A 113,433-nucleotide genomic window follows, 5' to 3' on the forward strand; every position below is an offset into this window, starting at 1 on the left:
TTGACCCCCCCCCTTGGGTTTCCGTCTTCTTTCGCGGCCCTTCCGCGTCTGGTCCCGCGTTCCCCCCCCCCCTGGGTGGGGAACGGCACGGCCACCTGGGGGGCGCGGGGAACTGCGCGAGCAACCACACACGACCCGAACTCTCAGGCGCAGCAGTCCGGGTCAAGCCCCACCGGCAGACGGTCGCCCCCGAACACCGCACAGGTGGCCTCGTGCCCCCCGAGCGCGGCGACGGCCAGAAGCAAGGACCCTGCGGTCCACGTGGTCAGCTCCCGTGGCCAGACCGCCGCGTCCTCGAACACGTACCCGGTCCAGTACAACCCGCTCTCCGCGTCCCGCAGATGCTGGATCGACTGGAGGATCTCGAGCGCCCGGTCGGACTCGCCCGTCGCCCACAGGGCCAGGGCGAGTTCGGCCGACTCCCCGCCCGTGACCCACGGGTTGGGGACGACACAGCGCACACCGAGACCGGGGACGACGAAGCGGTCCCAGCCCGCCTCGATGCGGGCCGTGGCCTCCGCGCCGGTCAACGCCCCGCCCAGGACCGGGTAGTACCAGTCCATCGAGTAGCGGTCCTTGTCGAGGAAGCGCTCCGGGTGCCTGCGGATCGCGTGCCGCAGCGCGCCCACCGCCAACTCCCAGTCCGGCTGCGGCTCTTCGCGCTGCTCGGCGATGGCGAGGGCGCACCGCAGGGCGTGGTGGATCGAGGACGACCCGGTCAGCAGCCCGTCGGGCACCGCCGTGCCGTCGTCCTCGCGCTTCCACCCGATCTGCCCGCCCGGCTGCTGGAGCCCCAGCACGAACTCCGTCGCCGCGAACACCGTCGGCCACATCCGGTCGAGGAACGTGTCGTCACCGGTGGACAGATAGTGGTGCCACACCCCTACGGCCATGTAGGCGACGAAGTTCGTCTCGCGCGCCCGGTCGGTGACTTTCGTGAAGTCCCCGTCCTGGTAGGCCGCGTACCAGGAGCCGTCCGCGTTCTGGTGCCGTGCGAGCCACTCGTAGGCCCGTTCGGCGGCCTCGTGCTCGCCCGCCGCGTCCAGCGCCATCGCGGCCTCGGTGTGGTCCCACGGGTCGAGGTGGTGGCCCCGGAACCACGGGATCGCCCCGTCGCCGCGCTGCACGGCCAGGATGCCGGCGACGGTCGTGGCGGCCTCGTCCGCGGTGAGAACCCCGGGCAGGACGAGGTGTTCGGTGCGGGGAGTGGTCACCGCGCGTCCACGACGGGCAGGTGCGGCTTGGTCGCGTAGGCCACGAAGCTCTTGCCGATCAGCGGGTTCAGCGCCTGCTCGGCGACCCGGGTGGCCAGCGGCTTCTTCATGATGTCCCAGACCAGCAGCTTGTGGTACGCCTGCACCGGCAGCGCCTTGTCGTTGTCGACGCCGAACGCGCACTTCAGCCACCAGTACGGCGAGTGCAGGGCGTGCGCGTGGTGGGTGCCGTAGGGCTTCAGGCCGGCCTCGCGGATCTTCGCGAGCAGCTCGTCCGCCTTGTAGATGCGGATGTGACCGCCCTCGACCTCGTGATAGGCGTCGGACAGCGCCCAGCAGACCTTCTCGGGGCCGTAGCGCGGGACGGTGATGGCGATCCGGCCGCCGGGCTTCAACACCCGGACCATCTCGGCGAGTACGCCCTTGTCGTCGGGGATGTGCTCCATCACCTCGGAGATGATGACGACGTCGAAGGACTCGTCGGGGAAGGGCAGGGCCAGGGCGTCGCCCTCCATCGCCGTGGCGGTGGCACCCTCGGGGGCCTCCCCGGCCTCCTTCATCGCCGCGAACCACTTCGCGACCTCGCTGATCTCCTCGGCGTTCTGGTCCAGTGCCACGACCTGCGCGCCGCGCCGGTAGCACTCGAACGCGTGCCGGCCGGCCCCGCAGCCGAGGTCCAGGACGCGGTCGCCCGGCGCGAGCGGGAACCGGGAGAAGTCGACGGTCAGCACGTGGCCCTGCTTTCGGGATAGACACCGGTGTCTGTGGTCGGGGGTGCGAGCTCGGCGCCCCGGGGAGCGGCGGCTCGGCCGGGGAGCCGGGCCGCGGAGTCGGCGATCGCCTCGCGGTACCGGGACACCGTGCCCTCGGCGGCCTTCGCCCAGGTGAACCTCGTCAGGACCCGCTCACGGCCGGCCCGGCCGAGCCGGGCGCGCAGGTCCGGGTCGCCCAACAGGCGGCTCAGGGCCGCCGCCAGCGCGCCGGCGTCCCCCGGCGGTACCGCGAGGCAGGTCTCGCCGTCGCGCCCTGCGACCTCGGGGATCGCGCCGCCCGTCGTCGCGACCAGCGGGGTTCCGGTGGCCATGGCTTCGGCCGCGGGAAGTGAGAAGCCCTCGTAAAGGGAGGGCACGCAGGCGACCTCCGCCGAGCGGACCAGGTCGACCAGTTCCGCGTCCGAGATGCCCTTGACGAAGTCGACGGCGCCCTGAAGGCCGTAGCGCTCCATCGCCGCGGCGACCGGGCCCTCCTCGGGCTGTTTGCCGACGACCACGAGGTGCGCCCCGGGGTGTTCGGTGCGCACCTTGGCGAGCGCCTCGACGAGGAAGACCAGGCCCTTGAGGGGGACGTCCGCGCTGGAGGTGGTGACGATCCGGCCGGGGACGACCCGCACGGACGGATCCGGCGAGAACTGGTCGGTGTCGGCGCCGATGTGCACGACGTGGATGCGGTCGTCGCGGACGCCCAGGTGCTCGACGATCTCCTGGCGGGAGGTGCCGGAGACGGTGAGCACGGACGGCAGCCGGCGGGCCACCCTCTTCTGCATGCGTGTGAAGGCGTACCAGCGGCGCTTGGACCAGCGCTGCTGCCGGGTCTCGGCGGCGTCGATCTCCAACTGCCGGTCCACGGTGATGGGGTGGTGGATGGTGGTAACCAGGGGGGCGCCGATGTCGCCCAACAGGCCGTAGCCGAGGGTCTGGTTGTCGTGGACCACGTCGAACTCACCAGTGCGGGCCCGGAGATGGCGTCGGGCCCGCAGGGAGAAGGTGAGCGGCTCGGGGAAGCCGCCGGTCCACATCGTGGCGACTTCCAGGGCGTCTATCCAGTCCCGGTACTCGTCGCGTTTCGGGGTGCGGAAGGGGTCCGGGGAGCGGTAGAGGTCCAGGCTCGGCAGCTCGGTCAGGCTCAGTTCCTCGTACCCGGGGTCGAGGACCGGGTAGGGCTGGGAGCCGATGACCTCGACCCGGTGGCCGAGGCGGGCCAGCTCGCGTGAGAGGTGTCGTACGTAGACGCCCTGGCCCCCGCAGAACGGGTTCCCCTTATAGGTGAGGAGCGCGATACGGAGCGGTCGCTCGCCGTCGGCGGCCAGGTCCTCGAAAGACCCCGCCTGACTGGCCTCAGCGGTCACTCTGCGCCCCCTTCTGCCTGCACTGTCCCGCGAGATTACGACGAGACGGTAATCTAGAACAAGTTTCAGACTTGATCGTCCAGGAGGCTCTGAATCTACCGGCAGGTAGGGGCCCTGTGAGTGGTGGATCAGGTGATTCACGCCACGAACGCCGCGGCCGCCCCACGACCCGGCACCCTGCCATGCTGTGTGATCGCAAACCCTCACGGACCGTCACGGAAACGGGTTCCATGACCGCGGAGACCAAGGTGGACAAGGTGGCCAAGTCGGGCAGAGTGGAAGCCAGTACCGCACGGCCCGACGCCGCGCCGCTGACCGAGCGGCAGGAGGCGCGGCGCCGCCGGATCCTGCACGCGAGCGCGCAGTTGGCGAGTCGCGGCGGCTTCGACGCGGTGCAGATGCGGGAGGTCGCGGAGTCCTCGCAGGTGGCGCTCGGCACCCTCTACCGCTACTTCCCGTCCAAGATCCATCTGCTGGTCGCGACGATGCAGGACCAGCTGGAGCACATGCACGGCACGCTCCGCAAGAAGCCGCCACAGGGGGAGACGGCGGCCGAGCGGGTCGCGGAGACGCTGATGCGGGCCTTCCGCGCGCTCCAGCGCGAGCCGCACCTGGCCGACGCGATGGTCCGCGCGCTGACCTTCGCGGACCGCAGCGTGAGTCCGGAGGTCGACCAGGTATCGCACCAGACCACGCTGATCGTCCTGGACGCCATGGGCCTCGACGACCCGACCCCCGAGCAGCTCTCCGCGGTCCGGGTCATCGAGCACACCTGGCACTCGGCCCTGATCACCTGGCTCTCGGGTCGCGCCTCGATCGCCCAGGTGAAGATAGACATCGAGACGGTGTGCCGCCTGATCGACCTCACGGAACCGAAGGCCTGACCCGGCCGGCCCGGTCGATACCAGCACGTCCGCCGATGCCCCGAGCGTCCTGTCGGGCCCGGCCACTCAAGCCCGGCCCGCCTCCCGCTCGACCCCGTCGACGTACGCGACCGGCAGGGGGCAGCCGCGACACGCATCGGGCCTGCCCGTCGCTCACCGTCCCGCAACCGACGAGTCCGGTTCCGCCCTCTCCGCGCGGCCGACGTCCCCTACCGCACGGCCGAGAGGCCGCTCCAGCTCCGTCCGATCGCCGCCTCGCCCGCCCACCGGTCGAGGAGCTGCCGGGCCTCGTCCTCGGGGGCGGCGAGGGAGACCTGCTGGGCGCCGGCGTCCACGCCGCGTTTCTGTTCGTGGGTGCCCTCGCTGCAGCAGGCGCACAGGAGGCGGACGCTGCTCGCGGGTTCGGCGCCGAAGCCGTGCTCGGTGAACAGCTCGACGAGTGCCTCCAGGTCGGCCGCCTCGCCCGCCGCCACCGTGACCTCCAGGGTGGGCAGTTGAGACGCCTCGAAGAGCAGAAGTTCGTCGAAGACGGGGTAGGTGGAGCCGTCGACGACCCGCTCGCCCTTCGGTTCGCCGTCGTGGACGACGATCTCGCCGTAGCGCCGTCCGCCCGAGACGGGCACGCTGACGACCCGGCCGCGGGTCGGGCACAGCCGCTCGATCCAGACGACCTCGCGCTCGCCGCCGGAGTCGAGCCGTACGCAGGCGACGCCGAAGCGGCCGTCGATCTGCCCCTCGCCGTCCGGGAGTTCGATGCCGAAGCCGGTCCAGGCCTCCCGTGCCGTCGCCCAGTCACGCTGGATGGTGGCGGCGATGCCGAGGTTCCAGTACGCCGGGTCGCCCTCGCCGCGCGGGGCCCGGGCCGCGGCCTCACGGCCCAGCTCGTACGCCTTGGCCCAGTTCCGCAGGAACTTGTGGGCGAGCGCGGCGTCGTACCACCACACCGCGCTCGCGTTCAGGTCCGGGAAGTGCGCGAGCACCCGCTCGTACAGTTCGGCGGCGCGCAGCCAGTCCTCGGCCTCCCAGGCCGCGCGCGCCTGCTCGATCAGCTCCCTGGCCTCGGACTTCTCCACGCCCACTCCACTCCCACGACGACCGCAGGAGCGTACGCCGTCAGTCCTCGGGCGGGAACACGGGCTCCCCGCTGCCCAGCAGGGAGATCATGATGGCCTCGACCGGGCAGTTCTCGGCGGCGGCAAGGATCTTCTCGTTGGCGTCGGTCTTCGGGTCCGCGGGGTGGGACTGGCGGGCGGTGTCCAGGCGGAACCCGTCGGGGGCGGTGTGCACGCACTGCGCCGAGCCGATGCAGAGCGAGCGGTCGACCTCGACGTGCCAGCGGTCTCCCGTCCCCACGCCCGGGTTCGCCCGCGTGGGAGGTGCCTCCATCTCTCACGCCTCCCAGCCGGCCGGCAGGTGGATCATCTTGTGCTCCAGGTACTCGCCGTATCCCTCCGGGCCGAACTCCCTTCCCAGGCCTGAGTTCTTGTAGCCGCCGAAGGGGCCGAGCATGTCGAGGCTGAAGGTGTTGACGGAGTAGGTGCCGGTGCGGACCTGCTTCGCGATCTCGATGCCGCGCGCGGTGTCGGCCGTCCACACGCTGCCGGACAGGCCGTAGTCGGAGTCGTTGGCGATCTTCACGGCCTCGGACTCGTCGCCGTAGGGCAGAAGGCAGATGACCGGGCCGAAGATCTCCTCGCGGGCGATCCGCATCGAGTTGTCGACGTCCCCGAAGAGCGTCGGCTCGACGTACCAGCCGCGGTCCAGGCCGGCCGGGCGCCCGCCGCCGGTGAGGATCTTGGCGCCCTCCTCCTGGCCGATGCGGATGTAGTCGAGGTTGCGGCGCTGCTGGCGTTCGGCGACCAGCGGGCCGACCTGGGTGGCCGGGTCGAGCGGGTCGCCGACGACCAGTGAACTGGCCGCCGCGGCAAAGGCCTCGGCGAACTCGTCGTAGCGGGCGCGGGGCACCAGGATGCGGGTCTGGGCCACACAGGCCTGGCCGTTGTTCATCCAGGCGTTCGGGACGATCCCGGCGACGGCCGCCTCGACGTCCGCGTCCGGCAGCACGACCGCCGCCGACTTGCCGCCCAACTCCAGTGTCACGCCGGTGAGGTTGCGGGCGGCGACCTCCATCACACGCTTGCCCGCGCCCACCGAGCCGGTGAAGGAGACCTTGTCGACGCCCGGGTGTCCGACCAGGTACTCGCTGACCTCGCGGTCGGCCGGGAGGATGGACAGGACGCCCTCCGGAAGCCCGGCCTCCTTGGTGATCTCGGCGAGTATGTAGGCGTCCAGCGGCGTCTCGGGCGACGGCTTGAGCACGACCGTGCAGCCGGTGAGCAGCGCGGGCCCGAGTTTGGCGGCGGCGACGAACTGCGGGACGTTCCAAGGCACTACGGCGGCCACGACCCCGACCGGCTCGCGGCGCACGAGGATCCTCCCGAGGACCCCGTCGCGGGTCTCCTCGTACGTGAAGTTCCGGGCGACCGTGATCGCCGAGTCCCAGACCATCATCGCGCCGAGTGCCTGCGCGAGGACGCTCCAGGAGTACGGCGAGCCGTTCTCGGAGGAGATGACGCGGGCGATCTCCTCGTGCCGTACGGCGATGGCGTCCTTGATCCTCGACACGACCTCGATGCGCTCGTCGAGGGACATCCGCGGCCACGGTCCCTCGTCGAAGGCGGTGCGCGCGGCGGCGACCGCCGCGTCCACGTCCGCCCGGGAGGCGTGCGGCACCCGTCCGATGACCTCCTGGGTGTGCGGGGAGATCACCTCGATGACGTCCTTGCCCAGGGGGTCGGTCAACTCCCCGCCGATGAACAGCTGTCCGTGTTCCAAGAGCTCGGCCATGGCGACTGCCTCCCTGAGGCGGCTTACTGACGATCCATCAGATACGGAACTGATACCAGTTCCACTCGGAGGAGTCCACGGCCCGCGCACCACGGCTGTTGGTGACCTCGGGCTCCCATCGAAACCCGTTCTAGTTATACTCGGACCCGGCCCAGCGGTCGCCCCACCGCTCATCACACCTGACCTGCTTTTCCGGCCGGGGGTCCGGGGGTTGCCCCCGCAATGACGCAGCAGTGACGTGGACGCGGTGATTGGGGAGCCCATGGCGCAGGTGCACGACCACGGCGGCGGCGTCCGGTCCGTCCAGGTCCCCATCCCCGACAACCCCCTCGGCCACACCCTCGTCTACGTCGTCGACACCGACCGCGGTCCTGTACTGGTCGACACCGGCTGGGACGACCCGGCGTCCTGGGACACCCTCGCCGAAGGACTGACCGCGTGCGGGACCGACGTCAGCGAGATCCACGGTGTGGTCATCACCCACCACCACCCCGACCACCACGGCCTGTCGGGCGCGGTGCGGGAGGCCTCCGGCGCCTGGATCGCCATGCACGCCGCGGACTCCGCGATCGTACGGCGCACCCGGGAGACCCGCGCCGAGCGCTGGTACACGTACATGACGGCCAAGTTGGAGGCGGCGGGCGCTCCCGAGGAGCACGTGGCCCCCCTGCGCACCGCCCGGCGCCGTGAACTCCCCGGCTTCTCCCCCGCGTTGCCCGACCGCGAGATCGTCCCCGGTGAACTCCTCGACCTCCCCGGCCGCAGGCTCCGTGCGATCTGGACCCCGGGGCACACACCCGGCCACGTCTGCCTGCACCTGGAGGAGGAGCACCCGGCCCAACTCCCGGGCCACGGCCGCCTGTTCTCCGGCGACCACCTGCTCCCCGAGATCACCCCGCACATCGGCCTGTACGAGGACCCCGACGACACCACCGTCACCGACCCCCTCGGCGACTACCTCGACTCCCTCGAACGCGTCGGCCGCCTCGCCCCCGCCGAGGTGCTCCCCGCCCACCAGCACGTCTTCACCGACGCGGCCGCCCGGGTACGGGAGTTGCTCGCCCACCACGAGGAACGCCTCACCGACCTGCACTCCCTCCTCGCCGAGCCCCTCACGCCCTGGCAGCTCGCCGAGCGCATGGAGTGGAACCGGCCCTGGGAGCAGATCCCGTACGGGTCGAGGACCATCGCGGTCTCGGAGGCCGAGGCGCATCTGCGGCGGCTGGTGAAACTGGGCCGGGCGGAGGCGGTGACGGGGAGCGAGCCGGTGACGTACGTGGCTGTTTAGGCGGCGGGCACGGAGAGCCGGGGGTGTTCGACTCGTCCGCGGGTAGCGCCTGCGGCTGTTCCGCTTGTCGACGGGGAGCGCCTTCCCGGCGGACCGGACCGGCCGCACAAGCGCGCGGGTATCAGGGGCGCGGGGAACTGCGCGACCAGCCACAGCGGCGCCGCAGTCCGGCGGCCTCCTGGCCCGATACCACCGTCCGAGAGGCGAGGGCACCGTCACCGTGGCCGCACAGGCGGCTCTCAGTGCCTTCCCTACGGGCGAGTACAGTGGCCGGGTCGCCATCACACCCGTACGGGGGGAAGCCGGTGCAAATCCGGCGCTGACCCGCAACCGTGACCGCCTTCGACGGCGGTGAGCCGGACTGCCCCGTACGGTTCGTGACCGGCTCACGTGCACCGGCAACCGGCCGGTGCGCGGCACCGTCGAGGTATACGGAGCCGAGCCGCCCGGGGTTTCCCCGTGCTGTCCGGCTCCTTCCGTGAGAAGGGCATCCGCCGATCATGCACGTCCGCCGCAGCGCCGCGGTCCTGGCCGCCACCGTCGTGATCGGCACGGCCGCGCCCGCCGTCGCCGCCTCACCGTCCCCGTCGCCGTCCCTGCCCGCGGGGCTGTACGGCAGCAGCGACCCCACGTACGACGGGGTCTGGCGGCAGTCGTTCGCGCTCATCGCCCTGTACCGCGTGCACGCGGAGCCCGCCGCCGCGGCCGTCGACTGGCTGGCCGGGCAGCAGTGCGCGAGCGGGGCGTTCGCGGCGTTCCGCGCGAACCCGGCCAAGGCCTGCGACGCCAAGCTGATGGTCGACACCAACAGCACCGCCGCGGCCGCCCAGGCCCTGTCCGCGGTCGGCGGGCACGGCACCGCGGTCACCAAGGCGGTGACCTGGCTGAAGTCCGTCCAGAACAAGGACGGCGGCTGGGGTTACACACCCGGCGGGCCCAGCGACGCCAACTCGACGTCCGTGGTGATCGGCGCGCTGACCACCCAGGACACCCCCGTCTCCAAGATCCGCGCCGGCGCGAAGTCGCCCTATGACGCCCTGCTGAAGCTGTCCCTGCCGTGCGCCGACGGGGGCGCCTTCGCCTACCAGCCGGACAAGAAGGGCAAGCTCCACGCCAACGCGGACGCGACGGCCGCCGCTGTCGTAGCCGCGAACGCAACGGGCCCGTTGACGGCGAGGGCCGGCGACGGCAAGGCGATCACCTGCGCCGACGCCTCGGACCTCACTCCTGCGCAGGCCGCAGCCAACGGAGCCGCCTTCCTCGCCAAGGCTGTCGCGAAGGACGGCTATCTCACGTCCGTCCTCCCCGGCGCCGAGAACCAGCCCGACTACGGCAACACGGCGGACGCGGTCGTCGCACTCGCCGTGCAGGGCGGTTCCGAGGCCGCGCGCAAGCCCCTGGCGTGGCTGGAGCGGAACTCCGCGAAGTGGGCCGAGCAGAGCGGCCCGGCCGCATACGCCCAGCTGATCCTCGCCGCCGAGGCGGGTGGCGCCGACCCGGGCGACTTCGGCGGCACGGACCTGGTGAAGCGGCTGACCGCGACGGGACCGAAGCCGGCCACCGCGTCCAGCGAGGAGGACTCCAGCACTTCCGTGTGGTGGATGGTCGGCGCGGGTCTCGCCGCCGGGGCGGGCATCGGCTTCCTCCTGAGCAGCCGTAACAAGAGGAAGCAGCCGTGACCCGCCGAGCGGTCGTCCTCTCCCTCCTGACGGGCCTGTTCGTCGCCACCATGAGTCCCGCGCACGCCACCGGCTACCGCTACTGGTCCTTCTGGGACCGCACGGCCACGACCTGGGCGTACGCCACGCAGGGTCCCTCCACGGCGGTCCCCCCGGACGGTGCCGTCCAGGGGTTCCGGTTCGCGGTGAGCCAGGACTCGGCGAGTGCGACCACGCCCCGCGGGACGGCGTCGTTCACGACGATCTGCGCGGACACACCGGCGCGGGACGGCCGTAAACGGCTGGCTCTGGTCCTCGACTTCGGTACGCCGACGGACGCCCCGCCCGGAGAGGAGCCGCCGCCGCGCCGCACCGCGTGCGCGTCGGTCCCCAAGGACGCCACCACGGCGGAGGCCCTGGCCACGGTGGCGAAGCCCCTGCGGTACGACACCAACGCCCTGCTGTGCGCGATCGCGGGATATCCGGAGACCGGCTGCGGGGAGCAGGTGACGCGGAAGAAGGCGGACCCGGGGAAGAGCAGGTCGGACGGGGGCCCGTCGGTGGGTCTGCTGGCGGGGTCGGCGGCGGTCGTCGCGCTGGGAGCGGCAGCGGTGTGGCAGGCGCGGCGGCGTCGGCGTGCGTAGCACCGGGCATCCGTACGCCCCGGACGGCTCACGGTTCCTGGAGAGCGGCGGCCTCGCACGAACGAGGGCGGGCGCACCCGTCCACCCCGGCGCCTGGTGGCTCTGGTCCCTCAGCCTCGGGATCGCGGCCACCCGCACCACCAATCCCCTCCTGCTGACCCTCCTGATCGTCACCTCCGCCTACGTGGTGGCGACCTGCCGCCGCCCGACGCCCTGGTCCCGCTCCTACTCCGCCTTCGTCAAACTGGCCCTGGCCGTCATCCTCATCCGTCTCCTCTTCACGATCACCCTCGGCTCCCCGGTCCCCGGCACCCATGTGCTGGTCACGCTCCCCGAACTCCCGCTCCCCGACTGGGCCCAGGGCATCCGTCTCGGCGGCAGGGTCACCGCGGAAGCCCTCGTGTTCGCCCTCTACGACGGCCTGAAGCTGGCCACCCTCCTCATCTGCGTGGGCGCGGCGAACGCCCTCGCCAATCCCCACCGCCTGCTCAAGTCCCTCCCCGGCGCCCTCTACGAACTCGGCGTCGCGGTGGTCGTGGCGCTCACCTTCGCCCCTCACCTCATCGCCGACGTCCAGCGTCTGCGCGCCGCCCGCCGTCTCCGCGGCCGCCCCGACTCCGGTGTCCGAGGCCTCCTCCAGGTCGGACTCCCGGTCCTGGAGGGCGCGTTGGAACGCTCGGTCGCCCTCGCCGCGGCCATGGACGCCCGTGGCTACGGCCGTACGGCACAGGTCCCGCCCCGAGTACGCCGTACGACGAGCGTCCTCACCGTCGGCGGCCTGCTCGGCGTCTGCGCGGGAACGTACGGCCTCCTCACCGCCGAAGGCGGCACGTACGGCATCCCCGTCCTCCTCGCCGGTCTCACCGCCGCACTCGCGGGCCTGCGGCTGGGCGGTCGCCGCACTCCGCGCACCCGTTACCGTCCGGACCGCTGGAACTCCCGGTCCCTGCTGGTCGCCGGCTCCGGCGCGGCCGTGGCTGCGGCGATGTTCCTCGCGGGTGCCGGCGATCCGGCGGCCCTGCACCCCGGCGTGCTCCCCCTGGTCGCCCCGGTCCTCCCCGTCCGGCCCGCCGCGGCCGTCCTCCTCGGACTGCTGCCGGCCTTCCTCGCCCCCGCCCCCAAGGAGCCGTCGTCGTGATCCGCTTCGAGGACGTCTCCGTGACGTACGACGGTGCGGCCCAACCCACCGTGCGGGGCGTCGACTTCGAGGTGCCGGAGGGTGAACTGGTCCTGCTCGTGGGCCCGTCCGGGGTCGGCAAGTCCACGATCCTCGGCGCGGTGAGCGGCCTCGTCCCGCACTTCACCGGCGGCACCCTGCGCGGCCGGGTCACGGTGGCCGGCCGCGACACCCGCACCCACAAGCCCCGCGAACTGGCCGACGTGGTGGGCACGGTGGGCCAGGACCCGCTGTCCCACTTCGTGACGGACACCGTGGAGGACGAACTCGCCTACGGCATGGAGTCGTTGGGCCTGCCGCCGACGGTGATGCGCCGTCGGGTGGAGGAGACCCTGGACCTGCTGGGTCTTGCTCCGCTCCGCGATCGCCCCCTCGCCACGCTCTCCGGTGGCCAGCAACAGCGCGTGGCGATCGGCTCGGTCCTCACCCCGCACCCCGAGGTCCTGGTCCTCGACGAACCGACGTCGGCCCTGGATCCCGCGGCGGCCGAGGAGGTCCTGGCGGTCCTCCAACGCCTGGTCCACGACCTGGGCACCACGGTCCTGATGGCCGAACACCGCCTGGAGCGCGTCATCCAGTACGCCGACCAGGTCGCCCTCCTCCCGGCCCCCGGGAGGCCGCCTGTGCTGGGCACCCCGGCCGAGATGATGGCCGTGTCCCCGGTGTACCCGCCGGTGGTGGACCTGGGGCGGCTGGCGGGCTGGGCCCCGTTGCCGTTGACGGTCCGGGATGCGCGGCGCAGGGCGGGAGACCTGAGGGAGCGACTGGCCAGGAGTACATCCCCGACCGGCGTACCCGCGGTCGCCGACGGCGGGACCGCCCCACAGGGGCCACTTGCACCCGACGACGAAAGTTGTACGGGTGGTGCGGGTGGGAACAAAAACCCGGCCGAAGGCCGGTTCCGTCGGCTCCGCCACTCCAAGCCGACCGCCCCCACCACCTCCCACCTCGCCGAGGTCCGCACCCTCTCCGTCCGCCGAGCCCGCGTCCAGGCCCTGAACCACATCGACCTCACCATCCGCCCCGGCGAGACCATCGCCCTCATGGGCCGCAACGGCGCCGGAAAGTCCACCCTCCTCAACACCCTGGTAGGCCTCGTCGAGCCCTCCGCCGGATCGGTCAGGGTCGGCGGAGCGGACCCCCACCGCACCACCCCCCGCGACCTGGTGAAACGCGTCGGCCTCGTCCCTCAGGAGCCCCGGGACCTTCTCTACGCCGACACGGTCGCCGCCGAATGCCGGGCCGCCGACACCGACGCCGACGCGCCGACCGGCACCTGCCGGACGCTGGTCGACGCACTGCTCCCCGGCGTGAGCGGCGACACCCACCCCCGGGACCTGTCCGAAGGGCAGCGGCTCGCCCTCGCCCTCGCCGTGGTCCTGACCGCCCGCCCGCCTCTCCTGCTCCTCGACGAGCCGACCCGTGGTCTGGACTACGCGGCGAAGGCCCGCCTCGTTGCCCTGCTCCGGGACCTCGCCGCCACCGGCCACGCGATCGTGCTGGCCACCCACGACGTGGAACTGGCCGCCGAGCTCGCGCACCGGGTGATCCTTTTGGCCGAGGGAGAGGTGATCGCCGACGGTCCGGCGGCAGAGGTGATCACGTCCTCCCCCTCGTTCGCCCCGCAGGTCAGCAAGATCCTCGCCCCGCAGCGGTGGCTCACCGTCGCCCAGGTGAGGGAGGCCCTGGCATGACGCATGCCCCTGACGTGCCGCATGCCCCCGGCGTGACCCGGGCCGTCCGTCTCGGCCCCCGCTCCCTCGTCACCCTCGCCCTCGTCAGCGCCGTAGGGGTCGTGGCCTTCGGCTGGCCCTTCCTCGCCCCGCCCACCTCCCAGGTCGGCACCCACACCCAGGACGCCCCGTGGCTCTTCGCGGGCCTGCTCGTCCTCCTCGTCGCGGTGGTCGCCGCGGCGATCGCGGAGTCGGGTCTTGGGCCCAAGGCCGTGGCGATGCTCGGCGTGCTCGCGGCGACCGGCGCCGCGCTCCGGCCGATCGGTGCAGGCACCGCCGGGATCGAGCCGATGTTCTTCCTGATGGTGCTCAGCGGCCGGGTCCTCGGCCCCGGCTTCGGCTTCGCGCTCGGCAACGTCACGATGTTCGCGTCGGCCCTGCTCACGGGCGGGGTGGGCCCGTGGATGCCGTTCCAGATGCTGGCGATGGGCTGGTTCACGATGGGCGCGGGCCTGCTGCCGGGCTCCGATCGCGTGAGGGGCCGCGCCGAGGTCAGCCTCCTCGCGGTCTACGGCTTCCTCGCCGCCTTCGCCTACGGCACCGCCATGAACATGGCCGGCTGGCCGTTCATGGGCGCCCTCGCCTCGAACATCGCCTTCGACCCGGACGCCGGGGTCCCCGCGAACCTGGCCCGCTTCGTCACGTACTGCCTGGCCACGTCCCTCGGCTGGGACCTCGGCCGGGCCCTGGTCACCGTCGTCCTGACGCTCACCCTCGGCCCGGTCCTCCTCAGGGCGCTGCGCCGGGCCACCCGCCGAGCGGCCTTCGAGGCCCCGGTCACATTCGAGGCGCCCGAGCGGTGAAGCGCCCCACATGACCCAGCTCACCTACTAACGGGAACAGTAGGAACAATTCCGACATAACGTCTCACTCGCACCCCCTCTGACCTGCACATTGAGAGCCGGGTCACACGGATGACCTTTCCCGGCGATTCGACCACAACTAGTAAAAGGGGTCATTGCGGACGCCCTTCGAGCCTGTTTCTCTGGAGCACGTCGCACGGCGCCGACAAGCCCACGGGCCTCGGCGCCGACGCATGTCCCCCGGGACGGCGAGCGACCCCCCTGTCCCCGAAGAAAAGGTTCTCCGTGTCCGTCTCCCGTATCGCCCGCCGCATCGCTTCCCCGAAGAAGGCCATCACCACCGTCGCGATGGCCGCAGCCACCGCCGGTCTGGTACTGACCGCGGCGCCGGCCCAGGCGGCGACCACCAACTCGTCCGCCCAGGCCAAGGCCATCGCGCACAGGATGATCCCGAACGCCGCGCAGTACAACGCGTTCAGCAAGATCGTCGAGCACGAGAGCGGCTGGGACGTCGACGCCACGAACTCCTCCTCCGGCGCCTACGGCCTGGTCCAGGCCCTGCCCGGCTCCAAGATGGCCTCCGCCGGCTCCGACTGGAAGACCAACGCCAAGACCCAGATCAAGTGGGGCCTCGACTACATGAACTCCCGCTACGGCAGCCCGACCGCCGCCTGGGCCTTCTGGCAGGCCAACGGCTGGTACTGAGCCGCCGCGCGGATCACCGCCGTACGCCGTCGAAGAACCGCACCACCTGCGGGGCCGACACCACTGCCGAACCGAAGTGGTCCACGGCCCCCTGATCGACCACCCGCACCCTCGTTCCCTGACCGGCGAGGGTGCGGGCGCACGCCCGGGTGTTGCCGATGGGCACGTCGGTGTCGCCGTCTCCGGCGTACAGCCGCACCGGCACGTCCGGCTTCCAGGCACAGGTGTGGTCGGCGGCGCGCATCGCGTCCAGCACGGCGCCGGACGGGTGCCGCAGACGCTCGTAAAAAGCGGGCGTGAGCAGCTGCCTCACCGAGGGCGCGAGTCCCCTGATGACGTCCTCCTGCTGGTGGCTCCCGTCGAGAAGACTCTCCACCCGGCTCGCGTACGGCGCCCGGAAGGCGTCGGACGGGTCCTTGTAGAGGGGGTGCAGGCGGTTCTGTGCGACCAGCCAGTACGCGGTGTAGACGACCCCGCTGACGTCGTTGACACGACCGTCGAACAGCGCGGGCATCTCCTGGCCCTCCAGGTCGTACGGCCCGCTGACCGGTGCCAGCGCCTTCAGCCGGAAGTGCCGGTCGGCGCCCCGGTGCAGCGCCTTTCCGAGCGCCATCGCGACCTGGCCCCCCTGGGAGAAGCCTGTCGCGTACACATCCCCGGTGAGCGGGCGACCGAGCCGGCCGGCGGCGGTACGGGCGGCGCGCAGCATGTCGACGGAGGCCGTCACGGACGAGGCGGTGTCCATGTACGGATGCGGGCCCGGACCGCTGCCGAGGCCGAGGTAGTCGGGGGCGGCCACCGCACGGCCCGCGCTCGCGTTCAGATACGACGGCACCCGCCCGAAGTCCTCGCTCGCCGAGGGCGCGTAGTCGCGGTCGACCATCGTGCCGTGGGTGTCGGAGACCAGGTCGAGGCGGTGGGCGCCACCCTTGGGCAGCGTCAGCAGCCCGGTCGCGGTGGTGTCCGCGCCGTACGGGTCGACGGTCCGGTAGGTCAGCCGGTACGCCCGTACGCCGTACCGCACGGAGTCGGCGACGTCCTGTCCGCCCAGGAACGCCCGGACGGCCCCCGCGTCCCGGTCGGCGACCGGGGTGACGGAGACCAGGTCACCGCGCCGCGTCCGGTGCTGTTGCCCGTCGGCGGCGGTGGCCACCGGGGCCGCGGCGAGCCCGGCGAGCAGCAGGGCCGCCGCTCCGGCGAGTCCCCTCCACGTCCCCCGGCGCACCCTGTTCTCACTGGCTGTACGCGTCTCATCACTCATGTCCTCGACGCTACGGACGCGCGTCTCACCCCGGCATCCGAGAGTCCCCCGCATCCGTGGTGGACTTGAGTGCACCCTGCCCGTCCGGCCGCCCGGAGACTCGATGAGCGAACAGAGCAGCACCGACGCGAAGGCGACCGGCACGAAGGCGGCCGACGATCCCGAGGCGCGTGGACTGCGCCTGGTGTTCGTGCTGTTGGGACTGACGGTGGTCAGCGGGCTGATCGACGCGGTCAGTTATCTGGGTCTGGAACACGTCTTCACCGCGAACATGACCGGCAACGTGGTCGTGCTCGGCTTCGCCGCGGCGGGTGCGCCGGGATTCTCGGTGCCGCACACGCTCACCTCGCTGGCGTCCTTCGTGGTGGGCGCGATCGTGGGCGGCCGTATCGCCGTACGCCTCGGCGGCGGCTCCCGCCGGACCTGGGCCCGGCTCACGCTCGCCGCCGAGGCGGTACTCCTGGGCGTCTCGGCGGTGGCCGCGTTCGCCGCGCCCGGCGCCACGGCCACCGCATACACCCTGATCGCGGTCACGGCCTTCGCCATGGGCCTGCGCAACGCCACGGTCCGCAGGCTCGGTGTCCCTGACCTGACGACGACCGTGCTGACCATGACGTTGACCGGCCTCGCCGCGGACTCCCGTGCGGGCGGCGGTCCCGGCACCCGTTCTCCCCGCCGTACGGCGTCCGTGATCGCGATGGTCACCGGGGCCGCGCTGGGCGCGTGGCTGGTGCTCCACCACGGGCTGGGGATTCCGCTGGCGATCGCGGCGGGGCTGGTGGCCGTACTGGCCGTGGCAGCCTCGGGGCGCGAGTAGCCCCCGCCTTGTGCGAACTGCTTGCGAACTACTTGGCGAGGAAGGCCAGCAGTGCCGCGTTGACCTCTTCGGCGTGCGTCCACAGCAGGCCGTGCGGCGCGCCCTCGATCTCGACGTACTCGGCGGAGGGCAGCAGCGCGTGGAAGGGCCGTCCGGTCGCGTCGATCGGGAGGATGCGGTCACCGGTGCCGTGCACGATCAGCGCCGGTACGTCGACCTTCGCCACGTCGGCACGGAAGTCGGTGATCCAGGTCGGCACGCAGGCCACCGAGGCGTGTGCCGAGGAGCCCGCGGCCACGTTCCAGCTGTTGCGCAGGGCCTCCTCGCTGATCCGGCTGCCCAGCGTCTCGTCCAGGTTGTAGAAGTCCTGGTAGAAGGCGCTGAAGTAGGCGTACCGGTCCTTGGTGACCGCCGCCAGGATCCCGTCGAAGACCTCCTGGGGCACGCCCGTCGGGTTGTCGTCGGTCTTCAGCAGGAACGGTTCAAGCGAGGCCAGGAAGGCGGCCTTCGCGACCCGGCCCGAGCCGTAGGCGCCCAGGTAGCGGCCCACTTCGCCGGTGCCCATCGAGAAGCCGACGAGGACCGCGTCCGTCAGGTCCAGGCTGGTCAGCACCTTGTCGAGGTCGGCGGCGAAGGTGTCGTAGTCGTAGCCCGTGGTCGGCTGCGAGGAGCGGCCGAAGCCGCGGCGGTCGTAGGTGATGACCCGGTGGCCGGCCTCAAGGAGCTCCGGGACCTGGCGCTCCCAGGAGTGGCCGTCGAGCGGGTAGCCGTGGATCAGCACGACGGGCTGTCCGGTGCCGTGGTCCTCGTAGTAGAGCTCGATCGGCGCGCTGTTCTCTTCACCAACTGTGATGAACGGCATGTGTGTTCGTCCTCTCGTTGTGGAGACTCCAGCTCACCACGGGTGGCCCGCGACAACCAGGCAGAAGTACAGGCGGAAGTAGAGAGCGCTTGTTCTAATTGTCATGATGACCAGTCATGATCCAGAACCAGCACCCTCCGAGGCTCCGCACGGCGGCACCGCCTTCGGCGTGATGCTGCGCTCCCTGCGCCGGGCCGCCCGGCTGACCCTGGAGGAACTGTCCGAGGCATCCGGGGTCAGCGTGCGCGCACTCGGTGACCTGGAGCGCGGCCGCAGCCGGGGCCCCCAGCGCCGCACCGTCGAGGCGCTCGCCGACGCCCTGCGGCTCACCGCCGATGAGCGCGAACGCCTCCAGCGGCTGGCCGACGCGGGCCGGGAACGCTCGGGGACGCCCACCTCTCCGTATCTCCTGCGGACCGTCCCGGACTTCACCGGCCGGGAGCAGGAACTGGCGGATCTGGAGGGCCTCGCCGCCGGCACCCGCACCCGTGCCGCGGTGCTCTTCGGGCCGGGCGGACAGGGCAAGACGACGCTCGCCGCGGAGGCGGTACGGCGGCTGGCCGGGTCCTTCCCGGACGGCTGTGTCTGCGTCCAGCTGCACGGCATGAGCGACGCCCCGCTGCCGGCCGGCGAGGCCCTGGTCCTGGTGCTGACGGCGCTCGGGCACCCGCCCGACCGGATCCCGGTCGACCCCGTCGCCCGCGAGGCCGTCTACCGGGCCACGCTCGCCGGCCGGCGGACCCTGGTCGTCCTCGACGACGCGGCCGACGAGGCCCAGACCAGGCCGCTGCTGCCGGACGCCCAGGGCGGTTTCGTGCTGGTCACCAGCAGACGGCCGCTGGCCGGTCTCGAAGGGGTACGGCGGATCAGGCTCGGCGGGCTCAGCGGCGGGGAGTCGGCGCGGCTCCTGGAGCGCATCCTCGGCGCCCCGCGTACCGACGGACAGTCCGAGGCGATCACCCGGCTGACCGAGCTGTGCGGGCATCTCCCGCTGGCCCTGCGGATCGTCGGCAACCGGCTGTCCAGCCGCCCCGGTTGGACCCCGGCTCGACTGGCCGACCAACTCGCGGACGAGGAACGCCGGTTGAGCGGACTGGTCGCGGGCGATCTCGCCGTCCGCCGCGCCCTCGCCCTCTCCTACAGCCAACTCACCGAACCGCACCGGCTGTTGCTTCGGCGCCTCACACTGCTGCCCGGCCACGACACCGGCCCGGACCTCGCGTCCGTCCTCAGCGGTGAGGACGCGCTCACCACCGAGGACTCCCTCGACCTGCTCGTCGACCGGGGCCTGCTGGAGGAGACCGCGCCCCGCCGTTACGCCCTCCACGACCTCGTGCGGCTCTTCGCGCGCGAGCGGCTGCGGGACGAGGAGGAGGCCCCGGACGCCCTCCGGCTGCGCATGGCGGACTGGCTGCTGCGCTCGGCCTCGATGGCGGGCCGCCTGTTCGAGGCGCCGGGCGCCCCGGAGCCGTGGGCGGCCGAACCCGCCCCCTTCGCCCCCGCGTCCGCCGACGAGGCCGAGGAGTGGCTGACCTCCGAACGCGCCCACTGGGCAGGCGCGTTGCCCGTGATGTTCGCGGCGGAACGGCACCGGGAGATCCTCCACACGGCCCGCACCCTTTACTGGTTCTCGGACCGCTGGGACTCCTGGCCCGAGTGGCGCACCCTGTTCTCCCACGGTGTCCGGTCGGCGGCGGCACTCGGCGACCGGGCGGCCGAGGCCCACCAGCTGAACTGCCTGGCCTGGACGTACTCGGTGAGAGACGGCCGGCACCGGGAGGCCGAGGAACACGCTCTCCGTGCAAGGGAGTTGGCGAAGGAGGCGGGCGACATCGCACAGCAGGCCTGGGCGTCGAGCTATATCGCCGGGGCCTGTATGAGCCTCGGGCGCCCGGCGGAGGCGGCCGAAGCCGCCGAGGACGCGGTGCAGCTGTTCGCCCGCACCGGTGACGAGGCGGGCCTGGCGGTCTCCCGGCGCGTCCTCGGCAGCGCCCTGCGGGAGGCGGGCCGCGCCCGGGAGGCACTGGCCGTCCACCGGGCCCTGCTCGGCGCCCGGGCCGGTGACGTTCCCGGGTTCCAGGAGTTCACCGAGGCCATCCTCCGCCACCAGATAGCCCGCGACCTGCTCGCCCTGGAGCGGTGGCCCGAGGCGGTGGAGGCCTTCCGGGCCGTCATGGCCCCCGTCACCCACGGCGGTACCAACCGCTTCCGGGCCAGAGCCCTCGCCGGGCTCGCCACGGCCCTGGAGCACTGCGGCGAACTCACCGAGGCCCGCGTCCACTTCACGCAGGCCCACCGCCTGTTCACCACGACCGGTGACACGGCCTCCGCCACCGAGACGGCGACCGCCCTGGCACGTCTCGCGGGGACATCGGGTTGAGGCCGACCGGGCTCACGCCGGAACACACGGGCACACCGAAGTCCTGCCGGACCGGGGCAGCCGCCGGACGGATGACGGCGAGGGCACACTCGCCCTCACCGACCTCCCTGCACCCCTCACCCCGGATCGACCACCACCCGGTGATCGGGCCGCCCGTCCTTGGCGAGCATCGAGTGCGCTTCGGCCACCGCCCGGTACAGCCGGATCCCAAAGTCGCCGCGCACGTCGTCGAGGGTCCAGACGTGCCCGCCGTGCCGGACCGACCGCCGGGAGAAGACCTCCAGCGCCCGCCCGGCCTCCGCACCGTCGACGACCTCGCCCGCGACGGCCGGCATGTACACCCCCTGCCCGGTGCCGATCTCCACCGAGGAGTCGAAGACCGCGATCCCCACCTGCGGCCGCACCGCGATGTTCCGCGAATGGACCGCGTCCGGCGAGGACACCCAGAACAACTCCCGGTACCCGACGTGCGCGAAGTAGACCGGCGTACTCCACGGCCGCCCCTCCGCGTCCGCCGTGGCCAAGACCAGATACCGGCTCGCGTCGACGATCCGGCGCGCGGCCTCTGCGGTGGGCGCGGTGGGCGTGGTGGGCCCCATCTCAGCGGTTCCTCCGATACGTCAGCCCGAAGTCCGTCTCCCACTGCGCCGACCCGTCCCCCGACCGCTCCCACACCCCGTGGATGCCCTCGAACCGGACAGCCGTGCCGCCACACGACCCCGGCGGGACCGATCCTCATGGTCGGCCCCGCCGTCTTCACCCACCTTCGGCAACCGGACGTCGGCTACAGCCGCTGAATGATCGTGCCGGTGGCCAGCCCACCCCCCGCACACATCGTGATCAGCGCGAACTCCTTGTCCACGCGCTCCAGTTCATGCAGCGCGGTCGTGATGAGCCGTGCGCCGGTGGAGCCCACCGGGTGTCCGAGGGCGATCGCGCCGCCGTTGACGTTGACCTTCTCCAGGTCCTGTTCGAAGACCTGGGCCCAGCTCAACACCACTGAGGCGAAGGCCTCGTTGATCTCGACGAGGTCGATGTCCTTCAACGACATGCCCGCCTTGCCGAGCACGGCACGGGTCGCGTCGATGGGCCCGTCGAGGTGGAAGTGCGGGTCGGCGCCGACCAGGGCCTGCGCCACGATCCGCGCCCGGGGCTTCAGCTTCAGCGCCCGCGCCATCCGCTTCGACGCCCACATGATCGCCGCCGCTCCGTCGCTGATCTGGGACGAGTTGCCCGCGGTGTGGATCGCCGTCGGCATGACCGGCTTGAGGCCCGCCAGCGCCTCCATGGACGTGTCGCGCAGCCCCTCGTCCCGGTCGACGAGCCGCCACATGCCCTGTCCGGCCCGCTGTTCGTCCTCGGTGGTGGGCACCTGGACCGCGAACGTCTCCCGCTTGAAGCGCTCCTCGGACCAGGCGACGGCCGCCCGCTCCTGGGAGATCAGCCCGAGGGAGTCGACGTTCTCGCGGGTCAGTCCGCGGTGCCGGGCGATCCGTTCGGCCGCCTCGAACTGGTTCGGCAGGTCCACGTTCCACTCGTCCGGGAACGGCTTTCCCGGCCCGTGCTTGGACCCCGAGCCCAGCGGCACCCGGGACATCGCCTCGACACCGCAGCTGATGCCGACGTCGATGACCCCGGCCGCGACCATGTTGGCGACCATGTGGGAGGCCTGCTGCGAGGAGCCGCACTGACAGTCGACCGTGGTCGCCGCCGTCTCGTACGGCAGCCCGACCGTCAGCCAGGCCGTGCGCGCGGGATTCATGGACTGTTCGCCGGCGTGCGTGACCGTGCCGCCGACGATCTGTTCGACCGCGTCGGCGGGGATGCCGGTGCGGCCGAGGAGTTCACGGTAGGTCTCGCCCAGCAGATAGGCGGGATGCAGGTTGGCGAGCGCGCCGCCGCGCCTGCCGATGGGGGTGCGGACGGCTTCGACGATCACGGGTTCGGCGGCCATGGGTGCGGGTCCTCTCCTCCGAACGGATCTCCGGAACTCCGGAACTAGTACGTGTTCTAGTTGGGGCGCTGCTTGCAGTCTGCTGACGATCCGGCCACCACCGCAAGGGTCTTGCAGGCAATTGAGGCCTCCGTACCCCTTGCCTCTTATGGAACCCGTTACTACCTTCACGGCAGCTCTGTTCCTGATGGTTCGTCAGAAAGCTTCCAGACAGCTGGAGTGAGTGCCGATGACCTGTCCAGCGCTTCCCGACGGGTTCGACTTCACCGACCCCGACCTGCTGCAAAGCCGTGTACCGCTGCCGGAGTTCGCCGAACTGCGCCGGGCCGAACCGGTGCGCTGGATCCCCCAGTCGGCCAACATCGCCGGTTTCCAGGACGAGGGCTACTGGGCGGTCACCCGGCACGCGGACGTCAAGTACGTCTCGACGCACCCCGAGATCTTCTCCTCCTTCCTCAACACGGCGATCATCCGCTTCAACGAGCGCATCGAGCGGGACTCGATCGACGCGCAGCGGCTGATCCTGCTCAACATGGATCCGCCGGAACACACCCGGGTCCGCAGCATCGTGCAGCGCGTGTTCACCCCGAGGGCCATCCGAGCCCTGGAGGAGCGCCTTCGCAACCGCGCCCACGCGATCGTCGAGACCGCGCGCACCCAGCCCGGCTCCTTCGACTTCGTGACCCAGGTCGCCTGCGAACTGCCCCTCCAGGCGATCGCCGAGCTGATCGGCATCCCGCAGGACGACCGCGGCAAGATCTTCGACTGGTCCAACAAGATGATCTCGTACGACGATCCCGAGTACGCGATCAGCGAGCAGGTCGGCCAGGAGTCGGCCATGGAGGTCCTCGCCTACGCGATGAACATGGCGGCCGACCGCAAGCAGTGCCCGGCGAAGGACATCGTCACGACACTGGTGGCGGCGGAGGACGAGGGCAACCTGGGCTCCGACGAGTTCGGCTTCTTCGTGCTGATGCTGGCGGTCGCGGGCAACGAGACGACCCGCAACGCCATCACCCACGGCATGCACGCGTTCCTGACCCACCCCGATCAGTGGGACCTCTACAAGCGGGAGCGTCCGGCCACCGCCGCCGAGGAGATCGTCCGCTGGGCGACCCCCGTCAACTCCTTCCAGCGCACGGCCACCCAGGACACGGAACTGGGCGGAAAGCAGATCAAGAAGGGCGACCGCGTCGGCATCTTCTACGCGGCCGCCAACCATGACCCCGACGTCTTCGACAACCCCGACGTCTTCGACATCACCCGCGACCCCAACCCCCACCTCGGCTTCGGCGGCGGAGGCCCGCACTACTGCCTGGGCAAGTCCCTGGCGGTCCTGGAGATCGACCTGATCTTCAACGCGATAGCCGACGCCATGCCGAACCTCCGCGCGGCCGGCGACCCCCGCCGCCTGCGCTCGGCCTGGATCAACGGAGTCAAGGAGCTTCAGGTCACCCTGGGTTGACCCGGGTCCCGGCACCCCGGGCCGACGGCTCCACGAGGCCGTCGGCCCGTTCCCCATGCGCCCGCGCCGCCCCCGCGACCATCCGGGCCCGCGGCCCCTGGAAGACGTACGACAGTCCGAACCCGCCGGCGACCACCACCGCACCTCCCACCGCGTCCAGGACCCAGTGGTTGCCGGTGGCCACGATCGCCGAGACGGTGAAGAGCGGGTGCAGCAGGCCGAGCGCCTTCATCCACCACCTGGGCGCGATGATCGCGATCACCACCCCGCACCACAGCGACCACCCGAAGTGCAGCGACGGCATCGCCGCGTACTGGTTGGTCAGCGCGGTCAGGGTGCCGTAGTCCGGCTTGGAGAAGTCCTGGACACCGTGCACGGTGTCGATCATGCCGAGCGCCGGCATCAGGCGGGGCGGGGCGAGCGGGTAGAGCCAGAACCCGACGAGGGCCAGCAGGGTCGCGAAGCCGAGCGAGGACCGGGCCCACCGGTAGTCCACCGGTCGCCGCCAGTACAGGACGGCGAGGACGCTCAGCGGCACCACGAAGTGGAAGGACTCGTAGTAGAAGTCGAAGAAGTCGCGCAGCAGGCCGACCTTGACGACCGTGTGGTTGACCCAGTGCTCGATGTCGATGTGCAGCCAGCGCTCCAGATCGAAGATCTGCTGCCCGTGCTTCTCGGCGGTGGCGCGTCCCGCGGAGTTGGTGCCGCCGGTCGCCGCGAGTCTGACCTGCTGGTAGGCGGCGTAGGTGACGCGGATGAGCAGGAGTTCCAGGAGCAGGTTCGGCCGGGTCGGGACCCGTCGGAGGAAGGGCAGCAGGGGCACGTGCCGCAGCCGCGCGGGGACCGGCGCCGCGTACTCGGCGGGGATCGGCGTCCGGTAGTAGGGCGAGGTCCGCGACTGGAAGGGGATCACGGTGGCGGCGGCGAGCGCGGCCAGCAGCACCGCGTTGTCCCGCAGGGTGTACAGGAGCGAGATGTGCGGCAGCAGCATCGTCGCCGGGAGCGTCATCACCACGACGACGGCGACCGGCCACACGTACCGGTCGGAGGCACGTCTGCCGACCCGTCCGACGACGGCGAGCAGCACCCACAGCAGCTGGTGCTGCCACGTGGTCGGCGATACGGCGATCGCCGCGCAGCCGGTGATCGCGACGGCGAGCAGCAGCTGCCCGTCGCGCGCGTACCGGACGGCCCGCCGCACGCCGAGGACCGCGACCGCCGCGCCCAGCACCAGGAAGAGCGCGATCTCCGGCGGGCCGTTCAGACCGAGCCGTAGCAGCAGACCGTGCAGGGACTGGTTGGCGAGGTCGTCGGCGGCACCGCCGAGACCGGTGCCGGCGAGGTGGTGCACCCAGTAGGTGTACGAGTCGTGCGGCAGCGCCGCCCACGCGAGCGCGGTGCTCGCGGCGAAGGTCGCGCCCGAGGTCAGGGCGGCCCGTCGGCGGCCGGTGAACCAGAGCAGGGCCGCGAAGAGCAGGACCGTGGGCTGGAGGGCGGCGGCGACACCGGTGAGCAGGCCACTGACCCGCTCACCGCGGACGGCGAAGCAGGCGACCAGGACCAGCAGGACCGGGATGATGCCGGCCTGCCCGAGGTGGAATGCGTTGCGCACGGGCAGCGACAGCATGAGGAGGCTGATCGCGACCGGCGCGGCGAGCAGGGAGGTCCGGCGGCCGACCGGCTGGGGCAGGGCGCGGGCGACGACGAGGCCGAGGGCGACGACCAGGAGCAGGGTGCCGAAGGTCCAGCCCCAGCCGAGGGCCTGCTCGGCCGCCCGGGTGAGGGGCTTGAGGACGAGTCCCCCGAACGGGGTACCGGTGAACTGCGTCGAGTCGTGGAGCGAGCCCTTCGCATACAGGACTCCGTCCGGGCTCGCCCAGGTCTCCAGGTCCGTCGGACGCTCGCCTCGGGGCGTGCTGAGGACGACGGCCATCTGTCGTACGGCGAGGAGAGCCGCCACCAGCCACAGGGCGAGCCGGGGCGCACCGAACCGCGCCTGGGCCCCGATGTGCGCGTGGACGGTGGTGACTTCGCCGAATACCTCGGCCGGTCGCTCTCTGTGCTCTGCGTTCGCCACGCCGCGTCGGCCTCCCGCTCAGCTGTTTCCCTCTGCGAACTCCGCGGCCCGCGTTCGCCCCTGAGGGAGACATGGACAACTCGGGCTTCGTCAGACGTTATTTACCGTTTTGCCCGAATGACGATAGTCCTCAGCGGGCGCGATCATGCGCGCGGGACGCGAGAAGGAACACATGCAATGCGCAAAGCCGGGTATCGGATCGAGGACCAAGTGCCTGCATACACCACACTTATGCACCCTCAGTGACCTCACGGGGGCGAGATGTGACCCCGGCAAGTCCCCCTAAGGTCGCCCTTTGCCCTTGTCCACGTCGAAAGGCAGGCGAGCGAAGTTTTGCCGAGCGCCCCTCCCCTCACGCCCTCCGTCCGCACCCCCGACAGCCCCGACAGCCCCGACAGCCCCGAGGCCACCGTCGTCGACCCGGCGCTCGTGAAGCGCGCCGTCAAGGCCGCCGCGCTGGGCAACGCCATGGAGTGGTTCGACTTCGGCGTCTACAGCTACATCGCGGTCACCCTGGGCAAGGTCTTCTTCCCTTCCGGGAATCCCACCGCCCAGCTCCTGTCGACGTTCGGCGCCTTCGCCGCGGCCTTCCTGGTCCGTCCGCTCGGCGGCCTGGTCTTCGGCCCGCTGGGCGACCGCGTCGGCCGTCAGAAGGTCCTCGCCGTCACCATGATCATGATGGCGGCCGGCACCTTCGCCATCGGCCTGATCCCGTCGTACGCCACGATCGGCGTCGGCGCCCCGCTACTGCTCCTGGCCGCCCGCCTGGTCCAGGGTTTCTCCACCGGCGGCGAGTACGCGGGCGCGTCCACCTTCATCGCCGAGTACGCGCCCGACAAGAAGCGCGGTTTCCTCGGCAGCTGGCTGGAGTTCGGCACGCTGGCCGGCTACATCGCCGGCGCGGGCCTGGTCACGCTGATGACGGCCCTGCTGTCCACCGAGGACCTGGTGTCCTGGGGGTGGCGGATCCCGTTCCTGATCGCGGGCCCGATGGGCGCCGTCGGCCTCTATCTGCGGCTGCGCCTGGAGGAGACCCCGGCGTTCGCGGCGGAGGTCGAGAAGGCCGAGTCGAGCCGCCCGAAGGTCCCGCTGCGGGAGATGGTCTCCGGTCAGTGGCGGACCCTGCTGCTCTGCGTGGGCCTGGTCCTGGTCTTCAACGTCACCGACTACATGCTGCTGTCGTACATGCCGAGCTATCTGACCAGTGAGCTCAAGTACGACGAGACGCACGGCCTGCTGGTCGTGCTCGCGGTGATGGCGCTGATGATGATCGTGCAGCCCTTCGCGGGCGCCCTGAGCGACCGGATCGGCCGCCGCCCGGTGATCGCCGCCGGTTGCGCGGGCTTCCTGTTCCTCTCGGTCCCGGCCCTGCTGCTGATCCGCCAGGGCAGCCTGCTCACGATCGCGCTCGGCATGGGTGCGCTGGGCCTGCTCCTGGTCTGCTTCACGGCGGCGATGCCCTCCGCCCTCCCGGCCCTTTTCCCCACCCGGGTGCGCTACGGCTCCCTGTCGGTCGGCTTCAACGTCTCGGTGTCCCTGTTCGGCGGCACGACCCCGCTGGTGGTGACCGCCCTGATCGGCGCGACCGGGAACATGATGATGCCCGCCTACTACATGATGGCCGCGGCCGTCGTCGGCGGTGTGGCGGTGTGGTTCATGACGGAGTCGGCGGGCCGGCCGCTGCCGGGTTCGGCACCGGCCGTCGAACGGAAAACCCTCTGACAGAGCCCAGGAGCGCGACTATATTCGTTAGCGCAACTAATTAGTAAGTGTGCTAGCCATACGAAAGGCATCGGTACATGAGCGAGTCGCAGCCCTGGGACGACGTCGACGACTACTTCACCACCCACCTCGCGCCGGAGGACGAAGCGCTCCGGGCGGCCTTGCGCCACAGCGAGGCCGCCGGCCTCCCGCCGATCGCCGTCACCGCGCTCCAGGGCAAGTTCCTCCAGCTCCTGGCCCAGATCCAGGGCGCCCGTACCATCCTGGAGATCGGCACCCTCGGCGGCTACAGCACGATCTGGCTGGCCCGCGCCCTGCCCGCCGACGGCCGCCTGGTCTCCCTGGAGTACAGCCCGGTCCACGCCGAGGTCGCGACCCGCAACCTCGCCCGCGCGGACCTCGACGACATCGTCGAGGTGCGGGTGGGGCCCGCCCTGGAGTCGCTGCCCCGGCTGGCCGCCGAGAACCCGCCCCCCTTCGACCTGGTCTTCATCGACGCCGACAAGGGCAACAACCCGCACTACGTGGAGTGGGCCCTCAAGCTCACCGGCGCGGGCAGCCTGATCGTCGTCGACAACGTCGTACGGGGCGGCCGGGTCGCCGACGCGGACGACCCGGCCCCCGACGTCCGGGGCACCCGCACGGCCCTCGAACTGATCGGACAACACCCGAGGCTGAGCGCCACGGCGATCCAGACGGTGGGCGGCAAGGGCTACGACGGCTTCGCGCTGGCACGGGTACTGCCGTAACCACTGCGGTGACCCGCACGAGTGATCCGCACCCGTGCCCCGCGCGCGTGCCGCCGTGCCCCCGGTGCCTCAGATCTCGTGATAGAAGCCGACGTTGACGCTGCGCGGGGCGGTGCGGTCGCGGATGACGATCTCGCCGTTGCCGCCCCGGGGCAGCGTCACGCTGCCTCCGTAGACCAGCGGCTGCGCGTACGCCCCGGCCACCAGCTGTACCTCGGACGAGGGATCGGGCTGCGACCCCTGGAGCCAGGTGACCTGCCAGACACCCTCGGGCCCGCACAGGAACTCCAGGTGCACCCGGGAGACGAACAGCCAGTCGTCGGGCGTCGCGAGCCGGCAGACGGTCTTGTCCCGGCCCACACGCAGCACGGTGCCCGGGTCACTGGGCGCGTCGGTCATCTGCATCCCGGCCGTGGCACCCTCCTCCGCCGCGGTGACGACGGCCATGGTGAGTTCGAGCACGTGCGCTCCTCCTGAAAGGTCCTTGCGCGGCAACCCCGTTGAACCACCGCCGCCGCATGATAAATCGCCCGGCGCGGCGCTGTCCGGTGCAAGGTACCCAAGAACGGCCTGCCACCCGGGTCCGGGCAGCAGGCCGTTCGTACGGTATCGGCGGCGCGTCAGCTGCGCAGCAGCCGTTCCGCCAGTTCGCGGTAGTCCCGCAGGACGAGCCGGAGTTGCTCGGTGTCGGAGGCGTCGACGGCCTTGTCCTGGCCGGCGTCGCCGGTCTGCCAGGAGCTGCGCAGCGTACGGCGGCGCTCCTTCACGGCGTCGGCGAGCCGGGTCGCGGCCTCCTCCAGCACGTGGTCGGCCTCCTCGACGGCGGACCGGGGCTCGTCCACGAACCCGGCGACCGCGTGATGGAGCCGCGTGCTGAGCTTGTCGCACTCGTCGTGCGGCAGCAGCCGGGACCCGTGGGTGGACTCCTTGGCGGACTCCTTGTGTACGCCGGTCCCGGCGCCGGTGGCGGATTCGGGGCCCGCGCCCCGGCCCAGCCCGCTCTCACGGCCGGGTGCGCCGCGAAGACCCCGCTCGGAGTCGTCGTCGGAGCCGCCCGCGAAGCCGGTGCCCCGGCCGCCGCCGAGGGCCGAGTCGCGGTCTCCGCCGCCACTGCGGACGCCGTCACCGCGCACGCCTTCGTCGGCCCGTGCACGATCGGTGCCGGTGCCCCGCAGGCCCTGGCCGTCCCGGCCGTCCCGGCCGGCCCGGCCGGACTGGGTGGTCCCGTCCGGCACCGGCTCCCCGCGCCCGTCCCGCGACGCGTCCGTCCGACGTCCGGTGGCCGGGTCCAGATCCGGCGCCTCGGTCTCGGTGGGGGCCACCAGGGGGCTGTGCGCGCCCGTCGGGTCGCTGCCCGTCCCCCTGCCGGTCCTGCCCTCGCCTCGGGTACCGTCGGCACCCGACTTACTCGTGGCATCCGTCATGTCACTCAACTCCCCTTCGCGTGACGCTTGTTGAACGCCCACGGCAGATGGCCCCGGCCGTCGCTGCCGCTGTCGCGCGGCTGACCCGCGTCCAGCTGGGACCTGTCGGTCGACGTACGGGACTCCTCACGGCTTCGCGGCGGACCGACGAGTTCGTCGAACAGGGACCGCGCCTCGACCATGGCCGCGCGCATGTCCTCCGTGTCCACCCGTCCGTCGCCGTCCCGCCCGGCGTTTGCGTGCGCGCCGGCCACCGAGTGCACGCGCCGGTAGCCGTGCACATGGTCCGCGTGGTGCACGGACAGCGCGGCGAACTGCTCCTCGTACTGCCCGCCGCCCGGGAAACCCCGGGCCTCGGCGAGTTCGGCGAGCAGCTGGTCTGCTTCGGCGACGGCCTCTCGGGGCGAGTCGACGAAGCGTTCCTGGGCGGCCGTCCAGCGAGCCTCGTACCGCTGGCGGTCGGCCGGGTCCAGGGGCTGCTCGCGCAGGGATCCGTGCCGCTCCACGCGTTCGGTGAGCTCGCGTTCGGCGGCTTTCTCGTCCCCGTTGTGCCGGGCCACGGTCCGGCCGTACTCGGGCCCGAAGCGGCGCTTCAGGCCCCGGCCGTGCTGCGGACCCCGGCCACGCAGGGTCAGGACGGCCGCCACGACTAGGACGGCCGCCACGATCACGATCAGAGCGATGATCAGGCCTGTTGACATAACTGCCGGGTTGCCGTGAACGCCTTCTCCAAACCGTCTCCGCACATGTGTACGTGACAACCACACCCTGACCTGGACCGCCAAGGCCAGCGATCACGGCTGCGGGCCCGGTGGGGGCTGGCCGCGCAGTTCCCCGCGCCCCTGGGAAGTTGCCACCACCGGCACCACGACGAGACCACCACTCACGGGGCGACTGCGGCCCGGTGGGGGCTGAGCGCGCAGTTCCCCGCGCCCCTAGGGAGTTGCCGCCACCGGCACCACGACGGGACCGGCGACCGCCACTCACAGGGCGGCTGCAGGCCGGTGGGGGCTGCGCGCGCAGTTCCCCGCGCCCCTGGGGAGTTGCAGTCACCGGCACCACGATGTGCCCGCAGCCGCCGACGGCGTGCAGGGGGCGGGGTGGGGGGTGTCCGCCCGCAGCGGCCGGCGTCCGGAACCGGGTACTGCTCAAGAGGCCGAGCCGCCGGACCGAGGACGGACACCCCCCACCCCGGCCCCGACCCACCCACGGACATTCAGGGGCGCGGGGAACTGCGCAAAAACGCCCGCCCCCACCGAACCCGCAGACAACCTCACTTCGCCGCCTCCCCACCCTGCGGCCGCTCCCGATCCGAGCCGCACAACTCGTCGTTGAGCTCCTTCACCAACCGGACCAGATCCGTGGGCCGGTCGGGACCCCACCAGTCCCCCAGCAACTCCGCCAGCGACGCCTCCCGCGCCTCGGCGAGCCGCTCCGCGACCTCCCCGCCCCGCGAGGTGAGCAGCAGTTCCGGCCCCCGTCGCTCGGCCAGCCCCCGCTCCTCCACCTGCCGGGCCGCCTTGATGATCACGCTCAGGGGCACAGGGGTGCGCCCGGCGAGCAGCGCCGGCTCCACCCACCCGTACCGCCGCATCCGCAGCACCAGCCAGCTCGACGCGGGCAGCAGGTCGTAGCCGGCCCGCAGGGTGATCTTCCGGTAGACCTCCCGCCGCCCCTCGCGTGTCCCCAGCAGGGACAGCGCCCGGGACACCTCGTCGTACGACGACCGCTCCACGGGGTTGCTGGCCAGTGTCTCGGTGACGTCGGGCGCCGTGACGGACCCGCGCAGCCGGTCCTCCTTGAGGAACCAGGCGAGCACGAACCCGAGGAGCGCGACGGGGGCGGCGTACAGGAAGACGTCGGTGATCGACGAGGCGTAGGCGTGCAGCGCCGCGGGACGTGCCGCGGCCGGCAGCTCCGCGAGCCCCCGGGAATCGGACTCCAGCCCCGAGACCGAGACGCCGGGCGGCAGTTGGACCCCGTCGAGGGCGTCGGCCAGCTTGTCCCCGAGCCGGTTGGCGAAGACGGTCCCGAAGATCGCGACGCCGAACGACGCCCCGATGGACCGGAAGAAGGTCGCGCCGGACGTGGCGACGCCGAGATCCTCGTACGAGACGGCGTTCTGCACGATCAGCACGAGCACCTGCATGACCAGTCCCAGCCCGAGCCCGAACACACAGAAGTACGCGCTCATCACCCAGGTCGAACTGTTCTCGTCGAGTTGGTGCAGAAGCAGCAGCCCCACCGCGGTGACCGCGGTCCCCACCACCGGGAACACCTTCCAGCGCCCGGTCCGGCTGACGATCTGTCCGGACACGGTCGAGGACAGCAGCAGCCCGAACACCATGGGCAGCATGTGCACACCGGACATGGTCGGCGAGACGCCGTGCACCACCTGGAGGAAGGTCGGCAGATAGGTCATCGCCCCGAACATCGCGAACCCGACGATGAAGCTGATGACGGCGGACAGCACGAAGGTCCGGATCCGGAACAGCTTCAACGGCAGCACCGGCTCGGCGGCCCGCCGCTCGACGCCCACGAACGCGACCGCCAACAGCACGCCCAGCACCGCGAGTCCGACGATCTGCGGCGAGGACCACCCCCAGGTGGTGCCGCCCAGCGAGGCCACCAGCACCAGACACGTGGCGACGGCGGCGATGAGGAAGGTCCCGAGGTAGTCGATGACATGCTTCGTGGACTTGCGCGGAATCCGCAGCACGACGGCGATCACGGCGAGGGCGACCGCACCGACCGGCAGGTTGACGTAGAAGACCCACCGCCAGCTCAGATGCTCGGTGAACAGCCCGCCGAGCAACGGCCCGAGCACGCTGGTCGCGCCGAAGACCGCCCCGAACAGCCCCTGGTAGCGCCCGCGTTCACGCGGCGGGACGAGGTCGCCGACGATCGCCATGGACAGCACCATCAGCCCGCCGCCGCCCAGCCCCTGCAGGGCCCGGAAGGCGATCAGCTGGGTCATGTCCTGGGACATGCCGCACAGCGCCGACCCGATCAGGAAGATCACGATCGCGGTCTGGAACAGCCGCTTGCGCCCGTACTGGTCCCCGAGCTTGCCCCACAACGGGGTCGCCGCCGTGGAGGCCAGCAGATACGCCGTCACCACCCAGGACAGGTGCTCCATCCCGCCGAGATCGCTGACGATCGTGGGCAGTGCGGTGGACACGATCGTCTGGTCCAGCGCGGCGAGCAGCATCCCGAGCAGCAGGGCACCGATCGAGACGAGGACGTTGCCGGACACGTGCTCCTCGCGCGTGTCCGGCACATCCCCTGCCACATCGTGTGTATCCGCGGCCATGCAGACCTCCCGGGGCTCTCGTCACATCGTCTCCATCCTGGTCGGTGTAACCGCTTATGGCGCGTTGAGTCCTGTTGGAAGCCGGTATTCCGGGGGCTTCCGACACGTGACTGTGGAGGGGCTCTGCATAATCGCAGGGGTTTGTGAGGGGAGGGACGACACATGGCGGAGTCGAACAGTCATCTGTGCCCGGAGTGCGGGGCGCCCAGAGCGATGGACAACACCCCGTCCTGCGGGTGCACACAGCGCGCCTCGGACGCGCTGCGCGACGCACGTACGGCGGATGCGGCCGCGGCGGAGGACTTCGATCCGCTGCGCATACGGCCGTACGTGGAACTGGACGACGAGACGGCCCCCCTGCCGAGGGTTCCCGAGCCCTCCGCGTCCGCGGGCCCCGCCCCCGACGCCACGATGCCGCTGCGCGCCGTGACCCCGGCGGCTCCCGCGTCCGATGCGACCTCGATTCTCCCCACCCCCCTTGCGCCCCCGCCGACGACCGCGAGCGCCACCGATCTGCGCCTGTTCGAGACCGGCGGACGCCGGTCCGCCCCCGCCCCGGACGGCGAGTGGCAACCGCGGCGCGTTCGCCGCAGTACGGTCCTCCTCGCCACGGCCGGAGCGGTCGTGGCGGTGGTCGCGGCGGCCGGCTTCGCGAGCGGGCTGTTCGCGTACGAGTCGCCGGTGCGGGACGAGGCGGCGCCGCAGGACGTACGGCCGGCGGTGCCGGACTCGACGACGACAGCGGCGTCGGCCTCGCCGTCCACGGCCGCGGCATCCGTACGACCGTCCTCCGCGCGCCCGTCCCGCACGGCGAGCGCGAGCCCGTCGGCCTCCGCGTCCCCGTCGAGGTCCGGCGCCTCCCCGACACCGTCCCTGTCGACCGCGCCGACGGTCACGCCGACCGCCTCCACCGCGACGGACGACGCGGCGAACGGCTCGGACGCGGCCCGCGAGGCGGCTCCGCCGGTGCTGCGCCGGGGGTCCGAGGGCCCGGAGGTCGTCGAGCTCGAACTGCGGCTCACCCAGGCGGGCCTGTACTCGCGGAAGGCGAGCGGGCACTACAACGAGGGCGTCGAGGACGCGGTGAGCCGGTACCAGTCGACTCGGGGCATGCAGGTGCCGGAGTTCGGGGTGTACGACCTGGCCACGCGGCAACGCCTGGAGTCGGAGACCAGGGAGCCGTAGGCCACCACGGGGTCGCGGGCAGACCACACCCCGGGAGACCCACCTGCCGGAGACCCGGATCACGCGGCCACCCGGGAAGCCCACCCAGCGGACACCGGATCACGCCACCGCCGAGATCCACCCGACGGAACCCGGCCGCGCCGCGCCCTAAAAGCTCACCGGCTGGAGAGGCGGATCACTCCGCCACCCGAGTAGCCCACCCGACGGGAATCCGGATCCCACCACCGCCCAGGGCCCCCCCCCCCCCCCGAGAGCCCGGCCGTGCCGTGCCATGGAACTTCACCCGACGACGAACCGGATCACCCCGCCGCCGCCCAGGAAGCCCACCCGACGAAGAACCGGATCACCCCGCCATCCAGCCCGATCTATCCGACGAAAAGCCGGATCGTGCCGTCCGCTGCCGCTTCCACCCGCACCCGTGTCAGATCCTGCGCCACGACGTCCGGGCCGTGGAGGCCGGCCCGTGGACCGATGCCCACCACGCGCATCCCGGCCGCCTTGCCCGCGGCGATCCCGGCCCCGGAGTCCTCGAAGACGATGCAGTCGGCGGGTGCGACACCGAGTTCCGCGGCGCCCTTGAGGAAGCCCTCGGGGTCGGGCTTGCTCGCGCCGACGGACTCGGCCGTGATCCGGATCTCCGGAAGCCCCAGTCCCGCCGCCGCCATGCGGGCCGTGGACAGCGCGACGTCGGCGGAGGTCACCAGGGCGTGCGGCAGCCCCCGCAGGGAGGCCAGGAACCCGGACGCGCCGGGAATCGCCACGACACCGTCCGTGTCGGCGGTCTCCTCCGCGAGCATGAGCGCGTTGTCGGCGAGGTTCCGCTCCACGGGCCGGTCGGGCAGCAGGATCGCCATCGACGCGTGGCCCTGTCGGCCGTGGGCGACCTTCATGACCTCGTCGCCGTCGAGTCCGTGCCGTTCGGCCCAGCGGCGCCAGATGCGTTCGACCACGGCGTCGGAGTTGACGAGGGTGCCGTCCATGTCGAGCAGGAGGGCGCGGGCGGTGAGCACGGTGGGGGCGGCGGTGGCCGTCATCGGCAGCTCCAGGACGCGAGGTGAGGGGCGGGCTCCGGGGGGTCGCCCCCGCACGCCCCCGGAGGGACAAGGCGGCCCCGCCCGCCGGTCAGGGAAAACGGGCGGGAGCCACTTTGTTCACCCACGGTACAAAACGAGAGGCGGTTCCCGCCACCGTCTCCCGGAACAGTTCACACACCGTTCAGCTCAGCCGGTCACGGCCTCCCACAGGCTCCACAGGCCGAGAGCCAGCATCAGCAGGGCCGCGATCCTGGTGATCAGCTTCAGCGGCACCCGCCTCATCAGGGCCTTTCCACCGACGATGCCGAGACCGGCCACCGCCCACAGCGCGAGCACCGCGCCGAGGCCGACGGAGAGCGGATCGTCGTAACGGGCCGCGAGGTTCGCCGTCATGATCTGGGTCAGGTCCCCGAACTCGGCGACGAGGATGAGCATGAACCCGGTCCCGGCGACCTTCCAGAAGGACTGGTCCTGCGGCTTGCGGATCTCCTCGTCGCCCTCATCCTTCTTCAGCAGCAGGACGGCCGCGCCGCCGAGGAAGAGCACGCCCGTCAGCGCCTGCACGACCTGCTGCGGCAGCAGGGTCAGCACGCTGCCGGCCGCGACGGCGAGCGCGACATGGAGTGCGAACGCGGCGGCCACACCGGCGAAGACGTAGGAGGCGCGGTAGCGGGTGCCGAGGACGAGGCCGGCGAGCGCGGTCTTGTCGGGCAGTTCGGCGAGGAAGACGACGCCGAAGACGACGGCCGTCACGGTGAAGCTGATCAAGGGTCCTCAATCGGTCGGGGCCGCCCCACCGAGAGTGTTCCTGAAACACGACGCCTCGGCACGGCAGCACACAGTCAGTGCACTACTGGCCGAAGGTCTCGCTGGCCGGTCCCTGAAGACCTGCCTCCGGGCGCCGGCTCAGACGAGCTGAGCAGTATGTCGACGGTCCGGCGAAGAGCTACTCCCCTTCAACGCCGTCCATCGTACGTGATCGTTTCGCCGTAAACCTTGTCGTGTCATGTACGCGTCACTAGCTTCTTACCGAACGCACACCTCCCCGCAACACGGAGCCGCGAGCATTCGAGCGCTCACGCTCCAACACCCCCGTCCCCCTAGGGAGTTCGCATGCCGAAGTTCTACGCGCGTCGACGGCTGAGCATACTCGGGGCTCTGACCGCCCTCATAGCCTCCGTCGGACTTTTCAACGGCCCGACCGCCTCCGCCGCCCTCCCCACCCCGGTCAGCGCCGCCACCGCCCGCACCTACCTCGCCGCGCTCACCGTGAAGGCCGAGAACCGCACCGGCTACGACCGCGACCTGTTCCCGACGTGGATCACCATCAGCGGCACCTGCAACACCCGTGAGTACATCCTCAAGCGGGACGGTACGAACGTCGTCACCAACTCCGCCTGCACCGCCACCAGCGGCAGCTGGTACTCCCCGTACGACGGCGCCACCTGGACCGCCGCCTCCGACCTCGACATCGACCACCTGGTCCCGCTCGCCGAGGCCTGGGACTCGGGGGCCAGCGCCTGGACCACCGCACAGCGCCAGGGCCTCGCCAACGACGTCACCCGCCCGCAGCTGATCGCCGTCACGGACAACGTGAACCAGTCCAAGAGCGACCAGGACCCGGCCGAGTGGATGCCGTCGGTCACCTCGTACCGCTGCACCTACGTCCGCGCCTGGGTCCAGGTGAAGTACTACTACGACCTCTCGGTCGACTCGGCGGAGAAGACCGCGCTGACGAACTACCTCGCCGGCTGCTGACGATTCCGCAACGGAACCTCCCCGCAGGCCTCCGTCGTTCCGTACCGTACGGGGCGACGGAGGAGGATCACGTGGCCGATCTGCGACTGGGCCCACTGCTGAGGTACGTCGACGGCTCGTCCGCGACCGTCTGGGTCGAGACGAGCCGTCCGTGCGCCGCCGAGGTGCGCTGTTCGGACGGCACCGGTGGCGAGACCCGCACCTTCCAGATCGCGGGCCACCACTACGCCCTCGTCCCGGTCGACGGCCTCACCCCGGGCACCGAGCGGTCCTACGAGGTGTTCCTGGACGGCACCCGCGTGTGGCCGCTGCCCGACACCGCCCTCTCGGCGTTTCCGCCGTCCGTCATCCGCACGCCCGAGGCCGACGGCACCGTCCGCGTCGCCTTCGGCTCCTGCCGCTGGGCCGCGCCCCCGGAGGGCGAGAAGGACCCCGTCGGCCCGGACGCCCTGGACACCCTCGCGGCCCGCATCGCCGCCGGGCCGGACGGCGAACGGCCGGACGTGCTCCTGCTGTTGGGCGACCAGGTCTACGCCGACGAGACCTCCCCCGCCACCCGCAACTGGCTGGCCGCGCGCCGCGATCCCCGCGACCCGCCGGGCGACCAGGTGGCGGACTACGAGGAGTACACCCACCTCTACTACGAGTCCTGGCTCGACCCCGAGGTGCGCTGGCTGCTGTCCACCGTGCCCAGTTGCATGATCTTCGACGACCACGACGTCATCGACGACTGGAACACCTCCGCGTCCTGGGTCGAGGACATGCGCGAAGTCCCGTGGTGGCAGGAGCGGTTGCTGAGCGGCCTGATGTCGTACTGGGTGTACCAGCACCTCGGCAACCTCGCCCCGGCCGAGCTGGCCGCCGACCCGCTCTACGCCGCCGTACGCGAATCCCCGGACGGCACCGACGAGTTGCGCGCCTTCGCCGGCCGGGCCGAGGCCGACGCCGCCTCCGTGCGCTGGAGTTACCGGCGCGACTTCGGCCGGGTGCGGCTGCTCATGGTCGACTCCCGCGCGGCCCGCGTCCTCGACGAGGAGAACCGCTCGATGCTCGACGCCGGCGAGGCCGAGTGGCTGCGCGGACAGGCGCTGGAGGAGCGCGACTCCTACGACCACCTCCTGATCGGCACCTCGTTGCCCTGGCTGCTGCCGCACCTGGTGCACGACGCCGAGGCGTGGGACGCGGCGCTGTGCCGGGGCGATCGCGGGGCGCGCTGGGCCCGGTTCGGCGAGGATCTGCGGCGCAAGGCGGACCTGGAGCACTGGGCGGCGTTCCCGGCGTCCTTCACGGCGCTGGCGGACCTGATCGCCGAGGTGGGGTCGGGGCCCGAGGCTCCGGCGACGGTGCTCGTGCTGTCGGGGGACGTGCACCACGCGTACGTCGCCGAGCCCACGTGGTACACCGGCGGACCGGACGCCCTGGTCCTCCAGCTCACCTGCTCCCCCGTCCACAACTCCGTCCCCCGCTACATCCGGTTCGGCTTCCGCTTCGGCTGGAGTGCCACGGCACGGGCGCTCGGGCGGCGACTCGCCCGGCACGGAGGCTGCGAGCGGCCGCCGGTCTCCTGGCGGCACACGGGCGGTCCCTGGTTCGGCAACCAGCTCATGACGCTGACGCTGCGCGGGCGTTCGGCGAAGCTGCGGCTGGAGCAGGCGCGGGCGGGAAAGGGGGACGCGGACCAGGGGCGGGCGCGACTGCGGACGGTCTCGGAGTCCCAACTCACCCGGTGAAGCACCTCTCCCACGGAGTTCCACCAAGTTGCAACGCCGCCTGACGTACCGTCAGAAATCCATCCAGGCAAGCTGGTTGACGTTCGAACCGCCCATGAGGAGCGCGCACCGCGGGCGGTCGGCCATGTGTGCATTCGGTCACGCTTTCGGACGCACTTTCGGAAGCGCGTCACGGCGGCGAAAGCCGTTCCACGTGCGACTACGAGGGAAACGGCAGGGACAGATGAGGCAAACCGATGGCCAAATGTTGAACTTGCAAGCACGAATCGGGGGCACCTACCGTTGATGACTCACTCGGTTCCATCCCCCTGGGGCGACCCCCCTGTGGGACCGACCCGACCGAAGGAGTCCCCCACAATGACCGGACGCCTCAACAGCGCCCAGCCATACGCCCTCGGCCTCTACCGCATCGTCGTCGGCCTGCTCTTCCTCTGTCACGGAGCCGCCGCCCTCTTCGGCGTCCTCGGCGGAGCCGCCGGCACCGACGGCGGCACCGTCGCGGCCGGCACCTGGCCCGGCTGGTACGCGGCCGTGATCCAACTCGTCGGCGGCGGCCTCGTACTGCTCGGCCTGGGCACGCGCGTCGCCGCGTTCATCGCCGCGGGATCCATGGCGTACGCGTACTTCCACGTGCACCAGCCGATAGCCCTGTGGCCCATGGAGAACGGCGGCGAGGCCGCCGCGATGTTCTGCTGGGCGCTGGTCCTGCTGGTCTTCACCGGGTCCGGCGCGTTCGGCCTGGACCGGCTGTTCACGAAGCGCCCGGCCCGGGAACGGAGGCCGGCCGCGGAGCCGGTGACGGTCTGAGCCGACGCCGCACGGTGTCAACGGTGTCCTTCCCGCGGTCCTGGAGTCCGCGGGGAGGACACCGGCGCGTGCGGACGACGTCGTCCTGCGACGCGGCACCCGGGTGAACATGTCGCGCCCATCCCATGAGCCCCCCGTGAATCTCCGGTCACACCCCGGGCGTACGCTGTATGGCTGTCCACGGGGGAATCACGGGGAGTCGCGGTGCTGGAAAATCTGGGGTCACTGACCGGCAGTCCATGGATCTACGCCATGGTCGCGCTGTCGGTGCTCCTCGACGTGTTCGTGCCGCTGCTGCCGAGCGGTGTGCTGGTCATCACGGCCGCGACGGCGGCGGCCGCGGGCAGCGCGGCGACCGGCCGGGTCCCCGACGTCATGTCGCTCATCCTCTGCGCGACGACGGCCTCCGTACTGGGTGACCTGGCGGCCTACCGGCTCGCCTGGCGGGGCGGCGAGCGCCTGGACCGCGCGATCGCCCGCTCGCGTCGCCTCACCACCGCGCAGGAACGTCTCGGCGCCGCGCTGACGACGGGCGGCGGCGCCCTGGTCGTCCTCGCCCGCTTCGCCCCCGCAGGCCGCTCGGTGGTCTCCCTGCTGGCCGGCACGGCCCATCGCCGGGCCCGTGACTTCCTCCCCTGGTCCGCCCTCGCCGGCCTCTCCTGGGCCGCGTACAGCGTGGCCCTCGGGTACTTCGGCGCGCACTGGCTGGGGGCGACCTGGCTGGCGACGGGTGTGTCGGTGGCGGCGCTGTCCGGGGCGGGGGCGGGCGCGGCGTTCGTGATGCGGCGACAGCCGGTGGCCGCGGAAGCGCGGTAGCACGGGAGCCGGGGGTCACCCACCCGGTCCGGCTCACCCCGCCTCGCGCCGGACCGTCCCTCGTACCTCCAGCCCGGCCAGCAACTCCGCTGTCGCCTCCGCGATCACGTCCACGGCCCGTTCGAACACCTCCTGGTTGTGCGCGGCCGGTGCCCGGAAGCCCGACACCTTTCGCACGTACTGAAGCGCGGCGGCCCGAATCTCGTCCTCCGTCGCCTCCTCGGGCAATACAGGCGGACGAAGCGTCTTGATACTGCGGCACATACCGACAGTCTCCCTCCGCCGACGGATTACCGCCCCCGCCTCCGGCGAATCGACGCCTTCTCCCCGCCCGTCGCCGGATGCCATGATCCTCAACGAGGCGGCCACCGACCCCGGGGCCGACCGACGAGAGGAACACCCCGACATGGCGCACGACGTCGCGTACGACCCCTCGCACCGGGAACCGACCGTGGCCGTCCTTGGCCCCGGCGGCACCGGCGGCCTCCTCGCCGCCCTCCTGGCCCGCGCCGGACACCGCGTGGTCTGCCTGGCCGGCGACGACACGGCAGACCTCCTGCGCACGACCGGCATCCAGGTCCGCAGCCGTACGTTCGGCGACTTCACGGCCCGCGTGGAGGCCGACACCGAACTGCGCGAACCGGTCGACGCCTGCGTGATCGCCGTCAAGCACACCTCCCTCGCCGACGCCCTCGACCGCGTCCCGCCCGCCGTCCTAGGCGACGGGCTGGTCGTCCCCCTCCTGAACGGCGTCGAACACCCGGCGGCCCTCCGTACCCGCTACCGCCAGGACCGGGTCGCCCCCGCGGTGATCCGGGTCGAGTCGACGAGGGTCGCGCCGGGCGTCATCGAGCACGGCAGCCCCTTCGCCGAGGTCGATCTGACCGGCGACGGCGTCCCCCGCGAACGTCTCGACGCGCTCGCCGCCGCCCTCACCGCGGCCGGCCCCGCCACCCGGGTCCTGGACGACGAGTCGGCCGCCCTGTGGGCCAAGATGTCCTTCCTCGCGCCCTTCGCCCTCCTGACCACGCTGCACGCCCTTCCCCTCGGTGACGTACGCACCCGCCATCGCGAGGAACTGACCGCCCTGGTCGAGGAAACGGCGGCGGTCAGCGCGGCCTGCGGAGGCCCTTCCGACCCCGCTCAGGCCCTCGCCCGCTACGACGCCTTCCCGCCCGGGACCAAGTCGTCGATGCAGCGCGACGCGGAGGCGGGCCGCCCGCTCGAACTGGACGCGATCGGCGGGGCGTTGCTGCGCGCGGCGGAACGGCACGGGGTGAAGGTCCCTGTCGCGGCCCGGGTGGTACGGGAGTTGACGGACACCGCCCGCTGAGGTCCCGCCCCGGCCGTCGCCGACCAGCGGCGGCCGGTCTCAGCCCGTCAGGTCGAACCGCCAGTCGTTCGACGTGATCCAGTGCCCCTTCGGGTACTCGAACTCGGCCTGTCCGATCAGGGTGAAGCCCGCCCGGCGGCAGACGCTGTTGGACGCGCTGTGCCCCACGCTCGGGAACGCGTGCAGATACCGGTGCCGGCCTGCGGCACGTGCCTCCTCCACGACGGCGCGGGCAGCCTGCGCGGCGAGCCTGCGCCCCTGGAACTCGGGCAGGATCCCCCACCCCGTCTCCCACACCGCGGAGTCCTGCCACGTCCGCTCCCAGAAGCCCACGGAGCCGACGGTCTCCCCGCCCTCCGCGAGCGCGACGCGGTACATCTGCCCCGACGACAGCTCGACGTACCGCCGGTGCCGCGCGACGAGTTTCTCCTCGCTCTCGGGACCTCCCAGGTGCGCGGTCATCTCGGGGCTGTTGGTCCGCTCCAGCAGCCAGAAGTCGCCCTCCGCCCAGGGCACCAGCCGCACCTGCTCCGCTTGCGTTTCCGCCTCCGCCGCTTCCATGCCCGCCACCCTAGACGCCGGGTCCGACAACGCCCCCGCCCACCGGAACGGCCCCGGCCCACCCCTCATCCGACGGGGCGGCAGCGCACGTCCACGGCGGCCTCGGGGTCACCGCCGCCGAGGAGTTCGAGGCGGACGGGGGCGCCGCCGGGGTTGTCGAACAGGCGGATTCCGTCGCCGAGCAGGATGGGCACGATGTGGAGGTCGATCTCGTCGATCAGCCGGCGTTCGAGGAGCTGCCGGCCGATCGTGGGCGAGAAGACCTCCACGTTCTTGCCACCGGCGGCCTCCAGCGCGATCCGGACCGCCTCCGCGGCGTCGCAGTTCAGGAACGTCACACCGGCTGCGGGCCGCGCGTCCTCGGGGTGGTGCGTGAGGACGAACAGCGGTCCCTGCCACGCGCCGCCGTAGATGGCACCGGGATCGGGAAAGGCGTCCCAGCCGTCCCGGCCGCCCAGCACGGCCCCCGTCGTCCCGGCGTACTCCTCGACGAGACCGGGCCTGAACGAGTACCCCGTCATCCAGTCCATCGTGTGCTCGGGTCCGGCCACGAACCCGTCCAACGACATCGTGAAGTGCCAGAGCACCTTGCCCGTGGCGGTCTGCGCTTCCATGATCGAACCCCTCTCGACGGTTCCCGTTCCACTGAGACCCGTACCACCGTCGAAAGTCATCGGGACGAGGTCGAGGCGGCGACGGCCATGACGGCGACGGAGGCCAGGACGATGCCTGCGCCGACGTACAGCGGTGCGGTGTAGCCGAGGCCCGCCGTGATCGCGAGGCCTCCGGCCCAGGCGCCCAGCGCGTTGCCGAGGTTGGAGGCCGACACGTTGGCACTGGCGGCCAGTGCCGCGCCCTGGGCGTGGTCGGTGACGCGGGTGATCATTCCGGGTACGCCGGCGAACCCGAACAGCCCCATCAGGAACACCAGCACCACCGATGCCGGGGCGCTGGCCGCCAGCAGTCCGAACACGGCCAGGGTGACGGCGAGGCCGGCCAGCGCGAGGAGCAGCGTACGGTCCCGGTCGTGGTCTGCGGCCCGCCCGCCGATCAGGTTCCCGACGACCAGGCCGACGCCGTAGACCATGAGCAGCCAGGCGACATCCGCCGAGGAGAAGCCGCCGACCTCGGTGAACGTGTAGGCGATGTAGCTGAACGCGCCGAACATCCCGCCGTAACCGAGCGCGGTCGCCAGCAGGGTGAGCCACACCTGTGCCGACCGGAACGCGCGGGCCTGGGCGCGCAGGCCGGTGGGCGGTGCGGGCTGCGACGAGGACGTCGACGGGGCCTGTCCGGCGCGGCCCGGCACGAAGGCGACGATGCCCGCGAGCGCGAGCAGGCCGATCGCGGTCACCGCCCAGAAGGCGGCCCGCCAGCCCCAGCGTTCCCCGACCAGCGCGCCGAACGGCACACCCAGCACGTTCGCGACCGTCAGTCCGGCGAACATGACGGCCACCGCGCGGGACTTCCTCTCGGGCGCGACCAGGCTGCGCGCGACCAGGGAGCCGATGCCGAAGAACGAACCGTGGCACAGGGCCGCGACGATCCGCCCGAGCATCATCACCGCGTAATCCGGTGCGATCGCGGACAGCAGGTTGCCGACGACGAAGAGGATCACCAGACCGACCAGGACCTGTTTGCGGGGCAGTCGTGCCGTCGCCGCGGTCAGGGCGATCGCGCCGACGGCGACGCTCAACGCGTATCCGGAGATCAGCCGGCCCGCGGCCGCCTCGGACACCGCGAAACTCGCCGCCACCTGCGGCAGCAGCCCCGCGATCAGGAACTCGGTCAGCCCGATGCCGAACCCTCCGACCGCCAGCGCGACGAGCCCCCTGGGCATCCGTCGCCGTTCCCGGGGTTTCGCGTCCATGGCCCGACCCTCGCGTCGCGGCCGCGGACCGGTCCATGGACAAAGAGGCGACGACGCTTGGACATACGAGGTCGGGCAGAGTGATTCACGGGGCAACCGAACTGGAAGCAGCCGTACGACAAGGAGCGTCCACACCATGGGAACCGCCGTCACCGTCCCGCAGACCCGGGACATGATCGGGGACGAGCTCTCCGGGGACGAGGCGTTCACCGCCCTGCGCCACTACGGCGGGCTGCGACTGCTGGCCGACTCGTTCGCGCGGTTCCGTTACGCGGACGGCTTCACCAACGCCCGCGCCCTGGCCTTCCAGGTGGTGCTCGGTCTGGTCCCGTGCACCGTGGCGCTGGTCGGGCTGGCGACGTCGGTGCACACGGAGGGCGTGGGCCGGATCATCGAGCTCACGCTCGGCCGGATCGTGCCGGGCGCCAGCGCCGAGATCGTCGAGGACGCCTTCGAGGGAACGCGGCGCACCGCGCACGGCGATGTCTGGAGCACGCTCGCCCTCTGGCTCGGCCTCGGCTTCGCGCTGTTGAACCTCGCCTCCGCCATGGGCCAGATCGAACGCGGCGCCAACCGGATCTACGGCATCGAGCGCGACCGCCCCTTCCCGCGCAAGTACGCGCGCGGGGTCGTGCTCGCGCTCGCCGCCGGTCTGCCCCTGGTGCTGGGGTTCGTCGTGCTCGTCGCGGGCGAGGCCGTGGGGGACGCGGTGGCGGAATCCATCGGCCGGGCGGGCAGCGGACCGCAGTGGTGGAGCGTGCTCAACATCCCCGTGGGGCTCGCGCTGGCCTGGGTGGCCTCCGCCGTGATCTTCCGCTGGTCGCCCCGCCGGGTGCAGCCCGGCTACACCTGGCTGGCCTTCGGTTCGGCCGTGCATCTGCTGCTGTGGGTGGCGGCCACCTGGCTGCTCGCGCTGTACGTCGAGGAGAGCGGGGCCTTCGGTGCCGTGTACGGGCCGCTCACCGCGTTCATCGCCCTGCTGCTGTGGGCCAACCTCACCGCCGTCGCGCTCTTCCTCGGCATCGCGTTCGCCGCCCAGCTGGAAGCGGCCCGCGCGGGCGTGGAATCAGCCGTCCACCCCGACCCCGGCCCGGGTGCCTGACCCGAACGCCACCCCGTCCCACACGACCGGCCACGGCCGGAATCGGCGCCCCGCTTCCCCGTCCACCCCACTCGCCGCCGTACGCCCACCGCCAAGCAACCCGGCTGCCGGCCGTGCGCCCGCTCGCCGACCGCCTGCTCGCCGCCTGCCCGCTCCGCCGACCGGCCCGCCCCACGGCACGCCCGCCCACCCCGCTGCCGACCGCACGCCCGTCTCGCCGACCGCCCGCTCGCCGCCTGCCCGCTCCGCCGACCGGCCCGCCCCACGGCACGCCCGCCCACCCCGCTGCCGACCGCACGCCGCCGTACACCCGCCGTCAAGCAACCCCGCTGCCGACCGTACGCCCGTCTCACCGACCGCCCGCTCGCCGACCGCCTGCTCGCCGCCTGCCCGCTCCGCCGACCGGCCCGCCCCGCCGCCATCCGTCACACTCCCGACGGCACGCCCGCCCACCCCGCTGCCGGCCGCAGGCCCGCACGCCGCGCCGTACATCCGCCGTCAAGCCACTCGCAGCACGCCCCGCCGACTCATCCGCCCCGCCGCCACAGGCCGACGCCGACCATCAGCCGCCCGCCGGGCACCCGCCGACCGACCGCCTCGCTGCCGGCCGCTCGCCCGGCGTCGTACGCCTCAGCCGACCGCCGACCGCCGACCGCCGGCAGCCCGCCGTCACCCCTCCGCCGCCTCCGTCACCGTCGCCGGGTCCACTCCCGTCAGTTCGACGATGCGGTGCGGGGCCACGCCGGCGGCCAGGGCACGCCCGATCAGGTCGTCGCGGCCGTCCGCGGTGTCGCGATAGGCGAGCAGTTCCTCCTCGACACCGGCGAGAGACTGCGGTGCCAAGCCGTGGCGGACCCGGCTCAGTTCCTCGTCGCTCAGCGGAACGGGCAGCCGTTCCGCCCCCTCGGGCACCGCCGCCGTCTCCTCGGGCGGCAGCAGCCGCAGATGTGGGGAGGTCGGCGAGCTGCCCTGCGCGTTCAGCCACGCGCGGACCGCCGGGGTGTCCATGCAGGCGAGGTCACCGACGGCCGCGGGGGCCACCCCGAGCCGTGCGGACGCGTCGTCGAGCAGGAACAGGTAGGCGTCGTCGGTCATCTCGGCTCCTTCTCACCAGCTGCTGATCGACATCCCATTACCCCGCCTCACCCGGATAACCACAGGCAGCCGCAGTCCCCGCGCGGAACCGGAGCCGGGTCAGAACACCCCTTCGGCCGTGGCCGGCCCCGAAGCCCCGTCACACCCGTTCGCATGAACCTCCGGAAGCCACTCGCCACCCAAAATCGAACAGGCGTAGCATTGTGCCGTGGCTGAGACCTATGACTTTCCGAGTGACCTCCTCGCCGGTCAGGAGGAGCTGCATCAGGTCCGGGCCGAGCTGTCGGCCCTGCTCAAGCGGCTGCCCTGGTCGGTCGTACCGCTGGACGGCTTCAGCGACGACAACGGCTGGCGCAAGGTGGAGCGCCCCGCCTCGCCCGGCTGGACCCCTGACCAACAGGCCGAGGTGGAGAAGCTCCGGCAGCGCGAACACGAACTCGCGGTCTTCGTCACCACCCACCGCTTCTGGAAGGACGTGGCCGCACCGCACCGCGTGGACGCCCGCACCGGGCTCAAGCACGCGCACGAGTCCCGCGCACAGGAACCCTGTTGAACGCGCGGACAGAAGGACAGGCAGAAAGAGGGAAGACCCCGGCCGAGATCGGCCGGGGTCTTCTTCTCGTGTGGGCGCGGACGGTTTCGAACCGCCGACATCCTGCTTGTAAGGCAGGCGCTCTACCCCTGAGCTACGCACCCGAGACGAGTCGACAGCCTACCTTGCCCGGCCCCCTGCCCTGCAAACCCTTACTCGGAGGCCGGCGGAGTCAGGGTTGATACGGGGGAAAACCCCACCCCGGATCCGGGAGCGGCCCGGATCCCCGGCAGGTGCCGCGGTCCCTAGGGTCGAAGCAGGGTCGCGGAGTGCCCGCGGCCGCCCGTCAGGGGTAGATCAGGGGGAGATCGTCATGGTCCGTTCCGTTCCCGTACGTGCCGCCACCGCGGCCGGGGTCGTCGCGCTCGTCGTCGCGGGGGCCACCGCCTGCGGTGCCTCCGCCGGGGACGACAAGACCCCCGACCACCGCTCCTTCGCCCTCCAGGGCCGCACCCTCACCGTCGACTCCGACGACTCGGCGCTGGAAATCGTCGCCGCCGACGCGAACAAGTCGGGCACGGTCGAGGTCACCCGCTGGTTCCAGGGGACCGTCGCCGTCGGCAAGGACCCGAAGGTGACCTGGTCGATGAAGAACGACCGGCTGGTGCTGCGGATGAAGTGCAGTGGTGTCGTCGCCGACTGCGCGGCCAAGCACCGTATCGAGGTGCCGCGGGACATCACCGTGAAGGTCGAGGACGGGGACGGCAGCGTGCGCGCCCGGGGTTTCACCCAGCCCCTGAGCATCAGCACCGGCGACGGGTCCGTGCGGGTCACCGACTCCAGCGGCCCGCTGGACCTGCGCACCGGCGACGGATCCATGCGCGCGGCGGTCACCTCCCGCCGGGTGACCGCGCGCAGCGGGGACGGCTCGGTCCACCTCGAACTCGGCGCCGTACCGGACCGGGTGGAGACCCGCAGCGGCGACGGCTCGGTGACCGTCGAGGTGCCGAAGGCCACCTACCGTGTGGAGGCCAGGACCGGTGACGGCGGCGTCGACGTCTCCGTGCCCCGGTCCGACTCCAGCGGGCACGTCGTGTCCGCCCAGAGCGGAGACGGCAAAGTCACGGTCCGAACCGCGAACTGACCGGCCCGTGTGTTCGTCCCTTACCGGTGGGAGAATGACACCGGGCACCGCCAGGACGGACACAGCACGGGAGAGGGATGTGACGGCGACACCATCGCAGCCGTATTCGTCGTCGATGGTGCCGCGCGCACACCGTCAGGCGCTCAGGGACACCCTCACCCTCGTCGGTCTGCCCCTGCTGGCCGCCCTCGCGCTGCCGGCCGCGTTCGCCGGGGGTGGCACCCGCCGATGGTTCGGCGGGCGCTCGGAGAGCCAGCGGGCCGAGGCGCAGGCCGCGAAGGACGCCGCCGCGGCCGCGTTCTACGAACTGGACACGGCCCAGCGGGATCTGCGCATCTCGATAGAGACCATCACGGCCGTCGACGACTCGCCCGCCGCCCGCCGGGCGGTGGCCGACTTCCAGGCGATCAGCGGGCGGATCGACGAGGCCAGCGGGCGCTACATCGAGGCGGTCGACGCCCATGACCTCGACCGGGACGAACTGGAGGCCTCCGTCGCGACACGCGCGCGTGCGGAACTGAACCGGGCCAAGGACGACCTCGGCAACGTCAAGAAGGAGCTGGACCGCTTCGGCGACAGCCTCGGTCCGCTGCTCGGCAAGGCCGAGACCCAGCTCGCCCGCCTCGCCCCGGCCGTCGAGCGGGCCCGGCAGGGCCTGCTGGCCGCCTCCAACGCCCTGGACGCGGTACGGGAGTCGGGGCTGAAGGCGGACGACCTCGCGGCCCGGCTCGCCGCCCTCGGGCCGGAGCTGACCAAGCTCAACCAGGGCGCCGGACAGCACGGCGTGCCGGAGACCCTGGAACGGGCCGAGCGGGTCGCCCGCGAGGCCGAGTCGATCCGGGTGGAGGCGGAGCGGCTGCCGGAGCGGGCCGCGGAGATCGACCACCGGCTCGTCTCCCTGCGCACCCGCGCAGAGGCCCTCACCACCCGCGCGGGCCAGGTCGACCCGGTGCTCAGCGAACTGCGCCGCCGCTTCACGGCCGCCTGCTGGCAGGACCTCCAGCACGTCCCGGACCAGGCCGCGCAGAACGTGGCCCAGGCCGAGCTGAAGCTCCGGGAGGCCCGGGCCGCGCGCGACGAACAGCGCTGGCCGGACGCGGCCTCCCTGCTCTCCACGGTCCGGGCCCTGCTCAACACGACCGACGAGTCCGTCTCCGCCGCCGGCGACCGGCTGCGCCGGCTGAACGCCGTGCAGAAGGACCCCCAGCAGGAGATCGACCGCACCCGCTTCGCCCTCCGCGACGCCCAGCGCCTCGCCATGAGCGGCCGCTCCACCCCCGACCCCAGGGACGCGCGCCCGCTGGACGAGGCGGTGGCACGCCTGGAGCGGGCGATCGGCGGCCTGGAGGGCCGCCACCCCGACTACTGGCACTTCCTGACCGAGACGGAAGCGGTCCGGCAGTCGGTGGCCCAGGTGGTCTCCCGGATCCGCGAGGAGCGCGGGGGCGCACACTGACCGTCTACGACGATCCCGGATCGCCGGTTAACCTGTGCGCATGCCTCGCTACGAGTACCGCTGCCGGACCTGCGGCGACACCTTCGAACTGAGCCGTCCGATGGCCCAGTCCTCCGATCCCGCCGACTGCCCCGCGGGCCACGACGACACGGTCAAGCTGCTGTCGACGGTGGCCGTGGGCGGCTCCGCGTCAGCGTCGGCCCCCGCACCCCAGGCGGGCGGTGGAGGCGGCTGCTGCGGCGGAGGCTGCTGCGGCTGACGGCCGTACGAAAGCCTCGCCACAAAGTCGTCCCGAGGAGCCTCTTCAGGCTGCCTTCAGGTGCGTCTGCCTAGCGTGGGCCCATGTCAGCCATCGACTGGGTCAACGGCCTCATGGACACGCTGGGCGCGCCCGGCGCCGGGGTCGCCGTCGCCCTGGAGAACCTCTTCCCGCCCATCCCGAGCGAGGCGATCCTGCCCCTCGCGGGCTTCGCGGCGAGCACCGGCCGGATGAGCCTGCTCGCCGTGCTGCTGTGGACGACGGCGGGCTCGGTGATCGGCGCCCTCGCGCTGTACGGCGTCGGTGCGCTGCTCGGCCGGGACCGCACGATGGCGCTCGCGGCCCGGCTGCCGCTGATCAAGGCCGACGACATCGAGCGCACCGAGGCCTGGTTCCAACGGCACGGCACCAAGGCGGTGTTCTTCGGCCGGATGATCCCGGTCTTCCGCAGCCTCGTCTCGATCCCGGCCGGTGTCGAACGCATGCCGCTGCCCGTGTTCCTGACGCTGACCACCCTGGGCAGCGCCCTGTGGAACACGGCGTTCGTGCTCGCGGGCCACGCCCTGGGCGCCAACTGGACCCAGGTCACCGACATCGTGTCCGCGTACTCGAAGGCCGTCCTGGCGGCCGCCGCCGTCGCGGTCGCGGTCTTCGTCGTCGTACGGCTACGGCGGCGGTCGGCGCCCGCTACGGACGGGACGCCTTCAGGAACTCCCGCAGGATCCGCTCCCCCGCCAGCACCCCCCGCTCGGGCAGCGCGCTGATCGCCGGAGCGGTCCAGCCCGCGTCCGCCAGCTCACCGTGCCCCGGCCGCCAGCCCCGGTCCGCGGCCAGCAGCAGGTCGGCGTCGAGGAGGGAGTCGCCCGCGGCCAGCGTCAGGGAGGCCCCCGTACGCCGGGCCACCTCGCGCATCGCCGCGCTCTTGGTGAGCGGCTTCGGGACGGCGTAGATCTTGCGGCCCTGGAGCGAGACGGTCCAGCCGCGGTCCTCGGCCCACACAGCGAGCTCCTTCACCCAGTCCTCGGGCAGCAGTTCGCGCTCGACGACGAGGTAGACGAAGAGGTCCTCGGCGATGCGGTGCTTGCGCACCCAGAGCGGATCAGCCGTCTTCTCCAGGTGGGCGCGGACCTCGTCGAGCGGGGCGCACTCGTCGGCGAGGCGGGCCGTGACGCGGGCGTGCCAGTCGAGGTCGGTGACGCCGTCGACGAGCAGGTGGCCGCCGTTCGCGCAGATCGCGTAAGTGGGCGGGGGGCCGGGGAGGTTGATGCGCTGGTACTGCTTGCGGGTCCGGGTCGTCGTCGGCACGAAGACCGCCGCGTCACCGACCTCCGCGAGCAGCCCGGCCGCCGTCTCCGTCATGTACGACAGCGGTCTGCTCTCGTGCACCTCGACGCAGAGCAGCCGGGGCGCCCTCGCGTCCGGCATGGTCAGCGCGAGGGCGGCGGCGGAGTAGATGAGCGTGCGGTCGAGGTCGCTCGCGATGAGCACGGGAGCATGGGCCTGGGCCTGGGTCGCCATCAGAGGGCCACCGCCTTGCCGTCGGTGCCCGTCGCGCCCCGCGTGTACCGGGGGTGGATCAACCCCACACAGGTGTACGGGAGTTCGGCGACCTCCTCGACCGGGACACCTCGCTGTCCGGCCAACAGGCGTACGTGGTCCAGGTCGGCGCCCGCCCCGGCCCGCGCGAGGATCTTCCAGGGCACCCGGCGCAGCAGCACCCGGGTGGTCTCGCCGACGCCCGGCTTGACGAGGTTGACGTCGTGGATGCCGTACTCCTCACTGATGCGTTCGACGGCCGCCCAGCCCTCCCAGGTGGGCTCCCGGTCGCTGGAGAGGAGCTCCTTGGCCTGCGCGCCGACCGCCTCGGCGACCTCGGGGAAGCGGGCGGCCACGGCGTCCAGGAAGTCCACCGACACGTCCACGCCGGCGAGTTCGCGGTAGAACTTCGCGCCGTGGAAGTCGTCCGGGCCGACGAGGTCCGCGCGCAGGACCGTACGCGAGATGAGGCCGGACACCGTGGAGTTGAGGCAGGCGGAGGGAATGAGGAAGTCCTCCCGGGTGCCGTACGTCCGCACGCAGGAGCCCGGGTCGGCCAGTACGGCGATCTCCGGGTCGAAGCCGGCGGGACCGCCCTCGGCCTCGAACTCCTCGATCGCGGCGGCCAGTTCGCGGGTGATCGCACCCTTGCCGGTCCAGCCGTCGACGAAGACGACGTCGGCGGGGTCGTGGTGTGCGGCCAGCCAGCGCAGGGCGTTGGCGTCGATGCCGCGGCCGCGGACGATCGAGACGGCGTAGTGCGGCAGGTCCAGGCCGTGCCGGAACCGGGCCCAGCGGCGCATCAGGACGCCCACGGGGGTGCCGGCGCGGGCGAGGGAGACGAGGACCGGGCGGGGCGAGCGCTCCTGGAGCACGATCTCCGTCACGGCGCCGACCGCCTCGGCGAGCCGCGCGGAGGACTCCTTCAGGGCCGTCCGGAACAGCTCCTGGTACTGCTCGCTCGGCTGGTACTCCACCGGCAGCGACTCGGCGTAGTGCGCGCCGCCGCTCTGGATGGCCTCCTCGCGTTCCTCGGTCGGCGCCTCCAGCGTGACGTCCGAGAGGTCCTGGAGCAGCCAGCCGACGTCCTCCGGGGCGTACGAGGAGAAGGCGGGGCCGCGGAGGGGCTCGGGGAGCATGGGGGGCCTTTCGGGGGTGTGGCTGGGGAGGACCACGAGGACGACATGCGGGGTGTGCGCGGCCAGTTGTGCGAGCAGGCCGTCGGGGGCGTGCAGTTCTGGGGTGTCGGCGGTGGAGTCGACCACGGCGACGATCGCGTCGAATCCGGCGCCTGCGACGTTGTAGGCGTAGCGGTCGCCGGGGCCGTCCGCGGGGGTGTCGTGGGCGGGGAAGGTGAGGCGGGTACGGATGGCGTATCCGGGGTCGTCGACGGCCAGTACGGGTGAGCGGGTGGTCGTCGAGTACCGCACCTCGGCGTCGATGACCTGCTCCAGCTCTCGGGCGAGCCTCAAGGGGGCGTACATCAGCTCTTCGAAGCCGAGGACGTGGACGCGGGTGGCCTCCGGCGGGAGGGCCTCGGCCAGGCGGGCGGCCATCGCCGGGAGGGCGGCGTCCAGGCGTATTCGATGCCGGGGAGTGAATCCGTGACGGCCGCCGTCCGGAAGGTCCCGGGGCCACGAGAGGTCCACGCGGTTGATTGCCGGGTGCGGGTGCGTGGGGGCTGGTCGCGCAGTTCCCCGCGCCCCTGGGTGGGTGACCTCGAACCTTGCTACAAGGTCCTGCCCCTTTTCCAGCACCCCCTCCGGCAGGCGTACGGTGCCCGATGCCGCTGCCACCAGGTCCACCCGCGCGCCGATCTCCCGCGCGAAGGCCTCCAGCCGTCCCGCGTCGGCCTCCGAGCGCATGTCGACCAGGGCGACCACGACGTACCGCCCTCGCGGGTACCGCCCATGCAGATCCCTGATCGTGTTCAGGACCGTGTTGCCCGTGGAGAACTCGTCGTCGACCAGGACCAGGGGGCCGTCGCCGGCCAGGAGCGAAGGGTCCTCGGGCAGCAGAAGGTGACTCGTGGCGTGGGAGTGGGACTCCTCGAAGCCGCCCGCGGGGGTGACGCCGGGGACGGGACGGCGGGTGGAGTGGAGGTACGGGGCGAGGCCGACGCCGTCTGCGACGGAGTGCCCAAGGCCGGTGGCCGTCTCCGCGTAGCCCAGGACGACCGCGCGGGCGGCCTCCTCGTCGCCCAGCAGCTCCCGTACCCGGCGGCCCAGGGCGAACCCGTGGCCGTAGACCACCGACGGTGACTGCGGTACGTGCTTGCCCAGCACGTTGGAGACCAGCAGATGGGCCCGCTTGGGGTTGCGCCGCAGCGCGAGCCCCAGGAGGTCCGTCAGCCGGCTGTCGCCCACGAGCTCGACGCCGAGCCGGTCGGCGACCCACGTCCCCGACCAGACCTCGCCCGGTGTCCCCTCGTTCACTGCCTTGTTCATGCGTCCCTTGGTGTTCACAGACGGTCAGCCGGGTATTCCGGCGGCGAGCAGCTCGACGAAGCCGATGTCCTCGTTGGCCACCCCGAAGACCTCGGCGCGCAGCAGGGTGCGCTCGGCCCAGGCGCGGTGCGGCTTCACTTCGTTCATCTTGTTCGTGTACTGCGACCTCAGCACGCCCCCGCCGCCGCGCTCGGGCCGCAGGATGTCCTGCGCGTCGCTGAACTCCTCGTGGCTGACCACGGACAGCGCGTGCACGGGCAGCACGTGGGAGGGGTGGATGCAGGTCTTGCCGAGCAGGCCGTTGGCCTGGTCGAGGGTGATCTCGCGCAGCAGGCCGTCCATCGCGTGCTCGATGAGCGCCTCGCGCAGCTCCTCGGCCTGGCCCTCCAGGAAGGGGCTGCGGCGCAGCTGGGGCTTGAACATGCGCTCCTGGACCCGGAAGTACTCCCAGACCGGCCCGGTCACGGTGAAACCGGTGCCGTCGGCGCGGCCCAGCATGTTCACCACGTCGGCGATGACGGAGGCGATGATCTGGACGTCCCAGGCGGTCATGTCGGGGGCGCGGCGCAGGCCGTAGGAGGAGCAGAAGTCGGTGACGCCGAGGCGGACCGCGAGGACCCGCTCGCGGTATTTGTCGACCGTGCGGGAGATGCCCTCAAGGGTCTCTACGCGCGTCTCCCGGTACAACAGCTCCGGCGATTCCAGTACGGGCATGGCGAACAGCCGGTGTCCGCTCGCGGCCTCGGCGGCGGAAATCGCCTCCAGGAAGGGGATTCCGCGCTCCTCGGTGAACTTCGGGAGCACGAATCCGGACAGCAGCCGGACGGCGGGGCCGAGGCGTCGTACGAGATCGGGGATCTGTTCGGGGTGACGGACCCGGATGAAGAGCAGCGGAAGGTCCACGCCGCGCTCCATGAGGTCCGTGAACTGCCGGACGAGGTTCTCCTCGCCCTCGGCGACGTCCTCGTCGCCGATCGAGTCCTCCAGGCACAGCACCATCGAGACCACGCCGCGTCCGGTCTGCTTGACGATGTCGTCGGCGAGCCGCGGCCGCGTGGCCGGGCTGTAGAGCGTGGCGCCCAGAGCCGCGGAGAGCAGCCGGGACGGGGAGTCCGCGGTGAACTCGCAGGGCTCCTGGTGGAAGAGGCGCTGGCGCACCTCAGGGGCGATGTGCCCAAAATGACGCATATGACTCCCCCGTGGCAGCTGTGCAACCTGTGAACAGTTCACAGGTGGCCGGTAATAGTACGTAGGTACCCATGTCTGAGGTTCCCACCGGGCATGAATTTCAGGTAACGCAGACAAACACGGCCATGTCGGCGCCGGGACGACATGAACCGGCGTCCTCACCCCCGCGTTGTCGTGACCAGGACCGAGAGGGCAGGATGACCGCATGACGCACGCGATGCTGAAGGGGTCGAACGTCCCGCTGGAAGCCACCACGGTACGCGCCGTACTGCGCTGGGCGCCCGGGCAGGGGGTCCCGGTGGTCGACGCCTCGGCGCTCCTCCTCGGCCCCGAGGGTCGTGTGCGGTCCGACGAGGACTTCGTCTTCTACAACCAGCCCCGGCACCCCTCAGGGAAGGTCTGGCTCCTCGGCAAGAAGCGCGTCGCCGAGGGCCCTACCGACACGATCCAGACGGATCTGGCCGGTGTCGAGCCCGACGTCAGCCAGATTCTCCTGGTCGCTTCGACGGACGACGCCACGTTCGGCCGCGTACAGGGCCTGCGCATCCTGCTGTACGACGCCTCGGTCACCGACGGCGAGCCGCTGGTCCACTTCGACATCAAGCCGGAGACGGGCGAGGAGACGGCCCTGATCTGCGGTGAGCTGTACCGCCGCGGCGAGGGCTGGAAGTTCCGCGCCCTGGGCGAGGGCTATGTGGAGGGCCTCCAGGGCCTGGCCACGGACTTCGGCATCGTGGTGGACGAGTCCGACTCGCCGGAGGTTCCGGCCGGACCGGAGCCCACGTCGTTCCCGCTCCCTCCGGAACAGCCGGCCCAGTCCGCCACATCGGTGCCCACCCAGCAGGCCTACGGCTACCCCCAGACGCCGACTCCGGCCACCGCCCCGGTGCCGGCGGCCGGGGGCTACGGCTACCCGCAGCCGGTGGCTCCGGCAGCGGCGGCGGAGTTCCGCATGCCCCCGCAGGGCCCGCAGTTCATCGGGCGCTGAAGGACGCGCCGCGCGGCGGAGCTCAGCGGTCCGCCTTCGCCTTGTAACCGCGCCCCCACTGCAGCCCCCACCCGTACAACCGGTCGAGTTCCCCCTGGAACCCGTACACGAACTGCACCTCGCGCCGTACGACGAGTTCGTCCTTGACGTTCTCGATCATCACGACCGCGCAGGACCGCGCCTGGGGATGCCGCTCGTCGAGACCTATCTCGATCCGCGGCCCGTTGCTCGGGTACAGCGTCACGATCGCGTGCGTGCGGTCGAACGCCGGCGTCTGGTCGTAGATGTAGACGAAGACCAGCAGCCGCTTGATGGCCTCCCAGTGGTCCAGGTTGACGTACATCGTCTCGCCGGACGCCGACCCGAAGCGGTCGTCACCGCTGAGCTTCACGTACGGCGGTGCATTGACGTCCCCCAGGAATCCGCCGAGCGGCTGGACGACCCCCTTCGTCCCGTCGGCCAGTTCGTACAGGCAGCCCAGGTCGAGGTCGACGTTGACCATGCTCTGGCTGTGTCCGAGGACCTCCGGCGGCCTGAGCGCCTTGAAGGGGTGCCGCAGCAGCGACTCCCGCTGCGAGCCGCCGATGTCGGACGTCCGCATCCGCCAGGTCAGGTTGATGCGCAGGTTCCCGGTCGCCGCGCCCTGTTTGGTGAGCGAGACCCGGTTGTGCCGCTTGGTCAGTTCGATCGCGTTGCTGGCCGCGCTGCCCGAGTCGAAGTCGACCTCGCGGCCGCCCCGGAGTCCGTCCAAGAAGCCCATTCCCGCCCCTACGTCCGCGTTGGAAAACCGGCGTCACCTGGAAAACCGGCGGGGCGGCCGGAGACCGGCCGCCCCGCTCAGAGCGTTCCTCACCAGGAAGGGTGTCACACCCCGGACGAGACCTCAGTCTTCTCGTCCGAGCCCCGGGCTTTTCCCTCGGCGGCCGCGAGCGCCTTGTTGCGGCGCACGGACGACCAGAAGGACCAGCCGATCAGGATGACCCCGACCATGCCGGTGATGATCTCGTGGATCTCGTACTGGATGGTCACCATGAGGATCACCGCGAGCGCGCCGATCGCGTAGTGGGCGCCGTGCTCCAGGTAGACGTAGTCGTCGAGGGTGCCCTGGCGGACCAGGTACACGGTCAGCGACCGCACGTACATCGCGCCGATACCCAGACCCAGGGCCATCAGGACGATGTCGTTGGTGATCGCGAACGCGCCGATCACACCGTCGAAGGAGAACGAGGCGTCCAGCACCTCCAGGTACAGGAACATGAAGAACGCGGCCTGGCCGGCCATGAGCACCGCGGACTTGGGCTTGCCCTCGCGCTGGGCCCGCTCCTCCTCCTCGTGCTCGCGTTCCTCCTCCTCTTCGAGTTTGTCCTCGAAGTAGCCGGAGAGGCCGCCGACGATCATGTAGGTGATCAGACCCGCGATACCGGAGATCAGGACGGTCTGTGCCTTGTCGACGTGGGCGCCGCCGTGCTGGTGGGCGTTGGTCGCGAAGGTGAACGCGGTGATCAGCAGGACGACGAGCGCGATGCACACCGACAGCATGTCGACCTTGCCGAGCTTGGCCAGCGGCCGCTCGATCCAGCGCAGCCACTGGATGTCCCGGTCCTCGAAGATGAAGTCCAGGAAGATCATCAGCAGGAACATGCCACCGAACGCGGCGATCGCCGGGTGCGCGTCGGTCACCAGTTCCTGGTAGTGGTCCTTGTTGTTGAGGGCGAGGTCGACCGCCTCGATGGGCCCCATCTTCGCGGTGACCGCGACGATCACGACGGGGAAGACCAGCCGCATGCCGAAGACGGCGATCAGGACACCGACGGTGAGGAAGATCTTCTGCCAGAAGGCATTCATCTTCTTCAGGACTCCGGCGTTGACCACCGCGTTGTCGAACGACAGGGAGATCTCGAGGATGGAGAGGATCGCCACGACACCGAAGCCCTCCCACCCCCCGTAGAGGACGGCGGCGACCAGGCCGAGCGCGGTGACCGCGAACGACCAGCCGAAGGTTTTGAGAACCACTGGCTACCCAATCCGTACGTGTACGGGATTCCCCCGTGCCGCACTCGGCTTTACGAAGACTTGAACCCGAAGTCTAGTCGGCCCCTCTTCGCAGCCCACCCGGCCCCGGTTTTTGCTCATAACGCGTTATGAGACGTTGACCCCGAAGTCGAGGGCGATGCCGCGCAGGCCCGAGGCGTAGCCCTGTCCGACCGCCCTGAACTTCCACTCGTTCTGGTACCGGTAGACCTCGCCGAAGATCATCGCGGTCTCGGTGGAGGCGTCCTCGGAGAGGTCGTAGCGGGCGAGCTCCTGGCCGTCGGCCTGGTTGACCACGCGAATGAAGGCGTTGCTGACCTGACCGAAGGTCTGGCCGCGGTTGTCGGCGTCATGGATGGAGACCGGGAAGACGATCTTGTCGCACTGCGGCGGCACCCTGGAGAGGTCGATCAGCAGCGACTCGTCGTCGCCCTCGCCCTCACCGGTGAGGTTGTCGCCGGTGTGCTCGACCGAGCCCTCCGGGCTCTTGAGCTGGTTGTAGAAGACGAAGTACTCGTCACCCAGGACCCGACCGCCCCCGCACATCAGGGCGCTGGCGTCGAGGTCGAAGTCGGCTCCGGTGGTGGAGCGCGCGTCCCAGCCGAGCCCGATCATCACCTGAGTGAGGTTGGGTGCGGCCTTGGACAGGGAGACGTTTCCCCCCTTGGCGAGCGTGACGCCCATCTGCTGTTCCCTCCCCGAGAGTGTGCTTCTGTGCTGTTCCTGCACGTCCGGCGCCGCACGCAAACCGTGCGACGCCGGACGAGAGACCGGGGCCGGGCCTAGACGTTGACGCCGAAGTCCTGCGCGATGCCGCGCAGGCCCGAGGCGTAGCCCTGGCCGATGGCGCGGAACTTCCACTCGGCGCCGTTGCGGTAGAGCTCCCCGAAGACCATGGCGGTCTCGGTGGAGGCGTCCTCGGAGAGGTCGTAGCGGGCGATCTCGGCGCCGCCGGCCTGGTTGACGACGCGGATGAACGCGTTGCGCACCTGGCCGAAGGACTGCTGGCGGTTCTCGGCGTCGTAGATCGAGACCGGGAACACGATCTTGTCGACGTCGGCCGGGACGCCGGCGAGGTTGACCTTGATCTGCTCGTCGTCGCCCTCGCCCTCACCGGTGGTGTTGTCACCGGTGTGCTCGACCGAGCCGTCCCCGCTCTTGAGGTTGTTGAAGAAGACGAAGTTCGCGTCGCTGGCGACCTTGCCGGCCGCGTTCACCAGCAGGGCGCTGGCGTCCAGGTCGAAGTCGGTGCCGGTCGTGGTGCGGACGTCCCAGCCCAGACCGACGATGACCGCGGTCAGGCCCGGGGCCTCCTTGGTCAGCGAAACGTTGCCGCCCTTGCTGAGGCTGACTCCCACGGGTCCTCCATTTGGTGTCCTGGGGCCGGGAGCCCCGTAGTGCGTGCGATGTCGGATGCTGTCGGATCAACGATTCGATCCTAGTGAGGGGTTCCCGGCCCACGCAGTCCCTGGAGACGAACAATCACAGGGTGTCGAGCGCCTTCACGTACTCGTTCAGGTCGCGGGCGTCCGGCAGGGCGTTGACGACGGTCCAGCGGACCACGCCCTCCTTGTCGATGACGAAGGTGCCGCGCACCGCGCAGCCCTTGTCCTCGGCGAAGACGCCGTAGGCGCGGGAGACCTCGCCGTGCGGCCAGAAGTCGCTCAGCAGCGGGTACTCCAGGCCCTCCTGCTCGGCGAAGACGCGCAGGGTGTGGATGGAGTCGTTGGAGACGGCGAGCAGCTGGGTGTCACGGTCGGAGAACTGCGGCAGGTTGTCACGCAGCTCGCACAGTTCACCCGTGCACACGCCGGTGAAGGCGAAGGGGTAGAAGAGCAGCACGACGTTCTTGTCGCCGCGGAAGTCGGACAGCTTCACGGTCCTGCCGTGGTTGTCCTTGAGCTCGAAGTCGGGGGCCTTTTCGCCGGCCTGGATCGCCATCGCGTGGATGTCCCTTCGGGGGGGCTGTTCGAGTGACGGAACCACCCTACGCAGCGATCAGGGCACGGAAGCGGACGGGCCGGTCGCGCCGGCCCGTCCGGTTCCACGGGGTTGCTTCAGGGCTACTTCTTGGACTTGGCCGCCTTGGGCGTCACCAGCCGGCTGCCACTCCAGTCCTTGCCCACGCTGACGCTCTTGGAGGCGGACAGCCCCGCCGTCGTCGCGGCTTCGGAGATGTCACTCGGCTCCACGTAGCCGTCACGGCCGGTCTTCGGCGTCAGCAGCAGGATCGAGCCGCCCTCCTCGATGTACGTGGTGGCGTCCACCAGCACATCGGTCAGGTCGCCGTCGTCGTCACGGAACCAGAGCACCACGGCATCGGCGACGTCGTCGTAATCCTCGTCCACAAGGTCGCTGCCGATGACTTGCTCGATGGCCTCGCGGAGTTCCTGGTCTACGTCGTCGTCGTAGCCGATCTCCTGGACCACCTGCTCGGGCTGGAACCCCAGCCTTACGGCAGGGCTCGTCTCCGCGTGGTCCGCGGTCGCGCTCACGGGTTGCCTCCTGATCATGTTTCGATGAATGTCTCAGCCACGCGCGTGCGCGAAGCGTTGGCCGTAGTCCACACGGGCGGGACGGATCGCGCAAGTACCCGGCGTTTCCGACCGCCGAAACGGTGACGTTCCGGAACGTGTCGGCCCAACTCCAGGCACATCATCCCGCTCGTGTCGTGACGCACGCCACACCCTTCTGCCCTCTTTGCGTGTTTGGGAACCATACCCGGGTGCGGGACCCCGGGTTACCCCGGAGTAGAGATGACGTTTGGCCCCCCCGAGGTACACGATGGGGAGCGGTGCAGACATGCAGGAATACGGCCCTCTGACAGGTAAGGAACAGCGTGGCTTCCGGATCCGATCGCAATCCGATCATCATTGGCGGCCTTCCGAGTCAGGTTCCTGACTTCGATCCCGAGGAAACCCAGGAGTGGCTCGACTCCCTCGACGCCGCCGTGGACGAGCGCGGCCGGGAGCGGGCCCGCTATCTGATGCTGCGGCTGATCGAGCGGGCCCGCGAGAAGCGCGTGGCCGTGCCCGAGATGCGCAGCTCGGACTACGTCAACACGATCCCCACCAGGGCGGAGCCGTTCTTCCCCGGCAACGAGGAGATCGAGCGCAAGGTCCTGAACGCCACCCGGTGGAACGCGGCCGTGATGGTCTCGCGCGCCCAGCGTCCCGGGATCGGCGTCGGCGGACACATCGCCACCTTCGCCTCCTCCGCGTCCCTCTACGACGTCGGCTTCAACCACTTCTTCCGCGGCAAGGACGACGGCGACGGCGGCGACCAGGTCTTCTTCCAGGGCCACGCCTCACCGGGCATCTACGCCCGCGCCTTCCTGCTGGACCGCCTCAGCGAGCAGAACCTGGACGCGTTCCGCCAGGAGAGGTCGAAGGCGCCGCACGGCCTGTCCTCGTACCCGCACCCGCGGCTGATGCCGGACTTCTGGGAGTTCCCGACCGTGTCGATGGGCCTCGGCCCGATCGGCGCGATCTACCAGGCGCGGATGAACCGTTACATGCACGCGCGCGAGATCGCCGACACCAGCAAGTCCCACGTGTGGGCGTTCCTCGGGGACGGCGAGATGGACGAGCCGGAGTCGCTCGGCCAGCTGACCATCGCCGCGCGCGAGGGCCTCGACAACCTGACCTTCGTCGTCAACTGCAACCTGCAGCGCCTCGACGGCCCGGTGCGCGGCAACGGCAAGGTCATCCAGGAACTGGAGTCGGTCTTCCGGGGCGCCGGCTGGAACGTGATCAAGCTGATCTGGGACCGGAGCTGGGACCCGCTGCTCGCGCGGGACCGCGACGGCATCCTCGTCAACCGGATGAACACCACCCCGGACGGCCAGTTCCAGACGTACGCCACCGAGTCCGGCTCGTACATCCGCGAGCACTTCTTCGGCGACGACCAGCGCCTGCGCGCCATGGTCGAGGGCATGACCGACGACCAGATCCTGCACCTGGGCCGCGGCGGTCACGACCACAAGAAGATCTACGCCGCGTTCAAGGCGGCCGTGGAGCACAAGGGCCAGCCGACGGTCATCCTCGCCAAGACCGTCAAGGGCTGGACGCTGGGCCCGAACTTCGAGGGCCGCAACGCCACGCACCAGATGAAGAAGCTGACCGTCGCAGACCTCAAGGGCTTCCGCGACCGTCTGCACCTGCCGATCTCCGACAAGGAGCTGGAGTCGGGCGCGCCGCCCTACTACCACCCGGGCCGGGACTCGGAGGAGATCCAGTACATGCACGACCGCCGGCTGGGTCTCGGCGGGTACGTCCCGACCCGTGTCGTGCGCGCGAAGCCGCTCGCTCTGCCGGAGGACAAGACGTACGCGAGTGTGAAGAAGGGTTCCGGGCACCAATCGATCGCCACCACCATGGCGTTCGTACGGCTGCTCAAGGACCTCATGCGGGACAAGGAACTCGGCAAGCGGTTCGTGCTGATCGCGCCGGACGAGTACCGCACCTTCGGCATGGACTCCTTCTTCCCGAGTGCGAAGATCTACAACCCGCTTGGCCAGCAGTACGAGTCGGTGGACCGCGAACTGCTGCTCGCGTACAAGGAGTCGCCGACCGGGCAGATGCTGCACGACGGCATCTCCGAGGCGGGCTGCACGGCCTCGCTGATCGCGGCGGGGTCGGCGTACGCGACACACGGCGAGCCGCTCATCCCGGTCTACGTCTTCTACTCGATGTTCGGTTTCCAGCGCACCGGCGACCAGTTCTGGCAGATGTCGGACCAGCTGGCGCGCGGTTTCGTACTGGGTGCGACCGCCGGCCGCACGACCCTGACCGGTGAGGGCCTCCAGCACGCCGACGGCCACTCGCAGCTGCTCGCCTCGACCAACCCGGGCTGTGTGGCGTACGACCCGGCGTTCGGGTTCGAGATCGCGCACATCGTGCAGGACGGTCTGCGCCGGATGTACGGCCCCGACAGCGAGAACGTCTTCTACTACCTCACCGTCTACAACGAGCCGATCCAGCACCCGGCCGAGCCGGAGAACATCGACGCCGAGGGCATCCTCAAGGGCGTCTACCGCTTCAGCGAGGGCACCTCGGGGTCGATCCCGGCGCAGATCCTGGCGTCCGGTGTGGCCGTGCCGTGGGCGGTCGAGGCGCAGAAGCTCCTCGCCGAGGAGTGGAACGTCAAGGCCGACGTCTGGTCGGCGACCTCCTGGAACGAGCTGCGGCGCGAGGCCGTGGCCTGCGAGGAGCACAACCTGCTGCACCCCGAGGAGGAGCAGCGGGTGCCGTACGTGACGCGGAAACTGGCCGGTGCGCAGGGGCCGTTCGTCGCCGTCTCCGACTGGATGCGGGCGGTGCCGGACCAGATCGCGCGATGGGTGCCGGGCACCTACCAGTCGCTGGGCGCCGACGGGTTCGGCTTCGCCGACACCCGGGGTGCGGCGCGGCGGTACTTCCACATCGACGCGCAGTCGATCGTGGTGGGTGTGCTGACCGAGCTGGCGCGGGAGGGCAAGGTGGACCGGTCCGTGCTGAAGCAGGCGATCGACCGGTACCAGCTGCTGGACGTGTCGGCGGCGGACCCGGGAGCGGCGGGCGGCGACGCGTAGCCGCTGCGCTCGGCTTGAGCCTTGAGCGGTGAAGGGCGATGGGGCCTTGTGGTCCCACCGCCCTTACTGTTTCTTTACGATGCCCTCATGCACCAACAATCGGCGCAGGACCGGTGGGAACAGTGGACGCAACGGCCTCTGCTGGGGCTGGCCGTGGTGTTCGCCCTCGCCTACGCGGTACCGATCGTGGACACCTCTGCCGGGCCGTCGGTGACGTTCGCGTGCACGGTGGTCGAGTGGGTCGTGTGGGGGACGTTCGCCGCGGACTACCTGGTGCGGCTCGCGCTGACTCCCCGCCGGCGGGAGTTCGTCCGCACCCACTGGCTGGACCTGTGCGCGGTCGTGCTGCCGCTGCTCCAGCCCCTTCGCCTGCTGCGTCTCGTCTCCACGCTGATGCTGCTGGGGCGGCGGGCGCGGATGGCCTCACAGATCCGGGTCACGACGTACGTCGGCGGCGCGGTCGTCGGACTGCTGATGTTCGGGTCGCTGGCCGTGCTCTCGGTGGAACGGGACTCCCCGAACGGGAACATCCGGACGCTGGGTGACGCGGTGTGGTGGTCCTTCACGACCATGACGACCGTCGGGTACGGCGACCACGCCCCGACCACCGGTCTCGGCCGCATGATCGCGGTCGGGCTCATGCTGTCCGGGATCGCCCTGCTGGGTGTGGTGACCGCGAACATCGCCGCCTGGTTCATCGAGCGGTTCGAGAAGGACGACGTGGAGGAACGCCAGCAGACGGAGGCGATCCGCGCTCTGACGGAGGAGGTACGGGCGCTGCGGGCCGAGGTGGAGGCCCTGCGCAAGACGTCCGTCGGGGGCTGAGCGCACTTCCGCTCCCGCGAGCCTGTCGAGGGTCGAGCGTGAGGGCACGGCCCTGTGCGAGACGTCCGTCGGAGGCTGAGCGCATTCCGTTCCCGTGCCCCAGTCGCACGACGTCCGCCGGGGCCGAGCGAGAACTCCGCGGGCGCCGCCCTGCGCACGGCATCCGCCGAAGGCCGAGCCCAGCCGCGAGGAGGCGGCTCTGCGCTCTCTGTAGGACAGGAGCGAGGACTTACGCGGGCGCGGCGGCCCGGCGGCGTGTACCGGACGCTCGCCGCCTGGCGGGTGCCGCCGGGATTCCCGGACCCCACGGCGGGACGCCACCGGTTCCAGGGGCCGTCCCTGAAACAGCTCAGCCGCGGGCCGGGCGAGGGCTTCGAGGGCGCGGCCGACCCACGAGGAGTCGCTCCTGGCACGCGGGCGGGCCCCCGGTCGTCCCACCGGGGGCCCTTCCCTCACGCGCCCCGGGTCAGAAGAACCCGCTGCCCGGGGTGGCCGCTCCGACGAGCCAGATGATCGCCAGGAGCGTGTCGATGGCGCCCAAGATGAAGGCGACCAGGGCCGGCCAGGCGCGGTTGCCGCCTGACCAGGTGCGGCCCATGGCGAGCCAGCCGCAGACGATCGCGATGGGGCCGAGGATGATCCCCAGCACGAAGAAGCCCGCGATCGCGCAGATGACTCCGATGATTCCGAGCGTCGCGCGGTCCGGCCCACTCCGTGACCATGTCCGGCCATGTGAGCGGGGGTGCTTGCGCGTTCCTTGTCCGAAGCCCGCCATCATCAACTCCCTGACACCCTTGGTTGGTTGGGTTCGTCTCGGGTTCGTTGATGCGGGTACCCCCGTCACGGCCGTTAATCCTCCGGCCTTGCGGCGCGCCGCCCCCCTCCGGCAGCGCGCCGCAGCGCCGTCCGTCCTCCGCGTCCCACGAGCGTGCCGTGCGGAGGACTTGACTTACTGTGACCTGCGCCGCCTGCCGGAGGCGAGAATTCTTTAGCCTCTTCACCCTGATAGGGGAAGAACACTGACATCCCGTCAGGCGTGACCTGCGGGTTCGTCAGATGTGGCCGACGCCCGCGCCCGCCTCGGCGTTCTCGCCGCGCTTGGTGAGCAGGGCGACGAAGACCGCGACCACGGCGACGCCGGCGGCGACCAGCGACGCGAGGCTCATGCCCGAGATGAACGTGTCGTGGGCGACGTCGGTGATCTTCGCGACGATCGCCTCCGGGGTGCCCTTGGCCACGGGTGCCACACCGACCTGGACCGCTTCCGAGGCCTGGTCGAGCTGGGCCGGGGTGAGGGCGGGGAGGCCGGCGTCCTTCCAGTTGGCCGCGAGGTCGCCGTCGACCTTGGAGGCCATCACCGCGCCGAGGACGGCCGTACCGAGGCTGCCGCCGATCTGCATAGCGGCCTGCTGGAGACCGCCGGCCACACCGGAGAGCTCCATGGGGGCGTTGCCGACGATGACCTCGGTGGCGCCGACCATCACGGGCGCGAGGCCGAGGCCGAGCAGGGCGAACCAGAGCGACATGGTCGCGCTGCCGGTGTCGGTCTCCAGCGTGGACATCCCGAACATGGCGATCGCGACGGACGCCATGCCGCCGGCCAGGGGGATGCGCGGGCCGAGCTTGGTGATCATCGCGCCCGCGAGCGGGGAGCCGACGATCATCATCCCGGTGAGCGGGAGCAGGTGGAGACCGGCGTCGATCGGGCTCATACCGTGCACGTTCTGGAGATAGAAGGTCACGAAGAACAGGCCGCCCATGAACGCGATCGCCATCAGGACCATGAGGACCACGCCCGCCGACAGCGCGACGGAACGGAAGAGCGCGAGCGGGATCAGCGGTTCCTTGACCTTGGTCTCCCAGAGGGCGAACAGCACGAAGCCCACGGCGGACACGGCGATGAAGGTCCAGGTCAGTCCGTCGCCCCAGCCCCAGGTCGGGGCCTTGATGAGCGCCCAGACCAGGCAGAACATGGCGGCGGACAGCAGGGCTATGCCCAGGATGTCGAAGGAGCGCGGGGCGTTCTCGGCGCGGTGGTCGAGCAGGATCAGCACGCCGAGGACGAGGGCGAGGACGCCGACCGGCACGTTGATGAAGAACACCGACTGCCAGTTGACGTGCTCGACGAGGACACCGCCGAGGATCGGGCCGCCGGCGGTGGAGGCACCGATGACCATGCCCCAGATGCCGATGGCCATGTTGAGCTTCTCGGCCGGGAAGGTGGCTCGCAGCAGGCCGAGCGCGGCCGGCATCAGCAGGGCGCCGAACAGGCCCTGGAACACGCGGAAGGTGACGACCGCGGAGATGCTGCTGGACATGCCGATGGCGCCCGAGGCGGCGGCGAAGCCGACGACACCGATCAGGAAGGTCTGGCGGTGGCCGAAGCGGTCACCGAGCTTGCCCGCGGTGATCAGGGCGACCGCCAGGGCGAGGAAGTAGCCGTTGGTGATCCACTGGACGTCCGCGAAGCTCGCCTTGAGGTCCGACTGGATGGCCGGGTTGGCGATGGCCACGATGGTGCCGTCGAGGGCCACCATCATGACGCCGACGGCCACGGTCAGGAGGGTGAGCCACGGGTGGCCGCGCAGTCCGGAGGCGGGCGGCTGATCCGACGGGGGCTGTGACGCCCTGTCCTCCGGCCCCGTCGTGTCGATGGTGGTCTGACTAGTCATGTGTTCGAGGCTAGTGACAGCCACTGACAATTGACAAACCAATTCACAAGTCGGTAACTGACACCAATGGAAACTCTGCGCGAACGCAAGAAGCAGCGCACCCGCGAGTCGTTGCTGCGGGTCGCCATCGAGCTGTTCACCGACCGCGGCTACGAGCAGACGACCGTCGACGACATCGCCGACGAGGTCGGGGTCTCGCAGCGCACCTTCTTCCGCTACTTCGCCGGCAAGGAGGAGGCGGCGCTCGCCCTCCACGAGATGACGGTGGCGCACTTCGTCGACGGCGTACGCGCGCGCCCCGCGCACGAGCCTCCGCTGGAAGCGCTGCGCCAGGCCGTGCTGGAGGGCTGGGACACCCTGCACGAGGTCGTCGACGCGGTCGTGCCCGTGGAGCGGTTCCTCGGCATGTACCGGGTGATCGAGTCGACGCCCGTGCTGCTCGCCGCCCATCTGCGGCGCTCCGCGGAGTCCGAGGAGGTCCTCACGCGCGTGCTCGCCGAACGCGAGGGCCTCGACGGGAACACCGACCCGCGGCCCAGGCTGCTGGTGGCCGTCTTCAGCGGTGTCATGCGGGTCACGGAGCGGCAGTGGCTGACGGACGGCGACTTCAGTCTGGAGGCGATGCGCGAGTTGACGGTCTCGAATCTCGAACTGCTGGGTCCCGCCCTGACCGGCAAATGGCCCGCTTACACCAAAACGTGATCCCCGTCACTCGATTAACCCGAGACCGTCTCGTTCTCCTAGTGTGTCCTTTCAGTGACTTCCTTCGACACCTCCCCGCAACTCAACGTCTGGCGCCTCCTGCTCGCGCTGGCCGTGGTGTTCGTGATGCTGGCGACCACCGGTTGGACCGCGCTGCGCAACCAGAGGGAGGCCACGCCGCTCCAGGCCTCCCTCGAATCCTGGGAGCACGGCCACCTCCACGGACACCGGCTGCCGGACCCGGACACCGCCTCGCCGGCCCAGCTCACCCGGTTCTTCGCGTCGCTCAGCTCGCAGGACCGGGTCCGTCTCGCCCAGCGCTACCCGCTCGCGGTCGGCAACATGAACGGCGCCCCCGTCGCGCTGCGCTACCAGGCCAACCGCCTCGCGCTCCTCAAGGCCCGAGGCGTCGAGCGCACCCGGATGCACAACCCGCTGCTCACGCCCGAGGGCCAGCAGGAGGCGGGCCGCCGGATGCACCGCTTCGAGTCGCTGACGGCCCCGGAGCGCCACATCCTCGCCTTCGACCCGGACGGCTCCGGCCGGATCGCCGAGGTCTTCGGCGACCTGCGCACGGCGGAGCGGATCTCCGTCATCGTGCCCGGCGTCGACACCGACCTGCTCACCTTCCAGCGCACCAACCGCACTTACTCCGCCCCAGTCGGCATGGCCAAGGCCCTGTACCGGGCCGAGCGCGAGGCGAGCCCCGCCACACGCACGGCGGTGATCGCCTGGGCCGACTACACGGCACCCGCCGGACTGGGCATCGACTCGGTCACCGCGATGCGCGCCGAGGGCGGCGCCGTCCGCCTGAACGCGCTGGTGCGTGCGCTGCCCGGCACCTCGCCGGTCTCCTTGTTCTGCCACAGCTACGGCTCCGTGGTGTGCGGAGTTGCCGCGCACGCGCTGCCCCGCAGGGTGGCCGACATCGCGGTGGCCGGCAGCCCCGGGATGCGTACCACGGACGCCTCCCACCTGCGCACCTCCGCGCAGGTGTGGGCGATGCGGGACGCCGACGACTGGATCCAGGACGTGCCGTACCTGGAGGTCGGCGGGTTGGGCCACGGGGCCGACCCGGTGTCCTCCGCGTTCGGCGCGCGTGTGTTGTCCGCACGGGGTGCCGACGGGCACGCCGGCTACTTCGAACCCGGAACGGAGAGTCTGCTCAACTTCGCCGAGATCGGCATTGGCGCGTACCGCTCGGTGCGGTGCGCCCACGAGGACGAAGCCTGTCGCGCCGGTTTGTCCGGCACGGCCACGGCCGGACGCGCGTAGAGACTGCAGGAACTGCGGTCTGCGCGAGGAGGGGACGAAGGAGCTCGTGCCGAATACGATGACCCGCATGGGTGACGTACTGGCCGGATTTCATGCCGCCTGGGAGTTCGAGTCCGACTCCGTGCTCATCCGCTACGAACGGGGGATTCGAACTCCGAAGCTCTTCCAGGCACTGGGAGAACGACGGATCCCCCTGGAGGCGATCTCCGGGGTGACGCTGACTCCCGGGAAGCGGGGCACGGTGGTGTTGCACGCCGAGCCGCGGCCCGGGGCGGACCCGCTCATGGAGGCGGCGGCGGGGCAGCTGAAGGAAGGGTGCGATCCGTACCGGCTGGTGCTGCCGGCCGACAAGGAGACGCTCGCCGAGTACTACGCGGACGAGCTGCGCGCGCTGCTCAAGGAGGACGACGAGCCCGCCGAGCGCTTCCTGGTACCGGCGCCCGAGGTGCCGTTGCAGTTCAAGGCGTACGACGGGAAGGCGTCCTTCGACGGCCGGACCGTGCACTTCCGCTGGTTCTGGACGGGAGCGTCGTCGGCGAAGTGGAAGGCCGGTGACCAGAGCTTCCCGGTGTCCGAGCTGAGCGGGGTGGAGTGGCGGTCGCCGGAGGTGCTCGAAGGGCATCTGCGGCTGCTGCGCGCGGAACAGGGGCCGGCGCAGGCTGACCAGGATCCGGCGGCGGTGGTGTTCGGGCTGGGATACGGGCCCGTGCACGAGTCGTTGCCGTTCGCGGCGGCGGTGCTGGCGGCCGTACGGCAGCGGGGGCCCGCGGCAGCGGTCCCGGCTGCGAGCGTGCCGCGCCGGGACCCTGCCGACATCGCCGAACGGATTCGTCATCTCGGGGAGCTGCACCAGGCCGGGCTGGTCACCGACGAGGAGTTCTCCGTGAAGAAGGCGGAGTTGCTGGCGGAGCTCTGAGGTGCGTTGTCGGGTGCAGACCGGTGGGGGCTCGTCGCGCCCACGCGGCGGAGCCGCATATCGATACAGCCCCGCGCCCCTAGGTGGCTTTACTCACGGCCCGCTGAAGAGAACCGCATGTCCGCGTACCGGTCTCCCGCCACCTGTGCGGCGATGGGCTCCAGCAGCTCCAGCTGTTCCTTGGTGAGTTCGATGCCCGTCGCCGCCGCGTTCTCCTCCACCCGGCCCGGCTTGCGGGTGCCCGGGATCGGGACGACGGACAGCCCGTGCACCGACGCCTGCTGCTGGACCCAGGCCAGGGCGATCTGCGCGAGGGAGACCCCGTGGGCCTCGGCCACCGTGCGGACCGGCTCCAGGAGGGCCGCGTTGGCGGACGCGTTGTCGCCCGTGAAGCGGGGCTGCTGACGGCGGAAGTCGTCGGCGGTGAGGTCCTTGTCGGCGTCGGTGAAGGACCCGGTGAGGAAGCCGCGGCCGAGCGGGGAGTACGGGACGAGCGCCACGCCCAGTTCGCGGGTCGCCGGGACCACCTGGGCCTCGATGTCCCGGCTGAACAGGGACCACTCCGACTGCACGGCGGCGATGGGGTGCACGGCCTGCGCGGCACGCAGCTCCGTCGCGGTGACCTCGCTCAGGCCCAGGTGCTTGACCTTGCCCTCGCGCACCAGCTCGGCCATGGTGCCGACGGAGTCCTCGATCGGGACGTTCACATCGCGCCGGTGCATGTAGTAGAGGTCGATCGCGTCGACGTCCAGGCGCTTCAGGCTGGCCTCGACGGCCTGGCGGATGTACGGCGGGTCGTTGCGGATGATCCGCCGGGTCGGGTCGTCCGGGGGTATCGCCAGGGCGAACTTGGTGGCGATCACGACCTCGTCGCGGTGGGCCCTGAAGAACGGGGACAGGAACTTCTCGTTCTCCCCCTGGCCGTAGGCGTCCGCCGTGTCGTAGAGCGTGATGCCGAGCTCCAGGGCCCGCTCCAGGGTGGCCCGGGACTCCTTCGCGTCCGTGGGGCCGTACGCGAAGCTCATGCCCATGCAGCCGAGTCCCTGGACGCCGACCTCCGGCCCGGTCTCGCCCAGTCGTGCGGTGGGGATCCTGCCGTCCGTCATCCTGCGTTCTCCTTCTCCCGGTCGGGGCTGCCGGCCTCGGCGTAGAAACTGATCTTGTGGTCGAGCACGGCGAGGGTGTCCTGGAGTTCCGCGATCCGGGCCAGCACGTCCCGGCGGGTCGTCTCCAGCAGCTTGAAACGGTCGCCGAAGGTCTGGTCGCCCTCCCGTACCAGTTCCGCGTAGCGCACCATGTCGGCGACCGGCATGCCGGTGAGCCGGAGCTTGCCGACGAAGTCGAGCCAGTCCAGGTCGCGGTTGCTGTAGCGGCGCTGGCCGGTGTGCGAGCGGTCGATGTGCGGCATCAGGCCGATGCGCTCGTACCAGCGCAGGGTGTGCGCGGTCAGGCCGGTGAAGGCGACGACCTCGCTGATCGTGTAGCTGTCCTCGCCCACCGGGCGCCGGCGGGGGTGCGGCGGAGCCGCGCAGCTGTCGGTCCTGGTCCCCGTGGTCTCCATCACCGTCATGACCCCAACGCTATGGCCTTGGAGTGCACTCCAAGCAAGCGAAACCGGTGAGAATTCACAGGACGGCAAGCCGATCACATGGCTAGCGTGCGGGACATGAGTCTCGTACGCCGTGCCACGACCGAGGACGCCGGAGAAGTACTGCGGCTGCGCCAGGTGATGATCGACGCGCTGCCCGGCGGGGACGCGTCCACAGCGTGGCACAAGGAGGCCCTGCCGTCCCTGCGGGAGAGGCTGGGCGAGACGGACGGCGATTTCGCGGCCTTCGTCGTCGACCATCCGGAGCGGCCCGGGGCGCTGGCCGCGCTGGTGGCCGGGACGGTCGACTACCGCATCGGGAAGGCGAGCAGCCCGCACGGGCGGTCCGGGTACGTCTTCAGCGTCGCCACCGACCCGGACGCACGCCGACGCGGGTACGCGCGCGCGTGCATGGACGAACTGCTGGCGTGGTTCCGCGAGCGGGGTGCCGGTCAGGTCATGCTGACCGCGTCCCCCGAGGCCGAGCCGCTCTACGCCGCCCTCGGCTTCGTCCACAAGCCGGACCCCACGATGATGCTGCGGCTCTGAGCCGCTTAGGCTCGGCGGCATGTCCTTGCAGAGCCTTGCGTTGATCGAGAACTGGCCGGTTCCCACCGTCGCGGCGGGGGTGGTGCGGGCCGACGGGACGGTCCTGGGCACTCATGGCCCTGTCGACCGGCGGTTCCCGCTGGCCTCGGTCACCAAGCCGCTCGCGGCGTACGCCGCCCTGGTCGCGTACGAGGAGGGGGCGATCGAGTTCGACGAGCCGGCCGGGCCGAGCGGGTCGACGGTGCGTCATCTCCTCGCGCACACCTCGGGGCTGGCCTTCGACGAGCACCGCGTGACCGCCCCGCCCGGCGAGCGCCGGCTGTATTCGAACGCGGGCTTCGAGCAGCTCGGCGACCACCTCGCGAAGGCGACGGAGATCCCCTTCGCCGAATATCTGCGGCAGGCGGTGCTGGAGCCGCTGGGGATGACCTCGACGAGCCTCGACGGCTCCCCCGCCAAGGACGGCACCTCGACGGTCGGGGACCTGCTCCGCTTCGCGGCGGAGGTGCAGGCACCGAGGCTGCTGGATCCGCGCACGGTCGCGGAGGCGATGACGGTCCAGTACCCGGGCACCAAGGGCGTGCTCCCCGGCTACGGCCACCAGAACCCCAACGACTGGGGCCTCGGCTTCGAGATCCGGGACTCCAAGTCCCCTCACTGGACGGGCTCTTCGTCCTCGCCGCGCACCTTCGGGCACTTCGGCCAGTCCGGCACGTTCCTGTGGATCGACCCGGACGCCGGGGTGGCCTGCGTGGCCCTGGCGGACCGCGCCTTCGGACCGTGGGCGGTCGAGGCGTGGCCGGCGTTCACCGACGCCGTGCTCGCGGATCTCTAGGGCATCTCCCACACCAGCAGCTCGGCCCGGCTCACGGCCACCGCGTCCAGGTCCTTCGCGTCGGTGACCCGGGCCGCGTCGCCGGGGCCCAGCTTCTGCTTGTCCAGCTGTACTTCACCGCGTACGACATGGACGTAGACATACCGCGCGTCGGGCACCGCGGTCCGCTCCCCCACCGTCAGCCGCCGCACATGGAGCATCGCGCCCGCCGCCGGGATCGCGTACGGCGTCGAGTCGGCGATCCCGCGGACGATCTCGTACGAGGGCTCACCGCCGGGCTCCAGGGGAGCCAGCCAGGTCTGCACGAAGGTCAGGGGGGTCTCGGCGTCGTTGCGCTCCACGTGCCGGACGCCCGCGGCGGCGCTCAGCCGCTGGACGTCCCCGGCGCGGACCAGCGTCTCGTGCCCGGTGGAGTCGCGGTGGGTCAGTTCGCCCTCGACCACCCACGTGACGATCTCGGTGTGGCTGTGCGGGTGCTCGTCGAAACCGGCCCCGGGCAGGAGGCGCTCCTCGTTGCAGGCGATCAGCGCGCCGAAGCGGAGGTTGTCGGGGTCGTAGTGCGGCCCGAACGAGAAGGCGTGCCACGACTCGATCCCCGCTCCGGGATCCCCGCCTGGGTAGCGCTCCGTCGCGCGCCGTACGTCCGTCACGGCACCACGGTAGCCCCGGGACGGGCCGCCCCGGGTGCCGTAGTCGGTACCCGGCGGCGCGCGCCGGCGCTCCGATGAGGCAGTCTTGTCCACGTGCCCGAATCCGTATCCCGCAAGTCCGGTCCCGCAGCGCCTGCCCATGCCCACGCCGCGACCCTGAAGCGGCTGGAGAAGTCGTCCGGGTCTCTCGCTCAGCAGGCCATCACGCGCATGGACGAGACGCTGTCGTGGTACCGGGCCATGCCTCCGGAGAACCGTTCCTGGATCGGGCTGGTCGCCCAGGCCGGCATCGCGGCCTTCACGGAGTGGTTCCGGCACCCGGACGCCCCGCAGGCCATCTCCACCGACGTGTTCGGGACCGCTCCCCGTGAGCTGACCCGGGCCATCACGCTGCGCCAGACCGTGGAGATGGTCAGGACGACCATCGAGGTCATGGAGAGCGCGATCGACGAGGTCGCCGCCCCCGGTGACGAGTCCGTGCTGCGGGAGGCCCTGCTCGTCTACGCCCGGGAGATCGCCTTCGCCACGGCGCAGGTCTACGCCCAGGCCGCCGAGGCACGCGGTGCCTGGGACGCCCGCCTGGAGTCGCTGGTCGTCAACGCGGTGCTGAGCGGGGAGGCCGACGAGGGGGCCGTGAGCAGGGCCGCCGCGCTCGGGTGGAACGCCCCCGAGCATGTGTGCGTCGTCCTCGGCACCGCCCCGGACGGTGACTCCGAGCTCACCGTGGAGGCCATCCGCCGGGCCGCCCGGCACGCCAAGCTCCAGGTCCTCACCGGGGTGCTCGGGACCCGGCTCGTCGTCATCGCGGGCGGCAGCGACAACCCTCTCGCGGTGGCCAAGTCGCTGATCGGGCCCTATGCGGCCGGGGCGGTCGTCGCGGGACCCGTCGTACCCGATCTGCTGGCCGCCACCCGGTCCGCGCAGGCCGCCGCCGCCGGACTCAGGGCGTGCAGTGCCTGGGAGGACGCCCCCCGACCGGTCCTGGCGGACGACCTGCTTCCGGAACGCGCGATGGCCGGGGATCCGAGTGCGCGCGAGCAGTTGGTGGAGGAGATCTACAGACCGCTGGAGGAGGCCGGTTCCGCGCTCCTGGAGACTCTCTCCGTCTATCTCGAACAGGCGTCCAGTCTGGAGGGCGCGGCCCGGATGCTCTTCGTGCATCCCAACACCGTGCGCTACCGGCTTCGACGTGTGACTGACGTCACCGGCTGGTCGCCCTCCGATGTACGGTCGGCGTTCACCCTGCGCATCGCGCTCATCCTGGGGCGTCTGGCCGACGGGGATCTCCAGGCCTAGGCTTTTGTCGGGGGTCCACAAAACCCCCTCTCGTTCTTCGTCCCTGTCCCCACGGGCGGCTAGGGCCGCCCTCAAGAGAGAGTGTGAGAGTGCTCGTACTCGTCGCTCCCGGCCAGGGCGCCCAGACGCCCGGCTTCCTGACCCCCTGGCTCGAACTCCCCGGTGCTGCGGACCGCGTCGCCGCGTGGTCCGACGCCATCGGGCTGGACCTCGTCCACTACGGCACACAGGCCGACGCGGACGCCATCCGCGACACCTCGGTGGCTCAGCCGCTGCTGGTCGCGGCCGGAATCCTGTCCGCCTCGGCACTCGGCGCCGTCGCGGACATCGCCCCCGGCGCGGTCGCCGGGCACAGTGTCGGCGAGATCACCGCCGCCGCCTTCGCGGGTGTCCTGGACGACACCGCCGCCCTCACCCTCGTACGCAAGCGGGGTCTGGCCATGGCCGAGGCCGCCGCGATCACCGAGACCGGCATGTCGGCGCTGCTCGGCGGCGACCCGGAGGTCTCCGTCGCGCACCTGGAGAAGCTCGGCCTGACCGCGGCGAACGTCAACGGTGCCGGGCAGATCGTCGCCGCGGGCACGCTGGAGCAGCTCGCCGTGCTGAACGAGGACAAGCCCGAGGGTGTCCGCAAGGTCGTCCCGCTGAAGGTCGCCGGTGCCTTCCACACGCGCCACATGGCCCCCGCGGTCGACACGCTGGCCAAGGCCGCCGCCGACCTGGCACCGGCCGACCCGACCGTGACGTACGTCTCGAACAAGGACGGCAAGGCCGTCGGCACCGGCGCCGAGGTGCTGGAGCGCCTGGTCGGCCAGGTCGCCAACCCGGTGCGCTGGGACCTGTGCATGGAGACGTTCAAGGAGCTCGGCGCCACCGCGTTCATCGAGGTCTCCCCCGGCGGCACGCTGGTCGGCCTCGCCAAGCGCGCGCTGCCCGGTGTGCAGACCCTGGCACTCAAGACCCCCGACGACCTCGACGCTGCTCGCGAGCTCGTCGCCGAGCACAGTGCCTGAACAGGAGCCGAGAGCAATGTCGAAGATCAAGCCCAGCAAGGGCGCTCCGTACGCGCGCATCCTCGGTGTCGGCGGCTACCGCCCCACCCGGGTCGTGCCGAACGAGGTGATCCTCGAGACGATCGACTCGTCCGACGAGTGGATCCGCTCGCGCTCCGGCATCCAGACCCGGCACTGGGCCTCCGACGAGGAGACCGTGGCCGCGATGTCGGTCGAGGCGTCCGGCAAGGCGATCGCGGACGCCGGGATCTCCGCCGAGCAGATCGGCGGCGTGATCGTCTCGACGGTCTCGCACTTCAAGCAGACCCCGGCCGTCGCCACCGAGATCGCCGACAAGCTCGGCACCAACAAGGCCGCCGCCTTCGACATCTCGGCGGGCTGCGCGGGCTTCGGCTACGGCCTGACCCTCGCCCGGGGCATGATCGTCGACGGTTCGGCGGAGTACGTCCTCGTCATCGGCGTGGAGCGGCTGTCCGACCTGACCGACCTGGAGGACCGCGCGACGGCCTTCCTGTTCGGTGACGGCGCGGGCGCGGTCGTCGTGGGCCCGTCCCAGGAACCGCACATCGGTCCGACCGTGTGGGGCTCCGAGGGCGACAAGTCGGACACCATCAAGCAGACCGTACCGTGGAACGAGTACGACAGTTCCGGCAAGTTCCCTGCGATCACGCAGGAGGGCCAGGCGGTGTTCCGCTGGGCCGTGTTCGAGATGGCGAAGGTCGCCCAGCAGGCGCTGGACGCGGCCGGGATCAGCCCGGACGAGCTGGATGTCTTCATTCCCCACCAGGCCAACGAGCGGATCATCGACTCGATGGTGAAGACGCTCAAACTGCCGGAGCACGTCACGGTCGCGCGCGACGTGCGCACCACCGGCAACACGTCGGCCGCCTCGATTCCGCTCGCCATGGAGCGGCTTCTGGCGACCGGTGAGGCGAAGAGCGGTGACACTGCGCTCGTCATCGGATTCGGGGCGGGTCTCGTGTACGCCGCCACTGTCGTTACCCTCCCCTAGGCACTCCGTGCCGGATCACCCGATCCGCTGCGGGAAGCACTGCCAACCCTCTGGAAAAGAAAACGAAGGAGCGCCGAAATGGCCGCCACTCAGGAAGAGATCGTCGCCGGTCTCGCCGACATCGTGAACGAGATCGCCGGCATCCCGGTTGAGGACGTCCAGCTGGACAAGTCCTTCACCGACGACCTGGACGTCGACTCGCTGTCCATGGTCGAGGTCGTCGTCGCCGCCGAAGAGCGCTTCGACGTCAAGATCCCGGACGACGACGTCAAGAACCTCAAGACGGTCGGCGACGCGACCAGCTACATCCTCAAGAACCAGGCCTGAGCCCTGCTTGGGCCGGACGCTGACCGGCCCCGCCACCCGGCGGTGGCGCCGCTTAATCCTCGTACCGTTGGAGAAAGATTTCCCGTGAGCCCGACCAATCGCACCGTGGTCGTCACCGGTATCGGCGCAACCACACCGCTGGGTGGCGACGCAGCCTCTACCTGGGAGGGCCTCGTCGCCGGCAAGTCCGGCGTCAGGCCCCTGGAGCAGGAGTGGGCCGCCGAGCAGGCGGTCCGCATCGCCGCACAGATCGCGGTGGAACCCACCGAGGTCATTCCCCGCCCGCAGGCCCGCCGCCTGGACCGCTCGGCGCAGTTCGCGCTGATCGCGGCCAAGGAGGCCTGGGCCGACGCCGGTTTCGAGGGCAGGGCGGGTGAGGACGGCTCGGTCGGCGAGGTCGACCCCGACCGGCTCGGCGCCGTCATCGCCTCCGGCATCGGCGGTGTGACGACCCTCCTCGACCAGTACGACGTACTCAAGGAGAAGGGCGTCCGCCGCGTCTCCCCGCACACCGTGCCGATGCTGATGCCCAACGGCCCGTCCGCCAACGTGGGGCTGCTCGTCGGCGCCCGCGCGGGCGTGCACACCCCGGTCTCCGCCTGCGCCTCGGGCGCCGAGGCCATCGGCTACGCCATCGAGATGATCCGTACCGGCCGCGCCGACATCGTCGTCGCGGGGGGCACGGAGGCGGCGATCCACCCGCTGCCCATCGCCGCGTTCGGCAACATGATGGCGATGTCCAAGAACAACGAGAACCCCGAGGGCGCCTCGCGTCCCTACGACATCGGCCGTGACGGTTTCGTCCTCGGCGAGGGCGCCGGTGTCGTCGTCCTGGAGTCCGCCGAGCACGCCGCCAAGCGCGGTGCGCGGGTGTACGCCGAGGCCGTCGGGCAGGGCATCTCCGCCGACGGACACGACATCGTGCAGCCGGAGCCCGAGGGCCGCGGTATCTCGCAGGCCCTGCGGCACCTGCTGGACAGCACCGACCTGAACCCGGCGGAGATCGTGCACGTCAACGCGCACGCCACGTCGACGCCTGCCGGTGACATCGCCGAACTCAAGGCGCTGCGGAAGGTGTTCGGCGACGACGCCGACCACATGGCGGTCTCGGCCACCAAGTCGATGACGGGTCACCTGCTGGGTGGCGCGGGCGGCGTGGAGACGGTCGCGACGGTTCTCGCGCTGTACAACCGGATCGCTCCGCCCACCATCAACATCGAGAACCTCGACCCGGAGGCGGAGGCCAACGCCGACGTCGTCCGCGGTGAGGCGCGCAAGCTGCCCGTGGAGGGCCGTATCGCCGCCCTGAACGACTCGTTCGGGTTCGGTGGGCACAACGTGGTACTGGCGTTCCGTACGGTCTGAGAATCGTCTCTGCGCAACGTGAAGGGCCCCCACCGGTCGGTGGGGGCCCTTCACGTGTACGCGAAGTGCTTCAGACGACCTGGTGCAGCCAGCGGACCGGGGCGCCCTCGCCCGCGTACCTGAAGGGCTCCAACTCGTCGTCCCAGGGCTTGCCCAGGAGCCTGGCCAGTTCCGCCTCCAGGTCCGTCTCCCCTCGCTGTGAGCGAGTGAGCGCCGCGCGCAGGCGGTCCTCCGGGATCAGGATGTCGCCGTGGATGCCGGTGACGGCGTGGAAGATACCGAGGTCGGGAGTGCAGCTGTAGCGCTCGCCCTCGGCGGTGGGGCAGGGCTCGGCCGTCACCTCGAAGCGCAGCAGGTGCCAGCCTCTCAGGGCCGACGCGAGCTTCGACGCGGTGCTCGCCTCGCCCTTCCAGGAGAACTCCGAGCGCCAGGTTCCGGGCGCGGCCGGCTGCCGGATCCAGTCGAGGTTGACGCGTGTGCCGAGCACCCCGGCCACGGCCCACTCGACGTGCGGGCACAGCGCGCGCGGCGCGGAGTGCACGTACAGAACTCCACGTGTCGTCACCGGGACCTCCGGGCAGAGCGGGACAAGTCTTGCTGGCTGGCATGGCGGCGATGGCAGGCAGCCACGTTGATGGCGAGGCTACCGTGCGGCGGCGCAAGGAGTGTGACGTACCGTCGGTCCCGGTGCCCCGAAACGCCCGCCATTCACCCGGCAGGACGCCGACAAGGGTCTCGATCGTTCCCTCGCGGCCACGGGAACTCCCGTGCGTTGTTATGAGAGGACCACCGTATGCACGAGATTCATGAGGGGATCACCACGGATGCGCAAGCAGGGCCACCGTTCGCGGGCCGTTGTCGCCGTCCTGACGGCGGCCCTTGTGGGCGTCGCGGGGTGTGACGCCGTCGGGGGCGACTCGGCGGGCCCCAGCCAGAAGGCGAAGCCCTCGCCGAAGCCCACCCCCGCGTGGGACAGCAGCCCGGGTTCGGTGGCCGCCGTGGGCGACTCCATCACCCGCGGCTTCGACGCGTGCGGCATCCTGACGGACTGCCCCGACGTGTCCTGGGCGACCGGGAGCAGCGCGCAGGTCGACTCGCTGGCCGTGCGGCTGCTGGGGAAGGCGAAGGCGGCCGGGCACAGCTGGAACTACGCGGTGTCCGGGGCGCGGATGGCCGACCTGTCCACGCAGATGGCCCAGGCTGCCGCGCGGGCGCCGGAACTGGTGACGGTGATGGCGGGCGCCAACGACGCCTGCCGTGACTCCACGGCGGCGATGACGCCGGTGGCCGACTTCCGCGCCGACTTCGAGGACGCGCTGAGCGTGCTGCGCCAGAAGGCGCCCAAGGCGCAGGTGTACGTGGCGAGCGTGCCGAACCTGAAGCGGCTGTGGTCCCAGGGGCGCACCAACCCGATGGGCAAGCAGGTGTGGAAGCTGGGGGTGTGCCCGTCGATGCTGGCCGACGCGGACGCCGTGGACGCGGCGGCGACCCGGCGGCGCGACACCGTGCAGAAACGGGTGGAGGAGTACAACGCCGTGCTGAAGGAGGTGTGCGCGCAGGACGCGCACTGCCGTTACGACGGGGGCGCGGTGTACGCCTACCGGTTCGGCACCGCCCAGCTCAGCCACTGGGACTGGTTCCATCCGAGTGTGGACGGTCAGGCGAGGCTGGCGGAGATCGCATACCGCAAGGTCAGGTCCGTGACCTAAAGTTCCGCACATGAACGAACTCTTCGCCACACTTCCCGACGGCACCGCGGTCCACCGCTGGACCCTGGAGCGCGTGGGCGTCCGGGTGCGGATCCTGTCGTACGGCGGGATCGTGCAGTCCGTCGAGGTGCCGGACCGGGACGGGCGCACCGCGGACGTGGTGCTGGGGTTCGCCGGTCTGGACGGGTATCTGGAGCACTCGGGGCCGTATCTCGGGGCGTTCGTCGGCCGGTACGCGAACCGGATCGCGGGCGGCCGTTTCGAGCTGGACGGGCTGACGTACGCCCTTGCGCCCAACAACGCGCCCAACTCCCTGCACGGTGGCGAGAACGGCTTCGACAAGCGGGTGTGGGACATGGCACCGGCCGGGGAGCACGGGGTGCGGCTGAGCCGGGTCAGCGCGCACGGTGAGGAGGGGTTCCCGGGGCGCCTGGAGGTCTCCGCGACCTACAGCCTGGACGGGTCGGGTGCGCTGCGGATCGCCTACGAGGCGGTCACCGACGCGCCGACCATCGTGAACCTGACCAACCACAGCTACTTCAACCTGGCCGGTTCCGGGAACGCGGGCGGGCACGAACTGCGCGTCGCCGCCTCCCGGTTCACCCCCGTCGACGCGGATCTGATCCCGACGGGCGTGGCGGAGGTCGCGGACACCCGGTTCGACTTCCGCGAGGCGCGCAAGGTCGGCGCGGGTTACGACCACAACTTCGTGCTCGACAAGGGGATCACCGGGGACGCCGTCGAGGTCGCCGAGTTGTTCGACCCCTCGTCCGGCCGGGTGCTGACGGTGGCGACCACCGAGCCGGGGCTCCAGCTGTACACCGCGGACCATCTGCCCGAACCGTTCGCGCCCGGCGACGGCATCGCGCTGGAGACCCAGCACTTCCCCGACTCCCCTAACCGGCCGGAGTTCCCGAGCACGGTGCTGCGGCCGGGAGAGACCTACCGCTCCCAGACCGTCTACGGGTTCACGAGCCGCTAGACACGGACGAGCCCCGGCCCAGGGGTCAGGTCCCGGGCCGGGGCTGCTTGTGCGAGGGCCGTGCCCTCTGGGATCAGACGTTAATCGTCGCGGTGACCCGGCGGTCCTCGATCGAGCTACCCACCTGGATTTCGTACGAACCCTTCACATGCGTCCACGTCGAGGTCTTGTCGTCCCAGATCTCGAAGGCCCTGCGCGGCAGCCGTACGGTGACCTCGACGCGCTCGCCCGGGCCGGCCTCGGCTCCGGCGAATCCGGCGAGCCTGCGGGCGGGGCGCTCGGCGTCGGGCTCGGCGGGCGCCAGGTAGACCTGGACGACCTCGCGGCCGGCGCGGGTGCCGGAGTTGCGCAGCCGGACCCGGACGGTGGTGCCCTGGACCTCGACGGACTCGTAGGTCCAGTCGGTGTAGCCGAGGCCGTGGCCGAAGGGGTAGGCCGGGGTGCGGCCCGCCTTCTCCCAGGCCGTGTACCCGATGAACACGCCCTCGTCGTAGGGGAGTTCACCGTCGGCGGGGACGACCCTGGTGACCGGGGCGGCGGCCAGGGTGCCCCAGGTGGTGGGCAGTCGGCCGCCGGGCTCGCGGGCGCCGGTCAGCACGTCGGCGAGGGCGGCGCCGCCCTCCTGGCCGGGGAACCAGCTGAGCAGGACGGCGGCGACGTCCTCGCGCCAGGGCAGTTCCACCGGGGAACCGGAGTTGACGATGACGACGGTGTTCGGGTTGGCGGCGGCGACCGCGCGGACCAGGTCGTCCTGGCGGCCCGGAAGGGCCAGGTCCCGGCGGTCGAAGCCCTCGGACTCGACGCGGTCGGTGGTGGCGACCACGACGACGGCCGTGTCGGCGTTCCGTGCCGCCTCGACGGCCTCGGTGATCAGCTCGTCGGGGTCGCGCTGCGGGTCCTGGTGGGCGAGGGAGAACCCGACGACCTTCATCGGGACGTCCTCGGGCAGGACGACGGTGTGGGTCAGGGACACGTCGACCGGCTCGCCCGCGGTCAGGTCGACGCGGGCGCGGGGTTCGGGGGCGCCGAAGAAGGAGACGAAGGGGTCGTCCTTGTCGGTGCGCTGGACGTCGTCGTAGTACGTGGTGCCGTCGACGGCCAGCCTGAAGGCGCCGAGTCCCTTGATGCCGAAGGTGTGGGTGCCGGTCTCGCGAGGGATGAAGGCGCCGGTGAGTTCCACGGTGTGCAGGCGGTCGTGGGTGACGCCCTCGGGGAGGTCCGAGCCCATCCACTGGATCTGGCCGTTGGGTGCGGAGCGGGTGCCGATCACGGTTCCGTCGGCGTCGCGGCAGACCGCTTCGAGGGTGAACCCCTTGTCGGCGACGGCGAGTTCGGTGGTGGGGTCGGCGCCGACGGCGTAGCTGAGGGTGCCCTCGGGCAGGGCCGCGGTGAGGCCGTCGAGCGGGGAGACGATCCGGTCCGGGAAGACGGTGGCGGAGCCGCCGCCGAGGACCCGGGCGTCGCGGGCGGCGGCACCGATGAGGGCGACGGTGCCCGCCTTCAGCGGAAGCGCGCCCTGGTTTCGGACCAGCACGAAGGAGCGGCGGGCGATCTCGCGGGCCAGCCCGATGCCGTCGACGGTCTCCGGGAGTTCGGTGACGACGGGTTCGGCGCCGTCCAGGATGCCGACGCGGGTGGCGAGCCGCAGCACGTTGCGTACGGCGGTGTCGACCGTGGCCTCCTCGACCCGGCCGTCCCGCACGGCCTGCGCGAGGGCCTCGCCGTAGACGGTCGTCGGGCCGGGCATGGCGACGTCGAGACCGCCCTCGATGGCGTCCTTGGTGGAGCGGGCGGCCATCCAGTCGGAGACGTTGTAGCCGTCGAAGCCCCATTCGCCGCGTAGGACCTCGTTCACGAGGTGGTGGTGCTCGGTCATCGTCGTGCCGTTGACCGTGTTGTAGGCGGTCATGATGCCCCATGGGTGGGCGTTCTCGACGATGTGCTCGAAGGGGGCCAGGTACAGCTCGCGCAGGGCGCGTTCGGAGACCAGGTTGTTCACCGTGAAGCGGTCGGTCTCGGCGTCGTTGGCGACGAAGTGCTTGACGGTGGTGCCGACGCCGCCCTCCTGTACGCCGGTCACGTACCCGGCGCCGATCCGTCCCGTCAGGTAGGGGTCCTCGCTGTAGGCCTCGAAGTGGCGGCCGCCGAGCGGTGAGCGGTGGAGGTTGACGGTGGGGGCGAGCAGCACGTGCACGCCCTTGCGGCGGGCCTCCTGGGCGAGCAGTACTCCTGCCCTGCGGGCGAGTTCGGGGTCCCAGGCGGCGGCGAGCGCGGTCGGGGAGGGCAGGGCGATCGACGGGTCGTCGGCGCTCCAGCGCACACCCCGGACGCCGATCGGGCCGTCGGACATCACGAGGGAGGCCAGGCCGATCTCGGGGAGCGCGGGCAGGGTCCACATGTCCTGGCCGGCCAGCAGCCGGGCCTTGGCGTCCAGGTCGAGCCGGGCCAGCGCCGCCTCGACGGCCGCCTCGCGGGCCTGGTCGGCGGGGGTGGTGGTCCCCTCTGGTCCTTCGGCTGCCTCGGGTGCCGCGGGTGCCGCCATGGCGGTGCCTCCTCGTTGACGTCCGTCCGGTCCCCACATCGTGCATCGTCTACCTGGCGAACGGTAGGTTTCGTGATCCTGCCGTTACATTCGGGTGGCGGGCATGCCGTACGGTGACGCCATGAACGCCAGGGCCAGAAGCGAGGAGCGCCGGGCGGAGATCGTCCGGGCGGCCCTGGAGGTCATCGCCGAGCGCGGCTACCGGGGCGCGAGCCTGGCCGCGGTGGCCGAGCGGGTCGGGCTGACCCAGCAGGGGCTGCTGCACCACTTCCCGACGAAGGACGCGCTGCTGGTCGCGGTGCTGGAGGAGCGGGACCGGTGGGACGCCGTCCCGAACGGCAGCTGGCGGGTCGATCTGCTCGCCTCGCTCGTCGAGTACAACGCCATGCGGCCCGGTGTCATCCAGACCTTCTCGGCGCTGCTCGGCGAGAGCGTGACGGAGGGGCATCCCGCCCGGGAGTACTTCACCGGCCGCTACACCCGGGTGCGCGCGTCGATGGTGACGGCCCTGCGCTCCGAGTACGGCGACCGACTCCCGAACGGCCTCACTCCGGAACGCACCGCGCCCCTGCTCGTGGCCGTGATGGACGGCCTCCAGTACCAGTGGCTGCTGGACCCGGAGTCGGTGGACATGCCGGGGGCGTTCCGGGACTTCCTCGCGCTGCTGGGCGAGCCGGTGGACTGACCGGGCGGATCCGTGGGCGATGAGCCCGGTCCGCGACCGGCGAGGAACTCCCTTCGTACGGCGCCGTATTGCTGCAGTCCGCCCCCTATGGCGTAGACCACTTCCGTCACGCGATACTGCCGTCGTCGGTACCACTCACTCGCGGCCCCACAGCGACGGAAGGAACTGAACTCCCTTGAGATCCCCACGTGTTCGGATCGGCATCCTGGGACTGACCGTTCTGGCGGGCCTGGCGGTCCCCGTGAGCCCGGCGGTGGCCGAGGCCGCGCCCTCGCCCACGGTGGAGGAGCAGCGGCTGGACGGGGCGGTGCCGCGGGAGATCCTGGAGCGGTCCGGGTTCGACGCCGTACCGCTGCGCTTCACCCGGGCGCTGGGGGCGACGCGCTCCTACGCCGAGGCGCGGAAGGTGGTCGTGGGGCAGGGGTCCGCGTTGTGGCGGCGGGCCGTCGACCGGGCCCAGGGGCGGGGACCGGCCGGCGGGGACCTGAGCCGCGACGACGACCGGCCGTTGTACTGGGCCCGGTTGGGGATGACCCGTGAAGTGCGGACCTGGGAACCGGCGTTCGGGCTGTCGGACGGGCAACGGAACGCCCTGCTCGGCGAGTTGGAGCGGACCTCGCGAGGGCAGACCGCCGTGCGGTATCCGGCCGGCAAGCGGCTGAAGCGGGTGCTCGTCACCGGGTTCGACCCGTTCACCCTGGACCGGGACATACGGATCTCCAATCCGTCCGGGGCGACCGCGCTGGCGCTGGACGGCACGGTGATCCGGACCGCCGACGGGCCGGCGCGGGTGGAGACCGTCGTCTTCCCGGTGCGGTGGCAGGACTTCACGGACAGGACCGTGGAGCGGGCGCTGCGGCCGTATCTGAGGAAGGTGGACCTCTTCACGACCGTGAGCCAGGGGCGGGTGGGGCGGTTCGACATCGAGCGCACCAACGGGGCCTGGCGGGGCGGGTTCCCGGACAACGACACCATCGGGGTGACCGGCACCGTCCCGGTCGCCGATCCGGCCTCGCAACCGCAGTGGACCACGACGACGCTGCCGTACAAGGCGATCGTGGACGCGGACACCGGGCGCTTCCCGGTCTACGACCACACCGCGGTGACCGAGATCCCGGCGGGCGGCACGGGGCCCGTGGTGCGGGCGGACGGACCCACCCCGGGGTCCACGGCCCGGGCCGGAGGGGGCGGCGACTACCTCTCCAACGAGATCGCCTACCGGGCCACGCTGCTCCGGGACCGGCTGGGGCTGCACGACACCCTGCCGGGCGGCCATGTGCACACGCCTGTGCTGGAGTTCGGGGCCGGGAACACCACCGAGGTCACCGATCCCGACTTCGTGCAGAACCGGCTGGACATCATCGCGCAGGTGCGGGCGATCGTGGTGGTGGCGGCGGGGGCGTAGGGCTTTCGGGGCGGGTGGGCCACTTCAGGAGGGCCGCCGTCTCGGTGAAGTCCAGACGGCGGTAGAAGTCGGCGGCCCTGCGCGTCGGCACGGTGACCTCCACGTCGCCCGCCTGCCGCGCACGGGCCTGGACCGCGCGGACGAGCCGGGAGCCGGTGCCCCGGCCGCGCCGCGACGGGGTCACGGCGAGTTCCAGGAGTTCGAGCACGGTACCGCCCGCGAACAGGGTGGGCATCCTGGCCGCGTAGGCGTATCCGACGACCCGTGTCTCCTGCTCGGCGACCGGGAACTCCGCACGGTTCTCCGCGGCCGCGCGCAGGACCTGGGGGAAGGTGACGGTCACGAAGCGGGCGTGGTCGGGACGGTAGGTGGTGGCGAAGCCGCTGAGGAGCCGGAAGACGGCCTCCGCGTCCGCGGTGGTCGCCGGGCGGACCGTCACCTCAGGGTCCGAGCTCACCGGACACCCGCTCCTCGTCGTCCTCGTTGTCGTCGCTGTCGTCGTCCCGGGTCTCCTCGCCCAGCAGTTCCCGCGCCATCAGCGTCGCCCCCGCCACCGCGCCCGGCATCAGGAACACCGCGACGAAGGGGACCACGAATGCCAGGGCGAGCGGGGTGCCGAAGCCCCAGATGAGGGTCTTGCGGGAGCGCAGGAGGGCGAGGCGGGCGCGGAGTTCGACGCCTCGGCGCTGGAGCGCCACCCCGGTGAGTTCCTCGGTGAGGAAGAAGCCCGTCACGAAGAAGCCGACCACCGGGACCACGGTCTGGCCGACGAGGGGGACGAAGCCGAGGGCGAACAGCAGGACGGCCCACAGCAGGGCGCGGACGAGGATACGGAGGCTGTCCCGCGCCGAGATCAGCAGCTCGCGCCAGAGGGGGAGGCCGGACTCGGGGGCCGTGCCGTCCGGGGAGACGTCCCGGTCGACCTTCTCGGAGAGGCTCTCGTAGAAGGGCTGGCCGACGAGGAGGGTGACCGCTGTGAAGGTCAGCACCGCGAGGAGCAGGGCGAGGGCGAACAGGATCGCCGTGAGGAAACCGCGGAACAGGCCCTGCCAGGGGCTCGACCAGTCGTCGGCGAACGGCGTCGCCCAGGACACCGAGTCCTCGCCCCAGGTGGCCAGCGCGACCAGCGCCGCCACGTACAGCACCAGGGTTATCAGACCCGGGATCAGGCCGAAGCCGTACTGCTTGCCGTGCCGGGCCACCCAGCGCTGGCCCTTCAGGAGATAGTGGAAGCCCGCCCCGAGATCACGCATGGCCAGAACCCTATCGGGTGCCGTTCACGCCGGGGATACGGCCACCACCACCCCCTGCTGCGCCGCCGGGGACACCGCCGCGGACACCCTGACCGCCACCGCCCGGGCCACGCTGCCCGTACGTGAGGCGGCGGCCATCAGCGCAGGCTGGAGGCGTTCCAGGCCGGTCACGAACAGTTCCTCGCCGGCGATCAGCACCGGCCGGGCCGCCTTCGCGGTCGCCGCCGCCGCGTCCGTGAGGTCGGCGAGCGGCGGGAGCGTCGCGCGTACGACCCCGGCGCCGACGGCGGCCGCCCGTTCGGCCAGGGCCACCTGGAGGGGTGTCAGCGGGGTCGACGCGGCCGTCAACGCGTCGGCGACACGGCGGAGTTCGGGCGTCGAGTCACGCAGTACGTCGGCCGCCGCCCGGATCAGCGGGGTCAGGGCCAGCAGGGCGCCCGCGACCACGCCCGCCGCCACGGGGAGCAGGGGGGAGGCCGACTCCACCAGGTCGCCGAGCGCCGTCGCGAACTCCTCGACCGCCGGTTCCACCGCGTCCAGGACGGGCAGCAGGCTGTCGCCGAGCGCCGCGAGGAGCACCTGCGCCGGTTCGCTTACCGGATGCACTGCGAGCGGGGCGCCCGCGGTGCCGAGCCGGGTGAGGGTGTCGACGATCCGGTAGAACGCCTCCTGGGCCTGCGGGGACGCGCTCGCCTCGGCCAGTTCCGCCGTCGTCTCGCGCAGGACGCGCAGCGCCTCGGCGCCCGAACCGTCCCTCGGGTCGAGGGTGTTGATCGCGATCCTGGTGATGTTTTGGGCCGTGTCGAGGAGTTGGCCGGTGATGTCGGTGGTGTTCCGTGCCATGCGCAGCACGTCGTCCCTGCTGGGGAGCGAAGGGATCGTTGCCATGAGCATCTCCTGTGGGACTCGCGCGCCACCCGCTTCCGCTGCCCTCAGCATGCCCCGTCCGGTGGGCACGGGATGCGCCATCCGGGGTATCCGCGCCGCGGGCTCCCTCCGGTTGCGGTTGAGTCGAACAGGTACATCTCGCCGTACCGATCTCAGGAAGCTCCGGAGGAGGTACGCGTGCCCATCACAAGAACCGGTTCTGCGAGGCCCGTCCTGCTCATCACCCCCACCGGCACGCTGCCGTCCGCCCCGAACAACCGAACAACGCGGCCGGGGACCGCGGGTTCGTCGGGCCGGGGCGCGTGGAGCGGTCTACGCCACCGGGAACTCGTCTGTCTCCGGGCGCCGGCGGCCCCTGCCCCTCTCGCGGGATCACCCGAAGGGGGAAGTTCGCCCAGGTCGGACGGGCATTGTTCACCATGGCACACACGAGCAGCGGCTGAGGTTGAGGAGAGCGGATGACGCAGGAGATCCACGGCACGGTCGCGGACGGCTTCGAGGCGGTGCGTGAGGAGTTCGCCGCGTCCGTGGCGCGCGAGCGGCCCGACTACGAAGGGCAGTTGAGCGCGTACGTCCATGGCCGGCAGGTCGTCGACCTGTGGGCCGGTGAAGGGGTCGGGCCCGACTCCCTCTACGGCGTGTTCTCGTCGACCAAGGGTGCCGCCCATCTGGTGGTCGCGCTCCTCGTCCAGGAGGGCACGCTGGAGCCGGACCGCAAAGTCACCTACTACTGGCCGGAGTTCGGGGCCGAGGGCAAGGGCCAGCTCACCCTGCGCGAGCTGCTGTCGCACCGGGCCGGAGTGGTCGGCCTGGACGACGGGTTCACCGCGCAGGAGCTGGCGGACGACCGGGCGATGGCGGAACGGCTCGCCGACCAGAAGCCGTTCTGGCGTCCGGGCACGGCCTTCGGCTATCACGCGCTCGTCATCGGGGCGCTCAGCGGTGAGATCGTGCGGCGCGCGACGGGCCGTACGCTCCAGGAGGTCTACGAGGAGCGGATCCGCGCCCCGTACGCACTGGACTTCCATCTGGGCCTGCCCGCGTCCCTGGAACCCCGGTACCGCTCCGTGCAGCCGATGACGCCGACGGCCGAACAGCAGGCGCTGCTCGACGCGGCACCGAGGGCACCGCACAGCCTGCACGCGATCGCCTTCAACCAGCAGGTGCCCGACCCGGGGGATCTGATGGCCTACGCCAACTCCCGTGCCGTGCGCGCGAAGGGCCCGGCGTCGGCGGGTGGAGTGGCGTCCGCCCGCGGCCTGGCCGGCATGTACGCGGCGGCGATCAGCGAACGGTGCGACCGTCCGCCCCTGTTGAAGCCCGACACGATCGCCGAGGTCGGCCAGATCCACTCCGTCGGCTACGACCTCGTCGCCCGGGCCCACAAGTCCTACGGCCTGGGCTTCCAGGCCACGGCCGACATGTGGCACCCGTTCCTGGGCGCCGGCGCCTTCGGCCACAGCGGTGCGGGCGGCTCCCAGGCCTTCGCCGACCCCCGCAGCGGTCTGGCCTACGGCTACACCCGCCGCCGGATGGCCTTCCCGGGAGGGGCGGCACCGGAGAACGAGCGGCTGGTGAGGGCCGTTCACCGGGCGGCGCTCACCGTGTGACGGAGCGGAGGCCGCACCCCACGTCCAGGGGTACGGCCTCCGCCCGCGCACGGCCGACGGGCTTTGCCGGGCGTGCGTCACGCGGACAGTCCCGCGCTACAGCTTGACGATCATCTTCCCGGTGTTGTCGCCCCGCAGGACCCCGAGGAACGCCTCCAGATTGTTCTCGATGCCCTCGACGACCGTCTCGCGGTACTTGAGCTGCCCGGACGCCACCCACGGACCGACCTCGGAGACGAACTCCGGCTGGAGGTCGTAGTGGTCGCCGACCAGGAAGCCCTCGATACGGCCGCGGGTCTGGATCAGACGGGCGAGGTTGCGCGGGCCGGGAGCTGCCTCGGTGTTGTTGTAGACCGAGATCATGCCGCAGACCGCGATACGGCCACCTTGGTTGAGGGAGCCGATGGCGGCCTCCAGGTGGTCACCGCCGACGTTGTCGAAGTAGACGTCGATCCCGTCCGGGGCGGCCTCGCGCAGCTGGTCGCTGACCTTGCCGTTCTTGTAGTTGAAGGCCGCGTCGAAGCCGTACTCCTCGACGAGCAGCTTGACCTTGTCGTCGGAACCGGCGGAGCCGATCACCCGGGAGGCGCCCTTGAGCTTGGCGATCTGGCCGACCTGGCCGCCGACGGCACCCGCGGCGCCGGACACGAAGACCGAGTCGCCCTCCTTGAAGGACGCGGTGCGCAGGAGACCCGCGTAGGCGGTGAGGCCGGTCATGCCGAGGACGCCGAGGTACGTCGACAGCGGCGCGGCGTCCGCGTCCACCTTGACGGCGCTCTCGGCGCGTACGGCCGCGTACTCGCGCCAGCCGAGGAAGTGCAGGACGTGGTCGCCGACGGCGATGCCCTCGACGTCGGACTCGATGACCTCGCCGACCGCGCCGCCCTGCATGACCTTGCCGAGCTCGAAGGGCTCGGCGTACGACTTCGCGGCGCTCATGCGGCCGCGCATGTAGGGGTCGACCGAGAGGTACTTGTTCCGGACGAGCACCTGGCCCTCACCGGGGGTCGGGACCTCGGCTTCGACCAGGGCGAAGTCCTCGGGCTTCGGTACGCCCACCGGGCGGGAGGTGAGGTGCCATTCGCGGTTGATCATGATGCCAGGACCTTTCCATTTACTTCAGTACCTGAAACAACCATGCCTCTGAATATTTCATGATGTCAAGTAACGCGGTATTCTGGAGCGCATGTCCACTCCTGATCCGACCCGACCCGACCCGCTGGCCATGGAGGTCGTCGAGCTGATCGGCGACGTGGTGGCCCGTTTCTACTCGGACTACGAGGACGCGGCCGCGGAGCACGCGCTCACCGGGGCGCAGGCGCGGCTGCTGAGTCTGCTGTCCCGGGAGCCGCTGCCCATGCGCAAGCTGGCCCAGAAACTGAAGTGCGAGCCGTCGAACGTCACCGGGATCGTGGACCGGCTCGAAGCGCGGGCACTGGTGGAACGGCGCCCCGATCCGGCGGACCGGCGGGTCAAGGTCGCGGCGGCCACGGAGGAGGGGCGCCGGGTGGCACGGGAACTGCGGGAGGGACTGCGCTTCGCGCGCGAGCCGCTGGCCGGGTTGTCGCAGGGAGAACGGGAGTCCCTGCGGGACATGCTGCGCCGGATGGTGGAGGCGTAGGCCCCCGGGGCGGCCGCGGGAGCGTTGTGGCCGGTCGCGCAGTTCCCCGCGCCCCTGGGTGGGTGTGGGCGGGCGTGTTATGAGGCCGCGGGAGCATCGTGGCCGGGCGCGCAGTTCCCCGCGCCCCTGGGTGGGTGCGGCGGAGCACGTCATGAGGCCGCGGGAGCATCGTGGCCGGTCGCGCAGTTCCTCGCGCCCCTGGGTGGGTGTGTCGCGCGGTTTCTCTTGCAGCTGGGGTGGGTGTGCCTGGTTAGGGGCGCGGGGAACTGCGCGATCAGCCCCCGCCGGGCCGCGCCGACCTCACCGCCGGCGGAGCCTCTACGTGCACCACCACAAGAAGCGTGAGCACTCCGACTCCGAGGGTGCCGGCGTCGGGTTCGCGGTGGTCGGGTCGGCGGACGGGGCCGGGGCGCCGCCCGTGGCCGTGGCCGTCGGGGTGGCTCCCGGCGCCGGGGCCGACGCCGACTGGGCCGACTTCTCCGCGTCCTTGACCTTGTGGTCCTCGTCCTTCGACACCGAGGCCGACGGGGAGGCGGAGTCCGTCGGGGTGGGCGAGGGCGAAGGAACGGTTGCGATGGAGCGGGCGTCCGCCGAGTCCGACGCGCTCGCCTCCGGGGAGGCCCCGCCCTCGGCGGACTCCCCGCCCGCCGCGGCCGGCCTGGAGGAGGAACCCGGGGCGTCCATGCCCAGCTCGGCGAGGCTCAGACCACCGGCGGCGAGTACGAAGCCCGCGACGACCAACAGGGTCCGGCGGCGGCGCCGACGGTGAGCCGCGGCCTTGCGGTCGCGGCGACTCGCCCCGCCCTCGGCGGCGTCGGGGCCCTCGTCGTCGTACTCGTCGTCACGGCCTTGGCTCCCGGCATCAGCGCCCGCACGGTCGGTACGGCCTCGCGCACGTCGCCGCGACGCCCGTCCGCCGGTCGGCTCCGCCACCTCGGCCGGGCCGTCACTCGTGTCGGACCGGTCGTCCGCGTCGGTGTCCACGGCGTACGCCTCGGGCGCCTCGGCGCCGTACACGTCGTACGCGGGTATGTACGGCTGGGCCGGATACGCGCGTAGCGCCTCGATCGAGGTGCCGCACCCCGGGCAGGCGAGGGCGCCGTTGAGGTGCCGTCGGCACGGGTTGCAGAAGTCCATGACGCGGGAAGATTAAGGGTCCTGTGAGCAGGATTTCCGAGAACTTCCGTGAAGATTGTGTGCGGACCGCCGTTTCGGCGCGACGGATTGCGGATGATCCACCCCATCGCGCCGAAACCGACGTCCGTCCAGCTCGGCTCAGGTCTTCTTACGGGCCGTCATGGCGCGTTGGACCAGGATGAACGCGCAGAGCAGCACTCCGGTTGCGATCTTCGTCCACCAGGAGCTGAGCGTGCCCTCGAACTGGATGATGCTCTTGATCAGGCCCAGGACGAGGACGCCGAAGAGGGTGCCCAGGACGTAGCCGGAGCCACCCGTCAGCAGCGTGCCGCCGATGACCACCGCGGCGATCGCGTCGAGTTCCATGCCCACGGCGTGCAGCGGGTCACCGGACTGGATGTAGAGCATGAAGAGGAGTCCGGCGAGCGCGGAGCAGAAGCCGCTCATCGTGTAGACCGCGATCTTCGTACCGCCCAGCGGGAGGCCCATCAGCAGGGCCGACTGCTCGTTGCCGCCGATGGCGTACACCCGGCGCCCGAAGCGCGTGTAGTGCAGGACGTAGAAGGCGACGCCCAGGACGACCAGAGCCACGACGGCACCGATCGACAGGTCCCCCAGGCCCAGCGGCACCCGTGTCTCGGCCAGCGTGCTCACGGCCGAGTCGGTGATGGCGATCGACTCCTTGCTGATGACCAGGCACAGGCCCCGGAAGAGGAAGAGGCCGGCGAGCGTCACGATGAAGGGCTGGATCTCGAAGTTGTGGATCACGTAGCCCATGAGGAAGCCGCCGAACGCGCCGACGCCCAGGGAGATGGGCACGACGAGCAGCAGGGGCAGCCCCACGTCCTCCACCAGCCAGGCCGTGAGCATGGTGGTGAAGCCGATCACGGAACCCACGGACAGGTCGATTCCGCCGGACATGATGACGAAGGTGGCACCGACGGCGGCGACCAGCAGATAGCTGTTGTCGATGAACAGGTTGAGGAACACCTGCGGTTCGCCGAAGCCGTAGTTCTGGTAGCGGCTGAGGCCGACGACGTACATCACGAGGAACAGGCCGGCCGTGACCAGGACGGGCAGCCGCCGGTCGCCCAGCAGGCTCGCGGACCTGGACGGGGTACGGCTCTCCGGGGTCGTGGGAGTCCGGGTGGTCGCACTCATCACGACACCTCCATCTTGGGAGCGGGCTCGGCCACCGCGGCGGGTTCGGCCGGGGCGGCGGACCGGGCGCGGGCGCCGAAGACCTTGGCGCGGAACTTCGGGGACTGCAGCAGGCAGACGACGATGACCACGGCGGCCTTGAAGACCAGGTTGGTCTGGGTCGGTACGCCGATGGTGTAGATCGTGGTGGTCAGGGTCTGGATGACGAGGGCGCCGATCACCGTGCCGCCGATGGAGAACCGGCCGCCCAGCAGCGAGGTGCCGCCGATCACCACGGAGAGGATCGCGTCGAGCTCGATCCACAGGCCGGCGTTGTTGCCGTCCGCGGCCGAGGTGTTGGAGCTGATCATCAGGCCCGCGATACCGGCGCACAGGGCGCAGAACACGTACACCATGATCTTGATGCGGCGGGACCTGATGCCCACCAGACGGCTGGCCTCGGCGTTGCCGCCGACCGCCTCGACGAGCAGGCCGAGGGCCGTACGGCGGGTCAGCGCCACGGTGACGGCCACGACGGCCGCCACCACGAAGATGGAGAAGGGCAGGGTCAGCCAGTAGCCGCCGCCGATCAGCTGGTACGGGTCGCTGTTGATGGTGATGATCTGGCCGTCGGTGATCAGCTGGGCCACGCCTCGGCCCGCGACCATGATGATCAGGGTCGCGATGATGGGCTGGATACCCATCCGGGCGACGAGGAAGCCGTTCCACAGGCCGCACACGACCGCCGCGACCAGGCCGAGGCCCATCGCGAGCAGCACGCCGGACAGGGCGCCCTGGTCGGCCTGGTCGCTGATGTACGAGCAGGTCAGGGCCCCGGTGATGGCTACCACGGCGCCGACGGAGAGGTCGATGCCGCCGGTGGCTATGACCAGGGTCATGCCGACCGCCACCAGGATGAGGGGCGAGCCGAACAGCACGATCGAGACGAGGCTGCCGTAGAGGTGGCCGTTCGTCATGTGGATCGCGAAGAAGTCGGGCGTGAAGGGGACGTTGACGAGCAGCAGGGCGATCAGGACCGCGACCGGCCAGAAGAGGTGATGGCGCGTCAGTGCTCGCCAGCGGGAGTCGGTGGTCACTGGTGTTCTCCGCTCGCGATGGTCTCGAGGATCTTGCTGGTGGTGATCTCGGGCCCGTTGGTGAGCTGCGCCACCAGCTTGCGGTCGCGCAGCACTCCGATGGTGTGGCTGAGCCGGAGCACCTCCTCCAGTTCGGCCGCGATGTACAGCACGGACATGCCGTCCTCGGAGAGGGAGACGACCAGCTTCTGGATCTCCGTCTTGGCGCCGATGTCGATGCCGCGGGTCGGCTCGTCCAGGATGAGCAGCTTCGGCTGGGTGATCAGCCAGCGGGCGAGGAGCACCTTCTGCTGGTTTCCGCCGCTCAACTGGCCCACGCGGGCTTCGGGGTTGGCGGGCCGGATGTCCAGTGCCTTGATGTACTTGGCGACGAGTTCGTCGCGCTGGGCGGCCGGAACGGGCCGGGTCCAGCCGCGGGCCGCCTGGAGCGCGAGGATGATGTTCTCCCGCACGGTCAGGTCGGGGACCAGGCCCTCGGTCTTGCGGTTCTCCGAGCAGAACGCGATTCCGGCGCCGATGGCGTCGTTGGGGGCGCTCAGCGAGACCGCCTCGCCGCCGACGGTCACCGTGCCGCTGTCCGGCTGGTCTGCGCCGAAGAGCAGCCGGGCCAGTTCGGTACGGCCGGAGCCGAGCAGGCCGGCGAGGCCCACGACCTCGCCCTTCTTGATCTCCAGGTCGAAGGGGGCGATACCGCCGTTCCTGCCGAGGCCTTCCGCCTTCAGCAGCTCCTCACCGACGTCCGCGTGCAGTTGCTGGTCGTGGAGCTCCTCCAGCTGGTCAAGGGCCTTGCCGATCATCAGCTCGATCAGCCCGACCTGGTCGAGGTCGCGGACCAGGTGTTCGCCGACCAGGGTGCCGTTGCGCAGGACGGTCATCCGGTCACAGACCTCGTAGATCTGGTCGAGGAAGTGCGACACGAACAGGATCGCGACGCCCTCGTCCCTCAACTGCCGCATGAGACGGAACAGTTCGAGGACCTCGTCGCGGTCGAGGCTTGACGTCGGTTCGTCCAGGACCAGCACCTTGGTGCCGGAGCCCTCGCCGTCGCTGTCGCCGGTGCCCACCGACCGCACGATCGCGACCAGTTGCTGCACGGCCAGCGGGTACGCGGACAGCGGCGCGGTGACGTCGATGTCGAGGCCGAGGCGGTCGACGAGCTTCGCCGCCTCGCTGCGCATGCGCTTCCACTGGATGCGGCCCGCGCGGGTCGGTTCACGTCCGATGAAGATGTTCTCCGCCACCGACAGGTTGGGGCAGAGGTTGACCTCCTGGTAGACCGTGCTGATGCCGGCCTGCTGCGCCTGCAGCGGGCTGCCGATCCGCACGGACTTCCCGTCGAGGGTGATGGTGCCGCCGTCCAGGGTGTACACCCCGGTCAGCACCTTGATCAGGGTGGACTTCCCGGCTCCGTTCTCGCCCATCAGAGCGTGTATCTCGCCGGGGAAGAGCCGGAAGTCGACGCCCGACAGAGCCCTTACCCCCGGAAACTCTTTGACTATGCCCGTCATCTCCAGGACGGGCTGCGGCTCTGCCATGGCAGCGCTCCTCGTGGGATCGGTTCGGGCCCGCTGCGGGCCCGGCCCGCGGGGAGCCCGTCCGGCCGAGGTGTGCTCGGCCGGCCCGTGGCTCCCCGCCGGTGGGTGCGGTCGGTCAGTACTTGCGGGTCGGGAGCGCGGCCTTGGCCTGGTCCTGCATGAAGTCGCCCTCCTTGGTCTTGATCCAGCGCTCGACCGAGCCGCCGTCGTGGACCGTCTTCACGACCTCCATCAGCTGGGGGCCGAGCAGCGGGTTGCACTCCACGATGGCGTTGATCTTGCCCTCGGACATGGCGACGAAGCCGTCCTTCACGCCGTCGATCGAGACGATCAGGATGTCCTTGCCGGGCTTCTTGCCCGCGGCCTCGATGGACTGGATGGCGCCGATGGCCATGTCGTCGTTGTGCGCGAACAGGACGTTGATGTCCGGGTTCGAGGTGAGGAAGGCCGCCATGACCTGCTTGCCGCCGGCGCGGGTGAAGTCACCGGTCTGGCTGACGACGATCTTCCAGTCGTCCTTGTGCTCGGCGTCCATGACCTCCTTGAAGCCCTTGGCACGCTCGATGGCCGGGGCGGCGCCGGTGGTGCCCTCCAGCTGGGCGATCTTCACCGGACCCTTGACGCCGGCCTTGGCCAGGACCTTCTCCAGGATCTTGCCGGCGCGGCGGCCCTCCGCGGTGAAGTCGGAGCCGACCAGGGTGACGTAGAGGGACTGGTCGGAGGTCTCCACGGAGCGGTCGGTGAGGACCACCGGGATCTTCGCCGCCTTGGCCTCCTTGAGCACCGCGTCCCAGCCGGTGACGACCACCGGGGAGAAGGCGATGACGTCCACCTTCTGCGCGATGTAGCTGCGGATGGCGGAGATCTGGTTCTCCTGCTTCTGCTGGGCGTCGGAGAACTTCAGGTTGTAACCCGCCTCCTTGGCCGCCGCCTTCACCGAGTCGGTGTTGGCGCTGCGCCAGCCGCTCTCGGAGCCGACCTGGGAGAAGCCGAGGGTGATCGCCTTGCTGCCACCGGAGGAGGAGGTGCCGGTGGAGCCCTTGTCCTCCTTGGCGCAGGCCGCCAGGGCGCCCGTGGCCGCCACACCGATCGCCGCAGTGAGGAAGTTTCTCCTGTTGAGCATGTTTCTTCTCCTTTGAAGAGCCGGTCCGAGGTTGGACCGTTGGTACGCGTGAGACCGACCTGTCGATCATTATTCGAAATATCGATCACACAGGTGTGCGAATGTGACCGGTCGGTGTGGTGCCGCGTCAGCCGGGAGCGTCCCCCAGCTGTGGCATGTGCGGGAACGTACTGGCACGGACGACTAGTTGGGGTTCGATGAAGACCCCCTGGGAGCCGGAGGGGGACCGGCCCTCGATCAGATCCAGCAGCAGGGAGATGCTCCGCTTGCCGACCGCCGCGAAATCCTGCCGGACGGTGGTGAGCGGTGGGGCGAAGTACTCCGCCTCCGGGATGTCGTCGAAGCCGACCACCGCGATGTCCTGCGGCGTGCGCACCCCCGCTTCGCGCAGGGCCCGCAACACCCCCAGTGCCATCTGGTCGTTGGCGACGAAGACGGCGGTCAGTCCACGGCCCACCCAGCCGGCCAGTTCCTGGCCCGCGCGGTAGCCCGACAGCGGACTCCAGTCCCCGTGCAGCGGCGTCGGCGGCTCGACACCCGCCGCTTCGAGGGTGGCCCGCCAGCCGACGGTCCGGTCGACCGCCTCCTGCCAGTCCTCGGGTCCGGCGAGATGCCAGACCGTGGCGTGGCCGGCGGCCAGCAGATGACCGGTGGCCAGCCTGGCACCCAGCTGCTGGTCCACGTTGACGCTGGGGACCTCCGCACCGGAGCCGGTACCCACGGCCACCACCGGGAAGGGGTGGCGGAGTTCGGCGAGGGCCTCCGCCGCCGACCGCTGCGGGGCGAGGACGATCACCCCTTCCACTCCCCCCTCACTGAGGTGGTCCAGGGCTTCGGACAGCGTCTCCACGACCAGCTTGCGCAGACTGACCGTCGAGACGGTGTACCCCTCGGCCCGGGCCGCCTCCTCGAGCGCGAACAGTGTGCTGGCCGGCCCGTAGAGCGTGGTGTTGGCCGAGACCACTCCCAGGGTCCGGGTGCGCCGGGTCGCCAGGGCCCGTGCGGAGGAGTTGCGGCGGTAGCCCATCTCCTCGATCGCGCGCAGGACTTTGGCGCGGGTCTCCTTGCGCACGTTGGGGTGGTCCCCCAGGACGCGGGAGACGGTCTGGTGGGACACCCCCGCCACGCGGGCCACGTCGGCCATGGTGGGCGGCCGAAGCTGCAAGTGGTTCACGGTCGCACCTCCTTGGCGATCGCCGGCTGACGGGGACTGTGGTGTGGACGGACGATGTCGCACCGTCCAGGTCACTCCGGAATTCCGGACATTTCTAAGAGAGCTGCTGGTGGAGCCAGTTGAGAAACTGTCGACACGACGCCCATACCCCCTCAGATGCCGTTGGGCATCGATCGGTGAATGCGGGGTTATTGTTAGCGCTAACAATTCATGACGGTCAAGAGGGCTGCGGCCGGAAGTCGTCACGTTTGAGTAACACGGCCGTGACAGATGCCGAGAGGGCGGCCGATCATGGCGGTACGTCCGCTGCACCCCAGGGCGTGTCCCCGACGTGCCGTCCGCGGGGCGGGCGAGTGCCGCTCGGCTTTCATGTCGGCAACGTTTCGCGTTCGGCTCCTCGACCCATTGACACTCCGACCGCGACGTCCTTACCGTCGAGCCAGCATTTCGAACGTGAGCCGAGATTTCGAACAGATGGAAAGTCTAGGGAGTAGCTGTCGTGCGTATCACGGGAATCAGCACGCATGTGGTCGGAACCCCATGGCGCAACCTGACCTACGTCCAGGTGCACACGGACGAGGGTCTCACCGGCGTCGGTGAGACGCGCATGCTGGGCCACACCGACGCACTGCTCGGCTACCTGCACGAAGCGAAGACCAACCACATTCTCGGGTCGGACCCGTTCGCTGTCGAGGACCTCGTCAAGAGGATGAAGTACGGCGACTACGGGCGGGCCGGCGAGATCGTCATGTCCGGTATCGCCGTGATCGAGATGGCCTGCTGGGACATCAAGGGCAAGGCCCTCGGGGTGCCGGTCTGGCAGCTCCTGGGCGGCAAGGTCACCGACAGGGTCAAGGCGTACGCCAACGGCTGGTACACCACCGAGCGGACCCCGGAGGCGTACCACAAGGCCGCCCGGACGGTCGTGGAGCGCGGGTACCGGGCGCTCAAGATCGACCCCTTCGGCACCGGCCACTTCGAGCTGGACCACGAGCAGAGCCGGTACGCCGTCTCCCTCATCGAGGCCGTACGGGACGCCATCGGCCCCGACACCGAGCTGATGCTGGAGATGCACGGCCGCTTCTCCCCCGCCACGGCCATCCGGCTGGCCAAGGACCTGGCCCCGTTCAAGCCCGCGTGGCTGGAGGAGCCCTGCCCGCCGGAGAACCTGAAGGCGCTGGAGAAGGTCGCCGCCAAGGTCGACATCCCGGTGGCCACCGGTGAGCGGATCCACGACCGCATCGAGTTCCGGGAGCTCTTCGAGAGCCAGGCCGTGGACATCATCCAGCCCGACGTCGGCCACCTCGGCGGCATCTGGGAGACCCGGAAGCTCGCCGCCACCGCGGAGACCCACTACGTGCTCGTCGCCCCGCACAACGTCGGTGGCCCGGTGCTGACCGCCGCCTCCCTCCAGGTGGGCTTCACCTCCCCGAACTTCAAGATCCTGGAGCACTTCAACGACTTCGCCGACGCGGAGATCAAGAAGGTCGTCAAGGGGGCGCCCGAGGTCGTGGACGGCTACTTCCACCTCTCCGACAAGCCCGGTCTCGGTGTCGAGCTGGACGTCGACGCGGCGGCCGAGTTCCCGCAGCAGCAGGCCCGGTTCGATCTGTGGGCCGAGGGCTGGGAGCAGCGCAGGCCAAAGGGCTCACAGTGAGCTTTGAGGTCGTCGTCGAGGCACCCGGCGAACACCGGATCGACGAGCACACCCCGCGTCAGCCCGGCGCCGGGGAGGCGCTGGTGCACGTCCACGCCGTCGGCATCTGCGGCAGCGACCGTGAGGTGTACCAGGGCAACCGGCCCGAGGGATACGTCCGCTATCCCCTCACTCCGGGCCACGAGTGGTCCGGGACGGTCGAGGCGGTCGGGACCGGGGTGCCTTCGACCCTCGTGGGCCGCAAGGTCGTGGGCGAGGGCTTCCGGAACTGCCAGGTGTGCGACCGCTGCCACGCGGGCGAGACGACCCTGTGCAGCGCCGGGTACGAGGAGACCGGGTTCACCCACCCGGGCGCGATGGCCGCCACCCTCACCCTGCCTGCGCGTCTGCTCCATGTCCTGTCCGACAACGCCGACCTGACCGCCGCGGCCCTGCTGGAGCCGGCGGCCTGCGTCGCGGCCGCCGCGCTCAAGGCGAACGCCCTGCCCGGTGAGCGCGTGGCCGTCGTGGGCACGGGAACGCTCGGGATGTTCGCCGTCCAGTTCCTCAAGGCGGCCTCGCCGGGCGAGCTGCTCGTGGTGGGGACGCGGCACGACCGGGCCGATCTTTCGAAGGCTTTCGGTGCCAGCGACTTCCGCACCAAGGACCAGGAGCTCCCCGACGGCTTCGACGTCGTCATCGAGACCGCCGGGTCGGCGTCGGCCGCGCGCATCGGCGCCGGTCTGCTCCGGCGCGGCGGACGTCTGGTCCTGACGGGCATCCCGGCGCCGGGTGCCGAGGGTCTCGACCCCACCGACCTGGTCGTACGGCAGCTGGAGGTGCACACCGTCTTCGGGGCCCCGCCGGGCGCCTGGGCGCACACGGTGCGCGTCTTCGGGGCCGGTCTCCTCGATCCGCTGCCGCTGATCACCCACGAGCTGCCGCTCGACGGGTTCCGCGAGGCGATCGAACTGGTCGGGTCCGGTGATCCGATGGTGGGCAAGGTGCTGCTCCGCCCCTAGACGTACGCCGGTGCGGGGTGGCCTGACCACCCCGCACCGGTGTACACCAAGCCCCGCACGACGTGAGCCGCGAACCGTGTCCGACATACCGAACCAGAAGGAAAGCTTGTGACGACCGACGCTTCCGCCCCGGCGGCCCGCCGACCCGGCGAGCAGGCCCTCGCCGCTCTCGGCCTGGGCGCGCCCGCACTCGACCCCGCCGACGCCTCGCCGCACACCTTCCCCGGCGGCGGCCGCTGGCGCACCGAGATCCCCTCGTGCGAGGGCCCGGAAGCGCTGGCCGTCGTCCTGGAGGAGTCCGCACGGCTCGATGTGCCGATCCACCGGATCAGCCAGGGCAGCGGCGTCTGGATGCTGACCGACGCCGAGATCGCCGAGATGGTCAAGGCCACCGGGGAACGCGACATCGAGCTGTGCCTGTTCACCGGCCCGCGCGGCACCTGGGACATCGGCGCCTCGGCGCGCACCGACTCGGGCGGCGCGGGGCTCAGGGCCAGGGGTCACGACGCCGTGGCCGGTTGTGTCGAAGACGCCATCCGGGCAACCGAGTTGGGCGTGAAGTGCCTCCTCGTCGCCGACGAGGGCGTGCTGTGGACGCTGCACCGGGCGCGGGTCGCCGGCATCATTCCGGCCGACACCACACTGAAGTTGAGCGCGCTCGTCGGACCGGTCAACCCGGCCGCGTTCGCGGTGTACGAGCAGTTGGGCGCCGACTCCCTGAACGTGCCAAGCGATCTGACGCTCGATCACCTCACCGAGATCAGACGGGTGTCCGCCGCTCCCATGGACATGTACATCGAGGCGCCCGACGATCTCGGCGGCTATGTACGGATGTACGAGGTCGCCGAGCTCATCCGGCGCGGCGCCCCGCTGTACCTGAAGTTCGGCCTGTCCAAGACCCCGGGCATCTACCCGTACGGTCACCACCTGCGCGACCTGACCCTGAGCACGGCCCGGGAACGGGTACGGCGCGGCCGGCTCGCCCTGGACCTGCTCGCGCGGCACGGAGCGGACGGCGACATGGCGCCGCTCGGTTCACGGCTGCCGGGTGATCTGAAGCGCTTCGAAACGCCCTCATAACGTTTCGGACAGACTCCCTTCACAAAAGGTGACGCAGCCGCACACAATCACACACCCTGCCTCTCGGTCGGAGCCCACACCTCCCTCCGGAGCACAACGCCCCACAAGACAGACCCTGTCCCGACATCAAGGATGATGATCATGCGTACTCGTCGTGCCGCACTCACCGCCATAGCCGGCGCGGCCTCCCTCGCCCTGACCCTGTCCGCCTGCGGCCAGGACAGCGAGGGCGGCAGCAAGGCGTCCAGCAGCGGTGCCAAGGGAGGCACCATCGGCATCGCGATGCCGACCAAGTCCTCCGAGCGCTGGATCGCCGACGGCAACAACGTTGTCAAGAACCTGCAGTCCAAGGGCTACAAGACCAAGCTGGTCTACGGCGAGGACGACCCCGACCAGCAGGTCAACCAGATCGAGAACCTGATCACGCAGGGCGTCAAGGGCCTGATCGTCGCGGCCATCGACAACAAGTCCCTGAACAACGTGCTCCAGCAGGCCGCCGACGCCAAGATCCCGGTGATCGCCTACGACCGCCTGATCCTCGGCACGAAGAACGTCGACTACTACGCGTCCTTCGACAACACCAAGGTCGGCGAGCTCCAGGCCAGCTACATCGTCGACAAGCTCGGCCTGAAGTCCGGCAAGGGCCCCTTCAACATCGAGCTGTTCGCCGGCTCCAACGACGACAACAACACCAAGTACTTCTTCAACGGCGCGATGAGCGTGCTGCAGCCGTACATCGACAGCAAGAAGCTCGTCGTCAAGTCCGGCCAGACCAAGATCAACCAGGTCACCACGCTGCGCTGGGACGGTGCCACCGCGCAGAAGCGCATGGAGGACATCCTCACCTCGACGTACGGCAGCGCCAAGGTCGACGCGGTCCTGTCGCCGTACGACGGCATCTCCATCGGCATCATCGCCGCGCTGAAGTCGGACGGCTACGGCTCCGCGAGCAAGCCGCTCCCGGTCATCACCGGCCAGGACGCCGAGCTCGCCTCGGTGAAGTCGATCATCGCGGGCCAGCAGACGCAGACCGTCTACAAGGACACCCGCAAGCTCGCCGACATCGCCTCGACGATGGTGGACGACGTCCTCAACGGCAAGAAGCCCGAGGTCAACGACACCAAGACGTACGACAACGGCGCCAAGGTCGTCCCCGCCTACCTGCTGCAGCCGGTGAGCGTCGACAAGAGCAACTACACCAAGGAACTGGTCGACACCGGCTACTACAAGGCCAGTGAGCTCAACTAGTCAGCTCCCTGTCGGCCAACTCCTCTGATTGAAAGGCACGACCATGGCGGGACCCGTCCTGGAAATGCGCTCGATCGTCAAGACCTTTCCCGGCGTCAAAGCGCTGTCGGACGTCACACTGACCGTCCGTCAGGGCGAGGTCCATGCCATCTGCGGTGAGAACGGCGCCGGGAAGTCCACCTTGATGAAGGTGCTCTCCGGCGTCCATCCGCACGGCACGTACGAGGGCGACATCCTCTTCGAGGGAGAGATCGTCTCCTTCAAGGACATCCGAGCGAGCGAGCAGCACGGCATCGTGATCATCCATCAGGAACTGGCCCTGGTGCCGTTCCTGTCGATCGCGGAGAACATCTTCCTCGGCAACGAACACGCCTCGGGCGGGTTCATCAACTGGAACGAGACGCTCAAGCACGCCACCGAACTGCTGCGCCGGGTCGGTCTGTCCGACCACCCGGAGACCCGGATCACCGACATCGGTGTGGGCAAGCAGCAGCTGGTGGAGATCGCCAAGGCGCTCTCCAAGAAGGTGAAGCTCCTCATCCTGGACGAGCCGACCGCGGCTCTGAACGACGAGGACAGCGGCAAACTCCTGGATCTCATCCTGGAGTTGAAGAACCAGGGCATCACCTCGATCATCATCTCCCACAAGCTCAACGAGATCCGCCGGGTCGCCGACTCGGTGACGATCCTCCGCGACGGGAAGTCCATCGAGACCCTCGACGTGAAGGCCCCGGAGACCACCGAGGACCGGATCATCACGGGCATGGTCGGCCGCGACCTCGACCACCGCTTCCCCGACCGCACGCCGTACGAGGGCGAGGTGGACGCGGCCCCCGCGCTGGAGATCCGCAACTGGACGGTCCACCACCCGATCGACCAAACCCGCAAGGTGGTCGACGACGTGTCGATCGACGTGCGGCGTGGCGAGATCGTCGGCATCGCGGGCCTGATGGGCGCCGGGCGCACCGAACTCGCGATGAGCGTGTTCGGGCGCACCTACGGCCGGCACGCGGGCGGCACGGTCCTCAAGGACGGCAGGGAGATCCGTACGAAGACCGTTGCCGAGGCGGTCGGGCACGGCATCGCGTACGTCACCGAGGACCGCAAGCACTACGGCCTCAACCTCATCGACAACATCAACCGGAACATCTCGCTGGCCGCCCTGGACAAGGTGGCCAAGCACGGTGTGGTCGACGAGCACGAGGAGCGGAAGGTCGCCGAACGCTTCCGCAAGTCGATGAACATCAAGGCGCCGACCGTCTTCGAGACGGTGGGCAGGCTGTCCGGCGGCAACCAGCAGAAGGTCGTCCTCAGCAAGTGGATCTTCGCGGGTCCGGACATCCTGATCCTGGACGAGCCGACCCGCGGTATCGACGTGGGCGCCAAGTACGAGATCTACACGGTCATCGACCAGCTGGCCGCCGAGGGCAAGGCGGTCGTCTTCATCTCCTCCGAGCTGCCGGAACTGCTCGGTATGTGCGACCGCATCTACACCATGTCCGCCGGGCGGCTGACGGGCGAGGTCCCGCGGGCCGAGGCCACGCAGGAAGTGCTGATGCGCCAGATGACGAAGGACAAAGAGGTAACCCGATGAGCACCGATGTGAGCAAGATCCCGGCGTCGGCGCCGCCCGGCAAGAGCGGGGACCAGGCTTCCGACGGCGGCCTGCTGCAGCTGATGCTGAACGGCCTGCGCCGCAACATGCGGCAGTACGGCATGCTGATCGCGCTGGGTCTGATCGTCGCCCTGTTCGCGGTGTGGACCGACGGCGACCTGCTGCTGCCGCGCAACGTCTCCAACCTGGTGCTCCAGAACAGCTACATCCTGATCCTCGCGATCGGCATGATGCTGGTGATCATCGCGGGGCACATCGACCTGTCGGTCGGATCACTGACCGCGTTCGTCGGCGCGTTCGCCGCCGTGCTGACGGTCCAGCACGACGTGGCGTGGCCGATCGCCCTGGTGCTGACCCTGGTGGTGGGCGCCGTCGCGGGCTCGGTCCAGGGCTATCTGATCGCGTATCTCGGCATACCGTCGTTCATCGTCACCCTGGCGGGCATGCTGCTCTTCCGCGGTCTGACGGAGATCCTCCTGGAGGGCCAGACCCTCGGCCCGTTCCCGGACGGTCTGCAGAAGCTCGGCAACGGCTTCCTGCCCGCGGTCGGCCCGGACACCAACTACCACAACCTCACCCTGCTGCTCGGCTTCGCGCTGCTGGCCTTCGTGGTCTACCAGGAGGTCCGTGACCGCAAGCGCCAGCAGGAGTTCGCGCTCGACGTGCTGCCCAGGAACGCCTTCCTGCTGAAGCTCGTCGCGATCGCCGCCGCGGTCCTCGCGGTCACGATGCTGCTCGCCAGCTACCAGGGCGCGCCGATCATCCTGATCGTCCTCGGTGCGCTGGTGGTCGGCTACGGCTACGTCATGCGCAACGCGGTCTTCGGCCGGCACATCTACGCGATCGGCGGCAACCTGCCGGCGGCCAAGCTGTCCGGCGTCAAGGACAAGAAGGTCACCTTCCTCGTCTTCCTCAACATGGGCGTGCTCGCGGCCCTGGCGGGTCTGGTGGTCGCGGCCCGTCTGAACGCGGCCTCCCCGAAGGCGGGCCTGAGCTTCGAACTGGAAGCGATCGCCTCGTCGTTCATCGGTGGCGCGTCCATGAGCGGCGGTGTGGGCACCGTCCTCGGCGCGATCATCGGCGGTCTGGTCCTCGGCGTGCTGAACAACGGCATGAACCTCCTCAGCGTCGGCACCGACTGGCAGCAGGTCATCAAGGGCCTCGCCCTGCTGGCCGCCGTCGGGTTCGACGTGTGGAACAAGCGCAAGTCCGGCTCGTAGCAGTCGGATCGCAGGCACGTAGTACCGAAGGGTCCCGCGGGCAGCGCGTCCGCGGGACCCTTCGTCTTCCCACCACAACGCCACTTTCGAGGCCACGGAGGCAGGAATCCGGTGAAGGAACTCTTCGGCACGCTCGCCGACGGGACGAAGGTCCACCGCTGGTCGCTGGAGAACGGCGGCACACGTCTGAAGGTCCTGTCCTACGGCGGGATCGTGCAGGGCCTGGAGGTCCCCGACCGGGACGGCCGGTACGCCAACGTCTGCCTCGGCTTCAACAGCGTCGAGGAGTACGTCGACTCCAGCCCGTACTTCGGCGCGCTGATCGGACGCTACGGCAACCGCATCGGCAAGGGCACCTTCACGCTGGACGGCGAGACCCACCAGCTGTCCGTCGACGACGGCGAGAACAGCCTGCACGGCGGCGCCCAGGGCTTCGACAGGCGCGTGTGGGACGTCGAGCCGTTCACCGAGGGCGGCGACGTCGGCCTGCACCTGTCCTACACGTCCGCCGACGGCGAGATGGGCTACCCGGGCACTCTCCGGGTGAAGGTGACGTACACCCTCACCCGGCACGGCGAATGGCGCATCGACTACGAGGCCACCACGGACAGGGCCACCGTCGTCAACCTCACCAACCACGTGTACTGGAACCTCGGCGGCGAGGGCACCGGCACCGTCGAGGACCACGAGCTGACGATCGCCGCGTCCCGCTACACGCCGACCGACCCGGGTCTGATCCCCACCGGTGAGCTCGCGCAGGTCTCGGGCACCCCCTTCGACTTCCGAGAGGGCAAGCCGATCGGCAGGGACCTCAGGGCCGGCCACCCGCAGCAGATCCACGCCAAGGGCTACGACCACAACTGGGTCCTCGACAAGGGCGTCACCGCGGAGCCCGAGCACGCGGCGACCCTGCGCGACCCGTCGTCGGGCCGCACGCTGAGGATCTCCACCGTCGAACCGGGACTGCAGTTCTACTCGGGCAACTTCCTCGACGGCACCCTGACCGGCACGGGCGGTCACACCTACCGCCAGGGTGACGCGCTGTGCCTGGAGACGCAGCACTTCCCGGACGCGCCGAACCACCCGTCGTTCCCGTCCACGGTGCTGCGCCCGGGCCGGACATACCGGACGGCGACGGTCCACTCGTTCGGTGCCTGACCTGGTGAGATGACGGGCCCTACCCCCTGGTTCCCGAACTCACACTTCTTTCACACCCGTTGAACAGCGCCACTCGGATTTCCGTATGTAGAGGCGGCCCGTGCTCCCCCGCGCGGGCCACCCAATGACGACGGACCCGGTCGTCCCCGCCGGGTCCGCCCCATACGGAGGTTCGATGGCCGACAACGTCACCTCGTTGTTCCGCAGCACTTCTGCGCACAGCCCGTCCATGGCGGCGCTGGCGCGCGAAGGCGGAGACGGGACGGGGCCGGTGGACTTCTGTATCCCCTGCAATCCCTACTTTCCCACCCCGGCGATGATGGACACCATGGCCTCGCGGCTGAAGGACATCATCACGTACTACCCCAGCAGCGCCGACACGATCACCGCCGAGCTGTGCAATCTGCTCCAACTCCCGCCGCAGGCCGTGGCGATGGGCAACGGCTCCACCGAACTGATCACCTGGATCGACCACCTGCTGGTCCGCGAGTCCCTCGCCATACCGGTCCCCACCTTCGGCCGCTGGACCGACCAGCCGATGGAGACCGGCAAGCGGGTCGACATGTTCCCGCTCCAGGAGTCCAGCGGCTTCGCCCTGGACCTCGCGCAGTACGCCGAGTTCATCCGCACCCGGGGCACGCGGGTCGCGGTCATCTGCAACCCGAACAACCCCGACGGCGGCTTCCTGCACAAGCACGCGCTCGTGCAGTTCATGGACGCCATGGCCGATCTGGACCTCATCGTCATCGACGAGTCGTTCCTGGAGTTCGCCGACGCCGAGCAGGAACCCTCGGTCGTCCAGGAGGCGATGATCCGGCCGAACGTCATCGTCCTGCGCAGCCTCGGCAAGAACTTCGGCCTGCACGGCATCCGCTTCGGCTACATGGTCGCCAACCCCTCGCTGGCCGGCCGGGTCCGCTCGATGCTGCCGAAGTGGAACCTCAACGCCTTCGCCGAGTACGTGGTGTTCATGCTCAAGGAGCACGGGGCCGAGTACGCGCAGAGCCTGCACCAGGTCCGCCGGGACCGCCTGGACATGGCGAGCCAGCTCTCCCAGCTGCCCGGCCTGACCGTCTACCCCTCCCAGGGGAACTTCCTCTTCGTGCGCCTTCCGGTGGGCGCCGAGGGCACCGTGGTCCGGGACCGGATGCTCACCGAGCACCGCATCCTCGTCCGCGAGTGCGGCAACAAGATCGGATCCTCCAGCCGCTTCCTGCGGCTCGTGGTGCGCCCCCAGGTGGACGTGCGTCGCCTGGTGTCCGGCCTGGAACAGGTGCTCTACGGGACCAGGAGGGGAGCCGCCGTGCCCGAGCTCGCTCAAGGGACCAGCTACAGCTCGGGTACGGCGGCAGTGGACCGCCTCGTCGGCCAGACCAACGGGGCCGGCATGCAGGGCCTCGCGGCGATGGCCGTCGGCGGCGGCGGTGGGATGGGCATGGCGAGCATGCCGACGCCGATGTCGGCGCCTCAGCCGGTGCAGATGCCGGCCGCCGTGGCCTCGGCGCAGTCGGACGGAATGGGGATGGGCATGCCGACGCCGATGCCGACGCCCATGTCGGCGCCTCAGCCGGTGCAGATGCCGGCCGCCGTGGCCTCGGCGCAGTCGGACGGAATGGGGATGGGGATGGTGGGCATGCCGATGGCGATGGCGGCGGCACCCGCACCTCCCCCGGCCCCCGCCCAGATGGCCCCCGCCCCGGCCCCCATGGCTCCGGCCCCGATGCCCTTCGCCGCGCCGAGCGGCCCCACCCCGCCGGGAGTTCCGGCCCGTGGCGGGCTCACGGCCGCTCAGGTGCGCGGCATGACCGCACCGGCGGCGGGCGTACCGCAGGAGTTGTCCACGGCGCCCGCCACCGGCTGGCCCAACGCGCAGAGCTGGCCGAACGCGGCGGGGATGGGCCAGGCGGGATAGCCCGCGCGACGCGGCAGCCTCGCGACGAAGGGCCTCCGGCGGGGTCTGCCACGCCGGAGGCCGTCCGTCACAGCTCGTCGAGGAGGCTGGTCACCGAGCCGTTCTCGAAGATCTCCCGGATCGCATGCGAGATCAGCGGTGCGACCGACAGGACCTCGACCTTGTCCAGGCCGGTCGCACCGGCCGTGGGCAGGGTGTCGGTGAAGACGAACCGGCTGACCCGGGAGTTCTTCAACCGGTCCACCGCGGGCCCGGACAGGATGCCGTGCGTGGCCGCCACGATGACGTCCTCGGCGCCGTTCGCGTACAGCGCGTCCGCCGCCGCACAGATCGTGCCCGCCGTGTCGACCATGTCGTCCACCAGGACGCACACCCTCCCCGCGACCTCGCCGACCACCTCGTGCACGCTGACCTGGTGGGCCACGTCCTTGTCCCTCTTCTTGTGGACGATGGCCAGCGGCGCGCCGAGCCGGTCGCACCACCGGTCGGCGACCCGGACCCGGCCGGCGTCCGGCGAGACCACCGTCAGCCGTTCCCGGTCGGTGCCTGCCGCGATGTGGTCGGCGAGGATGGGCAGGGCGAAGAGATGGTCCATGGGGCCGTCGAAGAACCCCACGATCTGGTCGGTGTGCAGATCGATGGTGATGACCCGGTCGGCACCGGCGGCGCTCAGCAGATCCGCGACGAGCCGGGCCGAGATGGGCTCCCGGCCCTTGTGCTTCTTGTCCTGTCGCGAGTAGCCGTAGAACGGCGCGACGACGGTGATGCTGCGGGCCGAGGCCCGTTTCAGCGCGTCGATCATGATGAGCTGCTCCATGATCCACGTGTTGATGGGCGCCGTGTGGGACTGCGTGACGAAGCAGTCCGCGCCGCGCACCGACTCCTCGAAGCGGACGTAGATCTCCCCGTTGGCGAAGTCCCGTGCCTGGGTGGGCACCAGGCGGGTGCCGAGTTCCCGGGCGATGCGAGCGGCGAGGTCGGGGTGGGCCCGGCCGGAGAACAGGAGCATCTCCCGCCGGGCGCCACGGGTCACGGAGGTCACCGGCCGAGCACCGGGTAGTCGGTGTAGCCGCGGTGGTCGCCGCCGTAGTAGGCCGACTCGTCGGCCGCGTTGAACGGTCCGCCGGAGGCGATACGGGCCGGCAGGTCGGGGTTGGCCAGGAAGAGGGCGCCGAGCGAGACGGCGTCGGCCAGGCCTTCGTCCAGGATCTGCTGTGCGGTTTCGGCGGAGGCCGGGAAGGAGTCCGGGGTGGCGTGCGGGTTGACCACCAGGCCGCCCTGCCACAGGTCACGCACGGCCCGGGTGACGGGACGCGAGACGATCTCGCAGACCTCCAGGAACGCCAGCTCCGGCAGCGCCGGGACGAGGGCCGCGTAGAGCGCCTGGGTGTCGCCCTCGGCGATGTCGTTGTAGGTGTTGCCGGGCGAGACACGCACGCTGGTGCGCTCGTTGCCGATCGCGGCGGCGACGGCCTCGGTGACCTCGACGGTGAGCCGGATCCGGTTCGCGAGCGAACCGCCGTAGGAGTCCGTGCGGTGGTTGGTGTTCTCGGCGAGGAACTGGTGCAGCAGGAAGCCGTTGCCGGCGTGCACCTGGACGCCGTCGAAGCCGGCCTCGACCGCTGACCGGGCCGCGTCCGCGAAGTCCCGTACGGTGGCGGCGATCTCGTCCGCGGTCAGCTCGTGCGGGACCGGGTAGTCCTGCGGTCCCGCCGGGGTGAAGCACTGCCCGGCGGCGGCGATCGGGGACGGGGCGACCGGCTGGTGGGCGCTGTCGTAGAGCGCCGGGTGGCCGATGCGGCCCGAGTGCATGAGCTGGACCACGATCTTTCCGCCCGCGGCGTGCACGGCGTCTGTGACGGTGCGCCAGCTCTTGACCTGCTCGGGGTGGTGCAGGCCGGGCGTGTTGAGGAAGCCCTGGCCGACCTGGGAGGGCTGGGTGCCCTCGGTGATGATCAGGCCGGCGGAGGCGCGCTGGGCGTAGTACTCGGCCATCAGCTCGGTGGCCCCGCCGCACGGCTTGGCGCGGTTGCGGGTCATGGGGGCCATCACGAGCCGGTTGTCCAGAGCGATCTTGCCGAAGGTGACGGAGTCGAACAGCGAGGTCATGATTTTTTTCCTTTACGAGGGTGTCAGCCGCGGTCGGACTGGTGGCGGGCGTAGGCGGCGGCCAGGCGGCCCCCGACCTCGGCGGTGGAGATGAGGACGGCCATGTTGGCCTGGGCGGTGCGGCCTCCGGTGGCCTGGTCGACCGCGTGCATCAGGTACTTGGTCAGGCCCTGGCCGCCCACACCGTCCCGCTCGGCCTGCGCGAGCGCGTCCTGGATGGCGGCCTCGGCCTCGGCCGGGTCGACGGCGTCCTCGGCGCGCGGCGGGGTGGCGACGACCACGCCGCCGGGGTGGCCGGTAGCCCAGTGGGTGGCGACGACCTCGGCGATCAGGTCCTCGTCGTCGATGCGGTGCGGGGACCTGATGCCGCTGGAGGCGCAGTAGAAGGCGGGGAAGTCGTCGCAGCCGTGGGAGAGGACCGGGACGCACTGCGTCTCCAGGTACTCCATGGTGAGTTTCAGGTCGAGGATCATCTTGGCGCCGGCGCACACGACCGCGACCTTGGAGCGGGTGAGCTGGATCAGGTCCGAGGAGACGTCCATGGTGGTCTCGGCGCCGCGGTGGACGCCGCCGAGGCCGGCCGAGGAGAACCACGGGATGCCGGCCAGTTCGGCGGCGACGAGCGAGGAGGCCACGGTGGTCGCGCCGAGACCCCGGCGGGCCAGCACCACGGGCAGGTCGCGGCTGGAGACCTTGGGGATGCCGGTCCCGGACGCGAACCGCTCGATGTCCTGCTCGGTCATGCCGACCTTGAGGGCCCCGTCCTCGACGCAGATCGTCGCCGGGACGGAACCGCCCTTGCGGACGGCGGCCTCGACCTCGTACGCCGTCTCGGCGTTGTGCGGGTAGGCCAGGCCGTGGGTGATGACGTTCGACTCCAGCGCGACGACGGGCCGCCGTTCGTGCAGGGCCTCGCGGACCTCTTCGCTGTAGCGGATCGGGATGCGGGTGCTCATCGGGTTCCTTCGGCGGGGATCGGCTGGGAGTAGTTCGGCTGCTTCCACAGCAGGTGGGCCTTGGCGTCGATCTCGGGTGTGTGCACCCGTTCGATCCACCGGGACGGCTCGACGGGTTCCACGGCGATCGACACCGCGCCCTCCTCGACGCCGAACACCTGGGTGACGGCGTCGGTCAGTGCGGTGACCAGCTCGGCCCGCTCGGCTTCGGTGAAGGTGCGGGGAAAGTGGCTGATGCTGATGTGCGGCACGGCCGCGTCCCTTTCGGTCGGGGACCTCGCCCCGCGGCGGGGGAACTCACGGGGCGAGGAGTCTCAGTGACGGTGCGTCAGATCCCGTATGCGGGCGATCAGTTCGTTCACTCCGTGCTTCTTGAGCACGGAGTAGTGGTCGCCGTCGAGGTCCACGAGCACCGGCGGTTCGGCCGAGTAGCCGGAGCTGTCCTCCAGGAAGGAGTAGTCGTCGCCGCGCGCCTTGAAGACCGTGACGGGCGCCTCGATGCGTCGCTCGCGCAGTTCGCGGAAGCTGTACTCGAACTCGTAGGTCTCGGCGACGATCCGGGTGATGCGGCGAATCGTTTCCTCACCGAGGGCCGGCAGCCGGTCGTGGACGAAGGCGACGAAGGAGTCCTCGTCGGTCACCTGCCGCAGACAGGCCCGCACGGCGGGGCCGTGGACGGTGCCCGCGAAGACGGAGAACAGGATGGTGACGTAGGCCGGGTTGGCGAAGGACGCCTCGCGGCCCCACCGTCGTCCGCCCTCGTTCGCGACCTCCGGGTTGCCGGGGCAGATGAGCAGCAGGCTCTCCACTTTCTCGCCGGCCTGCTCCAACTGCCACGCCGCCTCGAAGGCCACACGCGCGCCGAAGGAGTAGCCCCACAGCGTGTACGGTCCGGCCGGCTGGGCCCGGCGGATCTCGGCCACGTCCGCCGTCGCCATCTCCCGGATGGTGCCGTAAGGGACCTCGCCGGGGTTGATCCCATGGGCCTGGATCCCGGTCACGGGC

The 113,433-nt window shown here is 70.8% G+C and carries 105 protein-coding genes, 1 tRNA gene and 1 riboswitch (1 of these 107 running past the window's edge); of the genes, 52 read left to right on the plus strand and 54 right to left on the minus strand.

Features of this window, described 5'->3' with window-relative positions; genetic code table 11:
* Positions 1-143: 143 nt before the first annotated feature.
* Genes ACZ48Z_RS08040 through ACZ48Z_RS08050 form a run of 3 tightly spaced genes read right to left on the minus strand, consistent with a single transcriptional unit; the run spans position 144 to position 3,339 of the window.
* Positions 144-1,214, minus strand: a complete 1,071-nt coding sequence (locus ACZ48Z_RS08040; RefSeq protein ID WP_468734958.1) for a prenyltransferase — start codon at positions 1,212-1,214, stop codon at positions 144-146.
* Positions 1,211-1,945, minus strand: a complete 735-nt coding sequence (locus ACZ48Z_RS08045; protein ID WP_389104754.1) for a class I SAM-dependent methyltransferase — start codon at positions 1,943-1,945, stop codon at positions 1,211-1,213. Before ACZ48Z_RS08045 ends, ACZ48Z_RS08040 begins: the two co-directional genes overlap by 4 nt.
* On the minus strand, positions 1,939-3,339 hold the full coding sequence (locus ACZ48Z_RS08050) for a glycosyltransferase family 4 protein (RefSeq protein ID WP_468734959.1): 1,401 nt from the start codon (positions 3,337-3,339) through the stop codon (positions 1,939-1,941). The genes ACZ48Z_RS08045 and ACZ48Z_RS08050 overlap by 7 nt, the downstream gene beginning before the upstream one ends.
* 230 nt (positions 3,340-3,569) lie before the next feature.
* Here ACZ48Z_RS08050 and ACZ48Z_RS08055 point away from each other — a divergent pair, with 230 nt between their 5' ends.
* Positions 3,570-4,223 carry a TetR family transcriptional regulator gene (locus ACZ48Z_RS08055; protein ID WP_468734960.1) on the plus strand — a complete coding sequence of 218 codons (654 nt, stop codon included), beginning with the start codon at positions 3,570-3,572 and terminating at the stop codon, positions 4,221-4,223.
* A gap of 209 nt (positions 4,224-4,432) precedes the next feature.
* Here the strand turns inward: ACZ48Z_RS08055 and ACZ48Z_RS08060 are convergent, their stop codons facing one another.
* The 3 genes from ACZ48Z_RS08060 to ACZ48Z_RS08070 are packed head-to-tail and all read right to left on the minus strand — an operon-like array spanning position 4,433 to position 7,070.
* A complete protein-coding gene (locus ACZ48Z_RS08060) occupies positions 4,433-5,296 on the minus strand; it encodes a tetratricopeptide repeat protein (RefSeq protein WP_468734961.1) in 864 nt (287 codons plus the stop codon).
* A 40-nt stretch (positions 5,297-5,336) separates the two neighbouring features.
* Entirely contained in the window at positions 5,337-5,609 is a 273-nt protein-coding gene (locus tag ACZ48Z_RS08065; protein ID WP_468734962.1) for a ferredoxin, read from the minus strand.
* A gap of 3 nt (positions 5,610-5,612) precedes the next feature.
* Complete coding sequence (locus tag ACZ48Z_RS08070) at positions 5,613-7,070, minus strand: aldehyde dehydrogenase (protein WP_468734963.1); 1,458 nt, start codon at positions 7,068-7,070, stop codon at positions 5,613-5,615.
* Between the two features lie 262 nt (positions 7,071-7,332).
* Here ACZ48Z_RS08070 and ACZ48Z_RS08075 point away from each other — a divergent pair, with 262 nt between their 5' ends.
* The 7 genes from ACZ48Z_RS08075 to ACZ48Z_RS08105 all read left to right on the plus strand — a co-directional run bounded on the left by ACZ48Z_RS08075 (position 7,333) and on the right by ACZ48Z_RS08105 (position 15,078).
* Positions 7,333-8,358, plus strand: coding sequence for an MBL fold metallo-hydrolase (locus ACZ48Z_RS08075; protein ID WP_468734964.1), 1,026 nt, complete (start codon positions 7,333-7,335; stop codon positions 8,356-8,358).
* Positions 8,359-8,653: 295 nt separating this feature from the next.
* A riboswitch (cobalamin riboswitch) is annotated at positions 8,654-8,725 on the plus strand.
* A 133-nt stretch (positions 8,726-8,858) separates the two neighbouring features.
* Positions 8,859-10,037 carry a prenyltransferase/squalene oxidase repeat-containing protein gene (locus ACZ48Z_RS08080; protein WP_468734965.1) on the plus strand — a complete coding sequence of 393 codons (1,179 nt, stop codon included), beginning with the start codon at positions 8,859-8,861 and terminating at the stop codon, positions 10,035-10,037.
* Positions 10,034-10,660 (plus strand): SCO2322 family protein, encoded by a 627-nt coding sequence (locus ACZ48Z_RS08085; RefSeq protein WP_468734966.1) that lies wholly within the window; start codon positions 10,034-10,036, stop codon positions 10,658-10,660. Before ACZ48Z_RS08080 ends, ACZ48Z_RS08085 begins: the two co-directional genes overlap by 4 nt.
* 37 nt (positions 10,661-10,697) lie before the next feature.
* Positions 10,698-11,798: an energy-coupling factor transporter transmembrane component T gene (locus tag ACZ48Z_RS08090; protein WP_468735232.1), complete on the plus strand. Its 1,101-nt coding sequence runs from the start codon at positions 10,698-10,700 to the stop codon at positions 11,796-11,798.
* Positions 11,795-13,531, plus strand: coding sequence for an ABC transporter ATP-binding protein (locus tag ACZ48Z_RS08095; protein ID WP_468734967.1), 1,737 nt, complete (start codon positions 11,795-11,797; stop codon positions 13,529-13,531). Before ACZ48Z_RS08090 ends, ACZ48Z_RS08095 begins: the two co-directional genes overlap by 4 nt.
* Positions 13,528-14,373 (plus strand): ECF transporter S component, encoded by an 846-nt coding sequence (locus ACZ48Z_RS08100; RefSeq protein ID WP_468734968.1) that lies wholly within the window; start codon positions 13,528-13,530, stop codon positions 14,371-14,373. The genes ACZ48Z_RS08095 and ACZ48Z_RS08100 overlap by 4 nt, the downstream gene beginning before the upstream one ends.
* A 285-nt stretch (positions 14,374-14,658) precedes the next feature.
* Positions 14,659-15,078, plus strand: coding sequence for an aggregation-promoting factor C-terminal-like domain-containing protein (locus tag ACZ48Z_RS08105; RefSeq protein WP_468734969.1), 420 nt, complete (start codon positions 14,659-14,661; stop codon positions 15,076-15,078).
* A 13-nt stretch (positions 15,079-15,091) separates the two neighbouring features.
* On the opposite strand, the gene ACZ48Z_RS08110 is transcribed toward ACZ48Z_RS08105, so the two are convergent.
* The gene (locus ACZ48Z_RS08110; protein ID WP_468734970.1) at positions 15,092-16,339 is read right to left on the minus strand and encodes an alpha/beta hydrolase; all 1,248 of its coding nucleotides are present in this window, start codon (positions 16,337-16,339) and stop codon (positions 15,092-15,094) included.
* A 103-nt stretch (positions 16,340-16,442) separates the two neighbouring features.
* On the opposite strand from ACZ48Z_RS08110, the gene ACZ48Z_RS08115 reads away from it, so the two are divergent.
* Positions 16,443-17,156: a YoaK family protein gene (locus ACZ48Z_RS08115; RefSeq protein WP_468734971.1), complete on the plus strand. Its 714-nt coding sequence runs from the start codon at positions 16,443-16,445 to the stop codon at positions 17,154-17,156.
* Positions 17,157-17,184: 28 nt separating this feature from the next.
* Here the strand turns inward: ACZ48Z_RS08115 and ACZ48Z_RS08120 are convergent, their stop codons facing one another.
* Positions 17,185-18,018, minus strand: a complete 834-nt coding sequence (locus tag ACZ48Z_RS08120; RefSeq protein ID WP_468734972.1) for an alpha/beta fold hydrolase — start codon at positions 18,016-18,018, stop codon at positions 17,185-17,187.
* 106 nt (positions 18,019-18,124) lie between these two features.
* Between ACZ48Z_RS08120 and ACZ48Z_RS08125 the strand changes: the two genes are divergently transcribed.
* The gene (locus ACZ48Z_RS08125) at positions 18,125-20,398 is read left to right on the plus strand and encodes an ATP-binding protein (protein ID WP_468734973.1); all 2,274 of its coding nucleotides are present in this window, start codon (positions 18,125-18,127) and stop codon (positions 20,396-20,398) included.
* A gap of 116 nt (positions 20,399-20,514) precedes the next feature.
* Here ACZ48Z_RS08125 and ACZ48Z_RS08130 read toward each other — a convergent pair whose 3' ends face one another.
* Both ACZ48Z_RS08130 and ACZ48Z_RS08135 read right to left on the minus strand, forming a co-directional pair.
* Positions 20,515-20,997 (minus strand): pyridoxamine 5'-phosphate oxidase family protein, encoded by a 483-nt coding sequence (locus tag ACZ48Z_RS08130; protein ID WP_468734974.1) that lies wholly within the window; start codon positions 20,995-20,997, stop codon positions 20,515-20,517.
* A gap of 185 nt (positions 20,998-21,182) precedes the next feature.
* Positions 21,183-22,352 (minus strand): steroid 3-ketoacyl-CoA thiolase, encoded by a 1,170-nt coding sequence (locus ACZ48Z_RS08135; protein ID WP_069759305.1) that lies wholly within the window; start codon positions 22,350-22,352, stop codon positions 21,183-21,185.
* A 229-nt stretch (positions 22,353-22,581) separates the two neighbouring features.
* Between ACZ48Z_RS08135 and ACZ48Z_RS08140 the strand changes: the two genes are divergently transcribed.
* Positions 22,582-23,817, plus strand: coding sequence for a cytochrome P450 (locus tag ACZ48Z_RS08140; protein ID WP_468734975.1), 1,236 nt, complete (start codon positions 22,582-22,584; stop codon positions 23,815-23,817).
* Here ACZ48Z_RS08140 and ACZ48Z_RS08145 read toward each other — a convergent pair.
* Positions 23,804-25,894, minus strand: coding sequence for a bifunctional glycosyltransferase 87/phosphatase PAP2 family protein (locus ACZ48Z_RS08145; RefSeq protein ID WP_468734976.1), 2,091 nt, complete (start codon positions 25,892-25,894; stop codon positions 23,804-23,806). The genes ACZ48Z_RS08140 and ACZ48Z_RS08145 overlap by 14 nt on opposite strands.
* A 333-nt stretch (positions 25,895-26,227) precedes the next feature.
* Here ACZ48Z_RS08145 and proP point away from each other — a divergent pair, with 333 nt between their 5' ends.
* Positions 26,228-27,616: a glycine betaine/L-proline transporter ProP gene (gene proP / locus ACZ48Z_RS08150; RefSeq protein ID WP_468734977.1), complete on the plus strand. Its 1,389-nt coding sequence runs from the start codon at positions 26,228-26,230 to the stop codon at positions 27,614-27,616.
* Positions 27,617-27,693: 77 nt separating this feature from the next.
* The gene (locus tag ACZ48Z_RS08155) at positions 27,694-28,365 is read left to right on the plus strand and encodes an O-methyltransferase (RefSeq protein WP_468734978.1); all 672 of its coding nucleotides are present in this window, start codon (positions 27,694-27,696) and stop codon (positions 28,363-28,365) included.
* 69 nt (positions 28,366-28,434) lie between these two features.
* Here ACZ48Z_RS08155 and ACZ48Z_RS08160 read toward each other — a convergent pair whose 3' ends face one another.
* From ACZ48Z_RS08160 to ACZ48Z_RS08175, 4 genes are all read right to left on the minus strand, one after another.
* Positions 28,435-28,827: a hypothetical protein gene (locus ACZ48Z_RS08160; protein WP_328746916.1), complete on the minus strand. Its 393-nt coding sequence runs from the start codon at positions 28,825-28,827 to the stop codon at positions 28,435-28,437.
* Between the two features lie 158 nt (positions 28,828-28,985).
* Positions 28,986-29,789, minus strand: a complete 804-nt coding sequence (locus ACZ48Z_RS08165) for a hypothetical protein (RefSeq protein WP_468734979.1) — start codon at positions 29,787-29,789, stop codon at positions 28,986-28,988.
* 5 nt (positions 29,790-29,794) lie between these two features.
* A complete protein-coding gene (locus tag ACZ48Z_RS08170) occupies positions 29,795-30,490 on the minus strand; it encodes a hypothetical protein (protein WP_468734980.1) in 696 nt (231 codons plus the stop codon).
* A gap of 572 nt (positions 30,491-31,062) precedes the next feature.
* Entirely contained in the window at positions 31,063-33,102 is a 2,040-nt protein-coding gene (locus tag ACZ48Z_RS08175) for an MDR family MFS transporter (RefSeq protein ID WP_468734981.1), read from the minus strand.
* 162 nt (positions 33,103-33,264) lie between these two features.
* On the opposite strand from ACZ48Z_RS08175, the gene ACZ48Z_RS08180 reads away from it, so the two are divergent.
* Positions 33,265-34,287 (plus strand): peptidoglycan-binding domain-containing protein, encoded by a 1,023-nt coding sequence (locus ACZ48Z_RS08180; RefSeq protein WP_468734982.1) that lies wholly within the window; start codon positions 33,265-33,267, stop codon positions 34,285-34,287.
* A gap of 365 nt (positions 34,288-34,652) precedes the next feature.
* Here ACZ48Z_RS08180 and ACZ48Z_RS08185 read toward each other — a convergent pair whose 3' ends face one another.
* Together ACZ48Z_RS08185 and ACZ48Z_RS08190 are read right to left on the minus strand one after the other, a co-directional pair.
* Complete coding sequence (locus ACZ48Z_RS08185) at positions 34,653-35,321, minus strand: HAD-IA family hydrolase (protein WP_468734983.1); 669 nt, start codon at positions 35,319-35,321, stop codon at positions 34,653-34,655.
* Positions 35,322-35,507: 186 nt separating this feature from the next.
* On the minus strand, positions 35,508-36,089 hold the full coding sequence (locus ACZ48Z_RS08190; protein WP_468734984.1) for a TMEM165/GDT1 family protein: 582 nt from the start codon (positions 36,087-36,089) through the stop codon (positions 35,508-35,510).
* A gap of 345 nt (positions 36,090-36,434) precedes the next feature.
* On the opposite strand from ACZ48Z_RS08190, the gene ACZ48Z_RS08195 reads away from it, so the two are divergent.
* From ACZ48Z_RS08195 to ACZ48Z_RS08210, 4 genes are all read left to right on the plus strand, one after another.
* Positions 36,435-37,079, plus strand: coding sequence for an HNH endonuclease family protein (locus ACZ48Z_RS08195; protein ID WP_468734985.1), 645 nt, complete (start codon positions 36,435-36,437; stop codon positions 37,077-37,079).
* A gap of 71 nt (positions 37,080-37,150) precedes the next feature.
* Positions 37,151-38,809, plus strand: coding sequence for an alkaline phosphatase D family protein (locus ACZ48Z_RS08200; RefSeq protein WP_468734986.1), 1,659 nt, complete (start codon positions 37,151-37,153; stop codon positions 38,807-38,809).
* Between the two features lie 357 nt (positions 38,810-39,166).
* Complete coding sequence (locus tag ACZ48Z_RS08205; protein WP_468734987.1) at positions 39,167-39,616, plus strand: DoxX family protein; 450 nt, start codon at positions 39,167-39,169, stop codon at positions 39,614-39,616.
* 252 nt (positions 39,617-39,868) lie between these two features.
* Positions 39,869-40,432: a DedA family protein gene (locus tag ACZ48Z_RS08210; protein ID WP_468735233.1), complete on the plus strand. Its 564-nt coding sequence runs from the start codon at positions 39,869-39,871 to the stop codon at positions 40,430-40,432.
* Between the two features lie 33 nt (positions 40,433-40,465).
* Here ACZ48Z_RS08210 and ACZ48Z_RS08215 read toward each other — a convergent pair whose 3' ends face one another.
* Complete coding sequence (locus ACZ48Z_RS08215) at positions 40,466-40,696, minus strand: DUF2277 domain-containing protein (protein WP_468734988.1); 231 nt, start codon at positions 40,694-40,696, stop codon at positions 40,466-40,468.
* A 142-nt stretch (positions 40,697-40,838) separates the two neighbouring features.
* Here ACZ48Z_RS08215 and ACZ48Z_RS08220 point away from each other — a divergent pair, with 142 nt between their 5' ends.
* Positions 40,839-41,765 carry a ketopantoate reductase family protein gene (locus tag ACZ48Z_RS08220; protein WP_468734989.1) on the plus strand — a complete coding sequence of 309 codons (927 nt, stop codon included), beginning with the start codon at positions 40,839-40,841 and terminating at the stop codon, positions 41,763-41,765.
* Positions 41,766-41,804: 39 nt separating this feature from the next.
* Here ACZ48Z_RS08220 and ACZ48Z_RS08225 read toward each other — a convergent pair whose 3' ends face one another.
* From ACZ48Z_RS08225 to ACZ48Z_RS08235, 3 genes are all read right to left on the minus strand, one after another.
* The gene (locus tag ACZ48Z_RS08225) at positions 41,805-42,326 is read right to left on the minus strand and encodes a GNAT family N-acetyltransferase (protein WP_468734990.1); all 522 of its coding nucleotides are present in this window, start codon (positions 42,324-42,326) and stop codon (positions 41,805-41,807) included.
* A 65-nt stretch (positions 42,327-42,391) separates the two neighbouring features.
* Positions 42,392-42,940 (minus strand): dihydrofolate reductase family protein, encoded by a 549-nt coding sequence (locus ACZ48Z_RS08230; RefSeq protein WP_468734991.1) that lies wholly within the window; start codon positions 42,938-42,940, stop codon positions 42,392-42,394.
* Between the two features lie 56 nt (positions 42,941-42,996).
* Positions 42,997-44,166, minus strand: a complete 1,170-nt coding sequence (locus ACZ48Z_RS08235; RefSeq protein WP_468735234.1) for an MFS transporter — start codon at positions 44,164-44,166, stop codon at positions 42,997-42,999.
* 166 nt (positions 44,167-44,332) lie between these two features.
* Between ACZ48Z_RS08235 and ACZ48Z_RS08240 the strand changes: the two genes are divergently transcribed.
* Positions 44,333-45,298, plus strand: coding sequence for a YihY/virulence factor BrkB family protein (locus tag ACZ48Z_RS08240; RefSeq protein WP_468734992.1), 966 nt, complete (start codon positions 44,333-44,335; stop codon positions 45,296-45,298).
* Positions 45,299-45,967: 669 nt separating this feature from the next.
* On the opposite strand, the gene ACZ48Z_RS08245 is transcribed toward ACZ48Z_RS08240, so the two are convergent.
* A complete protein-coding gene (locus ACZ48Z_RS08245) occupies positions 45,968-46,393 on the minus strand; it encodes a DUF6003 family protein (RefSeq protein WP_468734993.1) in 426 nt (141 codons plus the stop codon).
* Positions 46,394-46,601: 208 nt separating this feature from the next.
* On the opposite strand from ACZ48Z_RS08245, the gene ACZ48Z_RS08250 reads away from it, so the two are divergent.
* A complete protein-coding gene (locus ACZ48Z_RS08250; RefSeq protein WP_468734994.1) occupies positions 46,602-46,946 on the plus strand; it encodes a hypothetical protein in 345 nt (114 codons plus the stop codon).
* A gap of 71 nt (positions 46,947-47,017) precedes the next feature.
* On the opposite strand, the gene ACZ48Z_RS08255 is transcribed toward ACZ48Z_RS08250, so the two are convergent.
* Positions 47,018-47,089 (minus strand) — tRNA-Val (locus ACZ48Z_RS08255).
* A 209-nt stretch (positions 47,090-47,298) separates the two neighbouring features.
* On the opposite strand from ACZ48Z_RS08255, the gene ACZ48Z_RS08260 reads away from it, so the two are divergent.
* The 4 genes from ACZ48Z_RS08260 (at position 47,299) to ACZ48Z_RS08275 (ending at position 50,548) form a co-directional block, all read left to right on the plus strand.
* Positions 47,299-48,069, plus strand: coding sequence for a DUF4097 family beta strand repeat-containing protein (locus ACZ48Z_RS08260; RefSeq protein WP_468734995.1), 771 nt, complete (start codon positions 47,299-47,301; stop codon positions 48,067-48,069).
* Positions 48,070-48,148: 79 nt separating this feature from the next.
* Complete coding sequence (locus tag ACZ48Z_RS08265; RefSeq protein WP_468734996.1) at positions 48,149-49,525, plus strand: hypothetical protein; 1,377 nt, start codon at positions 48,149-48,151, stop codon at positions 49,523-49,525.
* A gap of 40 nt (positions 49,526-49,565) precedes the next feature.
* Entirely contained in the window at positions 49,566-49,784 is a 219-nt protein-coding gene (locus ACZ48Z_RS08270) for an FmdB family zinc ribbon protein (RefSeq protein ID WP_468734997.1), read from the plus strand.
* Between the two features lie 83 nt (positions 49,785-49,867).
* A complete protein-coding gene (locus ACZ48Z_RS08275) occupies positions 49,868-50,548 on the plus strand; it encodes a DedA family protein (RefSeq protein ID WP_468734998.1) in 681 nt (226 codons plus the stop codon).
* Here the strand turns inward: ACZ48Z_RS08275 and ACZ48Z_RS08280 are convergent.
* From ACZ48Z_RS08280 to ACZ48Z_RS08290, 3 genes are read right to left on the minus strand one after another with little or no spacing between them, the layout of a single operon-like run.
* Positions 50,472-51,302: an HAD family hydrolase gene (locus tag ACZ48Z_RS08280; RefSeq protein ID WP_468734999.1), complete on the minus strand. Its 831-nt coding sequence runs from the start codon at positions 51,300-51,302 to the stop codon at positions 50,472-50,474. The genes ACZ48Z_RS08275 and ACZ48Z_RS08280 overlap by 77 nt on opposite strands.
* Positions 51,302-53,767, minus strand: coding sequence for a phosphoribosyltransferase domain-containing protein (locus tag ACZ48Z_RS08285; RefSeq protein WP_468735000.1), 2,466 nt, complete (start codon positions 53,765-53,767; stop codon positions 51,302-51,304). Before ACZ48Z_RS08285 ends, ACZ48Z_RS08280 begins: the two co-directional genes overlap by 1 nt.
* A gap of 24 nt (positions 53,768-53,791) precedes the next feature.
* The gene (locus ACZ48Z_RS08290; RefSeq protein WP_468735001.1) at positions 53,792-54,955 is read right to left on the minus strand and encodes an HpcH/HpaI aldolase/citrate lyase family protein; all 1,164 of its coding nucleotides are present in this window, start codon (positions 54,953-54,955) and stop codon (positions 53,792-53,794) included.
* 205 nt (positions 54,956-55,160) lie between these two features.
* Between ACZ48Z_RS08290 and ACZ48Z_RS08295 the strand changes: the two genes are divergently transcribed.
* Positions 55,161-55,943, plus strand: a complete 783-nt coding sequence (locus ACZ48Z_RS08295) for a TerD family protein (protein WP_468735002.1) — start codon at positions 55,161-55,163, stop codon at positions 55,941-55,943.
* 22 nt (positions 55,944-55,965) lie between these two features.
* On the opposite strand, the gene ACZ48Z_RS08300 is transcribed toward ACZ48Z_RS08295, so the two are convergent.
* The 6 genes from ACZ48Z_RS08300 to ACZ48Z_RS08325 form a co-directional block, all read right to left on the minus strand.
* Positions 55,966-56,703: a TerD family protein gene (locus ACZ48Z_RS08300; protein WP_468735003.1), complete on the minus strand. Its 738-nt coding sequence runs from the start codon at positions 56,701-56,703 to the stop codon at positions 55,966-55,968.
* A gap of 104 nt (positions 56,704-56,807) precedes the next feature.
* Entirely contained in the window at positions 56,808-57,956 is a 1,149-nt protein-coding gene (locus ACZ48Z_RS08305) for a DUF475 domain-containing protein (protein WP_468735004.1), read from the minus strand.
* A 126-nt stretch (positions 57,957-58,082) separates the two neighbouring features.
* On the minus strand, positions 58,083-58,658 hold the full coding sequence (locus tag ACZ48Z_RS08310; protein ID WP_468735005.1) for a TerD family protein: 576 nt from the start codon (positions 58,656-58,658) through the stop codon (positions 58,083-58,085).
* Between the two features lie 98 nt (positions 58,659-58,756).
* The gene (locus tag ACZ48Z_RS08315) at positions 58,757-59,332 is read right to left on the minus strand and encodes a TerD family protein (protein WP_468735006.1); all 576 of its coding nucleotides are present in this window, start codon (positions 59,330-59,332) and stop codon (positions 58,757-58,759) included.
* Between the two features lie 124 nt (positions 59,333-59,456).
* The gene (locus tag ACZ48Z_RS08320; protein WP_468735007.1) at positions 59,457-59,915 is read right to left on the minus strand and encodes a peroxiredoxin; all 459 of its coding nucleotides are present in this window, start codon (positions 59,913-59,915) and stop codon (positions 59,457-59,459) included.
* Between the two features lie 122 nt (positions 59,916-60,037).
* A complete protein-coding gene (locus ACZ48Z_RS08325) occupies positions 60,038-60,469 on the minus strand; it encodes a DUF3052 domain-containing protein (RefSeq protein WP_232646584.1) in 432 nt (143 codons plus the stop codon).
* 344 nt (positions 60,470-60,813) lie between these two features.
* Between ACZ48Z_RS08325 and aceE the strand changes: the two genes are divergently transcribed.
* Both aceE and ACZ48Z_RS08335 read left to right on the plus strand, forming a co-directional pair.
* Positions 60,814-63,546, plus strand: a complete 2,733-nt coding sequence (aceE, locus tag ACZ48Z_RS08330; protein ID WP_468735008.1) for a pyruvate dehydrogenase (acetyl-transferring), homodimeric type — start codon at positions 60,814-60,816, stop codon at positions 63,544-63,546.
* 87 nt (positions 63,547-63,633) lie between these two features.
* Positions 63,634-64,371, plus strand: coding sequence for a potassium channel family protein (locus tag ACZ48Z_RS08335; protein ID WP_468735009.1), 738 nt, complete (start codon positions 63,634-63,636; stop codon positions 64,369-64,371).
* Positions 64,372-64,837: 466 nt separating this feature from the next.
* Here ACZ48Z_RS08335 and ACZ48Z_RS08340 read toward each other — a convergent pair whose 3' ends face one another.
* On the minus strand, positions 64,838-65,149 hold the full coding sequence (locus tag ACZ48Z_RS08340; protein ID WP_468735010.1) for a small hydrophobic protein: 312 nt from the start codon (positions 65,147-65,149) through the stop codon (positions 64,838-64,840).
* A gap of 274 nt (positions 65,150-65,423) precedes the next feature.
* A complete protein-coding gene (locus ACZ48Z_RS08345) occupies positions 65,424-67,043 on the minus strand; it encodes an MFS transporter (RefSeq protein ID WP_468735011.1) in 1,620 nt (539 codons plus the stop codon).
* Between the two features lie 66 nt (positions 67,044-67,109).
* Here ACZ48Z_RS08345 and ACZ48Z_RS08350 point away from each other — a divergent pair, with 66 nt between their 5' ends.
* From ACZ48Z_RS08350 to ACZ48Z_RS08360, 3 genes are read left to right on the plus strand one after another with little or no spacing between them, the layout of a single operon-like run.
* A complete protein-coding gene (locus ACZ48Z_RS08350; RefSeq protein ID WP_468735012.1) occupies positions 67,110-67,745 on the plus strand; it encodes a TetR family transcriptional regulator in 636 nt (211 codons plus the stop codon).
* 54 nt (positions 67,746-67,799) lie between these two features.
* Positions 67,800-69,020 carry an alpha/beta hydrolase gene (locus ACZ48Z_RS08355; protein WP_468735013.1) on the plus strand — a complete coding sequence of 407 codons (1,221 nt, stop codon included), beginning with the start codon at positions 67,800-67,802 and terminating at the stop codon, positions 69,018-69,020.
* A 58-nt stretch (positions 69,021-69,078) separates the two neighbouring features.
* The gene (locus ACZ48Z_RS08360; protein WP_468735235.1) at positions 69,079-69,936 is read left to right on the plus strand and encodes a DUF4429 domain-containing protein; all 858 of its coding nucleotides are present in this window, start codon (positions 69,079-69,081) and stop codon (positions 69,934-69,936) included.
* Between the two features lie 89 nt (positions 69,937-70,025).
* On the opposite strand, the gene ACZ48Z_RS08365 is transcribed toward ACZ48Z_RS08360, so the two are convergent.
* Both ACZ48Z_RS08365 and ACZ48Z_RS08370 read right to left on the minus strand, forming a co-directional pair.
* A complete protein-coding gene (locus tag ACZ48Z_RS08365) occupies positions 70,026-71,042 on the minus strand; it encodes an aldo/keto reductase (protein ID WP_468735014.1) in 1,017 nt (338 codons plus the stop codon).
* Positions 71,039-71,506 carry a MerR family transcriptional regulator gene (locus ACZ48Z_RS08370; RefSeq protein WP_468735015.1) on the minus strand — a complete coding sequence of 156 codons (468 nt, stop codon included), beginning with the start codon at positions 71,504-71,506 and terminating at the stop codon, positions 71,039-71,041. Before ACZ48Z_RS08370 ends, ACZ48Z_RS08365 begins: the two co-directional genes overlap by 4 nt.
* Positions 71,507-71,602: 96 nt before the next feature.
* Here ACZ48Z_RS08370 and ACZ48Z_RS08375 point away from each other — a divergent pair, with 96 nt between their 5' ends.
* Positions 71,603-72,073 (plus strand): GNAT family N-acetyltransferase, encoded by a 471-nt coding sequence (locus ACZ48Z_RS08375; protein WP_468735016.1) that lies wholly within the window; start codon positions 71,603-71,605, stop codon positions 72,071-72,073.
* Between the two features lie 19 nt (positions 72,074-72,092).
* The gene (locus ACZ48Z_RS08380) at positions 72,093-72,908 is read left to right on the plus strand and encodes a serine hydrolase domain-containing protein (RefSeq protein WP_468735017.1); all 816 of its coding nucleotides are present in this window, start codon (positions 72,093-72,095) and stop codon (positions 72,906-72,908) included.
* Here ACZ48Z_RS08380 and ACZ48Z_RS08385 read toward each other — a convergent pair.
* Positions 72,905-73,558, minus strand: a complete 654-nt coding sequence (locus tag ACZ48Z_RS08385; protein ID WP_468735018.1) for a pirin family protein — start codon at positions 73,556-73,558, stop codon at positions 72,905-72,907. The genes ACZ48Z_RS08380 and ACZ48Z_RS08385 overlap by 4 nt on opposite strands.
* Positions 73,559-73,651: 93 nt before the next feature.
* Here ACZ48Z_RS08385 and ACZ48Z_RS08390 point away from each other — a divergent pair, with 93 nt between their 5' ends.
* From ACZ48Z_RS08390 to ACZ48Z_RS08410, 5 genes are all read left to right on the plus strand, one after another.
* The gene (locus tag ACZ48Z_RS08390; protein ID WP_468735019.1) at positions 73,652-74,854 is read left to right on the plus strand and encodes a PucR family transcriptional regulator; all 1,203 of its coding nucleotides are present in this window, start codon (positions 73,652-73,654) and stop codon (positions 74,852-74,854) included.
* Positions 74,855-74,943: 89 nt separating this feature from the next.
* Complete coding sequence (locus ACZ48Z_RS08395; RefSeq protein WP_468735020.1) at positions 74,944-75,867, plus strand: ACP S-malonyltransferase; 924 nt, start codon at positions 74,944-74,946, stop codon at positions 75,865-75,867.
* Positions 75,868-75,883: 16 nt separating this feature from the next.
* Complete coding sequence (locus tag ACZ48Z_RS08400) at positions 75,884-76,879, plus strand: beta-ketoacyl-ACP synthase 3 (protein WP_468735021.1); 996 nt, start codon at positions 75,884-75,886, stop codon at positions 76,877-76,879.
* 78 nt (positions 76,880-76,957) lie between these two features.
* Positions 76,958-77,206: an acyl carrier protein gene (locus tag ACZ48Z_RS08405; protein ID WP_389820736.1), complete on the plus strand. Its 249-nt coding sequence runs from the start codon at positions 76,958-76,960 to the stop codon at positions 77,204-77,206.
* Positions 77,207-77,290: 84 nt separating this feature from the next.
* A complete protein-coding gene (locus ACZ48Z_RS08410; protein ID WP_468735022.1) occupies positions 77,291-78,571 on the plus strand; it encodes a beta-ketoacyl-[acyl-carrier-protein] synthase family protein in 1,281 nt (426 codons plus the stop codon).
* A 70-nt stretch (positions 78,572-78,641) separates the two neighbouring features.
* Here the strand turns inward: ACZ48Z_RS08410 and ACZ48Z_RS08415 are convergent, their stop codons facing one another.
* Positions 78,642-79,136 carry a DUF3145 domain-containing protein gene (locus tag ACZ48Z_RS08415; protein ID WP_468735023.1) on the minus strand — a complete coding sequence of 165 codons (495 nt, stop codon included), beginning with the start codon at positions 79,134-79,136 and terminating at the stop codon, positions 78,642-78,644.
* Between the two features lie 259 nt (positions 79,137-79,395).
* Here ACZ48Z_RS08415 and ACZ48Z_RS08420 point away from each other — a divergent pair, with 259 nt between their 5' ends.
* Both ACZ48Z_RS08420 and ACZ48Z_RS08425 read left to right on the plus strand, forming a co-directional pair.
* Positions 79,396-80,280, plus strand: coding sequence for an SGNH/GDSL hydrolase family protein (locus ACZ48Z_RS08420; RefSeq protein ID WP_468735024.1), 885 nt, complete (start codon positions 79,396-79,398; stop codon positions 80,278-80,280).
* A 10-nt stretch (positions 80,281-80,290) separates the two neighbouring features.
* Positions 80,291-81,262 carry an aldose epimerase family protein gene (locus ACZ48Z_RS08425; protein ID WP_468735025.1) on the plus strand — a complete coding sequence of 324 codons (972 nt, stop codon included), beginning with the start codon at positions 80,291-80,293 and terminating at the stop codon, positions 81,260-81,262.
* A 73-nt stretch (positions 81,263-81,335) separates the two neighbouring features.
* Here the strand turns inward: ACZ48Z_RS08425 and ACZ48Z_RS08430 are convergent, their stop codons facing one another.
* A complete protein-coding gene (locus ACZ48Z_RS08430) occupies positions 81,336-83,804 on the minus strand; it encodes a glycoside hydrolase family 3 protein (protein ID WP_468735026.1) in 2,469 nt (822 codons plus the stop codon).
* A 103-nt stretch (positions 83,805-83,907) separates the two neighbouring features.
* Here ACZ48Z_RS08430 and ACZ48Z_RS08435 point away from each other — a divergent pair, with 103 nt between their 5' ends.
* Complete coding sequence (locus ACZ48Z_RS08435; RefSeq protein WP_468735027.1) at positions 83,908-84,489, plus strand: TetR/AcrR family transcriptional regulator; 582 nt, start codon at positions 83,908-83,910, stop codon at positions 84,487-84,489.
* Positions 84,490-84,664: 175 nt separating this feature from the next.
* Positions 84,665-85,894, plus strand: coding sequence for a pyroglutamyl-peptidase I (locus ACZ48Z_RS08440; protein ID WP_468735028.1), 1,230 nt, complete (start codon positions 84,665-84,667; stop codon positions 85,892-85,894).
* Here the strand turns inward: ACZ48Z_RS08440 and ACZ48Z_RS08445 are convergent.
* From ACZ48Z_RS08445 to ACZ48Z_RS08455, 3 genes are read right to left on the minus strand one after another with little or no spacing between them, the layout of a single operon-like run.
* Positions 85,848-86,351: a GNAT family N-acetyltransferase gene (locus ACZ48Z_RS08445; protein ID WP_468735029.1), complete on the minus strand. Its 504-nt coding sequence runs from the start codon at positions 86,349-86,351 to the stop codon at positions 85,848-85,850. The genes ACZ48Z_RS08440 and ACZ48Z_RS08445 overlap by 47 nt on opposite strands.
* Positions 86,335-87,147 (minus strand): EI24 domain-containing protein, encoded by an 813-nt coding sequence (locus tag ACZ48Z_RS08450; RefSeq protein WP_468735030.1) that lies wholly within the window; start codon positions 87,145-87,147, stop codon positions 86,335-86,337. Before ACZ48Z_RS08450 ends, ACZ48Z_RS08445 begins: the two co-directional genes overlap by 17 nt.
* 24 nt (positions 87,148-87,171) lie before the next feature.
* Positions 87,172-88,035 carry a hypothetical protein gene (locus ACZ48Z_RS08455; RefSeq protein WP_468735031.1) on the minus strand — a complete coding sequence of 288 codons (864 nt, stop codon included), beginning with the start codon at positions 88,033-88,035 and terminating at the stop codon, positions 87,172-87,174.
* Between the two features lie 458 nt (positions 88,036-88,493).
* Here ACZ48Z_RS08455 and ACZ48Z_RS08460 point away from each other — a divergent pair, with 458 nt between their 5' ends.
* Entirely contained in the window at positions 88,494-89,645 is a 1,152-nt protein-coding gene (locus tag ACZ48Z_RS08460) for a serine hydrolase domain-containing protein (protein WP_468735032.1), read from the plus strand.
* A 96-nt stretch (positions 89,646-89,741) separates the two neighbouring features.
* On the opposite strand, the gene ACZ48Z_RS08465 is transcribed toward ACZ48Z_RS08460, so the two are convergent.
* A complete protein-coding gene (locus ACZ48Z_RS08465; RefSeq protein WP_468735033.1) occupies positions 89,742-90,740 on the minus strand; it encodes an NADP-dependent oxidoreductase in 999 nt (332 codons plus the stop codon).
* Between the two features lie 91 nt (positions 90,741-90,831).
* Here ACZ48Z_RS08465 and ACZ48Z_RS08470 point away from each other — a divergent pair, with 91 nt between their 5' ends.
* Entirely contained in the window at positions 90,832-91,266 is a 435-nt protein-coding gene (locus tag ACZ48Z_RS08470) for a MarR family winged helix-turn-helix transcriptional regulator (RefSeq protein WP_468735034.1), read from the plus strand.
* A 318-nt stretch (positions 91,267-91,584) separates the two neighbouring features.
* Here ACZ48Z_RS08470 and ACZ48Z_RS08475 read toward each other — a convergent pair whose 3' ends face one another.
* From ACZ48Z_RS08475 to ACZ48Z_RS08500, 6 genes are all read right to left on the minus strand, one after another.
* Complete coding sequence (locus tag ACZ48Z_RS08475; protein ID WP_468735035.1) at positions 91,585-92,403, minus strand: SCO2400 family protein; 819 nt, start codon at positions 92,401-92,403, stop codon at positions 91,585-91,587.
* A 138-nt stretch (positions 92,404-92,541) separates the two neighbouring features.
* Positions 92,542-93,564: a galactofuranose ABC transporter, permease protein YjfF gene (gene yjfF, locus ACZ48Z_RS08480; protein WP_468735036.1), complete on the minus strand. Its 1,023-nt coding sequence runs from the start codon at positions 93,562-93,564 to the stop codon at positions 92,542-92,544.
* On the minus strand, positions 93,564-94,640 hold the full coding sequence (locus tag ACZ48Z_RS08485) for an ABC transporter permease (RefSeq protein WP_468735037.1): 1,077 nt from the start codon (positions 94,638-94,640) through the stop codon (positions 93,564-93,566). Before ACZ48Z_RS08485 ends, yjfF begins: the two co-directional genes overlap by 1 nt.
* Positions 94,637-96,175 (minus strand): sugar ABC transporter ATP-binding protein, encoded by a 1,539-nt coding sequence (locus ACZ48Z_RS08490; RefSeq protein ID WP_468735038.1) that lies wholly within the window; start codon positions 96,173-96,175, stop codon positions 94,637-94,639. Before ACZ48Z_RS08490 ends, ACZ48Z_RS08485 begins: the two co-directional genes overlap by 4 nt.
* Positions 96,176-96,290: 115 nt before the next feature.
* The gene (locus ACZ48Z_RS08495) at positions 96,291-97,298 is read right to left on the minus strand and encodes an ABC transporter substrate-binding protein (protein ID WP_468735039.1); all 1,008 of its coding nucleotides are present in this window, start codon (positions 97,296-97,298) and stop codon (positions 96,291-96,293) included.
* Positions 97,299-97,425: 127 nt separating this feature from the next.
* Positions 97,426-98,472 carry a LacI family DNA-binding transcriptional regulator gene (locus tag ACZ48Z_RS08500; RefSeq protein WP_468735040.1) on the minus strand — a complete coding sequence of 349 codons (1,047 nt, stop codon included), beginning with the start codon at positions 98,470-98,472 and terminating at the stop codon, positions 97,426-97,428.
* A 499-nt stretch (positions 98,473-98,971) separates the two neighbouring features.
* On the opposite strand from ACZ48Z_RS08500, the gene ACZ48Z_RS08505 reads away from it, so the two are divergent.
* The 8 genes from ACZ48Z_RS08505 (at position 98,972) to ACZ48Z_RS08540 (ending at position 109,363) form a co-directional block, all read left to right on the plus strand.
* Entirely contained in the window at positions 98,972-100,129 is a 1,158-nt protein-coding gene (locus ACZ48Z_RS08505; RefSeq protein ID WP_468735041.1) for a mandelate racemase/muconate lactonizing enzyme family protein, read from the plus strand.
* Positions 100,126-101,130 carry a zinc-dependent alcohol dehydrogenase gene (locus ACZ48Z_RS08510; protein WP_468735042.1) on the plus strand — a complete coding sequence of 335 codons (1,005 nt, stop codon included), beginning with the start codon at positions 100,126-100,128 and terminating at the stop codon, positions 101,128-101,130. The genes ACZ48Z_RS08505 and ACZ48Z_RS08510 overlap by 4 nt, the downstream gene beginning before the upstream one ends.
* Before the next feature lie 108 nt (positions 101,131-101,238).
* Entirely contained in the window at positions 101,239-102,210 is a 972-nt protein-coding gene (locus tag ACZ48Z_RS08515) for a hypothetical protein (RefSeq protein WP_468735043.1), read from the plus strand.
* A gap of 141 nt (positions 102,211-102,351) precedes the next feature.
* Entirely contained in the window at positions 102,352-103,458 is a 1,107-nt protein-coding gene (gene chvE / locus ACZ48Z_RS08520; RefSeq protein WP_468735044.1) for a multiple monosaccharide ABC transporter substrate-binding protein, read from the plus strand.
* 43 nt (positions 103,459-103,501) lie between these two features.
* Positions 103,502-105,052 carry a multiple monosaccharide ABC transporter ATP-binding protein gene (gene mmsA / locus ACZ48Z_RS08525; protein WP_468735045.1) on the plus strand — a complete coding sequence of 517 codons (1,551 nt, stop codon included), beginning with the start codon at positions 103,502-103,504 and terminating at the stop codon, positions 105,050-105,052.
* Positions 105,049-106,293, plus strand: coding sequence for a multiple monosaccharide ABC transporter permease (mmsB, locus tag ACZ48Z_RS08530; protein ID WP_468735046.1), 1,245 nt, complete (start codon positions 105,049-105,051; stop codon positions 106,291-106,293). Before mmsA ends, mmsB begins: the two co-directional genes overlap by 4 nt.
* Positions 106,294-106,404: 111 nt before the next feature.
* Positions 106,405-107,451, plus strand: a complete 1,047-nt coding sequence (locus ACZ48Z_RS08535; RefSeq protein ID WP_468735047.1) for an aldose epimerase family protein — start codon at positions 106,405-106,407, stop codon at positions 107,449-107,451.
* Positions 107,452-107,626: 175 nt separating this feature from the next.
* Entirely contained in the window at positions 107,627-109,363 is a 1,737-nt protein-coding gene (locus ACZ48Z_RS08540; protein WP_468735048.1) for a pyridoxal phosphate-dependent aminotransferase, read from the plus strand.
* 67 nt (positions 109,364-109,430) lie between these two features.
* Here the strand turns inward: ACZ48Z_RS08540 and ACZ48Z_RS08545 are convergent, their stop codons facing one another.
* From ACZ48Z_RS08545 to ACZ48Z_RS08565, 5 genes are all read right to left on the minus strand, one after another.
* Positions 109,431-110,405, minus strand: coding sequence for a ribose-phosphate diphosphokinase (locus tag ACZ48Z_RS08545; protein ID WP_468735049.1), 975 nt, complete (start codon positions 110,403-110,405; stop codon positions 109,431-109,433).
* Positions 110,402-111,472 carry an alkene reductase gene (locus ACZ48Z_RS08550; protein WP_468735050.1) on the minus strand — a complete coding sequence of 357 codons (1,071 nt, stop codon included), beginning with the start codon at positions 111,470-111,472 and terminating at the stop codon, positions 110,402-110,404. The genes ACZ48Z_RS08545 and ACZ48Z_RS08550 overlap by 4 nt, the downstream gene beginning before the upstream one ends.
* Before the next feature lie 23 nt (positions 111,473-111,495).
* Positions 111,496-112,428: a pseudouridine-5'-phosphate glycosidase gene (locus tag ACZ48Z_RS08555; protein WP_468735051.1), complete on the minus strand. Its 933-nt coding sequence runs from the start codon at positions 112,426-112,428 to the stop codon at positions 111,496-111,498.
* Positions 112,425-112,679 (minus strand): tautomerase family protein, encoded by a 255-nt coding sequence (locus ACZ48Z_RS08560; RefSeq protein WP_468735052.1) that lies wholly within the window; start codon positions 112,677-112,679, stop codon positions 112,425-112,427. The genes ACZ48Z_RS08555 and ACZ48Z_RS08560 overlap by 4 nt, the downstream gene beginning before the upstream one ends.
* A 63-nt stretch (positions 112,680-112,742) precedes the next feature.
* A protein-coding gene (locus ACZ48Z_RS08565; protein ID WP_468735053.1) for a non-ribosomal peptide synthetase crosses the window boundary here: on the minus strand, positions 112,743-113,433 show its 3' end. 3,137 nt of this gene lie beyond the right edge of the window; the window shows 691 of its 3,828 coding nt (coding positions 3,138-3,828); the start codon falls outside the window, past its right edge; its stop codon occupies positions 112,743-112,745.

The sequence above is a fragment of the Streptomyces sp. NPDC031225 genome (assembly GCF_055570355.1).

Coding starts and splice junctions, on each gene's coding strand:
- ACZ48Z_RS08540 (WP_468735048.1), top strand. CDS start 107,627: ATGGCCGACAACGTCACCTCGTTGTTCCGCAGCACTTCTGCGCACAGC.
- ACZ48Z_RS08300 (WP_468735003.1), bottom strand. CDS start 56,703: ATGGGCTTCTTGGACGGACTCCGGGGCGGCCGCGAGGTCGACTTCGAC.
- ACZ48Z_RS08055 (WP_468734960.1), top strand. CDS start 3,570: ATGACCGCGGAGACCAAGGTGGACAAGGTGGCCAAGTCGGGCAGAGTG.
- ACZ48Z_RS08140 (WP_468734975.1), top strand. CDS start 22,582: ATGACCTGTCCAGCGCTTCCCGACGGGTTCGACTTCACCGACCCCGAC.
- ACZ48Z_RS08195 (WP_468734985.1), top strand. CDS start 36,435: ATGCCGAAGTTCTACGCGCGTCGACGGCTGAGCATACTCGGGGCTCTG.
- ACZ48Z_RS08070 (WP_468734963.1), bottom strand. CDS start 7,070: ATGGCCGAGCTCTTGGAACACGGACAGCTGTTCATCGGCGGGGAGTTG.
- ACZ48Z_RS08135 (WP_069759305.1), bottom strand. CDS start 22,352: ATGGCCGCCGAACCCGTGATCGTCGAAGCCGTCCGCACCCCCATCGGC.
- ACZ48Z_RS08350 (WP_468735012.1), top strand. CDS start 67,110: ATGGAAACTCTGCGCGAACGCAAGAAGCAGCGCACCCGCGAGTCGTTG.
- ACZ48Z_RS08130 (WP_468734974.1), bottom strand. CDS start 20,997: ATGGGGCCCACCACGCCCACCGCGCCCACCGCAGAGGCCGCGCGCCGG.
- ACZ48Z_RS08165 (WP_468734979.1), bottom strand. CDS start 29,789: ATGACGGATGCCACGAGTAAGTCGGGTGCCGACGGTACCCGAGGCGAG.
- ACZ48Z_RS08115 (WP_468734971.1), top strand. CDS start 16,443: ATGAGCGAACAGAGCAGCACCGACGCGAAGGCGACCGGCACGAAGGCG.
- ACZ48Z_RS08420 (WP_468735024.1), top strand. CDS start 79,396: ATGCGCAAGCAGGGCCACCGTTCGCGGGCCGTTGTCGCCGTCCTGACG.
- ACZ48Z_RS08065 (WP_468734962.1), bottom strand. CDS start 5,609: ATGGAGGCACCTCCCACGCGGGCGAACCCGGGCGTGGGGACGGGAGAC.
- ACZ48Z_RS08475 (WP_468735035.1), bottom strand. CDS start 92,403: ATGGACTTCTGCAACCCGTGCCGACGGCACCTCAACGGCGCCCTCGCC.
- ACZ48Z_RS08100 (WP_468734968.1), top strand. CDS start 13,528: ATGACGCATGCCCCTGACGTGCCGCATGCCCCCGGCGTGACCCGGGCC.
- ACZ48Z_RS08450 (WP_468735030.1), bottom strand. CDS start 87,147: ATGCGTGATCTCGGGGCGGGCTTCCACTATCTCCTGAAGGGCCAGCGC.
- ACZ48Z_RS08170 (WP_468734980.1), bottom strand. CDS start 30,490: ATGTCAACAGGCCTGATCATCGCTCTGATCGTGATCGTGGCGGCCGTC.
- ACZ48Z_RS08185 (WP_468734983.1), bottom strand. CDS start 35,321: ATGACGGCCACCGCCGCCCCCACCGTGCTCACCGCCCGCGCCCTCCTG.
- ACZ48Z_RS08335 (WP_468735009.1), top strand. CDS start 63,634: ATGCACCAACAATCGGCGCAGGACCGGTGGGAACAGTGGACGCAACGG.
- ACZ48Z_RS08435 (WP_468735027.1), top strand. CDS start 83,908: ATGCCGTACGGTGACGCCATGAACGCCAGGGCCAGAAGCGAGGAGCGC.
- ACZ48Z_RS08380 (WP_468735017.1), top strand. CDS start 72,093: ATGTCCTTGCAGAGCCTTGCGTTGATCGAGAACTGGCCGGTTCCCACC.
- ACZ48Z_RS08460 (WP_468735032.1), top strand. CDS start 88,494: ATGACGCAGGAGATCCACGGCACGGTCGCGGACGGCTTCGAGGCGGTG.
- ACZ48Z_RS08425 (WP_468735025.1), top strand. CDS start 80,291: ATGAACGAACTCTTCGCCACACTTCCCGACGGCACCGCGGTCCACCGC.
- ACZ48Z_RS08225 (WP_468734990.1), bottom strand. CDS start 42,326: ATGGAAGCGGCGGAGGCGGAAACGCAAGCGGAGCAGGTGCGGCTGGTG.
- ACZ48Z_RS08340 (WP_468735010.1), bottom strand. CDS start 65,149: ATGATGGCGGGCTTCGGACAAGGAACGCGCAAGCACCCCCGCTCACAT.
- ACZ48Z_RS08365 (WP_468735014.1), bottom strand. CDS start 71,042: ATGACGGACGGCAGGATCCCCACCGCACGACTGGGCGAGACCGGGCCG.
- ACZ48Z_RS08295 (WP_468735002.1), top strand. CDS start 55,161: ATGACGCACGCGATGCTGAAGGGGTCGAACGTCCCGCTGGAAGCCACC.
- ACZ48Z_RS08490 (WP_468735038.1), bottom strand. CDS start 96,175: ATGGCAGAGCCGCAGCCCGTCCTGGAGATGACGGGCATAGTCAAAGAG.
- ACZ48Z_RS08320 (WP_468735007.1), bottom strand. CDS start 59,915: ATGGCGATCCAGGCCGGCGAAAAGGCCCCCGACTTCGAGCTCAAGGAC.
- ACZ48Z_RS08360 (WP_468735235.1), top strand. CDS start 69,079: ATGACCCGCATGGGTGACGTACTGGCCGGATTTCATGCCGCCTGGGAG.
- ACZ48Z_RS08110 (WP_468734970.1), bottom strand. CDS start 16,339: ATGAGTGATGAGACGCGTACAGCCAGTGAGAACAGGGTGCGCCGGGGG.
- ACZ48Z_RS08175 (WP_468734981.1), bottom strand. CDS start 33,102: ATGGCCGCGGATACACACGATGTGGCAGGGGATGTGCCGGACACGCGC.
- ACZ48Z_RS08555 (WP_468735051.1), bottom strand. CDS start 112,428: ATGAGCACCCGCATCCCGATCCGCTACAGCGAAGAGGTCCGCGAGGCC.
- ACZ48Z_RS08230 (WP_468734991.1), bottom strand. CDS start 42,940: ATGGAAGCGCAGACCGCCACGGGCAAGGTGCTCTGGCACTTCACGATG.
- ACZ48Z_RS08260 (WP_468734995.1), top strand. CDS start 47,299: ATGGTCCGTTCCGTTCCCGTACGTGCCGCCACCGCGGCCGGGGTCGTC.
- ACZ48Z_RS08240 (WP_468734992.1), top strand. CDS start 44,333: ATGGGAACCGCCGTCACCGTCCCGCAGACCCGGGACATGATCGGGGAC.
- ACZ48Z_RS08465 (WP_468735033.1), bottom strand. CDS start 90,740: ATGATCAACCGCGAATGGCACCTCACCTCCCGCCCGGTGGGCGTACCG.
- mmsA (WP_468735045.1), top strand. CDS start 103,502: ATGGCGGGACCCGTCCTGGAAATGCGCTCGATCGTCAAGACCTTTCCC.
- ACZ48Z_RS08550 (WP_468735050.1), bottom strand. CDS start 111,472: ATGACCTCGCTGTTCGACTCCGTCACCTTCGGCAAGATCGCTCTGGAC.
- ACZ48Z_RS08345 (WP_468735011.1), bottom strand. CDS start 67,043: ATGACTAGTCAGACCACCATCGACACGACGGGGCCGGAGGACAGGGCG.
- ACZ48Z_RS08155 (WP_468734978.1), top strand. CDS start 27,694: ATGAGCGAGTCGCAGCCCTGGGACGACGTCGACGACTACTTCACCACC.
- ACZ48Z_RS08375 (WP_468735016.1), top strand. CDS start 71,603: ATGAGTCTCGTACGCCGTGCCACGACCGAGGACGCCGGAGAAGTACTG.
- ACZ48Z_RS08280 (WP_468734999.1), bottom strand. CDS start 51,302: ATGGCGACCCAGGCCCAGGCCCATGCTCCCGTGCTCATCGCGAGCGAC.
- ACZ48Z_RS08290 (WP_468735001.1), bottom strand. CDS start 54,955: ATGCGTCATTTTGGGCACATCGCCCCTGAGGTGCGCCAGCGCCTCTTC.
- ACZ48Z_RS08125 (WP_468734973.1), top strand. CDS start 18,125: ATGACCAGTCATGATCCAGAACCAGCACCCTCCGAGGCTCCGCACGGC.
- ACZ48Z_RS08495 (WP_468735039.1), bottom strand. CDS start 97,298: ATGCTCAACAGGAGAAACTTCCTCACTGCGGCGATCGGTGTGGCGGCC.
- ACZ48Z_RS08235 (WP_468735234.1), bottom strand. CDS start 44,166: ATGCCCAGGGGGCTCGTCGCGCTGGCGGTCGGAGGGTTCGGCATCGGG.
- ACZ48Z_RS08430 (WP_468735026.1), bottom strand. CDS start 83,804: ATGGCGGCACCCGCGGCACCCGAGGCAGCCGAAGGACCAGAGGGGACC.
- ACZ48Z_RS08285 (WP_468735000.1), bottom strand. CDS start 53,767: ATGAACAAGGCAGTGAACGAGGGGACACCGGGCGAGGTCTGGTCGGGG.
- yjfF (WP_468735036.1), bottom strand. CDS start 93,564: ATGAGTGCGACCACCCGGACTCCCACGACCCCGGAGAGCCGTACCCCG.
- ACZ48Z_RS08075 (WP_468734964.1), top strand. CDS start 7,333: ATGGCGCAGGTGCACGACCACGGCGGCGGCGTCCGGTCCGTCCAGGTC.
- ACZ48Z_RS08400 (WP_468735021.1), top strand. CDS start 75,884: ATGTCGAAGATCAAGCCCAGCAAGGGCGCTCCGTACGCGCGCATCCTC.
- ACZ48Z_RS08245 (WP_468734993.1), bottom strand. CDS start 46,393: ATGACCGACGACGCCTACCTGTTCCTGCTCGACGACGCGTCCGCACGG.
- ACZ48Z_RS08405 (WP_389820736.1), top strand. CDS start 76,958: ATGGCCGCCACTCAGGAAGAGATCGTCGCCGGTCTCGCCGACATCGTG.
- ACZ48Z_RS08220 (WP_468734989.1), top strand. CDS start 40,839: ATGGCGCACGACGTCGCGTACGACCCCTCGCACCGGGAACCGACCGTG.
- ACZ48Z_RS08180 (WP_468734982.1), top strand. CDS start 33,265: ATGGCGGAGTCGAACAGTCATCTGTGCCCGGAGTGCGGGGCGCCCAGA.
- ACZ48Z_RS08310 (WP_468735005.1), bottom strand. CDS start 58,658: ATGGGCGTCACGCTCGCCAAGGGGGGAAACGTCTCCCTGTCCAAGGCC.
- chvE (WP_468735044.1), top strand. CDS start 102,352: ATGCGTACTCGTCGTGCCGCACTCACCGCCATAGCCGGCGCGGCCTCC.
- ACZ48Z_RS08455 (WP_468735031.1), bottom strand. CDS start 88,035: ATGGCAACGATCCCTTCGCTCCCCAGCAGGGACGACGTGCTGCGCATG.
- ACZ48Z_RS08215 (WP_468734988.1), bottom strand. CDS start 40,696: ATGTGCCGCAGTATCAAGACGCTTCGTCCGCCTGTATTGCCCGAGGAG.
- ACZ48Z_RS08080 (WP_468734965.1), top strand. CDS start 8,859: ATGCACGTCCGCCGCAGCGCCGCGGTCCTGGCCGCCACCGTCGTGATC.
- ACZ48Z_RS08120 (WP_468734972.1), bottom strand. CDS start 18,018: ATGCCGTTCATCACAGTTGGTGAAGAGAACAGCGCGCCGATCGAGCTC.
- ACZ48Z_RS08370 (WP_468735015.1), bottom strand. CDS start 71,506: ATGACGGTGATGGAGACCACGGGGACCAGGACCGACAGCTGCGCGGCT.
- ACZ48Z_RS08270 (WP_468734997.1), top strand. CDS start 49,566: ATGCCTCGCTACGAGTACCGCTGCCGGACCTGCGGCGACACCTTCGAA.
- ACZ48Z_RS08470 (WP_468735034.1), top strand. CDS start 90,832: ATGTCCACTCCTGATCCGACCCGACCCGACCCGCTGGCCATGGAGGTC.
- ACZ48Z_RS08205 (WP_468734987.1), top strand. CDS start 39,167: ATGACCGGACGCCTCAACAGCGCCCAGCCATACGCCCTCGGCCTCTAC.
- ACZ48Z_RS08210 (WP_468735233.1), top strand. CDS start 39,869: ATGGTCGCGCTGTCGGTGCTCCTCGACGTGTTCGTGCCGCTGCTGCCG.
- mmsB (WP_468735046.1), top strand. CDS start 105,049: ATGAGCACCGATGTGAGCAAGATCCCGGCGTCGGCGCCGCCCGGCAAG.
- ACZ48Z_RS08275 (WP_468734998.1), top strand. CDS start 49,868: ATGTCAGCCATCGACTGGGTCAACGGCCTCATGGACACGCTGGGCGCG.